Raw genomic sequence first — 113,926 nt, forward strand, 5'->3', positions numbered from 1 at the left:
GGTGCCCTTGATGCTGTCGGGGATGACGCTGGCGCTCAGGGCTTGCAGCGAGTCGAAGCCGAGGCTGTTGAGCATGGCTTGCTCGTCGCCGGTACGCGGGCCGATGTGGCGGGCGATGAATTCGTTGGCAGTGGTCAGGCTTACTTGAGTCATGTCAGCGCTCCTCAGGCTTCGGCGTTGGCTTTGATCAGACGGTCGTAAGCGTCTTGATCCAGCAGTTGGGCGACAGCCGATGCATCGGTAGGCTGGAAGCGGAAGAACCAGCCTTCGCCCAGCGGATCTTCGTTGACCAGTTCAGGGCTGCTGTCCAGCGCCGGGTTCACTTCCAGCACTTCACCGTCCAGTGGCATGTACACGCCGCTGGCAGCTTTTACCGATTCCACGGTGGCGGCTTCAGCGCCTTTGTCGTAGGACTGCAGCTCAGGCAGTTGTACGAAAACCACGTCGCCCAAGGCGTTCTGTGCGAAAGCGGTAATGCCGACTGTGACGGTGCCGTCAGCTTCGGTACGCAGCCATTCGTGATCTTCAGTAAAACGCAACTCGCTCATGGAAACTCCTAAGGGGGCCAGACTCGTCTGGTGGACGCGATTGAATACTCGGCAATGCCGTACTTTATGGATGGTTACTAAGCAAAAACGCGGCCAATGTTTTTTAGTTGTTAAAAATCAATAGGTTACGTGTTTAGTTGAGGTGCAGCGATTTGCTGGCTGTAGCGAAATCGCTACAGCCCAGGGCGAAGAAAAAAGCCTAAGTGGATCAAAGCCTTGCACAGCGGTGATCAGGAGAGGGTGTATCGATATCGTTCCGCTGTAGCGCTTTCAGTACAGATGGAGGTCGCTTTTAAACATGATTTTGAAGGCGGCACAAAACCTGTGGGAGCGGGCTTGCTCGCGAAGGCGTCGGGTCAGCAACATTGCTGGCGCCTGACACACCGCTTTCGCGAGCAAGCCCGCTCCCACAGTTTTGAACGAGTAAGGCTTACGGCTTGTTGGGAATGCCGTACTTGCGCAACCGATGGGCAATCGCGGTGTGGGAGGTTTGCAGGCGGCTGGCCAGTTGGCGGGTCGAGGGATAGCTGACGTAGAGTTTTTCCAGCAGGGTTTTTTCGAACTCTTCCATCGCCTGTTCGAGGCTGTCAACGTCGCTGTCGCTCTGACGCGCCACGGAGGTGCCGGCGATATCGAGGTCGCCAATGTCGACCAGGCTGCTCTCGCAAATCGCAGCGGCGCGGAAGATCACGTTCTGCAATTGCCGCACGTTGCCCGGCCAGCGATTGCCCAGCAGTGCCGGATAGGTGCCGGGCGCCAGGCGACAGACCGGGCGCTGGATCTGCGCGCAGGCCTGCTGCATGAAGTAGCGGGCCAGCAGCAGTATGTCCTGGCCGCGTTCGCGCAGGGGCGGGACTTCGACGTTCAGGACGTTGAGGCGATAGAACAGGTCTTCGCGGAACGAACCTTCGCTGACCATTTTTTCCAGATCGCGGTGCGTGGCGCTGAGGATCCGCACATTGACCTTCACCTCACGATCCCCGCCCACCCTGCGGAAACTGCCGTCGTTCAAGAAGCGCAGCAGTTTGGCCTGCAAGTACGGCGACATCTCGCCGATCTCATCGAGAAACACCGTGCCCTGGTTGGCCAGTTCCATCAGCCCCGGTTTGCCACCCCGTTGTGCGCCGGTGAAGGCGCCGGGGGCGTAGCCGAACAGTTCGCTTTCGGCGAGGTTCTCCGGCAATGCCGCGCAGTTCAGCGCCAAAAATGGCGAACTGTACCGGGCGCTGATGGCGTGGCAGGCACGCGCCACCAGTTCTTTGCCGGTGCCGGTTTCGCCCTGGATCAGCAACGGCGCATCAAGGGCCGCCACGCGCTGGGCGCGAGCCTTGAGGGTGCGAATCGCCGGGGATTCACCGAGCAGCGCATCGAAACCTTCGGCATGGTCGTGGTGCAGCGCCGAGAGGCGTTCGCCGATACGGTTGGGTTGATAAAGGGTCAGCAGGGCGCCGGCGTCGGTAATCGGTGTGGCGTCCAGCAGTAACGTCTGGCCGTTGACGGTGACTTCCCGCAGCGGCAGGCGGAAGCCGTTTTCCAGCAGGGCTTCGAGCAGTGCCGGGTCGGCGAACAGGTCGGCGATGCTTTCGCCGTCAGGCTCGCGACCGTACAACGCAATCAATGCCGGGTTGGCCAGCAGCACTTTGCCGGCACTGTCCAGCGCCAGGACCGGGTCGGTCATGGCCGCGAGCAACGCATCAAGCTGCAGGTGCCGGCGCTGACCGGGAAGAATGTCCACCACCGTCACCGCTTGCACACCGCGCACACTGAACAGCGCATCGCGCAGTTCTTCGAGGACTTCCGGGCTCAGGGTCGGGGCGTCGATGTAGACGTTGGGCGGAACCATTTCCACCGCATCCAGGTTGAGATTGCGCCCACCGAGCAGGGCCAGGACTTCCTGGGTAATGCCGACGCGGTCGATGAAACTGACGTGGATACGCATGGGGCGTTTTTGGGTTCTGGAGTGCGGAGGGTGGCAAGTATGCCTTGGAGGAGGGCTGGGGTGAAATCTTGAGATTGGAGTTGGCAGGAAGATCGACCCCTCACCCCAGCCCTCTCCCCAGTGGGGAGAGGGGGAAAGGGAGCAGATTGGGGGCTTTTCAAAACCTGAGTCCGACTCGATATCTCAGGTCGATGTCACTCGAAAGAGCAACTCGGTCAGTCCCCTCGCCCCTCGGGGCGGTCCGACGTTTCGGGAGGGTTAGGGTGAGGGGGGATCTTCAGATTCGATCCAGATGCTCGGGTTTTATCGGGTCCCCGGATTTGACGTGGAGCTGCGCCCGCACATCTTCAAACATGGCGTCGTACTCCTTGTGTATCGAGCCGATACTGGCCTCTTTGGGCATCCCGTACTTCTGCGCGATGCGTGTGACATGTCGGGCGAAGTCGAAGGCCTGGTCCTTGGGCAAGAAGAATTCTTCCTGCAATGCCTTGTCCCCAACCGAGCCATGCATCTTGAAGAGCATGCCTTCGCCTTCCTTGGGATCCTGGCTGACGGCATATTCGATGTGCAGGTTGTAACTGTAATCATCCTTGTTCAGCGCGTAGCGCTCGATGTGCAGGTGACCGGGCTCGAACGTTGCCATTGATTTCTCTCCTTCAAACAGCCATTGAATCAGGGCAGACCTCAAGCCTGCCCTCGGAGTTTCTTTTATTGATAGCTCATCCGGGTGTCGCCGTGTCCGAGAGTGGACCGATGATAGCTTCGCTTTAACCGTGTACTTTCCCATGAAACACCCCATCGGTCGTGTCCAACTTTTGGGGTGCACACCAGAGCGTGGGAACGATCATCCGCAAGGGAACGATCGGTCGGCTACCACTGCGCGCGATGGGAGCCCAATTCTGAAGCCGCAAGTGTCCACTGCAACGGCGTCCCCGTAATCTTCAGCGGCACATGAAGTCGATGCGCCGGTCCCCAAGGCGTCTGCTCAACCAACAGCCCTTGATCGTTGTCATCCTCCGCCCGCAACGGCTCATCGGTTCCCGGGCCGTTTTCAATCAGCAACTTCGCCGTACGCGCCAACGACAACCGTGCCGAGCCACCGCGCCCCAATAATCGAATCGCACTGGCCGCCATCAAATACCCGGTGGCGTGATCGAGCGCTTGCAAGGGTAATGGCGTCGGCTTGTCCGCGCGCTTCCAGTGCATGCCGGCGTCGGCGATTCCGCTGCTCATTTGTACCAGGCTGTCGAAGCCGCGGCGGTTCTGCCACGGGCCGCTCCAACCGTAGGCATTGAGGCTGACGTCGATCAGGCCGGGCGCCAGTTTCTGGCGTTCGGCGGCGCCGTAACCCAGGCGTTCCAGTGCATCGGCGCGGTAGCCGTGGAGCAGAATGTCGGCGTCCTTGAGCAGGCTTTCGAACACCGCGTGATCAGTCTTGTCGTGCAGGTCCAGACGCGCGCAGCGTTTGCCCAGGGTGACTTCCGGCACCACGCCGGGTTCGTTCCAGGTCGGTGGGTCGATGCGCAAAACGTCGGCGCCGAGGCCTGCCAGGAAACGGCTGGCGATGGGGCCGGCGAGCACTCGAGTCAAATCCAGCACCTTGACTCCGGCCAGCGGTTGCGCCACCGAGCCTTGCCACGGTTTCGCGTTCTGGCGGCTGTTGTCCGCCAACTGAATCAGTGGCTCGGCCTTCACGGCCTGACCTTGGGGGTGCGCTTGCCATTGCGCCCAGCTACGCATCTCGGCAGCGCAGCCACCGGCATCGACCACGGCTTGCTCCAGATCGCCTTTGGTCCATTGAGCAACCTTGCTCGCCATCGCTGCACGGTCGGCACAGGCGCCGAGCACTTTTTCGGCAGCGGCGCGGTGATGGGGGGCGTTGGTGTGCAGGCGGATCCATCCGTCTTTGGCCGCGTAGTCACCGGCGACGGGGTCCCAGAGTGGCGGGACGCTCCAGCCTATCGGGCGGATCGAAGTGGCGAACCAGAAAGAAGCGAGGCGGCGGTCGACCTCAAGGGTGGGTAAACGACCGGTCTGTTGCTGCAGCCATTCGCTGACAGCCTGACCGGCAGCGGCAATGCTGGCGCATGCCAGGTCGGTGACGGCAAACGCCGAGGGCAAGGCGCCGCTCGAGGTGAACTTGACCTGGGTGCGAGGCAAGCCGAGTGCAGCTTGAATGGACGTGAGTAAATCAGTCATCGAAGGCCCTCCGGAACGAGAGCCAGAGCATAGATCAAAAAACGGCGCTGTCAGATGAAAACGATGAGGCCAGCTGAACACAATCCCTGTGGGAGCGAGCCTGCTCGCGATAGCGGAGTGTCAGTCAACTTCAATGTTACCTGTCATACCGCTATCGCGAGCAGGCTCGCTCCCACAGGGGGTTACACCCGAAATTGGTCCATCAATTTCATCTGATGCGAGGTCAGCGAGTTGAGGTGGCTGCTGATCTGCGCCGATTCGGTGGCTTGGCCGGTCAGGGTTTCGGTAACGGTGCGGATCGCCGAGACGTTGCGGTTGACCTCTTCGGCCACGGCGCTTTGCTGTTCGGCGGCGCTGGCGATTTGCAGGTTCATGTCGCTGATGACCGTCACCGCGTCGCTGATTTTGCTCAAGGCCTGCACCGCTTGCTGGATCTGCCCGGCGTTGCTGTGAGCTTGGGTCTGGCTCGAATGCATCGTGGCCACCACGCCGCGAGTGCCGGTCTGGATGCGTTCAATCACGATGCGGATTTCTTCCACTGAATCCTGGGTGCGTTTGGCCAGGTTGCGCACTTCATCGGCGACCACCGCAAACCCGCGACCGCTCTCGCCGGCACGCGCCGCTTCAATCGCCGCGTTGAGCGCCAGCAGGTTGGTTTGTTCGGCGATGCTGCGGATCACTTCCAGCACCGAACCGATCTGCTCGCTGTTGACCGCCAACGCTTCGACTTCGGTCACCGCCTTACTGACTTCGTCGGCCAGTTGATTGATGTCGCGGGTGCTGCGTTCGATGATCTGCATGCCGTCGCGGGCCGACTGGTCGGCACCCTTGGCCGCGTTAGCCGCGTTCGAGGCACTGTTGGCGACGTCGTGGGCGGTGGCGCTCATTTCGTTGGACGCGGTGGCGACCTGGTCGATTTCGCGGAACTGCACTTGCATGCCTTCGCTGGTCTGACGGGCGATTTCCGAAGACTGGTCGGCGGTGCCGCGCGCATCGGTGATGCTTTGTTTGATCTGCGCGATGGTCGGTTGCAGCTTGTCGAGGAAGCGGTTGAACCAGCTGACCAGTTCGCCCAGTTCGTCCTTCTTGCTGTAGCGCAGACGCTGGGTCAGGTCGCCGTCGCCGCTGGCAATCGCCTTGAGCATCTCGGCCACGCTGTTGATCGGCCGGGTCACGCCGGACGCCGTGAGCCAGATCAGCAACAGTCCGACCAGGCCGGCAATCACCGCCACCAAAACGGCTTTGATCGTGCCGCTTTGCTGGGCGTCATCGAGTACGGCTTGCAACTTGACCGAGTCGGCCAGCAACACGTGTTTCGGCAGGTCGATCACCACGCCCCAGGCTTTGGACTCGGCAATCGGACTGACCGGGTACACGGCTCGGATCAGGTCGCCCTGTTCGAGAATCTTCGGCGTGCCAGCGCTGAGCAATTGCAGAACGTCCTTGCCGTCTGCGCCCAGGGTGTCGCCGATGCTTTTACCGACCTTGCTCGCGTCGACGCTGTAACCGGCGAGTACGCCGCTGCCGGAGACAATCAGCATGTGCCCGGCGCTGTTGAACAGATCGCGTTGGGAGTCGACAGCCGCCGCTTGCAGCGCGTCGAGGGCGATGTCCACACCGACCACGCCGATGGATTTGCCATCCACCAGCAGCGGTACGGAAATGGTGGTCATCAGCATTTCCTTGCCGGCGACAGTGTCGGCATATGGGTCGAGCAGGCAGGTGCGCTTGCTGTCGCGAGGGCAGGTGTACCAACTGTTATAGGGCGTGCCGCTGAGGCTCAAGGTGGTTTTGGTCATGTCGTCTTCGACCATGATCGTGTTGATCCCGACACCGCCGGCACGGCTCCAGTAGCTGGCGAAACGACCGGCTTCGTTGGATTGGCGAGCGGCATCGTTGGCGAACTCGCTGTCCTTGCCGTCGAGGCCATTGGGTTCGAATGCCAGCCAGATACCGAGCACTTTACTGTTGCGCTCGAAGGCGGTTTTCAGGCTCTGGTTCAACTCTTCACGCAGGGCGCCGGCCTCAAGGGAGCGCGTGCTCGCCATGGTGCGCATGTCCTTGATCTGATCGGCCAGGGCGGTCACCACCAGCAGGCTTTCACCGAAGGTCTTCTGCACCCGCACTGCTTGCTCGGCGGCCTTGGCCTGGAGCAGGTTCTGCACGCTGGCGGTGAGAATCTTGCTGCTGGAGGCGCTGACCAGTTCATCGTTCTGATCGGTCTGGTAGATGTTCATGCCGACGATCAGGACGACCACGCCCAGCAGGCACAGACCGGACAGCAGGACGATTTTCAGGCGGATGGAGAGAGAGTCGAACATAGGACGAGCTCGCGAATGGATGAGGTGTTGGCTGTGAGTCGGGATCGACCCAATTCGCCAAGTCCATTCAGCGCCATTTAATGCTCATCGGCGTGGGCAGGGGTTGCATGAACGCGAAGCCGACGAACGGTAGCAGGTGAACGTTTGCGCAGGAAAATGCCCTGAAAAGGACAGAAATTCAGGAAATTGTCGGCAATGATTCCGGTCGCGACCAGATCCACAGATTGCCCAGGCTCATGCCGGCAATCGCCAGAAAGATCGGCCAGCCAGGATCGAGCATCACCAGCATCAACCCGGCGCACAGCAGCATGCTCACGGTGGCGCTGACCTTGGCTCGGCGGGCGATGATTTTGCCGTTGCGCCAGTTGCGCAGGATGGAACCGAACAGCCGATGGTTTTCCAGCCAGGTACTCAGGCGCGGCGAACTTTTGGTCGCGGCCCAGGCGGCCAGCAGGATGAACTCGGTGGTCGGCAGGCCGGGTACGATGATGGCGATCAGGCCGATGGCCAGGCTGATGTAGGCCAGGAGACCGAAGAGCAAACGGGCGAGTTTTGAGGAGGCAGGCATGGGAGGTCGTAAGAGGCAAGATCGGAATTTGGAAGACCTGCTCAAACCCTGTGGGAGTGAGCCTGCTCGCGATAGCGATTTACCATTCAACATCTCTGTTGAATATTAAGCCGCTATCGCGAGCAGGCTCGCTCCCACAGGGGGGATGTATTTCTTCAGGCGAGTTCTGGGGTGTAAGCCTGGTCCAGCAACACGGTAAAGCGGTTGAACGCGTCGATTGCGCCTTTATCCAGCTCGGCTTCTTCTTGTGCGCTGAGTTCCAGCCCGTCGAGGGTTTTGACGAAGCGCTTCCAGCCTTCAGCGCGACCACCGGCCGGTTCACCGAGATGACGAGCTCCGAAGGTTTCGCTTAACCCAAGCGCTACAGCACGCTTAATCAAAAACGCCGCGCCAAGTTTCGAGCCTTCCGACACGAACAGCCAACCCAGCGCCTCGGCTTTGGCTGGATTTTTCACCGCCCCGGCGACGGGGGGCGGCACTTCGGTTTCCAGATCAGCCAGGTCAGCCTTGGCCGCTTCAGCACGGCAGCGGGCAGGCAGGTCCGGGACGATGGCGGTCAATTCGGCATCGTTGTACAGCGACACCAGTTCCGACTGAAACAAATACTGCGCCACCACGAACCGCGCGAAGTTGGCCTGGGTTTCAAACGGTGCGTGGGCTTTGACCAAGGCATCAAGCCTGGTATGAGGCTCGTGGGTGATCTGGTTCAAACGTTGCGAACGCAGAGCAGGGCGTTGAGCAGTGTCCTGAGGGGGCATGGGAAATCCTTGAGAAAAAGAGGCGCTTGGTAACGAGACGAACAACAAGGTGCGTGACAGTAAAAAAACCTCACTGCGCCACTTCTCTAAAAGCAGCGCAACGAGGTGGCAGGGTCAGATATCCCAGACCAGATTGACTGCGAAGTTGCGACCCGGTTGGGTCAGGCGATCGAGGTTGGCCGGGCTCAGCACTGCCGCTTCGCCGACGCTGTCGTAACCGCGCACGTCATCCCACAGCCAGTACTTTTTGTCGGTCAGGTTGTAGACGCCAGCGCTGACGGTTACGTCGTCGGTGACTTTGTAGAAGCCGGTCAGATCGAGCACGCCGAAGCCCGGCGATTTGAACTGGCTGCTCACACCGTCCGGCGACTTGAAGTTGCTGTCGTCGACGCGATCCTTCTTCTTCACCAGCGTCCAGCTGAGCAAGCCGCCATAGTTGTCCTGGTCATAACCGAGACCGAATACACCGGTCAGCGGGTTGACGCTATTGATCGGCTCGCCGGTGTCGTTGTTGCGGCCGTAGGCGTAGGCCACCGAGCCCTGGGTGTAGAGACCTTGTGGTGCGCCGAACGCGTCGAGGTTCAGGCGACCCTTGATCTCTGCGCCCTTGATGGTCGCGTGTTTGATGTTGTTGCTCTGGAAGGTCAGCTCGCTGTAACCAGGAGTGACCGCGTCTTCGTTAATGAAGTCGCGGTACTTGTTATAGAACACCGCCACATCGAACGAGCCGGACTCGAAGTTGCCGCGCAGACCGGTTTCGTAGCTTTTGCTTTTTTCCGGCTCCAGGTCCGGGTTCGGCGCCACGCTGTAGCCGGTGGTGGTGTTCTCGAAGCGCCCGTACAACGCCTTGGCGGTTGGCGTGCGGAAACCTTCAGCGTACTGGCCATACCAGGTGTACTGATCGGTCAGGGCGTAAGTCAGGCCGAACTTGGGTGAAACCTTGTTCCAGGTTTTGTTCTCATCGCTGACGGTACCGCGACCGTCGGCGGCCACGGTATTGAGGAACTCCTGGGTGATGTGCGGCTTGAGCTGGGTGTAGTCGTAGCGCAGGCCAGGCAGGAAGGTCCACTTGTTCCAGCTGATCTGATCCTGGGCGAACAGGCTGTAGGTATTGATGGTCGGGTCCGGGAAGTCGCTGGATTTTTTCAGCACATCAGCCGCGCTGGTCGCGCCGACGGCCGTACAGCCGCGACCGACCGCCAGGCACTTGCCGTCGCCGCTGCGCGAGCCGGTGACTTTCTGTTGCTTGAGGGTGGTGCCGTAAGTCAGCAAGTGCTCGGTGTCAGCGATGTTGAAGGCTTTATCCAGTTGGGCATCGAAGACCCACTGTTTCTCTTCGTAAAGCGTGTCGCGGGTGCGCAGCACTCTACGGGTCATCGGGAAATAGAATTCTTCGGTGCTCTGATCGGTTTTGGCGATCTGATGGTTCAGGCTCCACTTGACGTTGTCTGCCAGCAGGCTGTCGAGTGCGAAGCTGTGTTCCAGGCCGAAACGCTCACGGGTAATGGTGTCGTTGCCGGTGCGCCACTGGTACATGCCGCCGGGCAGCATGCTGTTCGGGATCGTCGGCTGGCCGTTGAAGAACGGGCCGCCGTAAGCGCTTTTCTGATCGGTGTCGCGATCGTCCTTGTACTTCTCGTAGGTCAGGCCAAGGCGTGAACTTTCATTGTAGTTCCAGCCAATCTTGGCCAATACGTTGGAGGCTCGCACGTCTTCCGGGTTGGCCGCGGTACGGTCCAGGCCGGTGCCGTTGTTGCTGCCAAAGGAATCGGTTTCGTGACCATCGCGCTGGCTGTAATGCAGCAAGCCATCGACCTGATCGGCACGGCCGGCGACGGTGGCGGACTTCAGCCAGCTTTCGTCAGCGGAGCTGTACCCGGTCTTCAGGCGAGCGCCGACGTCTTGGCCGGGCTTGATGATGTCGTCCGCGTCGAGGGTGAAATAGCTGACGGCGCCGCCGATGGCGTTGCTGCCGTAGAGCACCGAGGCCGGGCCGCGCAGAATCTCGACGCGCTTGATGATTTCCGGGTCGACGTAGTTACGCTGGGTTTTGGCATACGGGCCGTTGAAAAAACCATTCGGAATCTCGACGCCGTCGATTTGGGTCAGGATCCGGTCGCCGTCGATGCCGCGAATGTTGTAGCCGCTGATTCCGCCGCGGGTCCCGGCACCGCCCACCGAGACGCCCGGTTCGTAGCGCACCAGATCCTTGATGGTATTGACGTTGTTGCGGTCCAGCTCTTCGCGAGTGTGAACGGTGACGGTGCTCGGCACGCTGGCGATGCTTTGTTCCTGGCGAGTGGCGCTGATAGTCACCTGGTCCAGGTTGAGCGCGCTGCTGTTGCTGCGCTTCTCCAGCACGATGTTATTGGTGCCCAGTTTGCGATAGCTCAGGTTGGTCCCCACCAACAGGCGATCGAGGGCTTTCTCTGGCGGCAGCGAACCCCGTACGCCCGGCGAGGCCACGCCTTCAGCCAGTTCTGCCGGTAAGCCGACCTGCCAGCCGGTCACGGCGGTAAAGGCATTGAGTGCCGAAACCAGCGACTGCTGAGGGATGGCGAACGCGTAATCGCCCATGTTGCGGGTCGGTTGCTCTGCCGCGGTGGCGGCGTAGAGCTGCGTGCTGCCGGCCATCAGGATGGCGGCGGTCAGCAGCGACAGCACGCGAGAAGGTGAAGAGGATTGGCGGGTGAGGCGAGAGGACATCGATAGCGCTCCGTGTCGCACGAATCTTTATAGGTGCTGATCGGCATCTGAAGATGCGAATCAATTGCATTGGCTATAACGAGACGTACGGGGTTTGGCTATCGAGTAAAAATAATTCTCATTTAGTTCAAAATCACCAGCGCCGGGAATTCCTGGAGCCGCGCCGAGGTGATCTGGGCCAGCGAGCGGACCACGTCCAGCGGCTGGTCGAGGCGGTAATTGCCGGTGACGGCGATGTCGGCCAACTGTTCGTTGTTGTTGATGATCCAGCCCGGGTAGTAACGACGCAGCTCCGCCAGCACCTGGCTCAGCGGGCAGTTTTCGAACACCAGCCGACCCTGGACCCACGCCAGGTCGGTCGCGGCATCGAGTCTGGCGGGACGATCGAAACCGTTGGGGCCGATGCGAATGCTTTCTCCGGCGGACAATCGAATTCGCGCGTCGTCGCGGGTCGCTCGCAAGTCGACATCCCCACGCTGCACCCGAACCTGTGCCACGCCGTCCAGATAACGCACTGCAAAGGCGGTGTCCCGCACGCTGGCCTTAACTGGCCCGGCGTCGATTTCCAGCGGCTGGCCGCGATCGGCCGCGACCTCGAAAAATGCCTCGCCCTGATACAAACGGGCCACGCGCTGTTGATCGTTGATGGTGCTGGAGAAGGCCGAATTGGTATTGAGCAGGACCTTCGAGCCGTCCTCCAGTTGCAGTCGCTGGCGTTCACCGACCACGGTCAGGTGATCGGCCTGCAGGCGAATCGGCAGATTGCTGAAGCTGAACAAACCGAGGATCAGCACGGCGGCGGTGGCCAAGGGTTTCCAGTGCGGTCGCAGGCGTGACAGGGCGGTCACTTTCGGCGGTCGGGCGGCCAGGGTTTGCGCGCATTGCACGACCTGCGAGCCCTCCCAGATTGCTTTCGCCTTGGCGAACGCCTCGGCATGCAACGGATGGGCGGCCAGCCAGTCGTGAAACTGTCGGGTCTGTTCTTCGCTCGGATTGTCCAGCACGATCAGCCAGTCCAGGGCCTGGTCCATCGCACTTGCGGGGTCCTGCGCCGGGGAAGGCGGAGAGGGGGCGGGGGGAGGCACTGGAAGCGTGTCCGTCACGGTGTTTCCTCGGCAGTGTCTTGGCACCGCTGTTTTTTTAATGAAGCTTGAAAGTGGGGCAAGGGTAGCAAAGCCCGATAGTCAGTGCAGGTCATCCTCATACGTAGAGAATTAACCTACAGACTCAGTCGCCGTTTAACCGTTCGGCCACGCCGATGCAGATCGCCATGATCAATTTCAGCTCCTTTTGCACCGTGCTCAATGACACGCCAAGCTTCTCGGCGATCTCCAGATAGCTGTGCCCGTGCAGACGGCTGAGGATGAAAATCTGCTGCTGACGGGCGCTGAGTTCATTGAGGCTCACGTTCAAACGCTCAAGCAATTGTTCGGCATGGGCGGCGTCTTCCGCACTGCTGGCGGGGGCGGCGACGCTTTCCACCACGTCCAGCGGCACGTCGTCGAGCATCGTGCGGGACTGGATGCGCCGCGCGCGCAAATGGTCCAGCGCCAGGTTGCGAGCGGTCTGGAAAACGAAGGGTTCAAGGTGATCAATGGCCCGCTCACTAAGCGCCCGGGTCACTCGCAGGTAGGTCTCCTGCAGGAGGTCTTCGGCGGTGCTGTGATTGTTGACTATCCGCTCCAATGTGCGCAGCAGAGAGACTCGCTGGGCGATGAAGACGTGATTGAAGCGAGATTGACTCACGGGAGGACCTGATCCATTTCGAGCGAATGATAATGCTTATCATCCGCTCGAGTGGTCAAGTATTGATTTGTGAAGGTTTAGGCGCGGGCCAGCAGATAGGTCGCGTAATCGGGGATCCGATGTTCGTGCGCCTGCTCCATCATCGGGCTGCTGAGCAGGTAGTCGGCGCTGCATTCGTTGCAGGCGACGGGAATGTTCCAGACCGCCGCGACGCGCAATAACGCCTTGATGTCCGGGTCGTGCGGCTGTGGTTCGAACGGGTCCCAGAAGAACACCAGCATGTCGACCCGCTGCTCGGCGATTCGCGCACCGAGTTGCTGGTCGCCGCCCAATGGGCCGCTGATCATGCTCTCCACAGGCAAATCCAGGCGTTGTTGCAACAACAACCCGGTGGTGCCGGTGGCGACCAGTTCATGCTGTGCGAGCCTGTCTTTCTGCCGCTCGGCCCAGTCCAGCAAAAACACTTTGCAGTGGTCGTGGGCGACCAAGGCAATACGCTTGCGCGCTGCCATGGTCTTTTGCGTAAAGCTGATACCGATCATCGGTGCTGCTCCTGCTTTTTCACGGCGGGTTATTCAGCGTTGCACAGCGCCAGGCAGTTATCGAGCATGCGGTTGGAGAAGCCCCATTCGTTGTCGTACCAGGCCAGCACCTTGAGCAGCTTGCCGCTGGACTTGGTGTGGTTGGCGTCAAAGATCGACGACAGCGGGTTGTGGTTGAAGTCGCTGGAGACCAGCGGCAGGGTGTTGTAACCGAGAATTTTCGAATGCTGGCTGGCTTCTTTCAGCAATGCGTTCACTTCATCAGCCGACGCTTCGCGCTTGAGTTGCACGGTCAGGTCCACCAGCGACACGTTGATGACCGGCACGCGTACCGACATGCCGGTCAGTTTGCCCGCCAGTTCCGGCAGCACCAGACCGACCGCTTCAGCCGCGCCGGTTTTGCTCGGGATCATGTTCTGGGTGGCCGAGCGCGCACGATACGGATCGACATGATAGACGTCGGTCAGGTGCTGATCGTTGGTGTAGGCGTGAATTGTGGTCATCAGGCCGCTTTCGATTCCCAGCTCGCGGTGCAACACCTGGGCCACCGGGGCCAGGCAGTTGGTGGTGCACGACGCATTGGAAATGATCTGGTGCGATTGGCGCAGAATGTCGTGGTTAACGCCATACACCACCGTGGCGTCGGCACCTTTGGCCGGGGCGGAGATGATCACTTTGCGTGCGCCGGCCGTAATATGCGCGGCGGCTTTGGCACGGTCAGTGAACAAACCGGTGCATTCGAATACGACGTCGATCTGCTCGGCAGCCCACGGCAGCTCGGCCGGGTTGCGAATGGCGCTGACAGAAATACGGTCACCGTTGACGGTCAGGCTTTCCATATCATGCTGGACATCGGCATCGAACGTGCCGTGAACAGTGTCGTACTTGAGCAGATGAGCGTTCATCGCGCTGTCGCCCAGGTCATTGATGGCAACGATCTGCAGATCCTGGCGATAACCTTGGGTATACAGTGCGCGCAGGACGTTACGGCCAATTCGGCCAAAACCATTGATTGCGATTCGAAGAGTCATTTAACAGGGCCGCCGTCGTTTTGTTGTTGGAATTACAAGATTATTCGCATAAAAATAGAAAACAAGCCTTTTTAATGGCAATATTTTGTTCAATCTACAACGAGTGACCTGAATCAACTGGTCCGACCGATCAAGAAAACCGTCTGTCATCCCATCGACAACGGCTCTTGATCAGCATAGACAATCAGGTCGCCACATCCGTTAGCCTGGAGTTCTAAACATGCATCCCCGCGTCCTTGAGGTCACCGAACGGCTTATCGCCCGCAGCCGCGCCACGCGTGAGGCTTACCTTGCACTGATTCGTGGTGCTGCCAGCGACGGTCCCATGCGCGGCAAGCTGCAATGCGCCAACTTCGCCCACGGCGTGGCCGGTTGCGGCACCGACGACAAGAACAGTCTGCGGATGATGAACTCCGCCAACATTGCGATTGTTTCGTCCTACAACGACATGCTCTCGGCGCACCAGCCGTACGAAGTCTTTCCTGAGCAGATCAAAAAGGCCCTGCGCGAAATCGGCTCCGTCGGCCAGTTCGCTGGCGGCACCCCCGCCATGTGCGATGGCGTGACCCAGGGCGAGCCAGGCATGGAACTGAGCCTGCCGAGCCGCGAAGTGATTGCCCTGTCCACTGCCGTGGCGCTGTCTCACAACATGTTCGACGGCGCGCTGATGCTCGGCATCTGCGACAAGATCGTCCCGGGCCTGATGATGGGCGCGTTGCGTTTCGGTCATCTGCCAACGATCTTCGTGCCGGGCGGGCCGATGGTGTCGGGCATTTCCAACAAGCAGAAAGCCGATGTGCGCCAGCGCTATGCCGAAGGCAAAGCCAGCCGCGAAGAGCTGCTGGAATCGGAGATGAAGTCCTACCACAGCCCGGGTACCTGCACCTTTTACGGCACCGCCAACACCAACCAGTTGCTGATGGAAGTCATGGGCCTGCACTTGCCGGGCGCCTCTTTCGTCAACCCGAACACCCCGTTGCGTGATGCCCTGACCCGCGAAGCGGCGCATCAAGTCACGCGTCTGACCAAACAGAGCGGCGACTTCATGCCGATCGGCGAAATCGTCGACGAACGTTCGCTGGTCAACTCCATCGTGGCCCTGCACGCCACCGGCGGCTCGACCAACCACACGCTGCACATGCCGGCCATCGCGATGGCGGCGGGCATTCAACTGACCTGGCAGGACATGGCCGACCTCTCCGAGGTGGTGCCGACCCTGAGCCACGTCTACCCGAACGGCAAAGCCGACATCAACCACTTCCAGGCCGCGGGCGGCATGTCGTTCCTGATTCGCGAACTGCTGGAAGCCGGGCTGCTGCACGAAAACGTCAACACGGTGCTGGGCCACGGCCTGAGCCGCTACACCATGGAGCCGTTCCTCGAAAACGGCGAACTGGTCTGGCGCGAAGGCCCGATCGAAAGCCTCGACGAGACCATTCTGCGTCCGGTCGCTCGCGCATTTTCGCCAGAGGGTGGCTTGCGCGTGATGGAAGGCAACCTCGGTCGCGGTGTCATGAAAGTGTCCGCTGTCGCGTTGGAAAACCAGGTCGTCGAAGCACCGGCCATGGTATTCCAGGATCAGCAGGATCTGGCCGATGCGTTCAAGGCCGGTTTGCTCGAGAAGGATTTCGTCGCGGTGATGCGCTTCCAGGGCCCGCGTTCCAACGGCATGCCGGAGCTGCACAAGATGACGCCGTTCCTTGGCGTTCTGCAGGATCGCGGCTTCAAAGTGGCGCTGGTGACTGACGGGCGCATGTCCGGTGCGTCGGGGAAAATCCCGGCGGCGATTCACGTCAGCCCCGAAGCGTATGTGGGCGGCGCTTTGGCGCGGGTCCAAGAGGGCGATATCATCCGCGTCGATGGCGTCAAAGGCACTCTGGAGCTTAAGGTGGACGCCGAAGAATTCGCAGCGCGCGAACCTGCCAAGGGCCTGTTGGGCAATAACATCGGCAGCGGTCGCGAACTGTTTGGTTTCATGCGCATGGCCTTCAGCTCCGCAGAGCAGGGCGCCAGCGCCTTCACTTCTGCCCTGGAGACGCTTAATTGAAACTGGCTTTGGTCGGTGACATCGGTGGGACCAACGCACGTTTCGCGTTGTGGAAAAACCAGCAGCTGGAATCGATCCAGGTGCTGGCAACGGCCGACCATGCCAGCCCGGAAGAGGCGATTGCCCTCTACCTGAGCGGGCTTGGCCTGGCGCCGGGTTCGATCGGTTCGGTGTGCCTGTCGGTGGCCGGCCCCGTCAGCGGTGATGAATTCAAGTTCACCAACAATCACTGGCGACTCAGCCGCAAGGGGTTTTGCAAGACCTTGCAGGTGGATCAACTGTTGCTGGTCAACGACTTCTCGGCCATGGCGCTGGGCATGACCCGTTTGCAGCCGGACGAGTTTCGGGTGGTCTGCGAAGGCACGCCGGAACCGTTGCGGCCGGCGGTGGTGATCGGTCCGGGGACTGGCCTCGGTGTTGGCACGTTGCTGGATCTGGGCGAAGGTCGTTTCGCCGCGTTGCCGGGGGAGGGCGGTCACGTCGATTTGCCACTGAGCAGCCCACGGGAAACTCAGTTGTGGCAGCACATCTTCAATGAGATCGGTCATGTCAGCGCCGAAACGGCGTTGAGCGGCAGTGGTTTGCCGCGGGTCTATCGGGCGATTTGTGCGGTGGACGGTCATGAACCTGTGCTCGAAACACCGGAAGCGATCACGGCTGCCGGCCTGGCCGGCGATCCAATTGCCCTGGAAGTGCTTGAGCAGTTCTGCTGCTGGCTGGGTCGTGTGGCCGGCAATAACGTGCTGACCACGGGCGCGCGCGGCGGTGTGTACATCGTCGGCGGGGTGATTCCACGGTTCGCCGATTTCTTCATCGAAAGCGGCTTTGCCCGGTGCTTTGCCGACAAAGGCTGCATGAGCGATTATTTCAAAGGCATCCCGGTGTGGCTGGTGACGGCGCCGTATTCCGGCTTGATGGGGGCGGGCGTTGCGCTGGAGCAATCCAACCCCGCCTGAAATGCGATCAAAAATGTGGGAGCGGTTTTGTGGCGAGGGGATTTATCCCCGTTGGGTCGCGAAGCGGCCCTAAAAAAGGGGACTGCTGCGCAGTCCAACGGGGCGGTGCGACGTTTCGCTAAATCCCCTCGCCACAAAGCTCGCTCCCACAGTTGGTTTTGTGGTGTTTGTAGAATCAGCGCTTAAGGCATAATCCGCCCAATTCAAACAACAAGGATGCCGCCCCTGTGAGCTCAGTCAACAAGTCGATTTTGTTGGTCGATGACGATCAAGAGATACGCGAGTTGCTGGACACCTACCTGACCCGCGCCGGTTTTCAGGTGCGAACCACGCCGGACGGCGCAGGCTTTCGTCAGGCGATGAACGAGGCGCCGAGCGATCTGGTGATCCTCGATGTGATGCTCCCGGACGAAGACGGCTTCAGCCTCTGCCGCTGGATCCGCCAGCACCCGCGTCAGGCGCAGGTGCCGATTATCATGCTCACCGCCAGCTCCGACGAGGCCGACCGCGTCATCGGTCTGGAATTGGGCGCCGACGATTACCTTGGCAAACCCTTCAGCCCGCGTGAATTGCAAGCGCGCATCAAAGCCCTGTTGCGTCGCGCGCAGTTCGGGCAGGAACGTTCCGGCAGTGAAGTGCTGGCCTTCGATGACTGGCGGCTGGACATGGTCAGCCATCGCCTGTTCCACATCGACGGCGAAGAAGTGATTCTCTCCGGCGCCGATTTCGCGCTGCTGAAACTGTTCCTCGATCACCCCCAGGAAATCCTCGATCGCGACACTATCGGCAACGCCACCCGTGGTCGTGATTTGATGCCGCTGGATCGCATCGTCGACATGGCCGTCAGCCGGTTGCGCCAGCGCCTGCGCGACACCGAAAAACCGCCGCGACTGATCCGTACCGTGCGCGGCAGCGGCTACCAACTGGCCGCCAATGTGGTTGCCAGCAATGGCCACTGAATTTTTCCGCAAACTCGCCGCGCGGATTCCCGTGCCACGTTCGCTGCTCGGGCGGATGCTGTTGCTGACGCTGTTGGCAGTGTTGTTCGCCCAAACACTGTCGAGCGTGATCTGGGTCTCGCAACTGCGCGCCACCCAGCTTGAAGGGCTGGTCACCAGCGCCCGTAGCCTCGCTCATTCGATGACGGCCAGCGTCAGTTACTTTCGCTCTCTGCCGGTAGCGTTTCGGCCATTGGTACTCGACCAGTTGCGCAGCATGGGTGGCACCCGTTTTGTGGTGACGCTCAACGACAAACCCTTGGGCATGGAAGTGCTGCCGATCACCCCGCGCAAGGAAGCCGTGCTCAAAGCGGTGGACGAAGTGTTGCGCCAGTCCCTGGGCCAGGACATTGATATCTCGGTGACCTTCGTCAGCCCCGAAGACCTGCGGATCTTCAACGGCGGTCTGAAGCTCGATGAATTGCCGCGCTCCTGGGCGCACTACGCGCTGACCCTGGAGCCGGTGAACCCGCCGGTATTGGTCACGCAAATCCAGATGGCACCGGGCGAGTGGCTGTACATCGCCTCACTGTTGCCCGAGCCCTACACCAGTCTTGAAGAGCAAGGCCTGCCGGCGCAGCAAGTCTGGTTCATCGTGCTCACCAGCGGCTTCTTGCTGTTGTTCATTGGCCTGCTGGTGCACTGGCAGAGCCGGCCGCTCAAGCGTTTGGCGCGGGCAGCACGGGACATGTCCCTCGGCGCGGAAGTCGAGCCAGTGGCCGAGGGTGGCGGCAGTGAAGTGATCGAGGTCGGCCGCGCCTTCAATGCGATGCGCGAACGCATCAGCCGTTACCTGACCGAGCGCAGCCAGTTGTTCAGCGCGATTTCTCATGACTTGCGCACGCCGATTACCCGCTTGCGGTTACGCGTTGAATTGCTCGAAGACGAAACGCTGCAAGCCAAGTTCGGCCGTGATCTGGATGAGCTGGAGCTGCTGGTCAAAGGCGCGCTGCAATGCGTGAAAGACACCGACATCCACGAAAACATCGAGCCGGTGGACCTCAACCATGTACTTGATTGTCTGGTGGAACCGTATCTGGCGCCCAACGGCAATGGTCGCGTTACTCAGCAAGGGCGTGCGCTGGCGGCGTATCCGGGGAAGCCGCTGGCGCTCAAGCGTTGCATCGGCAACCTGATCGACAATGCCTTGAAGTATGGGCAGAAAGCGCATTTGCACATTGATGACGACCCGAGTGCGTTCATCCTGCATGTGGACGATGAAGGGCCAGGCGTGCCGGAACAGCGGATGGAACAGGTGTTCGAGCCGCACTTCCGCCTGGCCGGGCAGCAGCAGGGTTATGGGTTGGGGTTGGGGATTGCGCGAAATATTGCGCATAGCCATGGGGGTGAGGTCAGCCTGCAGAATTTGCGTGAGGGTGGGTTGAGGGTGACGTTGCATTTGCCGCGGTCGGTGGATTGAGTTTCTGCCTTTAGATCCACCCCCTCACCCTAACCCTCTCCCCAAGGGGTAGAGGGGACTGACCGAGTTGGTTTTTAGATATTCTGAGACCGAGGAAATAGAGTCGAACTCAGGCGTAGAAACCGATGGAGATCTGCTCCCTTTCCCCCTCTCCCCCGTGGGGAGAGGGCTGGGGTGAGGGGTGGCTCTTTGTCACAACCCAGTGACAAAACCTGCCCCCTTCGTTACAAGCCCACCACCGCCCGTTGTTTAGACTGCCCCCAGTCATAACAACAAAAAAGGCATCCCATGGACACCTTCCAACCCGCTTTCAGCAGTTGGCTGAACGCACCCGCCCATCAACAATGGCTCGCCGCCGAAGGCCTGCGCCTGCTGGCGTTTGCCAAGGCTTCAACGCTTCCCGAGGGCTTCGGCAATCTTGATGAAAAGGGCTGCCTGCCAGCCAACGCCCACGCCGAAACCATGAACACCGCGCGCATGACCCACAGCTTCGCCATGGCCCACATTCAGGGCTTGCCGGGTTTCGCCGAGCTGGTGGATCACGGCGTCAAAGCTCTCAGCGGCCCATTGCGTGACGCCGAACATGGCGGCTGGTTCGCTGCCCCCGAGCATCGTGACGGCAACACCGATAAAGCCGCTTACCTGCACGCCTTTGTCGCGCTGGCCGCCAGTTCTGCGGTTGTCGCTCAGCGTCCCGGCGCGCAGGCCTTGCTCGACGATGCCGTCCGCATCATCGATGCGCATTTCTGGAGCGAAGAGGAGGGCGCGATGCGCGAATCCTTCAACCGCGACTGGAGTGAAGAGGAAAGCTATCGCGGCGCCAACAGCAACATGCACGCCACCGAAGCCTTTCTTGCGTTGGCGGATGTCACTGACGACAACCGCTGGCTGATCCGCGCCCAGCGCATCGTCGAGCGCGTCATCCACGGTCACGCCGCTGCCAACGATTACCTGGTGGTCGAGCATTTCGACCGCGACTGGCAACCCTTGCGCGAATACAACCACGACAACCCGGCCGATGGTTTTCGCCCCTACGGCACCACGCCGGGTCACGGTTTCGAATGGGCCCGGCTGATACTGCATCTCGAAGCGGCGCGGGTTAAGGCCGGGATGCTGACGCCGGGCTGGCTCGCCAGCGACGCGCAAAAACTCTTCGACCACAACTGCCGTCACGGCTGGGATGTCGACGGGGCGCCGGGGATTGTCTACACCCTCGACTGGGACAATCGCGCCGTGGTTCGCCATCGCCTGCACTGGACCCATTGCGAAGCCAGCGCCGCCGCCAGCGCGCTGCTTAAACGCACCGGTGATGCGCAATACGAACGCTGGTATCGACTGTTTTGGGAATTCTGCGACAGCCATTTCATCGATCGCGAAAGCGGTAGCTGGCGCCACGAGCTCGATCCGCAGAATCGCCCGAGCGCCGATATCTGGGCGGGCAAACCCGACCTTTATCACGCCTGGCAAGCCGTACTGATCCCGCGGTTGCCTCTGGCGCCAAGCATGGCGACTGCCCTGGCACAGTTATCCCAGAGCGCTCCTGTGTAACCATGTGGTGACATTCGAACGTCCCTTCGTTACCTGCGAAGGGATCACTCCTGTTTAGAATCCTATGCAGCGCAAGCACCAGACTTGCATGCATAACAACAAGAAAGGTACTACTAGATGAATGCGATTTCTCGCCTCGCTACTGTCATTTCTCTCGCTTCACTGCTTCCCCTGTCTGCATTCCCGCTGAGTACGTTTGCTGCCGATTCCAAAGGTTCGGTGGAAGTCGTTCACTGGTGGACCTCTGGTGGTGAAAAGGCTGCGGTCGATGTCCTGAAGGCCCAAGTCGAAAAAGACGGCTTTACCTGGAAGGACGGCGCAGTCGCCGGTGGCGGCGGTTCCACTGCCATGACCGTACTCAAAAGCCGCGCCGTCGCCGGCAACCCGCCGGGCGTTGCGCAGATCAAAGGTCCGGACATCCAGGAGTGGGGCAGCACTGGCCTGCTCAGCACCGACACCCTCAAAGAGGTTTCCAAGTCCGAAGGCTGGGATGGCCTGCTGTCGAAGAAAGTCTCCGACACCGTCAAGTACGAAGGTGACTACGTCGCCGTGCCGGTGAACATTCACCGCGTCAACTGGCTGTGGATCAACCCGGAAGTCTTCAAGAAAGCCGGGATCGAAAAAGCCCCGACTACCCTCGAAGAATTCTATGCCGCTGGCGACAAGCTCAAAGCCGCCGGCTTCATTGCGCTTGCCCACGGTGGCCAGCCTTGGCAGGACAGCACCGTGTTTGAAGACGTGGTGCTCTCGGTCATGGGCGCTGACGGTTACAAGAAAGCCCTGGTAGATCTGGATCAGAAAACCCTCTCGGGCGCCGAGATGACCAAGTCGTTCGCCGAGCTGAAAAAACTCACCGGTTACATGGACCCGAACCGTGCCGGTCGTGACTGGAACATCGCTGCCGCCGACGTCATCAACGGCAAGGCCGGTATGCAGATGATGGGCGACTGGGCCAAGAGCGAATGGACCGCTGCCAAGAAAGTAGCGGGCAAGGACTACCAGTGCGTGCCATTCCCGGGCACCGAAAAAGCCTTCACCTACAACATCGATTCCCTGGCGGTGTTCAAGCTCAAGGCCGATCGCAAAGGTGACATCGCCGCTCAACAAGACCTGGCCAAGGTCGCGCTGGGCAAAGACTTCCAGAAAGTCTTCAGCATCAACAAAGGCTCGATCCCGGTGCGTACCGACATGCTTAACGACATGAGCGGTCTGGGCTTCGATTCCTGCGCTCAAGCGGCGGCCAAGGATTTCCTTGCAGACGAGAAGACTGGCGGCCTGCAACCGAGCATGGCGCACAACATGGCCACTTCCCTGGCCGTGCAGGGCGCGATTTTCGATGTGGTGACCAACTTCATGAATGACAAGAATGCTGATCCGGCGACGGCCAGCAAGCAACTGGCATCGGCCGTCAAAGCCGCCCAGTAATCCCTGACACCGCGTGACCTTGTAGGAGCAAGGCTTGCCCGCGATAGCTGACTGACATTCAACTCAGATGTCGTCTGTTACACCGCTATCGCGAGCAAGCTCGGCTCCTACAAGGGATCGCCGTGCGGATTTCATTTCTCTTCACCTGGATTATCCCGATGAGCTCTGTGGCGGTTTTCAGCAAAGCCTCACCGTTCGACGCACTGCAGCGCTGGCTCCCCAAACTGGTTTTGGCGCCAAGCATGCTGATCGTCCTGGTTGGTTTTTACGGTTACATCATCTGGACATTCGTTCTGTCCTTCACCAATTCGAGCTTCATGCCGAGCTACAAATGGGTCGGCCTGCAGCAATACATCCGCCTGATGGACAACGATCGCTGGTGGGTCGCGAGCAAAAACCTCGCGGTCTTCGGTGGCATGTTCATCGGCATCAGCCTGGTGCTCGGCGTCTTCCTTGCAGTGCTGCTGGATCAGCGCATTCGCAAGGAAGGTTTCATCCGCACCGTTTACCTGTACCCGATGGCGCTCTCGATGATCGTCACCGGTACCGCGTGGAAATGGCTGCTCAACCCAGGGCTGGGCCTGGACAAGATGCTGCGTGACTGGGGCTGGGAAGGCTTCCGTCTCGACTGGCTGGTGGATCAGGATCGCGTGGTGTATTGCCTGGTGATCGCCGCCGTGTGGCAAGCCTCCGGGTTTGTGATGGCGATGTTCCTGGCCGGCCTGCGGGGTGTCGATCAATCGATCATCCGTGCCGCGCAAGTCGACGGTGCGAGCCTGCCGACCATCTATTTGAGAATCGTGTTGCCGAGCCTGCGCCCGGTGTTCTTCAGCGCCTTCATGATCCTCGCGCACATCGCGATCAAGAGCTTCGACCTGGTGGCGGCAATGACCGCTGGCGGCCCGGGCTACTCGTCCGACCTGCCCGCGATGTTCATGTATTCCTTCACTTTCAGCCGTGGCCAGATGGGCATTGGTTCGGCCAGCGCCATGATGATGCTGGGCGCGATCCTGGCGATTCTGGTGCCGTACCTGTACTCCGAATTGCGAGGCAAACGCCATGAGTAATCAACTCGGCAAACCAGCCTTGAGCTTCAGCCGAATCGCCATCTACGCCACGCTGTTGCTGGCCGCCGCGATCTACCTGATCCCGCTGGTGGTGATGCTGCTGACCAGTTTCAAATCCCCGGAAGATATCCGCACCGGCAACCTGCTGAGCTGGCCGCAAGTGATTGACGGCATCGGCTGGATCAAGGCCTGGGACGTGGTCGGCGGCTACTTCTGGAACTCGGTGAAAATCACCGTGCCGGCGGTTCTGATCTCCACGTTCATTGGTGCCATGAACGGTTACGTACTGTCGATGTGGCGCTTCCGGGGTTCGCAACTGTTCTTCGGTCTGCTGCTGTTCGGCTGCTTCCTGCCGTTCCAGACCGTGCTGTTGCCAGCCTCGTTCACCCTCGGCAAGTTCGGCCTGGCCAATACCACCACCGGCTTGGTGCTGGTGCACGTGGTCTACGGCCTGGCGTTCACCACGCTGTTCTTCCGCAACTACTACGTGAGCATTCCGGATGCGCTGGTCAAGGCTGCACGCCTTGATGGCGCGGGCTTCTTCACGATTTTCTGGAAGATCCTGCTGCCGATGTCGATCCCGATCGTGATGGTCTGCCTGATCTGGCAGTTCACTCAGATCTGGAATGACTTCCTGTTCGGCGTGGTCTTCGCCAGTGGCGATGCCCAGCCGATTACCGTGGCCCTGAACAACCTGGTCAACACCAGCACCGGGGCCAAGGAATACAACGTTGATATGGCCGCCGCGATGATCGCCGGGCTGCCGACACTGCTGGTCTACATTTTCGCTGGCAAGTATTTCCTGCGTGGGCTGACGTCCGGCGCGGTCAAGGGGTAGAACAATGGCAACTCTCGAATTACGCAACGTCAACAAGACCTACGGCGCCGGTTTGCCGGACACCCTGAAAAACATCGAACTGAAGATCGATGACGGTGAGTTCCTGATCCTGGTTGGCCCGTCGGGCTGCGGTAAATCCACGCTGATGAACTGCATCGCCGGTCTGGAAAACATCAGCGGCGGCGCGATCCTGGTGGATGACGCCGACATCAGCGGCATGAGCCCCAAAGATCGTGACATCGCCATGGTGTTCCAGTCCTACGCGCTGTACCCGACGATGAGCGTGCGCGACAACATCGCGTTCGGCCTGAAGATTCGCAAAATGCCCGCCGCCGAAATCGACGAAGAAGTCGCTCGCGTGGCCAAGCTGTTGCAGATCGAACATTTGCTCGCCCGTAAACCCGGTCAGCTCTCTGGTGGCCAGCAACAGCGCGTGGCGATGGGCCGTGCCCTGGCGCGGCGGCCGAAGATTTACCTGTTCGACGAACCGCTGTCCAACCTCGACGCCAAGCTGCGCGTCGAGATGCGCACCGAAATGAAACTGATGCATCAGCGCCTGAAAACCACCACGGTCTACGTGACCCACGACCAGATCGAAGCCATGACCCTGGGCGACAAAGTGGCGGTGATGAAGGACGGGATCATCCAGCAATTCGGCACGCCGAAAGACATCTACAACAACCCGGCCAACCTGTTCGTGGCGAGCTTCATCGGTTCGCCGCCGATGAACTTCATCCCCCTGCGTTTGCAGCGCAAGGACGGTCGTCTGCTGGCGCTGCTCGACAGCGGTCAGGCGCGCTGCGAATTGCCGTTGGGCATGCAGGACGCCGGTCTTGAAGACCGCGAAGTGATCCTCGGCATGCGCCCGGAGCAGATCGTCTTGGCAGGTAGCGAGCCGAATGGTTTGCCGATCATTCGCGCCGAAGTCCAGGTCACCGAGCCAACCGGTCCCGACACCCTGGTGTTCGTCAATCTCAACGAAACCAAAGTCTGCTGCCGTCTGGCGCCGGACGTTGCACCGGCCGTGGGCGAGACCCTGACCCTGCAATTCGATCCATCGAAAGTGCTGTTGTTCGATGCCAAGACCGGGGAGCGCCTGGGGGTGGCCGGTCAGCCGCAAGCCGAAACCCGGTCTGCGAACGTCGCACAATTCAAAGGTCGCTGAAGATCAGAAATGTGGGAGCGTGCTTTGTGGCGAGGGGATTTATCCCCGTTGGACTGCGCAGCAGTCCCATTTTTTAGGGCCGCTTCGCGACCCAACGGGGCGGTGCGACGTTTCGCTAAATCCCCTCGCCACAAAGCCCGCTCCCGCAGGGGATGTCACCGCGTTAGATAAAAACAGTTAATAACAATAAAACGAGGATGTAGGGATGAAGAAGAACAACAACGCTCAGCTTATCTGCCAGTTGTCAGCCGTTGCGGCAATGATGTTGGCCGGTAGCGTACACGCGGCTGACGCGTTCAGCGCCGATTCCGAATGGATGACCGGTGATTGGGGTGGCGAGCGGACCAGGCTGATCGAGCAGGGTATCGACATCAAGATGGACTACGTCGGTGAAGTGGGCGCCAACCTCCACGGCGGCTACAACGACGACAAGACTGCGCGTTACGCTGACCAGTTTGGCCTCGGCGTGGCACTGGACCTGCAAAAACTGTGGGGCTGGGATAACACCCAGGCGAAGATCCAGCTCACTAACCGTAATGGTCAGAACATCTCCAATGACCGTGTCGGCGATCCGCGTGCCGGCACCTTGAGTTCGTCTCAGGAAGTCTACGGCCGTGGCCATATGGTCCGTCTGACCCAATTGTGGATCAAGCACCAGTTCCTCGACGGTAAACTGGACGTCAAAGCCGGTTACTTCGGCGAAGGCGAAGACTTCAACACCTTCCCGTGCGAGTTCCAGAACCTGGCGTTCTGCGGTTCCCAAGCGGGTAACTGGGCGACCAACATCTGGTACAACTGGCCGGTCATGCAGGCTGCGGTTCGCGTGAAGTACAACATCTCGCCTGAGTTCTATGCGCAGATCGGCGCGTACAACCAGAACCCGTCGCAACTGGAGCACGGTAACGGCTTCAAGCTCAGCGGCAGTGGGACTGCTGGCACCGTCCTGCCGGTCGAACTGGTCTGGTCGCCGAACCCTAACAACCTGCCCGGCGAATACCGTGTCGGTTACTACAAAAGCACGGCCAATGCCGATGACGTCCGCAAGGATGCCGACGGCAATGATGCAGCCACCAGCGGTAACGCCTATCGCAGCCACGATAGCAAGCACGGTTACTGGTTCGTGGCGCAGCAACAGCTGACCGACCATAACGGTGACAAGAGCCGTGGTCTGAACATCGCAGCCAACGCCACGTTCCACGACAAGGACACCAACTTCGTCGACAACTACCAGTCGCTGATGTTTGTGTACAAGGGCCCGTTCGATGCACGTCCAAAAGATGACGTCGGTATCGGTTTCGCCCGCATCCATGTCAACGATGACGTGAAGAAAAATGCTGAACTGGTCAACGCCTCCAATGGTGTTACCGAGTACGAGGATCCACTGTTCTCGCCACTGCGTACTACCGAGTACAACTACGAGATCAACTACGGCTTCCACGTTACCAACTGGCTGACCGTGCGTCCTAACCTGCAATACATCACTCACCCGGGTGGTGTCGATGAAGTCGACAACGCGCTGGTCGCCGGCCTGAAAATTCAGTCGGTGTTCTAACGCTGTTGCGATAAGCTCCTCTCTATGTGCGCATTTTTGCGGACAGCCCAGGCTGTCCGCTTTTTTTTGTGTGGTATGCCAAAGCAACCTGTGGCGAGGGGATTTATCCCCGTTGGGCTGCGAAGCGGCCCCAAAACCATCCACCGCAGTGTTCCAGGTAAATCGCGTTTTTCTGGTTTTACGACTGCTTCGCAGCCGAACGGGGATAAATCCCCTCGCCACAGTGGTTCACTGGGCACACGTATTGAGTACACCCATGATTTTCAGGACCGTGGCACATGCATGAGCATCCGCTACAACGCTTCTTCAAATCCTTGCGCGAACGTCCGGTGTTTGCGTGGGAGCGCTATCAGAAGCGCGACGTGCTGGTGATCGACCATCCGCTGTGTCAGGCGGTGTTCAGTCGGCAGGGGGCGCAGTTGCTGCACTTCCAGCCAAAGGGCCAGAAACCCTGGCTCTGGTGCGCGGCGAAGTGGCCACAAGTTGGTGCGATTCGTGGTGGCGTTCCGGTGTGCTGGCCGTGGTATGGCCGTCATCCGAGCGAAAACGCCTGGCCGTCCCATGGCTGGGCACGGCTGATCGACTGGAAGCTGCTGGACAGCAGCACTGATGACGATGGCGTGCGCTTGCACTGGCAACTTCAGTTGTGCGACTGGCAAGTGGACCTGCACGCGCACTTGGGCGAACGCATGGATTTACGCCTGAGTACCGAGCATCAGGACAGCCTGCCGTGCCAATTGAGTCAGGCGTTGCACGCTTATTGGCGTATTGGCGACGTCGGCGAGGTAGCGCTGTCTGGCCTCGACGGAGCGCAGGGTTACGACCAGTTGAACCGGCAGATTTGTCATCAGGAAGGCGAGTTGCGGGTAGAGGGCGGCTGTCAGCGGGTGTTCCAGCATGACGGCGAATTACAGCTCAAGGACCACGCCTGGCAGCGGGAGTTGTGCATCGATACGGGAGACAGTGCGGACACGGTGGTCTGGCATCCGGGCTCGCGGCCGTTGCTGGGGGTAAGCTGGAATGAGATTTCGGAGTTTGTGTGCGTTGAAGCGGCGAGTGGCGGGACCGATAGCCTGAGCCTGGCGCCGGGGGAGAGGGCGCATTTGAGTTTGCAGGCGCGGGTTGGTGCTTAGTCCAAGACTTGCGTTGTAGCTGCTGACGCCATCGCGAGCAGGCTCGCTCCCACATTTGGAATGCTTTCCCTGTGGGAGCGAGCCTGCTCGCGATGATGCCAGTTCAGACGATGGAGATGTCGGCCTAGTTGAATTCATCCCCAATCGGATACCGACTGGCATTCAGGCTTTCCTTGATCTTGCGCAAATGCGGCTGGAAGTCCACGCCTCGGCGCAAGGTCATGCCGGTGGCGAGGACATCCAGCACGGTCAGCTGAATGATCCGCGACGTCATCGGCATATAGATGTCGGTGTCTTCCGGCAGCGGAATGTTCAGGCTCAAGGTGCTGGCCTTGGCCAGTGGCGAACCCTCGGCTGTCAGGCCCAGCACCGAAGCACCGTTTTCCCGGGCAATACGCGCCACTTCCACCAGTTCGCGGGTACGGCCGGTGTAGGAAATGATCACGAACAACTCGCCGGTGTGCGCCACCGACGCAATCATGCGTTGCATCAGCACGTCCGCGTGGGCGGTGACTGCCAGGTTGAAGCGGAAGAACTTGTGCTGTGCATCCAGCGCCACCGGGGCCGAGGCGCCGAGGCCGAAGAAGTGGATCTGCCGGGCCTGGATCAACAGGTCGACGGCGCGGCTGATCAGGTTCGGGTCCAAGGCCTGCAACGCACTGTCCAGCGAGGCGATGGCGCTGCCGAAAATCTTTTTGGTATAGGCCTCGGGATTGTCATCTGCCTCCACCGCACGGCTGACATACGCGGCGCCACTGGCCAGGCTCTGGGCCAATTGAAGCTTGAGTTCCGGGTAGCCGCTGACGCCAAACGAGCGGCAGAAACGGTTGACCGTCGGCTCGCTGACCTTTGAGGCCTGGGCGAGGGCGGCGATGCTGAACCGGGTGGCCTGCTCTGGGTTGAGCAGGATGACTTCGGCGACTTTGCGTTCTGCCTTGTTCAGGTCTTCAAGGCGATTCTGGATCTGTTCCAGTAAATTTCGCACGCGGTCCATATATGTTCCTTAGCTCCGCAAACATGAGAGCAATGCAAATAAGGGCCCCGGCTATGCAAATTGGGACTTTGATCGGGCCCGTAACGGTGGCCTATCCTACTGATGGCTCCGACCGTCCACCACTCGGAATCTGTATTTTGCGAAAATGTTGTGGTTATTACTACATTTTCCCTTGAGTGATGCCTTGAAAAAAGGTATTTGTAGCTTAACTTGATAAAAGAACAAACATCATGCCTTCGATTACGGTTGAACCGTGCACCTTTGCCTTGTTCGGCGCCCTCGGCGATCTGGCCCTGCGCAAGCTGTTTCCTGCCCTTTATCAGCTCGATGGCGCAGGCCTCTTGCACGAGGACACGCGAATTATCGCGCTGGCCCGTGAGCCTGGCAGCGAGCAGCAGCATTTGGCGTTCATCGCCTCCGAGCTGCGCCGCTACGTCGTCGCCAAAGAGCTGGACGAGGCCGTGGTCGAACGCTTCCTGGCCCGCCTGAGTTACCTGCACGTCGACTTCCTCAAGGCTGACGATTACGTCGCCCTGGCCGAAATGGCTGGCAGCGCGCAGCGGGTGATTGCCTACTTCGCGACACCGGCCGCCGTTTACGGCGCGATCTGCGAGAACCTGTCGAAGGTAGGCCTGACCGAAAACACCCGCGTGGTGCTGGAAAAACCCATCGGTTCGGACCTGGAATCCTCGCGCAAGGTCAACGACGCCGTGGCGCAGTTCTTCCCGGAGAACCGCACCTACCGTATCGACCACTACCTGGGCAAAGAAACCGTCCAGAACCTGATCGCCCTGCGTTTCGCCAACAGCCTGTTCGAAACCCAGTGGAACCAGAATTACATCTCCCACGTGGAAATCACCGTGGCCGAGAAGGTCGGGATCGAAGGTCGCTGGGGTTACTTCGACAAGGCCGGCCAGCTGCGGGACATGATCCAGAATCACCTGCTGCAACTGCTCTGCCTGATCGCCATGGACCCGCCGGCCGACCTGTCCGCTGACAGCATCCGCGACGAGAAAGTCAAAGTGCTCAAGGCGCTGGCGCCGATCAGTCCGGAAGGCCTGACCACTCAGGTCGTGCGCGGTCAGTACATCGCGGGTTACAGCGAAGGCAAATCGGTTCCCGGTTACCTGGAAGAGCCGAACTCCAACACCCAGAGCGACACCGAAACCTTCGTTGCGCTGCGTGCCGATATCCGCAACTGGCGTTGGGCCGGTGTGCCGTTTTACCTGCGTACCGGCAAGCGCATGCCGCAGAAGCTGTCGCAGATCGTCATCCACTTCAAGGAACCGTCCCACTACATCTTCGCTCCCGAGCAGCGTCTGCAAATCAGCAACAAGCTGATTATCCGCCTGCAACCGGACGAAGGCATTTCCTTGCGCGTGATGACCAAAGAACAAGGCCTGGACAAGGGTATGCAGCTGCGCAGCGGTCCGTTGCAGCTGAATTTTTCCGACACTTATCGCAGCGCACGGATTCCCGATGCCTACGAGCGGTTGTTGCTGGAAGTGATGCGCGGCAATCAGAACCTGTTTGTCCGTAAAGATGAAATCGAAGCCGCGTGGAAGTGGTGTGACCAGTTGATCGCCGGATGGAAAAAATCCGGTGATGCGCCCAAGCCGTACGCGGCCGGGTCCTGGGGACCGATGAGCTCCATTGCTCTGATCACGCGGGACGGGAGGTCGTGGTATGGCGATATCTGAATTGAAACTGCCTCAGGGTGTCAGCGCCCATGAGTTCAAAAGCCCGGTGTTGCTGGCCGAAGGCCTGGCGCTGAATGTGGCCAAGCGACTGAGTGACGCGATCGATGCGCGCGGCACCGCGACCTTGGTGGTTTCCGGTGGACGCAGTCCGGTGGCGTTTTTTCAGCACCTGGCCAAGCAGACGCTGGACTGGTCCAAGGTTGTCGTCACCCTGGCCGACGAGCGCTGGGTACCGGTTGAACACGCCGACAGCAATGCCGGTCTGCTCAAGCGTTACCTGTTGCAAGGCCCGGCGGCCAAGGCTCAGTTCCTGAGTCTGTACAGCGCCACCGCCAACCTTGAACTGGCCGCCGAGCAGGCGGATCGCTTGCTCGCCGAGTTGCCGCCAATCGACGTGCTGATACTTGGCATGGGCGACGACGGTCACACCGCCTCGCTGTTCCCGAATAGCCCGAACCTGGCCGACGCCTTGAAAGCCGACGGCACACGTCGTTGCTACCCGATGCTGGCGCCAACCGTGCCGCATCAGCGCCTGACCATGAGTCGCGCGCTGCTGGCGTCGGCCAAGACCAGCGTTCTATCGATTTCCGGTCAGTCCAAGCTGACCACCTTGAGTGCCGCATTGGCCGGTGACGATGTCGCCGCCATGCCGATTCGCGCGTTTCTGCAACCTACGTTAGAGATTTACTGGTGCCCATGAGCCAAGGAACAGCCGCTATGACAACCCCATCCCCGACCGTTTCCATGGCGGACAAAGTTGCCCTGATCGACAGCCTCTGCGCCAAGGCGCGGATCCTGCCGGTGATTACCATCGCTCGCGAACAGGACATTCTGCCGCTGGCCGATGCCCTCGCGGCCGGTGGCCTGACAGCTCTGGAAGTGACCTTGCGTTCACAGTTCGGCCTCAAGGCTATCCAGATTTTGCGCGAGCAGCGTCCAGAGCTGGTGACCGGTGCCGGCACTGTGCTGGATCGCAACATGCTGGCGGCTGCCGAAGCGGCCGGTTCGCAGTTCATCGTCACGCCGGGCATCACCCGTGACCTGCTGGAAGCCAGCGTCAACAGCCCGATTCCGCTGTTGCCGGGCATCAGCAACGCCTCCGGCATCATGGAAGGCTACGGCCTGGGTTATCGTCGATTCAAGCTGTTCCCGGCGGAAGTCAGCGGCGGTGTCGCGGCTATCAAAGCCCTTGGCGGCCCGTTTGGCGAAGTGAAATTCTGCCCGACTGGCGGCGTCAGCCCGGCCAATATCAAGAGCTACATGGCGTTGAAAAACGTGATGTGCGTGGGCGGTAGCTGGATGCTTGATCCCGAGTGGATCAAGAACGGCGACTGGGCCCGCATTCAGGAATGCACCGCCGAGGCATTGGCGCTGCTGGACTGATCGGTTTTTACCAAACACTTCGTTGTGTGTTCTACGGCTTTACGGTGCGCTTGGTCGGTGCACCGTTTTTTTTTGCCTGCCAAAAACCTGTAGGAGCATGGCTTGCCCGCGATGGCGACGCTACGGTTTAACAAATACTGCGCGTCATCGTTCATCGCGGGCAAGCCATGCTCCTACGCGATACATAGTTACCGCATCTCTCTGCTCGGCCAATGCTAGCTTTGCGTTCATCTTATGGAAGAGAGAACGTCATGGAAGACAACACTCCGGTTTCACCCGCACCAGCGGTTTACCTGCTTTCACCCGAACAGATCGCCGGTCCATATTTCCGAAATCCGAAACTGATCAGACGAAACATCAGCGAAGGGATGGATGGCATTCCCTTGGTGCTGAGGCTGACGATCGTCGATGCCATGACCGGTCAACCAGTGACTGACGCGCTGGTGGATATCTGGCATTGCAACGCGCGCGGTGCGTATTCGGGCTGGAGCAAGGTCAATCCAGACACGGAAATCGACGTCGACGACATAGGTTCGATCCCGCGAACCGACGACGACACTTACCTGCGAGGCGGGCAATTTACCGACAAGAACGGCATCGTGCGGTTTACCACGATCTATCCGGGGTTCTACGCCGGCCGAGCCCTGCACATTCACGTCGTGGTACGCATTATGGAAGGCAACAACTACCTGGAAGAGCGGCATGTTGCCTGGGTCGGTCAGCTCTACTTTCCCGAGGCGGCCTCGCGCTCGGTACTCAGCGCCAGGGAATACCGCGGTCGAGCCGTTTCGCCGTTGACCAACGATCAAGATTTTTTCTATGAAAACATGGGCGGCGAAGCATCGACCTTGAACGTTCACACCCTGAGTCGAGACTCGAATAAAGATGGCTACTTCGGGCACACGACCATCGGCATCGACACCTTTGCGGTATCGACGCAGATCAAGCCCGAGGACTTCGACAAACACACCGTGTGACGTCAGCGCAGTTCGGTGAGCGCCCGGGTCAGCAAATCCATGTCTGCAGCGGTGTTAGTGAGCCCCGGGGTTATGCGAATGCACGGACCACTCGCGGCACCACTGCGGGCCACGGTAAACAAGTTGTAGTCCTTGAGCAGCCGCTCGACCATCGCCTGTTGATCAGCATGCCGGGTAAAGCGCATCGACGTGATGCCGCAATACAGTCGCGGGTCGTCCGGGGTCATGACTTCGATCCCCGGCAACTCGCGTACCGCGCTCACCCAGCGGTTGCGCAGGTAATTGAGCCGAGCGCCCTTGGCGGCGGAACCGCCCATGGCCCGATGTTCCTCGAACACCAGCGGCAGGGTCAGCAGCGCCGGAATGTTGGGCGTGCTGTACGGCGTGCGGGCGCGAATGTCGGTGACCGGGAAATGCATCTCGCCCATGTCCGGATCGATGTCGGCCAGGCGCTCGGGGGCGATGTAAATGAAGCCCAGGGTCAGCGGTGCACCGATCCATTTGTGCAGGGTGTAGCCAGCAAAGGCGATGCCCAGTTCATCGAGATTGAACTCGAACTGGCCGAGCGCATGCGCGCCGTCGAGGATCACGTCGATGCCATGTTCCCTGGCCGCTGCAGCAATGGCCTGCACCGGCATCACCAACCCGGAGCGATGGGTGACGTGGGTCAGGGCCATCAGTTTGAGTCGCGGATAACGCACGAAGGCCTCGCGGTAAGTGGCCAGCAAACTGTCGAAACTGGCGGGGTGCGAGTGTTCGATCTCGATCACCTCGACGCCGCGATGACGTGCCAGCCAGCGCATGGCCCCTTTGACCGTGTCGTATTCCAGATCACTTATCAGCACCTGATCGCCCGGCGTCAGACGGTTGTAGTTGCGGATCAGCGATTGCAGACCGTCCGAAGCGTTGCGGGTGAGGGCGACAGTGTCGGCAGGTACGCCCACCAGCTCGGCGAGCTGTGCGCGGATTTCAAGGCTTTCGCCCTGTTCGAAGCGTTGGCGCACATGCACCGAGTTGCTGCGATTGATCAGTTCGATGTTGCGCTGATACTCCTCGACCACTGTGCGCGACATGCGCCCGAAGTACCCGTTTTCGAGGTTGACCGGGCCGGGTTCAACCGCGTATCGGTCGGCAAAGGTTCGCCAGAAGGCTTCATCACGGGCACGGCGAGTGTTATCGGGCATGGGCTACTCAATCAGGGGCCAGGAATAGGGGGCGGGTCAATGGCGAGGGGCGGGTTTGCCATGTTTGGCGCGCAGAGGTTCGAGCAGCTCCGACAGGCCGTTATGATCGATTTCCTGCATCAAGGCCAGCAAGCCGCCGAGTTCTCCATGGGGGAAACCTTCGCGAGCGAACCAGTTCAGGTATTGGCCGGGGAGGTCGGCAATGATTCGGCCCTTGTATTTGCCGAAGGGCATTTCACGGGTAATCAACAGTTCGAGCTTTTCAGGGTTCATCAATCAGTCGTCTTGATTCAAACAGTCTGGAAAATACAGGCATTCTGCATGCAGGCCAAATGACAGATCATGCAAAAAAAACGGATACAGATTTCGCGTTAAACGGTAAGTGATTGAAATATAAGTAGTAAGTAATCGATTCATTGCTGGCATGCAGGATGCAACACCTATTGCATCTTTCATCAACCCGCGAGGAATTGAAAATGACCGACATGAATAAAGAAGCCATCTCTGTACTCAACGACCTGATTGAAACCAGCAAAGACGGTCAGGAAGGGTTCAAGACTTGCGCTGAAGACATCAAACACCCAGAACTGAAATCCCTGTTCATGCAGCGTTCCGCCGACTGCGCCACTGCGGCTTCCGAACTGCAAGCGCAGGTGCGCTCGCTAGGCGGCGATCCAGAAACGTCCACCAGCGTCAGCGGTGATATGCACCGTCGCTGGGTCGACGTGAAAGCGATGTTCACCGGCAAGGATGAAGAGGCCGTGCTGAACGAAGCCGAGCGGGGTGAAGACCACGCACTGAAGGCTTACAAAGAAGCCATCGAAAAAATCAACAAATACAACCTGGTGGGCATTCGTGACCTGGTTGAACGTCAGTACCACGGCGTGCAACGCAATCACGATCAGGTAAAAGCCCTGCGTAACCAGGCGCGCGCACGCTCGTAAGCGTTCGTTGCCTGTCAAAAACGCCAGCCAGTCTGGCGTTTTTTTTGTGTCTGGGAATTAGCACTGGACGGATGTTAGTTAGCTAGCTAATAATTTGTTTATCAAGTGACTGAACCGATCCCGACTATCGTTAAATCGCCTTTCCAAGAGTCCTTTACGTGCCTATCACCTTGCAGGCTTTGTTTGCGCCTGACCGCCGCGCCTTACAGTTCGCGATCAAAACCTTGATCGGCGGCGGCCTGGCGCTGTGGCTGGCATTACGCTGGGGTCTGGAGCAACCGGCCTGGGCGTTGATGACGGCGTTCATCGTCGCTCAGCCCTTGTCCGGGATGGTGGTGCAGAAGGGCCTGGCGAGGTTGCTGGGCACCCTGGTCGGGACGATGATGTCAGTGGTGTTCATGGGGGTGTTTGCCCAGACGCCTTGGCTGTTTTTGTTGGCCTTGGCGTTATGGCTAGGGCTGTGTACGGCAAGTTCGACTTTGCTGCGCAGCGCCTGGTCCTATTCGTTCGTGCTGGCCGGTTACACGGTGGCGATCATCGCGCTGCCGGCCATTACTCATCCGCTGACGGTGTTCGATCAAGCCGTGGCTCGCTGTACGGAAATCTGCCTGGGCATTCTTTGCGCCACCGCCGCCAGTGCGCTGCTCTGGCCGATGCGGGTCGAACGGCAACTGGCGGATCAGGCGCGGGCAGCGTGGCAAAGCGGTATGAACGCCGCGCGTGCAACCCTGGCCGGTGATGGTCAGGCGCGTAAAGGCTTACTGGAAATCCTCGGCAAAATCGTCGCCGTCGATGCCCAGCGCGAGCATGCCTGGTTTGAAGGAAGCCTGGGGCGGCAACGAGCGCGGGGGATCAGCGGCTTGAGCCAGAAGCTGTTGATGCTACTGCGCATCGCCCGTTCGGTGCGCCGTCAGTGGAAGCAATTGGAACCCCAGGAAGCCGAGCAACTGTTGCCCTGGATGACCGAGGTTCAAGAGGCGCTCGACAGCCCGGATTCCGTGACCCTGCAAGCGCTGCGTCCGAGGTTGCTCGACGCTTCCCACGACCCGCACATCAGCTCCGCGCAAAGTTACTGCCTGGCTCGTTTCACCTTGTTGCTCGATACCGCCATGGCGGCCAGCGCCGCGTTGAACGCTGTTGAGGAGGGCAAGGAGACGGTCGATCCACCGAGAACCCTGACCCCGCACCGCGACCTGTCATTGGCGCTGATGTTCGGTGCCCGCAGTGCGTTGGCGTTTCTGGTGGTCTCGTGCTTCTGGTTGGCGACCGCCTGGCCTGCTGCCTCCGGCGCGCTGCTGTTGACATGTGTTGTGTGTAGCCTGTTTGCCAGCCGCGAGAATGGCGCTCAGATCGGCATGAGTTTTATGCGCGGGATCTTCCTGGCGATTCCGGCCGCGTTTATCGTCGGGCAGATTCTGCTGCCGCAATGGAGTGGTTTTGCCTTGCTGTGCATGGGCATGGGCGTGCCGTTGTTCCTCGGCGCGCTGGGCATGGCCAAACCGCAGATCGGTGCGACGGCTACCTCATTTTGTCTGCACTTCATCGTGCTGGTCTCGCCGCTCAATGCGATGAAATTCGATGTCGCGACGTTCTTCAACAGCGCTCAATCCATCGTGGTTGGCGTTGGTGCCGCCGTGCTGGCGTTCCATTTGTTGATCCTGCGCAACCCGACGTGGCATGGCCGACGTTTGCTGGCGGCGACCCTCGACGATCTGGTGCGCCTGACCCGGCGCAATCTGCGCGGTGCCGAAAGCTGGTTTGGCGGGCGCATGGCCGACCGCTTGCTGCAATTGGCGCGGCACTATCCCGAGTTGCCGGAGCCGGCGCGCAGTCGCTGGGACGACGGCTTGCTCGGCCTGGACATCGGCGACGAACTGCTGCATTTGCGTTTGAGTCTGGCGGTGGCGCAGGCACCGGTCAGTGCACCTCAGCGGCGTTATCTCGAACAGCTGGAAAAAATCCTCGAGCAAGGCCCGGCCGGCAGTCGCGCCGAAGCGTTGGCGCAGCCGAGCGAAGAATTCTTGAAGACTTTGTACGCCTTGCCCCCCAGCGATGCGGTGAAACTGGCCCAAGGCGCGGTGCTGCAATTGCAAAGCAGCTGGCGCGCCTGGTGCCGTCAACAGGAGCAAAGCCATGGGCTTGCGTGAGTGGTCGGTGGGTGGCGTGCTGCTCAGTCCGTTTCTGATTTATGTGCTGCTGGCGCTGCTCGTCACTGGCGCCTTGCGCATGCTCTTGCGCCTGACGCTGGTGGGCCGCTGGATCTGGCACGAAGCATTGTTTGATTGCGCCTTGTACGTCTGTGTATTGACCTTGATCACCGTCGTCCTCGGACCTTTATAAGGAGTTGAAAATGCGAACACCGATACGTGTCGCGGTGACCTTGTGCCTGGTGGCGGCGGCGATATTTGCCGGCTTCCATTTGTGGCAGTACTACATGCTCACGCCCTGGACTCGGGATGCGCGGATCCGCGCCGACGTGGTGGTGATCGCCCCGGACGTCTCGGGTTGGGTGCGTGAGCTCAAGGCTTTTGATAACCAGCAGGTCAAGGCCGGCGATTTATTGCTGAGCATTGATCGTGAACGTTTCGAAGCGGCGCTGGAGAAAGCCCAGGCGGTGGTGCAGACCCGTCAGCAGCAACTCAATCTGCGCGAGAAAGAAGCCAGTCGCCGCGCGGCCCTCGGTCCGCAGGCCATCAGTGCCGAGCTGCGCGAGAACGCGCAAATCAACGCCGGCATCGCCCGTGGCGAACTGCGTGAAGCCCAGGCCGAAGCCAAGGTTGCGGAACTCAACCTCGCCCGTAGTCAGGTCCATGCGCCGCGCAATGGTCACATCACCAATCTGCGTTTGGCCGAAGGCAACTACGTGAATGCCGGGCAATCGGTGATGGCATTGATCGACGATTCGACTTTCTATGTGCAGGCGTATTTCGAGGAAACCAAACTGCCACGGATTCGTGTTGGCGATCCGGTGAAGGTCTGGTTGATGAGTGCGGGGGAGGGGTTGCAGGGGCATGTGGAAAGCATCAGTCGCGGGATTACCGATCGCAATACCACGCCGGACGGGCAGTTGCTGGCAGAGGTCGAGCCGACGTTTAACTGGGTGAGGTTGGCGCAGCGGATTCCGGTACGGATCAAGATTGATAAGTTGCCGGAAGGGATGAGTTTGAGTTCGGGGATGACGGCGAGTGTGCAGGTGCAGGAGGGGCAGTGATACCGAGGTGATGCCATGATCGTTCCCACGCTCTGCGTGGGAATGCCGCCCCGGACGCTCTGCGTCCAGCCGTTATGTGACGCGGAGCGTCACTGGATGCATTCCCACGCGGAGCGTGGGAACGATCAGCGTCAGGTGGGGACCAGTGGTTCAGCCGATACTGATCGCTGGCAACGTCGGCAACGTCACCGTCTGCTGTTTACGCGGCGCCAGAATCTCCGCCTCGCCGTCCACTACCAATTCATCGCGCTGGTTAAACACGCGAGTGGCAATCCGCACACGAAACTTCGGCAGCTTCTCGAGGATCTCCAGACGCACGGTCAGTGTGTCGCCAATTTTCACCGGCTTCTGAAAGCTCATTTGCTGACCGATATAAATAGTCCCCGGCCCAGGCAACTCGCAGGCAACGGCAGCGCTGATCAGCGCGCCGCTGAACATGCCGTGAGCAATGCGCTCCTTGAACATGGTGCCGGCGGCGAATTCAGCGTCCAGGTGCACCGGGTTGTGATCGCCGGACATCGCGGCGAACAACTGAATGTCGCGCTCTTCGACCGTCTTGCTGTAGCTGGCGGTCTGGCCGACTTCAAGGGCCTCGTAAGGGGTGTTGGTAACCTGGGTCATCTGTTTCAATTCCTGTCACGAATAAATAAATTCAAAAAAACTATTCCGATCTGGGTGGCCGACGGTGGCTCAGTGCCTGGGCGATCCAGTTCAACACGTCATTGATCACTTCATCGCGATTGCTCTCGTTGAACAGTTCATGCCGTGCCTGCGGGTAAATAGTCAGTTGCAGGCTCTGGCTGCCGGCAGCGCGCAGCGCATGGGCCAGATCTTTCAGACGCTTGCCATCGCTCACCGGATCACATTCACCACCGATGACCAGCAACGGCAGGCCCGGATCAATCTGAGCGAGATTGGACGCTTTGCTGATTTGCTGCAACCCACCGAGCAAATCGATCCACAGCTGATTGGTGCAGCGAAAGCCGCAGAGCGGGTCGTTGGCGTACAGGTCGACCTCTGCCGGGTCGCGGCTGAGCCAGTCGAACCGCGTGCGCGCCGGTTTGAATTTCTTGTTGAATGAACCGAACGACAGCCATTCGATCAGCGCGCTGCGACCCTTCGGGCCCTGGCGCAAACGTTCCAGCCGTGCAATCTGCCGCGCCGCGCGATAGAGCGCCACCGGTTGGAAGTTCGACCCACTGAGAACGGCCCCGTGCAGGCTGGCGCTGTGGTGCAGCAGATAGGCCTGGGCGATGTAGCTGCCCATGCTGTGACCGAGCAGCACAATCGGCACGCCCGGATGGTGTTGGCCGATGTGCTGGTTGAGGCTCGCCAGGTCGCCGACCACCTTGCACCAACCGTCATTGTCGGCGAAATGGCCGAGCGTCCCGTTTTCGGCAGTTTTGCCATGTCCACGCAGGTCCGGCGCATACACACCGTAGCCTTGAGCACAGAATTTTTCCGCCAGACGGGCGTAGCGGCCACTGTGTTCCGCCATCCCGTGGGCCAGCAGGATCACTGCTTTTAAAGGCGCTGCGGGCAGCCACTGGTTGACGAAGAGGCGGCTGCGGTCGCTCGCGGTCAACCAGAAAGTGTCGTGGATCATGGCGGTTCCTTTGCATTGGGCTGCATGTGGCATGGGCGTCGTTGCATTGTATAGCGCATCCAAAGCGTGCCGTCTGATCAGGCCACGCCACGGCAGCAAGATTCACACGATCAATGTCGACCGTGCGCATATTTGCCTGATTCGCCATAGCTGCTAGTGTCCGTGGAGCCCCGCTTTTTCGCTCTCTATTGTGAAGAAGGACAGAAAAGCGGCCCCGGATAGGTTCAGGTAAAGAGGACAAGAACAATGCAACCTGATTTCTGGAATGACAAACGCCCGGCCGGCGTGCCCCTGGACATCGATCAAGGGGCCTACAAGTCGGTGATCGAGGTGTTCGAGCGTTCCTGCAAGAAATTTGCTGACCGCCCGGCATTCAGCAACATGGGTGTCACCCTGACCTACGCCGAACTGGAACGCTACAGCGCAGCGTTCGCCGGTTACCTGCAAGCCCACACCGACCTGGTGCCGGGGGATCGCATTGCGGTGCAGATGCCCAACGTCCTGCATTACCCGATTGCCGTGTTCGGTGCCTTGCGCGCCGGGCTCATCGTGGTCAACACCAACCCGCTGTACACCGCGCGGGAGATGCGTCATCAGTTCAAGGACTCCGGTGCCCGGGCGCTGGTGTACCTGAACATGTTCGGGGCTAAAGTCCAGGAAGTGCTGCCTGACACCGACATCCAGTACCTGATCGAAGCGAAGATGGGCGACCTGATGCCCACCGCCAAGGGCTGGCTGGTCAATACGATGGTGAGCAAGGTCAAGAAGATGGTCCCGGCGTACTCCTTGCCGCAGGCCATTTCCTTCAAGAGCGCGCTGTACCTGGGCCGGGGCCTGGGCATCAAGCCGCTGAAGATCGCGCTCGACGACATCGCCGTGCTGCAATACACCGGCGGCACCACCGGCCTGGCCAAGGGCGCGATGCTGACCCACGGCAACCTGGTGGCCAACATGCAGCAAGTGCGGGCGTGCCTGGAGCAGTTCGGCAATGACGGCCAGCCGCTGTTGCGCGAAGGACAAGAGGTGATGGTCGCGCCGCTGCCGCTGTACCACATCTATGCGTTCACCGCGAATTGCATGTGCATGATGGTTTCGGGCAACCACAACGTGCTGATCACCAATCCGCGAGACATCAAGGGCTTCATCAAGGAGCTGAAGAACTGGCGATTCTCGGCGTTGCTGGGGCTCAACACCCTGTTCGTCGCGCTGATGGACCACCCGGATTTCAAGACCCTGGATTTCTCCAGCCTCAAACTCACCAACTCCGGCGGCACCGCGCTGGTCAAGGCCACGGCCGAGCGCTGGGAAGAACTCACCGGTTGCCGCATCACCGAAGGTTACGGCCTGACCGAAACTTCGCCGGTGGCCTGCACCAACCCGTACGGCGACAAGTCGCGCCTTGGCACGGTCGGCCTGCCGGTGCCGGGCACCACGCTGAAAGTCATCAACGATGAAGGTGTCGAGCAGGCGCTGGGTGAGCGCGGCGAACTGTGCATCAAGGGCCCGCAGATCATGAAGGGCTACTGGCAGAAACCCGAAGCCACCGCCGAAGTGCTGGATGCCGAAGGCTGGTTCAAGTCGGGCGACATCGCGGTGATCGACCCGGACGGTTTTGTGCGCATCGTCGATCGCAAGAAAGACATGATCATCGTCTCGGGTTTCAACGTGTACCCGAACGAGATCGAAGACGTGGTGATGGCTCACCCGAAAGTCGCCAACTGTGCGGTGATCGGGGTGCCTGACGAGCGTTCGGGGGAGGCGGTGAAGCTGTTTGTGGTGGCCCGTGAAACGGGTGTCAGCCTTGAAGAACTGAAGGCCTACTGCAAGGAAAACTTCACGGCGTACAAAGTGCCCAAGCACATTGTCTTGCGTGAGTCGTTGCCGATGACGCCGGTGGGCAAGATCCTGAGGCGGGAGTTGCGTGATATCGCCTGAGTGGTGAATGGCCGCGCTTCGCGCGGATCGCGGGCAAGCCATGCTCCTACGGGTTCAGTGTTGTTCACAAGCAGGGTGAACGACGCAAACCTGTAGGAGCATGGCTTGCCCGCGATGCATTTAAAGGGACGAAAGCCCCGGATTCAGGGCCTTTCAAGATTGTATAGGTTTTTTGCTCTAAAATGACCGCCTTCTATTCTTGAGTCATTAAAGTGACTGTAGAGGCGGCTTTTGGCTCTAGTCGGCCCTTGGCAAAGCTGCTACTCTCGGCGCGCTTTTGTGACTTCTCGGCCTATATAAAAGCCAGATTCACCAATAAAAAACATACACCAATAATAATCGCATCAAATGCGGTGATGAATTCGCGTTGCTGAGGAGTGGGCTTCCATGATCGAAGACTTTTGGAAGGATAAGTACCCTGCCGGGATTGCTGCCGACATCAATCCAGACGAGTATCCGAATATTCAGGCAGTGTTGAAGCAGTCCTGCCAACGCTTCGCCAACAAACCGGCATTCAGCAACCTGGGCAAGACAATCACCTACGGTGAACTGTACGAATTGTCCGGTGCCTTTGCCGCTTACCTGCAACAGCATACCGACTTGCAGCCGGGCGATCGAATCGCCGTGCAGCTACCTAACGTGTTGCAGTATCCGGTCGCCGTCTTCGGTGCCATCCGCGCCGGGCTGATCGTGGTCAACACCAACCCGCTGTACACCGCGCGGGAAATGGAACACCAATTCAACGACTCCGGTGCCAAAGCCCTGGTCTGCCTGGCCAACATGGCGCACCTGGCCCAGCTCGTCGTGCCGAAAACCGGCGTCAGGCACGTGATCGTCACCGAAGTGGCCGACCTGCTGCCGCCGCTCAAGCGCCTGCTGGTCAACAGTGTCATCAAGTACGTGAAGAAGATGGTCCCGGCGTATCACTTGCCCAAGGCCATCAAGTTCAACGACGTATTGAGCAAGGGCCACGGCCAGCCAGTCGCCGAAGCCAACCCGGCCAGCAGCGACGTTGCCGTGCTGCAATACACCGGCGGCACCACCGGCGTGGCCAAGGGCGCGATGCTGACCCATCGCAACTTGGTGGCGAACATGCTGCAGTGCAAGGCGCTGATGGGTTCCAACCTCCATGAAGGTTGCGAGATCCTGATCACGCCGCTGCCGCTGTACCACATCTATGCCTTCACCTTTCATTGCATGGCGATGATGCTGATCGGCAACCACAACATCCTGATCAGCAACCCGCGCGATTTGACGGCGATGGTCAAAGAACTGTCGAAGTGGAAGTTCAGCGGTTTCGTCGGGCTCAATACGCTGTTTGTCGCCCTGTGCAACAACGAAGCCTTCCGCAAGCTGGATTTCTCTGCACTGAAAGTCACCCTGTCCGGTGGCATGGCCCTGCAACTGGCCGCCGCCGAGCGCTGGAAAGCGGTCACCGGTTGCGCCATCTGTGAAGGTTACGGCATGACCGAAACCAGCCCGGTGGCCACTGTCAATCCAATCCAGAACATCCAGATCGGCACCATTGGTATTCCGGTGCCGTCGACCCTGTGCAAAGTCATCGACGATGCCGGCGTTGAACAGCCGTTAGGCGACATCGGCGAGCTGTGTGTGAAAGGTCCGCAAGTGATGAAGGGCTACTGGCAACGTCAGGACGCCACCGATGAAATCCTCGACAGCGAAGGCTGGTTGAAGACCGGTGACATCGCGCTGATTCAGCCTGACGGTTACATGCGCATCGTCGATCGCAAGAAAGACATGATCCTGGTCTCCGGTTTCAACGTGTACCCGAACGAACTGGAAGACGTGCTGGCGACCCTGCCGGGCGTGCTGCAATGCGCAGCCATCGGCGTACCGGACGAGAAGTCGGGCGAGGCGATCAAGATCTTCATCGTCGCCAAACCGGGCGTGACGCTGACCAAGGAACAGGTGATGGAGCACATGCGCGCCAACGTCACCGGATACAAAGTGCCGAAAGCCGTGGAATTCCGCGATGCGCTGCCGACCACCAATGTCGGCAAGATCCTGCGCCGCGAGTTGCGCGACGAAGAGCTGAAGAAGCTCGGCGTCAAGAAGGTAAGCGCATAACCAACAAAAAGCCCCGCAGATGCGGGGCTTTTTGTTGGCTCTGATATGAGCGGGCTTTTGTGGCGAGGGGATTTATCCCCGTCGGGCTGCGCAGCGGCCCCAAAAACCTGCAACCACATTTCAGCAGGAACACCGCGTTCGCCGGGTTTACGACTGCTTCGCAGCCGAACGGGGATAAATCCCCTCGCCACAGATAAATCCCCTCACCCCAAGGATCGCTGTTACAGGCGGAACTGCGCGAAATTGACGTTGGTACCCGCCGGGCGCATGTCCTGGAGGTACGAGTCCTTGTCGGCGCTCAGTTCCAGGCTCAGGGCCGCTTTGCGTTTGCCTTCGTTGCGCACCACCAGGCCTTCGAGCTTCTCGCGCAGGAACACCGTCGGCACTTTCAGGTGCAGCAGTTCGTCGGTATCCGGGGTGTGCATCAGCAGGTGAACCCACTCGTACTGACCAATGGCCAGGCGCGCGACCGGAATATCGAACCACCAGATGTTGCGATTGCGGTTCAATTCGGTGAAATGGCAGTTGTTGACGCCAAGCACAGCACCGCCAAGTTCCTGGTTTCTGCGGGCAATGGCCTGCTTTTTATCGAGTTTCATAACATTCCTACGGGATTGGATCTTCAGCGCCATGGCCTGAATACGTTGCGCATTCTCGGGGGTTGGTCGGCAAACATAAAGCCCAACCTGCACTGAACGATGAAATGTCGCCGTGAAAATAAATGAAACTCCGCACAAACGCCTCCGGTCAACCTTGTGTAACCACTTTCCCCGTTGAATTGTTCACAGGAGAAACACCATGAGCAGCACTGGCGATAAAGTAAAAGGCATGGCCAACGAAGCCGCCGGCAACGTCAAGCAAGGCGTCGGCAAGGCCACTGGTAACGAAAAAATGCGCTCTGAAGGCGTCGCTCAGGAAAGGAAAGGCGAAGCCCAGCAAGCGATCGGCAAAGCCAAGGATGCTCTTAAAAAAGGCATCGACAAGGCCTGATCAGGCCTTTGATGAGCAACAGAAACGGCCATCCGCGGATGGCCGTTTTTGTGTCGGCCTGAACTTGCACAAGGAAATTGTTTCAAACTCGCCAAGTACGCTACTTTGATGTAGAAAACGGCCCCTGAGTCGCCACGACTTCAACCAAATTTGCGGCGAAAGGAGACGCTAATGTTTTTCCCACACATGAAAGGCCAGCGCCTGCACCGTGTCATGGTGCGCACGATCACCGAGTTCGTCGACGACGAGATGTCGACCTATGCCTCGGCGTTGGCCTATCAAATGCTGTTCTCGCTGTTTCCCTTCATTCTGTTCCTGATCGCCCTGATCGGTTTCCTGCACCTGCCGGACTTCTTCTCCTGGCTGCGCCTGCAATCGGAACTGGTCCTGCCGCCCCAGGCGCTGGAGCAGGTGAACCCGGTCATCGACCAGCTCCAGCAATCCAAGGGTGGCTTGCTGTCGGTCGGTATCGTGATTGCCCTGTGGACCGCGTCCGCCGGTGTGCGGCTGATGATGAGCGCGATGAACGCCGCCTACGACGTGGTCGAAGGCCGGCCGGCGTGGAAGCGTTTCCCACTATCGATTTTCTACACCATCGGCATCGCCGGCATGCTACTGATCGCCGCCGCGCTGATGGTGCTCGGGCCGCAGGTAATGGGCTGGATCGCCGCGCAAGTCGGCCTCGAAGACTTCATCGTGACCCTTTGGACTATTGTGCGCTGGCCGGTGGTGGTGATTCTGTTGATGATGGCGGTGGCGCTGATTTACTACGTCATGCCCGACGTCAAACAGGAGTTTCGCTTTATTACCCCCGGTTCGGTGCTGGCCGTGGTGGTGTGGATCCTTGCATCGGTGGGCTTCGGTCTGTACGTCAAAACTTTCGCCGACTACAACGCCATGTATGGCAGTATCGGCGCGATCATCGTGCTGTTGCTGTACTTCTACATTTCTGCCGCGGTGCTGTTGCTCGGCGCCGAGATGAATGCAGTGATCGAACACATGTCGACCGAGGGCAAGGATGATGGCGAAAAATTCCCCGGCGAGCACGATCACGAACACAAACAACATGTGTCGGGACTGGGTCGGGACCACTCGATCAAGCCGACCACTGACGAAGTCATCAAATGATCCGTGAAATCCTGAAAATGGGCGACGAACGCCTGCTGCGCATTGCCCCGCCAGTGCCTGCCGAAATGTTCGACAGCCCGGAGCTGTGGCAACTGATTGACGACATGTTCCAGACCATGGAGAGCGTCGGTGGCGTTGGCCTGGCTGCGCCGCAGATCGGCGTCGACCTGCAACTGGTGATCTTCGGTTTCGAGCACAGCGAACGCTATCCGGACGCCGAAGCGGTGCCGCAGACGATTCTGATCAACCCGTTGATCACGCCGTTGAGCCCGACGCTGGAAGAGGGTTTCGAAGGCTGTCTGTCGGTGCCCGGCCTGCGCGGCGCGGTGGACCGCTATCAGCACATTCGGTACGAAGGTTTCGACCCCAAAGGGCAGCCGATTGTGCGCATTGCGTCAGGCTTCCACGCGCGGGTAGTGCAGCATGAATGCGATCACCTGATCGGCCGGTTGTACCCCTCGCGTATCAGTGATTTCAGAAAGTTCGGGTATACCGAAGTGATGTTTCCGGATCTCGATCCGAACGCAGACGATTGATTCGAAAACACCTAAAACCCCTGTGGGAGTGAGCCTGCTCGCGAAAGCGGTGGGTCATTCAACGATGATGTCGAATGACACGCCGCCATCGCGAGCAGGCTCGCTCCCACAAGTAGAACTCTCCAACGGTTTTAGGCCCATGGCGATCATCGGTTTGCTGCGCGCATAACGGCTCAAGCGTTCGGCCATGGAGTAGGGCAGTGGCGGGTCGAAGGTAAAACCGCGACGTTCATAAAACCCGCGCAAGTCCGGATGACAAAACAGCCACACCGGGCCTTCAAGCTCCTTGAGCGCCTCGGCGATCAACGCTGCAGCGATGCCCTGTTTACGGCAGGCCGGGTCGACAAACAAACCCGTCAGCCAATGCCCGTCCGCCACCGGTCGCAAACACAGTGCGCCAATGATCTCCTCGCGCCTGGCCACCCAGAGTTGAGCGTCGCGGACGGCTTTCATCGACGATTGGTGAGCGCGATAAAACTTGTTCATCAAGGGCCACAAAGGCTCGGCGAGCAAGGTGTACTGGGTGTTGGGCATGGTCTTCGACTGTCGGTGCGCAAAGCGGGTGATTATAAAAGAACGCGCGCGCAGCGATAGGTGTATACCTGATCTCACATCCCGTATGAGTGGAGTAAGTATCATGGCCAAAGGCATGGATTCAAAAAAAGCGGCAAAGAAAAAACCGGCAAAAACCGCCGATGAAAAGCGCGCGGACAAGAAGGCCAAGAAGGTGGATGTGTTCGGTCATTGATCCCGCATTGATTGATCGTTCCCACGCTCTGCGTGGGAATGCGGCCCGTGACGCTCCGCGTCACTGGACGCAGAGCGTCCCTAGAGGCATTCCCACGCAGAGCGTGGGAACGATCGTCATACGATCCTTGAAATAATCTGCAAGATTTTCCTGCGTCATTGCACAGAAGGGGACTGGTCCCCGATCTGAGCAACGCCATGCCCCATTATTTCGATACCGCCCACCGTGAAGAAATCGAAACCCTGCGCCAACGCCTGACCGCTCGCACCGAGTGGCCGACCTGGTTGCTGCTGATCGGCGTGTACGTCGGCTGGTTCAGCATCGTGCTTGCCAGTGGCTGGTTGGGCCTGTGGTGGAGCACTGTGCTGTTGATTCCATTGGTGGTGCTCTGGTTGTCGGTGCAGCACGAATTGCTTCACGGTCACCCCACCCGCTGGACATCGCTGAACAAGATCCTCGGCTACGCGCCGTTCGCCGTCTGGTATCCCTACACCCTGTATCGCGACAGCCATTTGCTGCATCACCGCGATGAAGACCTGACCCTTCCGGGGCACGATCCGGAAAGCCGTTACCTGAGCGCGGAGCAATGGCAGGGCAGTTCACTGTTTGAACAGCGTCTGCACTGGCTGAACAAAACCGTGCTCGGACGCTTCGCCCTCGGTGCACCGCTGGCCTTGCTGGCGCTGGCCAGGGAAGAACTGCAACGTCTAAAAGCAGGTGAGCGACAGGCCTGGCTGATGTGGTTGAGCCACGGCACGTTGACCCTGCTGATGTTGCTGTTTGTCGCCAGTTACAGCGTGCTGCCGGTGTGGCATTACCTGTTGCTGATCAGCGTGCCGGCGCTATCGATTGCGATGATTCGCTCCTACTATGAACACCGTCCCCACGCCGAGCCCGAGCAAAGGACGGTCATCAATGAAGCGGCCTGGCCGTGGCGCTGGCTGTTCCTCAACCTCAATCTGCATTTGGTGCATCACGACTTGCCTGGGCTGCCCTGGTATGACTTGCCCCGCGCCTACCGCGCGCGTCGCGAGCAATGGCTGGCGCGTAGCGGCGGGTTTCTGGTGCGGGGTTATGGGCAGTTGTGGTGGGAGAATGGAGTGAAAGCCATCGATAGCCCCCGACATCCGTTTGACTGATTTCATGATCGACACCCCCCCTGTGAGCGAGCCCTGTGGCGAGGGGATTTATCCCCGTTGGGCTGCGGAGCGGCCCCGGCATTTCAAAGTTAAAACGCGTTTACGACTGCTTCGCAGCCGAACGGGGTGGTGCGGCATTCCGATAAATCCCCTCGCCACATGGCTCGCTCCCACAGTGAAAACTTGTCACCTGGAAGATTTCGATGACTGAACACCTCGCCGAATTACTGATGTACATCGCCCCCGAACCGATCCGCGAGGCCAACGAGCGCTGGCTGACGCGAATGCTCGAGCGATTGGGTGCCACCCGCCGCAACGCCGAAGGCCTTTCGCTGATGGACCTCTGGCTGTCCCCGCACCTTCTGCTGACCCAAACCTGCGGCTACCCGCTGATGACCGCGTTGCGCGGTCGGGTCCGGGTCGTGGGTCGTCCTCGCTATGAGCTGCCGGACGCTAACGGCGGCAATCATTGCAGCCTGTTGCTGAGTCGCGCCGATGATCCACGGCGCAGCCTGCCGGCCTTTCGCGACAGTCGCGGGGTGATCAATGGCGAAGACTCCAACAGCGGCATGAACCTGCTGCGTCATCGACTGGCGCCGCTGCATCAAGAGGGACAGTTCTTCGCCAGTGTCAGTATCAGCGGCAGCCACCGCGAAAGCCTGCGCGGGTTGCGTGAAGGGACCGCGGACCTGGCGGCCATCGACAGCGTCACCTTCGCCTATCTGGCGCGACACGCCGAAGAAGAAGTGGCCGGCCTGCGGATCATTGCGCGAAGTGCGTTCAGTCCGACCTTGCCGTATATCACCGCCGCGACCGTCCCCGATGAACAGGCCGAGGCGTTGCTGCAGGTGATGAACACGACGTTGCAGGAATTGCCCGAAGTCAGGGAAATCCTCGGTCTGCAAGAGGTATTGCCGGCCAGCGAAAGCGACTATCAGATTGTGCTCGACTATCAGCAAGAGGCTGAGGCGTTGGGGTATGTGCGATTGCGGTAGGCTGAGTTCTTTTGATGTTTAATTCCATAACGGAATATAAAAATGCTTTTTAAATATTATTAATGAATAAGGCTCCTTGCTAGGATCGCGTCACCGGAACACCGGACATTCAGCGACCCCTAACCCTTGGAGCCTCTATGTCCGGCACCGACCTTTCCCATCGCAACGACGTGGGCGGAGTGTTCCGCGCGCATTACCCCTGGCTGTGCGCACGGTTGCGACGGCATCTGGGCGCCAGTTCCAGTGTCGAAGACATTGCTGCCGAAACTTTTTTACAGCTGCTCGAATCGCCGGGGCTGACCCCGATCCGCGAGCCTCGTGCCTTACTCACCACCATTGCCCAGCGGTTGATCTATCAGCTCTGGCGCCGCCGTGATCTGGAACGCCAACACCTCGATCAGTTGCAACACCTCGATCAGCCTCAAGCGATCTCGCCCGAAGAACGGCTGCAACTGACCCAGGCCTTGCATGGCCTCGACCGTACGCTGGAGCGCCTGCCGGGCAAGGTTCGCGCAACGTTCCTGTTGTCGCGAATCGACGGTCTGACCTACCCGCAAATCGCCGCCGAACTGGGCATTTCCCAGCGCTCGGTCAGCGTTTACATGACTCGCACTCAAGCCCTGTGCGCCCGGCACAGCGCCAACCAATCCTTGAATTCCCTGACCCGGAGGTCCGCATGAGATTGATCAAAACCCTGCTCGGCAGTTCGCTGCTGGCCCTGAGCCTTGTGGCAACCCACGTTCCCGCGGCAGAAAAAACCGCGCCGATCCATTTCGGTGACATCACCTGGGAAAGCGGCAGCCTGATCACCGAAATCCTGCGATTGATTGTCGAGAAAGGTTACGGCTACCCGACCGATACCTTGCCGGGCAGCACCGTCAGCCTCGAAGCGGCGTTGGCCAGGAACGATATTCAAGTGATCGGCGAAGAGTGGGCCGGGCGCAGTCCGGCGTGGGTCAAAGCCGCCTCGGAAGGCAAAGTGTTTGGCCTGGGCGACACGGTCAAAGGCGCCACCGAAGGCTGGTGGGTGCCGGAATACGTGATCAAGGGCGACCCCGAACGCGGCATTAAACCCCTGGCCCCGGAGCTGAAATCCGTGGCCGACCTGGCGCGCTACAAGGACGTGTTCCGCGACCCGGAAGACCCGAGCCGTGGACGCTTCCTCAATAGCCCGACCGGCTGGACCTCGGAGATCGTCAACAGTCAGAAACTCAAGGCCTATGACCTGACCGGCAGCTTCGTCAACTTCCGCACGGGTTCTGGCGCTGCGCTGGATGCCGAGGTGGCTTCGTCGATCCGTCGAGGCAAACCGGTGCTGTTCTACTACTGGTCGCCGACGCCGCTGTTGGGCCGTTTCAAACTGGTGAAGCTCGACGAGCCGGCCTTCGACGCCGACGCCTGGAAGACCCTGGCCGACGCCAACAACCCGAATCCAAAAGGCACGCGGTCGATGCCGGCAAGCCTGGCGATCGGCGTGTCCGCGCCGTTCAAGGCGCAGTACCCGGACCTGGTGGCGTTCTTCGAAAAGGTCGACCTGCCGATCGATCTGCTGAACCACACGCTCGGCCAGATGAGCGAAAAGCGCCTGCAACCGCGTCAGGTGGCCGAAGCGTTTTTGCGTGATCAGCCGCTGATCTGGAAGGGCTGGGTTCCCGGTGAAGTGGCCACCAAAGTGAGTGCGAGTTTGTAATTTCCATCTGATGTTTTGTAGCGATCAATAGATTGCTATCGCGGGCAAGCCTTGCTCCTACAGAGCGAACGACCTGAATCCTGTAGGAGCAAGGCTTGCCCGCGATTGATCTAACGCCCTACGCCATCTCTGCCGTCAACGCCGCCTTCACGCCAGGCCGAGAATCCACCCTCGCCTGAAACCGCACCAACGCCGGCCACTGATTCAAATCAATCCCAAACAGCGACGTCCAGCGCAACACCGTAAACAAATACGCGTCGGCAACGCTGAACCCGTCAGCCATCAAATAATCCTGGCGCTCCAGCGTCTGGCTCAACACAACAAAACGCTTGAACAGTTTCTCCTTGATCAGTGCTTTCACCTCATCCGGGAACTGCGAACTGAACAGCCAGCCCAGCCCGCCATGAATCTCTGTCGAAACGAAATTCAGCCATTCCTGCAACCGTACCCGCTCGAACGTTCCGCTCACGGGTACCAGGTTCGCTTCGGGTCGCAGTTCTGCCAGGTATTGCAGGATTGCCGGGCCTTCGGTCAGCACTTGGCCATTGTCCAGTTGCAATGCCGCGACGTAACCCTTGGGGTTGATGGAGAGGAAGTCCTCGCCGTTGGCGGTTCGCTTGGTGGTGTTGTCGACGCGGATCAATTCGAACGGCAGATCGAGTTCGCGCAGCACGATATGCGGCGCCAGCGAGCAGGCGTGGGGGGCGTAATACAACTTCATCGGCAGGGCTCTGGCTGGAGATTTGCGCCAGTGTCATAGTGCGCGGCACCCTCGGTAAAATTAATCTTTCAGAAAACCACCATAAGGAAAGCTACTGCCATGATGAATCTGATGCATTGGCGAATGGTGGTGGCGGTGGCTGACACGGGCAACATTACCCGGGCTGCCGAGCGGATCGGCATGACCCAGTCCGGTGCCAGCCAGGCCTTGGCGTTGATTGAAGAAACCCTGGGCGTTCAGTTGTTCAGTCGGGAGAATCGCCAGACCTTGCCGACGGCAATCGGCTTGTCTGTGATCGAACACGCGAGAACCATGCTCGATGCCCTGGAGAACATCCGCAGCAGCGTCGATGCCACCAAAGACATCCAGCGCGGGACGATTCGCCTGGCCAGTTTCCCCATGGTGTTGGCGACTTTCCTGCCGCCGTTGTTGCGTCAGTTCAATCGGCTTTATCCCGGCATTCAGGTGGTCGCGCTGGAGGTCAGCGATGATGAAGTGGAAACGCTGCTCGGTGCCGGGCTGGTGGATGTTGGCGTGGTGTTGAACCCGGCGCCTGGGCGCAATGCCGGTCGCCTGGGACGTGATGCCTGGATGGCGGTGGTGCCTGGCGGCCATCCCTTGGCTCGCCGTTCGAATGAAGAGGGCGTCTCCCTGGCGGAGTTGGCGGAGCAACCTTTTGTACTGGCCACGGGCGGTTGTTCGACCAACGCTCGCAGCCTGGCGGAGGATGCCGGACTGCAGCTGCGCGACGTTCGGGTCGAGGTCCGTGAATGGAGCAGTGCGTTCACCCTGGTGCGGGAAAACATCGGCGTGACGCTGGTGCCGGAGATGACACTGCCGAGCCAACTTCAGGGGCTGCGCGTGGTGCCGGTCAAACCGCGTATCGATCGCGAATTTGCCTTGGTGGCCGCTGCGAACAAGCCACCCTCGGCGGCGGTGCAGGCGTTGATGGGCATGCTCGCTGAGAAATGACGCATACCGATGCTGAACCGATTTTGTCCTCAATAGTGGCCGACTAGTGGCCTTGCGTACCGGCCTCGCCTGTCTATGCTGACTCGTAACTAACTATGTCGACCGCTATGTGAAGGCCGTCATACACGTGAAAAGTGTGCGCAACCCAAGGCACCGACGCTGAACAACACGGAGCTGTCCGGTCAATGGAATGTCTTATCAGAACGTTAGGGCTGGCCCGATTTCGGGCTATCAAGAGAAGGATGTCTTGATAAGAGCGTTGCTGCATGGACTCTCCGATTAAACATCATTGATCACCTGACCCAGTCCTTCCTGTGGAGGGATGCGTGTGCCTGTTCCTTGGAATGTAGTGGTGGAGCTGTTGAAAGACCAAAGAACTTTCATCAAACAAAAGACCGCGCTGAAGGTGATCTATGTTTAACCGACATCACAAATCTGACTTGCTGGAAATCGAACGATTCAGTTGCGCGCTGGCCGAGGCTAACGCGAAGTTGGCCGCGGTCAGTCGCTCGATGGCAATGATTGAGTTCACCCCCGAAGGCATCGTGCTCGATGCCAACGACAACTTTTGCAGTGTCATGGGTTACAGCGCCGAAGAAGTGCGCGGCAAGCATCACCGGATCTTTTGCGAAGAAGCGTTCTATCGCAGCGAAGCCTACGCCAAGTTGTGGCGTGACTTGGCCCGTGGCGAGCCGGTGAGCGGGACCTTTTTACGCTTGGACAGGAACGGCAAGGAGATCTGGCTTGAAGCCAGCTATATGCCGGTGTTCGGCGCTGATCGTCAGGTTCGCAGTGTGATCAAAGTCGCCACTGACATCACAGCCAGGACCTACAAGGAGCACGAAAACGAGAGCATGCTCGCGGCGATCGGTCGCTCCATGGCGGTGATTGAATTCACCCCGGATGGCAAGGTCATCACCGCTAACGACAACTTCTTGAACACGATGCATTACTCGCTCAGCGAAGTGGTGGGCCAACATCACAGCCTGTTTTGTCATCGTGCCGAAGCCGAATCCCAGGCCTACAAAGCGTTTTGGGCCTCGCTCAATCGCGGCGAATATCACTCGCACCGTTTCGAGCGCAAAGACAAGCACGGTCATACGGTTTTCCTGGAAGCTTCCTACAACCCGCTGTTCGACACCAAGGGCCGGTTGTACAAAGTGGTCAAGTTCGCCAGCGACATCACCGCTCAGGTGACCACCCTGCAAACGGCCGCGGAGTCGGCCCACAGCACCTCGGTTCAAAACGATGCTTGTGCGCAGAAGGGGTCGCATGTGGTGCAGCAAACGGTGCAGACCATCCAGGACATTTCCAAAGACTTGAATGAAGCGGCGCTGAGCATTGATGCCGTGAGTAAACAGTCCGACATCATCGGTACCATCGTTCAGACCATTCGTGGCATTGCCGATCAGACCAACCTGCTGGCGCTCAACGCCGCGATCGAAGCGGCCCGGGCCGGGGAGCACGGGCGCGGGTTCGCGGTCGTCGCCGATGAAGTTCGCAGCCTGGCGGCACGAACGAGCCAGGCAACGGTGGAGATCGTTGAAGTGGTGCGCAAGAACCACGATTTGTCATTGAGTGCGGTGTCGAGCATGCAGTCCAGTTTGAGTCGAACCGGGCTTGGGGTGGAACTGGCGAACGAGGCGGGAGCGGTGATTCTGGAGATTCAACAAGGGTCGCGGCATGTGGTGGATGCGATCAGTCAGTTCAACTCGACGTTGCAGATAAGTTGATAGCGGTACATTGAAAAGGGTCCCTCGAAGGGACCTCTTTTATTGATTGCGGGTTCGCTCGCGCCAAGGAACAACCCGAGAAACGTCGCCGAGGCGAAGGCGGCCTGATCGGAGGGTTTATGGCGCAATCGGGATATCGAACGTCTGAAACGCATCATCCACCGGCCGGTAACCCAACACCCGCATGGTTTCGCTGAGGTCCAGGCGCTTGAAGCGGTTGTTGGAAATGCCGTGGGCGATCAGGTGTTGAACGCCTTCGACCTCCACCGAACGTTGCAGCAACTGCACCGCATCGCGTGGGCTCAACCAGGCGCTCAGGTCTCGGGCATTGGTCAGTTCATGACGGTCCGGGAATTCGAAAGCGCCGATCCGTATCGCGATGGTCGAGAGGTTGCGTTTGGCAGCATAGAACGCACACAACGCTTCGCCGTAACACTTGCTGACGCCATACAGATTGGCCGGCATGACCTGCATGCCCGGGGTGATCTGCCGGTCCACGGGGTAGCCTTCGATGGTTTGCGCACTGCTGGCGAACACCAGTCGTTTGCAGCCAGCCGTTGCCGCAGCTTCGAACAGGTAAGTGGTGGCCAGAATGTTGTTGGGCAGCAGCTCATTGAACGTGGCAGTGGCGTGAGGAATGCCGGCCAAGTGCACGATGACGTCGATCCCTTTCAATACTTCGCCCATGGCCGCGGGGCTGGACAGGTCCAGGCTGACGAAACGGTGAGGCGCATCGACCACAAAGTCGGGCTCGACGCGATCAGTCAGGACGAAGGTGTAGCGGTCTTTTGAGGCTTCGAAAAAGGTTTTGCCGATTCTGCCGCAGGCACCGGTCAGCAGTACGTTGAGTCCGTTCATGAGTCTCTCTTTTCAGGGTAGGAACGTTGCGGGTTTGGCGTTATGGCAGGCCGTTGCAGCCATGTTTCAGGAATCCCGGGCGTTGTGCCAACCGTTGGAAATACTCGTCGATGGCCGAGTAGTCGGGGCGCTCCATCGGTGTCATCAGCCAGCGGTTGATCGACAGCCCGATGACGATGTCCGCCAGCGTGAAGTGCGGTCCGGCGACATACGCTTTGGTGACCGCGAGCTGATGCTCGAGGATGCCCATTTTCTGATTCCAGCCGTGTACGCCGGCGGCAATGTGATGCGGGTCCTGGAACTCCGGATCTTTGCGTACCAGCGCCGTGAACGCATAGCTCCAGGAGGCATTGAGTTCAGTCGCTTGCCAATCCATCCACTGTTCAACCCGAGCGCGGGCCGCCGGATCATGGGGTAGCAGATCGGTGTTGTGGTGTTTGCCGGCCAGATAGCGGCAGATGGTGTTGGACTCCCACAGCACGCCGGCCTCATCAATAATCACCGGCACCAGTGCGTTGGGGTTGAGCCTGAGAAACTCCGGCATGTGGGTCGACGCATAACCGCCGCCCCAGTCTTCACGTTCGTAGGCAACACCCAGTTCCTCACAGGTCCACAGGACTTTTCTGACGTTGATGGACGAGGCTTTGCCCAGAATCTTCAGTGCATGTTCCATTGAGCTACTCCGTTAGCGATTCGACGCTTCAGGAATCTAACAGACATTCAGCGTTTTCAAACCGGATCCGACAGCGCCGAAGTTGGCGAAGTTGGAACACTATCAAGGTTAGTTGAAAACCCACGGCATGGGCGATGCGCCGTTCTGACGCTCTGCGTGGGAGCGATCACAGCGTCAGGTACTCTCGCGCACCTTCAACTCAAACCCCATGTCCTGCACCGGTTTGGCCACGGTGTTGCCAGCCATCAACGTCAACATCTGCTCCGCCGCGCGGCGGCCGATGGCTTCTCGCGGGGTGCTGATGCTGCTCAGGCGCGGGACCATGTGGGCCGAGGCCGGCAGGTCGTTGAAGCCGAGGATCGCCACTTGTTCGGGGATCTTGATCCCGCAGCGCATGGCTTCGAGCAGTGCGCCCTGGGCCAGGTCGTCGTTACCGAAGAAGATCGCGTCGACATCGGGATGAGTGACGAGCAGTTGCAGGAACAGTTCGCCACCAAGGCCGACGGAGGAAGAGCGAGGTGTCAGGACTTCCAGGTCCGGGTCATACAAACCGGCCTTTTGCAGGGCTTTGCGGAAACCTTCGCCACGCAGCAACGTGCGTTGATCCAGTTGCGCGCCAATGTAGGCCAGACGCTTACGACCCCGTGACAGCAAATGCCCGGCCGCTGTCTCGCCAGCCGCGAGTTGCGAAAAGCCCACGCAATTGAGCCCGGCGGCGCTGTCCAGTTCCATCATGTACACGCACGGAATGTTGCTGGCCTCGATCATCCGGCGCGAACTTTCGGTGCGGTCGAAACCGGTCAGCAACAAACCGCGAGGCTGATACGCCATGTAGTTGCGCAGCAGGTTTTCTTCTTCATCACGTGAGTAATGGAAGTTCCCGATCAGTACTTCGAAGCCCTTTGGTCGCAAAACCTGATGAATGGCTTCCAGCGTGTCGATGAACAGCAGGTTGGACAATGAAGGCACCAAAACCACGACGGAATGGCTCTGGGCCGAGGCTAACGCGCGGGCGGCAGGGTTGACCACGTAGTTCAGGTCGAGGGCGGCTTTCTGCACCTTTTCCACCAGTTCGGTGGCCACCGTGCTGACCCCGCGCAGGGCGCGAGAGGCGGTGATCGGGCTGACACCGGCCAGGCGTGCGACTTCGTTCAAAGTGGGGCGGCCAGTGGTGCGCGTATTTTTATCGTTTTTAGGGGAGATCATCGGACGGCTTGCCAAACAAAATTCGAGGCACTAAGGTAGCGCTGTCTCGACGCAGCTGCAAATGCGTGAGCGGGGTTTGCCTGATCCCCGTTTTTTGGCGTTGGGAACGAACATGCTGCAACCCACAAAAATGACAAGAAGGCGTCGGCAACTTCTGCTTTTTCTGGTGTCATAACTGGCAAAGGTAGCGCTGTCTGCGCGCTGAGGTGTTACATGAATCATCCCATCACCGCCCTGGTCATCATGGGCGTTGCCGGTTGCGGCAAGACTTGCGTCAGCGAGGCCTTGTGCCAACTCAGCGGCGCGACCGCCATTGAAGGCGACACTTTCCACCCTGCCGCCAATATCGAAAAGATGAGCGCGGGAATCCCCCTGAACGACGAAGACCGTGCCGGCTGGCTCGACAGCCTGTGCGATGAATTGCGCCGCATCGACGCCAAGGGCGAACGCCCGGTGCTGACCTGCTCGGCCCTCAAACACATTTATCGCGAACGTCTGCGCAGTGCCTTGCCGGGCCTGGGCTTTGTGTTCCTTGAACTGACCCCTGAAGTGGCCGCCGATCGTGTCTCCCATCGGCCGGGCCATTTCATGCCGTCGACGTTGATCGACAGCCAGTTCGCCACCCTTGAATCGCCCGTTGGTGAGCCCCTGACCCTGGCTCTGGACGCGTCGAAGCACAGCGTCGAGCAATTGGCGAAGCAAGCTCATGACTGGTGGCAGGCTCATGGCCTGAAACACGCCGTATGAGTTTTGCCAGAAGAGATAGCGCTGTCCTGTTGGCTTGCGAATTACCCGCTTTAATAACAACAACAACCAGGAGACACCCCTAATGTTTGGCATGTCCCACGAGACGTTCCTGCTGCTCGATGCAGTGGTCACGGTGATCGGGCTTATCGTCCTGATCACCAAGTTCAAGCTTCATCCGTTCATTGCCCTGATCATCGCCGCCGCCTTTCTCGGGCTGACCTCCGGCATGCCGATCGGCACCATCATCAAGGCGTTCCAGGACGGCTTCGGTGGGGTGCTCGGTTTCGTCGGGATCATCCTTGCGCTGGGCACCATGCTCGGCAAAATGATGGCCGAGTCGGGCGGGGCGGATCAGATTGCCCAGACCCTGATTCGCGCGTTCGGCAAGGACAAGGTGCAGTGGGCGATGATGTTCGCGGCCTTCCTGGTCGGCATTCCGCTGTTCTTCGAAATCGGTTTCGTACTGCTGATCCCGCTGGTGTTCATCGTGGCCCGGCGTACCGGCGTGTCGATCATCAAGATCGGTATCCCGCTGCTGGCCGGTCTGTCCGCCGTGCACGGTCTGGTTCCGCCGCACCCGGGTCCGTTGCTGGCCATCGGCGTGTTCGGTGCCGACATTGGTAAAACCATCCTCTACGGCCTGATCGTTGCGCTGCCAACGGCCATCATCGCCGGCCCGATCTACGGCACATTCATTTCCAAGTACATTCCGGGTCATCCTAACCAGGAACTGGTCGATCAACTGGCGCGCGAGCCAGAGGCGGCTGAGCTGCCGAGTTTCAGCATCACCCTGATCACCGTGCTGCTGCCGGTGTTCCTGATGTTGCTCAAGACTTTTGCTGACGTGGTGCTGCCGGACGGCAATTTCTTCCGCACCTTCATGGACCTGATCGGTCACCCGATTTCGGCGCTGCTACTGGCGTTGCTGCTGTCGCTGTACACCTTCGGCCACCGTCAGGGCATGGGCTCGAACAAGATCCTCAAGTTGCTCGACGCAAGCCTTGCGCCGACCGCCGCGATCATTCTGATCATCGGTGCCGGTGGTGGCTTCAAGCAGATGCTGGTGACCAGCGGCGTGGGTGATGTAATCGGCCACATGGCGGTGAACGCGCAGATCTCGCCGATCCTGCTGGCCTGGCTGGTAGCCGCGGTGATTCGTATCGCGACCGGTTCGGCAACCGTGGCGACCATTACCGGCGCCGGCATCGTGGTGCCGGTGGTGGGGATGATTCCGGGTGTGAACCGTGAGCTGCTGGTACTGGCGACCGGTGCCGGTTCGTTGATCCTGTCGCACGTGAATGACGCGGGTTTCTGGCTGGTGAAGCAGTACTTCAACATGACCGTGGCGGAAACCTTCAAGACCTGGACCGCGATGGAAACCATCCTGTCCGTGGTGGGTCTGGGCTTCATCCTGCTGTTGTCGTTGTTCGTTTAAACACACCGCAAAACAAATGTGGGAGCGAGCCTGCTCGCGATGAGGGCTTAACATTCAACGAAGAGGTTGAATGTTAGTCAGTCATCGCGAGCAGGCTCGCTCCCACAGTGTTATGTGCAGGGCATCAAGATTTACTAATCAGCCCATCCGCCCGGAACATCCCGCGAATTCCGCGAATGGCCTGACGAATCCGGTCCTGGTTTTCGATCAGCGCGAAGCGCACATGATCATCGCCATACTCACCAAACCCTACGCCCGGCGAGACGCAAACCTTGGCCTCGGCCAGCAGTTTCTTGGCGAACTCCAGCGAGCCCAAATGCGCATACGCCTCGGGAATCTTCGCCCAGACGTACATCGACGCTTTCGGATTCTCGACCATCCAGCCCAGTTCATGCAGGCCTTTGACCAGCACGTTGCGACGCTGCCGATACTGCTCGGCGATGTCTTTGACGCACTGCTGATCACCTTCCAGCGCCGCAATCGCCGCGACCTGCAGCGGGGTAAACGTGCCGTAGTCGTGATAACTCTTGATCCGCGCCAGGGCGTTGACCAGTTCGGCGTTGCCGACCATGAAACCGATGCGCCAACCCGCCATGTTGTAGCTCTTGGACAGGGTGAAAAACTCCACCGCGATGTCCTTGGCGCCTGGCACTTGCATGATCGACGGGGCTTTCCAGCCGTCGTAGACGATGTCGGCGTAAGCCAGGTCGTGCACCACCAAAACGTCGTACTGCTTGGCGAGGGCGATCACCCGCTCGAAGAAATCCAGCTCCACGCACTGGGCGGTGGGATTCGACGGGAAACCGAGGATCATCATTTTCGGTTTCGGGATCGAGCCGCGAATGGCGCTTTCCAGTTCGGCGAAGAAGTCCACGCCCGGAATCAACGGCACCGAACGCACCTGCGCGCCGGCAATCACCGCGCCGTAGATGTGAATCGGGTAGCTCGGGTTCGGCACCAGAACGGTATCGCCCTGGTCGAGGGTGGCCAGCATCAAGTGCGCCAGGCCTTCCTTGGAACCGATGGTGACGATGGCTTCGCTTTCCGGGTCGATGTCGACCTCGTAGCGATCCTTGTACCAATTGGAAATCGCCCGGCGCAGACGCGGAATGCCCTTGGACGTCGAATAACCGTGGGTGTCTTCGCGCTGGGCGACAGTCACCAGTTTTTCGACGATGTGCGGCGGAGTAGGGCCATCAGGGTTGCCCATGCTGAAGTCGATGATGTCTTCGCCACGACGACGGGCGGCCATCTTCAGCTCGGCAGTGATGTTGAATACGTAAGGGGGGAGTCGATCTATGCGCGCAAAGCGGCGCGGCGAACCTGGGTTAGCCATTGTTGCCTCGGATAACGTGAGCGCCCGGAACCGTCCGAGCGACGCTGGTCACTGCGGTGACCTGTGGCGGAATGTAAGGGGTGATGTGGCAAACTGTCCAGCGACTATGTAAACAAATTTGTCCGAAGGAAATCGGTTGATGGAATTTACCAGTGGCTTCTTGCTGAGCCTTTCGCTGTGCCTGGACATCGGCGTGGCCAACATCGCGATGATCACGCTGGCAATGCAGCGTGGCTATTTTCAAGGCTTCGCGCTGGGGTTGGGGACATGCGTCGGCGACCTGATCTACGCTGTGCTGGCCTTGGCCGGGATGACCGTTTTGCGGCAATACGAAAGCGTGCGCTGGGTGCTGTGGATCGGCGGTTCGGCGCTGTTGTTGTACTTCGCGGCGAAGATGATCTATTCGGCGATTCACCATGAGGCGGTACTGGCGCAGGCCGAAGACGTGGGACAGAACTCCCATCGGCGCGAGTTTTTCCGCGGGATCTTCCTCGCCATGTCGTCGCCCAGCGCCATTCTCTGGTTCGCGGCGGTGGGCGGCACATTGATCGCTCGTTCCGGCGGCGGTGGCGCCCTCAGCTCGGCGCTGTTTCTTGGCGGGTTTCTGTGCGCCGGGGTGCTCTGGTGCGTGGCTTTGTGTTTCGCCGCGAGTCATGGCGGCAAGTTGCTGGGCGACAAATTGCTGCGTTATTCCTATATGGCATCGGCAGCGATCTTCTGCTATTTCGCGGTCTACGTGATCCTATCGGGGTATAACGAGTTCGTTGGTGCAGGTGCTGTCGAACCGTTGAATGCACTGTAATTGGGCGAATTCGGTTTGGGTTCTATACTCCCAGCCGAACCCACTTTTTTGTTCCAGGAGTTGAGCCATGGATGAGCAAACAGGCGTCGAAACGGCCACGCCACGCTTCGAGCACGGGCACTTCCTGCTCATTGCCGGGCTTGGCGGCCGATTTACCCAGGAAACCTCCAAGAAAATCCCCGAACTCTGGGAGAAATTCATCCCCGAGATTGGCAAAATCCCTGGTCAAAAAAACGAAGTGACCTACGGCATCTGTTGCAATCCGGATGGCAAGGGCGGCTTCGAATACATTGCCGGCGTTGAAATCAGCAAGCTCGACGACCTGCCGGATAAATACCGTTGGGTCGAGGTCCAGCCTCAGCACTATGCGGTGTTCGAACACAAAGGCCCTCTCGATCAGTTGCCCCAGACCTTCCAGTACATCTGGAAAACCTGGCTGCCGCAGTCCGGTTATCAGGCGGCGGACGCGCCGGAATTCGAACGCTACAGCGAAGACTTCAACCCGAAGCTCAACACCGGCGTGCTGGAAATCTGGCTGCCGCTCAAGCCTTGATTGCCGCAGGAGGCGGACTTGGCGTCCGCCTCCATCTCGTTACTTGCCTTGCTTCATCCGTCGCGCCCGCAACAGGTCAATCGTCAGCGTGATAAAGCCAAACGAGCTGATGCCCAACAGCATAAGAAGTCCGATCTGAACGCTGCTCATGGTGTGTTCCCCTTATTGATGGCCAGAGACAGGACACATCAATAATCCGCACTGACAAGCAATGACAGCGCCTATACGCAGGCTTTACGGCGCCCGCGGTGATCGATATGAACACCTTATTAATTTATGATCCCCAGCCTTCCTCTCGCTGATTTCGAGCTGCCATGAACACCGTCATCCGCCACGTCACACCTGCTGATCTGGACCGCTGCTACGCCATCGAAACCGTTGCCTACGAAGGCGACGAAGCTGCCACCCGCGAAAAAATCGCCACGCGCATCGCCACCTGGCCCGAAGGTTTCATCGTGGCTGAAGTCGACGGCGTTGTAGCCGGTTTCATCAATTCTGGTGCGGCGTTTCAAGTCGAGATGTCGGACGAGGCGTTCAAGGAACTGATCGGCCACGACCCGGCTGGCCCGCACGTAGTCATCATGTCGGTGGTGGTGCACCCGGATTATCAGGGGCGGGGGCTGGCGAAGCGTTTGATGGGCGAATTCATCCAGCGGATGCGCACGCTGGGCAAGACCCACATCCATCTGATGTGCAAGGAGCGGCACATTCCGCTGTATGCCGGGTTTGGCTTTGCCTACATCAAGCCTTCAGCGTCTGACCATGGCGGGATGGCGTGGCATGAGATGGTGTTGGAGTTGGGACAAGAGCAAATGAGTTCTTGAGATAAGTTTTTTAATGGCCTAAATTCAGACCTTGTTGCGGCGACCATCCTGTTCGGATGGTGAGCAGAGGAAATGAATGATGCGAGTTGAAACAATCAGTTTTGTTAAAAAGAATGCGGCAGCGCTGGATCTTTCCGAGCCGATGCTCGTCACTCAGAATGGCGTTCCGGCTTATGTGATCGAATCCTACGAGGAGCGTAAGCGGCGAGATGAGGCCATCGCGCTGATCAAACTTCTTTCGTTTTCTTCTCGCGACAAAGAGCAGGGTAAGCTGATTTCTGGCGACACTTTGCTGGCCAGACTGGCGCAGCGGCGCCAATCGCAGCAAGACGATAACGATGCCTGAGGCCTTTAGAGTAGAGTTTGCGACCGCTGCGGAGCATGGCGTTATTTCGCTGGAGTACTATCTCACGCAGCAATGCGGTCAAAAAAAAGCCGCAGAGCAGGTTGATCAACTGGTGATGCAGATCGTTACGGCTCTGAGCAATCAGGCCCATGTTTACGGTGTTTGTCAGGAAGCAGCATCGCTTGGGGTCACTCATTTTCGTGAGTACTTACCCATGGGACAGCGGGTTTTGTATGAGGTGTTCCCGAGCGAAAACCTTGTAGTGGTCGCTTTGGTTATCGGTCAGCGTCAAAGTATCGAGAAGCAGTTGCTCGACTACTGTCTTCTCCTTTAACCGCTAGTCAAATCTCAAAAGGGTTGCCGCAAGGCAACCCTTTTTCGTGTTCGTTCAAGAGCATCCCGTTCTTCAATGCTGTTGAGCATAACCACCTCAGAAAAACAGGCCCATGCGCCGTTCGTAACCGATCCGGCCCCTGTAGGCTTCGCCGCTGTCGACCCAGCCGAATTTTGCATAAAGCGCGATGGCCGATGCGTTATCCGCATCCACCGACAACTCCAGCCCTTTTATTTCCGGAAATGCCTGGCGCGCCACGTCGGGCAGGGCTTGCAGACAGGCCTTGCCATAGCCTTTGCCCTGAGCCCGATGATCGACTTGCAGTGCGTGAAGGGTGGCGCTGTGTTCATTGGCCCACGCCGGCAATACGGGCGGGCGCTTGAGCAGCAGAAAGGCCACGGGAACATCTTCGACCAGTAGCGCGAATCCTTTGACGCCGGGACCGGGTTTGGACAGCAGGGTGTGCAACGCACCGTAAATGTCGCCGGAGAACCTGATTTGTTCTTTGTGAACTTCAATGGCCTCGACCTGCTGGCGCTGGAGCGCGTTCAGGCTGTCGTAAGGCACGAGTCGGGCTGTCACTGGAGTGTCCTTTTTCCAACAAAATGTGTTTCGGATTCTAACGAGTTTGCGTCCATGGATTATTTTTATTTGGACTGTCGATTTGGCTTTTCGCCAGACGACTAAGGGTGTCTTCACAACAAAAACCACGGAGAACCACCATGAATGCTACCCACGAAATCCAGACCCTGATCGACACCTATCGTCAGGCGGTCATCGCCAAGGATGTCGAGAAACTCATGCCCCTGTATGCCGAGGACATCGTCTCCTACGACGCGGTCAAGGCCCTGCAGTTTCGGGGCAAGGCCGCCTACCGCGCGCATTGGCAGGAATGCATGGAAATGTGCCAGGGCGCGCACAAGTTCGACTTCGACCATATGAACATCGTGGCGGACGAGCACATCGCCTTCGCCCATTGGCTGGCCCATTGCGGCGGCACCAACGAGAAGGGCGAAACCCAGGCCTGCTGGATGCGCGTGACCGCCTGCTATCGGCGCGACGATGGGCAATGGCGCATCGTCCACGAACACTGGTCGGCCCCGTTCGACATGATGAGCGGCACGGTGCTGTTCAACCTGGAACCCTGAGCGCCGTGCTGATTCGTCGGGAATGTCGCGAAAGCGTCAATCTGCAGCCATAGTTGATCCGTTCGATTCAGGAGAGCCCCATGAAGTATTTATGCCTGGTCTACAGCAACGAGCACGAGTTGCACTCGCTGCCCGAAAGCCCGAATGACGCTGAATGCATGGCTTACGCCGAGGCGATCCAGGGCAGCGGCCGAATGGTCGCCGCTGAGGCGCTGGAATCGGTGCAGACCGCGACCACGGTGCGGATGCGCAACGGGAAAATGTCGATCACCGACGGCCCGTTCGCCGAAACCAAGGAGCAATTGGCCGGCTTCTACCTGATCGATGCCAAGGACCTCAATGAAGCCATCCAGGTCGCCGGCAACATCCCGGCGGCCCGGGTTGGCTGTGTCGAGGTGCGTCCCGTTCGTCAGTTGAACCCCGGCGCCTGATGTCGGCTGAGTCGGTACGAGCGCGGGTCGAGCAGGTTTACCGCGAAGACTCACGGCGGATTCTGGCGACCCTGATCCGTTTGCTCGGCGATTTCGATCTTGCCGAAGAAGCCTTGCACGAGGCGTTTTTCGTCGCGGTCGAGCGCTGGCAGCGTGACGGTGTGCCGGACAATCCGCGTACCTGGCTCGTGTCCACCGGGCGTTTCAAGGCCATTGATGTGTTGCGTCGGCGCGCACGCTTCATCGCGTCGCAACCGATGCTGATCGCTCAACTGGAGGCGCTGGAGCAGGCCGACTGGAGTGACGAAGACGTGGAAGACGATCGCTTGCGCCTGATCTTCACCTGTTGTCACCCGGCACTCGCGGCGGACGCCCAGGTGCCGTTGACGCTGCGCGAAGTCTGCGACCTGACCACGGAAGAAATCGCCCGGGCTTTTCTGTCGGCGCCAGCGACCATCGCCCAGCGCATCGTGCGCGCCAAGGCGAAAATCCGTGATGCAAAAATTCCGTATCAAGTGCCGACCCTGGCGGAATTGCCCGAGCGCCTGGACAGTGTGCTGCGGGTGATTTACCTGGTGTTCAACGAAGGCTATTCCGCGTCCATGGGCGCGGAACTGACCCGTGAGGATTTGACCCGCGAGGCGATTCGGCTCGCTCGTTTGTTGATGGAACTGCTGCCCGAACCCGAAGTGATGGGGCTGCTGGCGCTGATGCTGCTGCACGAGTCCCGGCGCCCGGCCCGGACATCGGCGAGCGGGGAGTTGATTGTGCTGGATGAGCAGGACCGTTCGTTATGGGACGCCGGGATGATTGCTGAAGGTTGCACACTGGTGGAGCGTGCACTGACAACCCGGCGCTTCGGGCCTTACTGCCTGCAAGCGGCGATTGCGGCGTCGCATGCCGAAGCGCCCACGGCGGCGCAAACGGACTGGCTGGAGATTGTGGGTCTGTATGACGTGCTGTTGCGGGCGGCGCCTTCGCCAGTGATCGAATTGAACCGTGCGGCGGCGATCTCCAAACGGGATGGGCCGTTGGCGGGGTTGACGTTGATCGAAGGGATTCTGGCGCGGGGTGATTTGCTGGATTACCACTTGGCGCACGCGGCGCGGGCGGAGTTTTGTCGGCAGTTGGGAAGGGTTGATGAGGCGCGGGCGGCTTATGAGCGGGCGTTGGAGTTGACGCAGCAAGTGCCGGAACGGCGGTTTATCGAGGCCCGGATCAAGGCGTTAGATCGCCCCCTCACCCTAACCCTCTCCCCAAGGGGTAGAGGGGACTGACCGAGGTGTCTTTCGAGTTACATTGACCTGAAAAATCGAGTCGAACTCAGGTTTGAAGCTATGGAGATCGAGCTCCCTTTCCCCCTCTCCCCACTGGGGAGAGGGCTGGGGTGAGGGGTGGCCCTCAAGCATCGCTATTCCAACATCTTGCCCAACAACCAACTCCCCGCCGGCCCTGGCGGATGCAGCCGCGACCACAATGCATCGACGAACACCGGTTTTGGCCAGCCGCGCACGTTCAGTTCCTGCAACGTCCCTGGGCCAAACCGCTCCACCAGCCACCGGGGCAACGGCGCCCAACCGAATCCGCCCTGAGCCATTTCCAGCAGCATCAGATAACTCGGCGCCGACCAGACGCGCCCCTTCGCACGGCTTTCATACGGATTGACGATCGTCGCCAGACGCAGCTCCCGGTGTTGTTGCAACACGTCCTGATCGATGTGGCTCAGCGCCGCCAACGGATGCTTGCGGGACACGAACAGGGCAATCTCGGTCCGTTCTTCCACGGTCGAACTGACCAGGTCCGGCGGGTAACTGTCTTGTTTTTCGGCGAAGGCCACCTGCGCCCGACCCCGTTGCACCAAGGCCATCAGGTCGTCGCACTCGGCGATCAGGCATTCAAGTTCCAGGTCCGGATAACGCTGCTCGAAGGCGCTGAGCGCCGCTTCGAAGCGGTCGGACTGATACGTGTCGGAAATCGCCACGGTCAGCTTCGGCTCGACGCCTTGGGACAGTTGGCTGGCGGTCATTTCCAGTCGGCTGGTGGCGGCCAGAATGTCCTCGGCCCGTTGCAGCATCACGTGCCCGGCCGGGGTCAGGCTCGGTTTGCGGCTGCTGCGGTCGAACAGCGTCAGGTTCAAGTCGATTTCAAGGCTGGCCACGGCGGCGCTGATGGTCGACTGACTGCGGCCCAGTTTGCGCGCCGCGGCGGAAAACGAGCCTTGAGTCGCGGCCTGAACGAAGGCCTGCAACACTTCTTGAGAGGCCATGAACTATCGCCTTGATCGATGGTTATTGGTTATGAAGTATCGGTGTGAAGCAGGATCATGGCAACCACAGTCACTCAGAGGAGTCTGGCCATGAGCGCCAACAAATCCATCACTGAACGTATTTTCCTGGCCATTGGTTTCGAATTGCTGGCCATCCTGATCTGTACGCCGCTGCTGGCGTGGATCATGGACAAACCGATGCTCGACATGGGTGTCGTGACCATGGCTATCGCGGCACTTGCCCTGGCCTGGAACGTGGTCTTCAACGGAGTGTTCGACCGTGCGCTCAAACACTACAACCTCGTGCGCAACGCGTGGGTACGTGTTGTCCATGCGCTGTTGTTCGAAGGTGGACTGGTCGCGGTGGGCGTGCCGTTGATTGCCTGGTGGCTGAACGTCAGCCTATGGCAAGCGTTCCTGCTGGATATCGGCGTGCTGCTGTTTTTCCTGCCGTACACCTACGTCTACCACTGGGTCTATGACGTGGTGCGCGAGCGGTTTGTCATGCGTCAGTCTTGCGAAGCTTAAAAGCAAAGATCGCAGCCGGAGGTTGCGATCTTTTGATCTTTGACGGGGTTACTTACAAAAACATCCCACCCGACGCTTCCACGCGTTGCCCGTTGATCCACTGACTGCCCGGCGCCAGCAACAGCGCAATCGCAGCACCGATATCGTCAGGCTGACCGACGCGCCCCAACGCGGTATTGCTGGCGACATAGCTGTTCACGTCGCTGTTATCACGCACTGTGCCGCCGCCGAAATCGGTTTCGATCGCCCCGGGCGCCAGGGTGTTCACGCAAATGCCGCGCGCACCGAGTTCCTTGGCCTGATAACGCGTCAGCACTTCCATCGCGCCTTTCATCGCCGCGTAAGCGCCGTAACCCGGCAAGCTGAAGCGGGTCAGACCGCTGGAAACGTTGAGGATACGACCACCGTCAGCCATCAGCGGCAGCAGGTTCTGGGTGAGAAAGAACGGCCCCTTCAAATGGATGTTCATCAGTAAATCGAACTGGGCGACGGTGGTGTCAACGAAGTTTGCATGCAGGCCGATGCCGGCATTGTTGAGCAAAAAGTCGAAGTGCTCGCGATCAAAACGGCTGCGCAACACCTCGGCGACCTGGGTGGTGAAATCAGCGAAGCCTTCACTCTGACCAACGTCCAGTTGCAGCATGACGGCGCGACCGCCGAGGCTTTCGATTTCTGTGACCAGTGCTTGTGCCTCTTCGGCGCGGCTGTTGTAGGTGCCGATGACGTCGATGCCTTGGGCTGCCAGATGCAGGGCTGCGTTTTTGCCGAGGCCGCGGCTGGCGCCGGTGATCAGTGCGATTTTACGGTTCATGGGACTTCCTCAAGGAGCAGTAGGTGATGACGTGGAGGAAGTTTATTTATCCGTCCTGAAGTGATAAACAGGCTTAAATCGGAATCACTGGTCGGTTAATCCGAACAATAAAGGTCGGCCCATGAACAAGCTGGAACTGCTGCGTACCTTCGTTCGCGTCACCGAGATGTCGAGTTTTACCCTCGCCGGTGAAAGCCTGGGTTTGCCCAGGTCCACCGTTTCCGAGCACGTCCAGGCCCTCGAAATGCTGGTCGGCACGCGCTTACTGCAACGCACCACGCGCAAAGTTCAGGCGACTCAGGACGGCCTGGTGTTGTACGAGCGCAGCAAGGATTTGCTGTCGCACATGGACGAAATCGAAGGGCTGTTCCGTCAGGACGAAGCGTCGCTCGTTGGGCGGATTCGTGTCGACATGCCGAACATTCTGGCCCGTCGGGTGGTGATGCCGCGTCTGCCCGAGTTCATGGCTCAGCACCCCAATCTCGAGCTGGAGATCAGCAGCACCGACCGCCGGGTCGATCTGCTCAGCGAAGGGTTTGATTGCGTGGTGCGAGTCGGCGCGCAGCCGGATCAATCGGTGGTCGCGCGCCACCTCTGCGATTTTGCGATGATCAACTGCGCCAGCCCCGAGTATCTGCAGCGTTATGGCGTGCCTGAACGGCTCGAAGACTTGACGCAGCATCGGCTGGTCCATTACGTCGGCGTATTGGGTTCGCGGTCGGAGGGCTTTGTGTACGAGCAAGAGGGCACGTTGCATCGAGTGCCGATGGCGGGCAGCGTCACGGTCAACAGCACCGATTGTTACGAGTCGGCGTGCCTGGGCGGTTTTGGTTTGATCCAGGCGCCGCTGACGGGCATGCAGCCGCACCTGCTCAGCGGCGAACTGGTGGCGGTGCTGCCGCAATTCAATGCGCCATCCATGGAGGTTTCGCTGCTCTACGCCCGGCAACGGCATTTGCCGTTGCGGGTCAGGGCGTTCATGGATTGGTTGGCAAACCTCATTCAATCCACAACCTGAAGCACAACACATTCAAATGTGGGAGTGAGCCTGCTCGCGATGGCGTCAGCACATTCGACATTGATGTCGACGGGTGCACCGCTATCGCGAGCAGGCTCACTCCCACATGGGTATTGCGCGGCTTCAGAAGAGTTGGGTGAACAACCAATACAAACTGCCCGACAACAGAATCGCCGCCGGCAAGGTCAGCACCCAGGCCATTAGCAGGTTGCGGATGGTCTTCATCTGCAAGCCGCCGCCGTTGGCGACCATGGTCCCGGCCACCCCCGAAGACAGCACGTGAGTGGTCGACACCGGCAGGCCGAACATGTCCGCTGCGCCGATGGTCAGCATCGCGACGGTTTCCGCCGAGGCGCCTTGCGCATACGTCAGGTGGGTCTTGCCGATCTTTTCGCCAACCGTCACCACGATACGTTTCCAGCCGACCATGGTGCCCAGCCCCAGAGCGATGGCCACCGCGATTTTCACCCACAGCGGAATGAACCGCGTGGCGTTGTCGATCTGCTGCTTGAACAGTTGCAGCTTGCCGTTGGTGTCGGCGTCGAAGTTGCCGACCTTGTTTTTGTCCATCAGGCGAATGGTTTCGCTGGTCAGGTACATGTCGTTACGCACGTTGCCCATGGCCTCGGCCGGGACCTTTGCGAGCGAGCCGTAGCCTTTCACTTCGTTCCCGATAGTGCCGGTCAACGCGGCGAGGGCGGGGATCAGTTGTGGTGAGGCTTCCTTGCTGCGCATGTAGTCGGACAGCACCGCGCGAGGATCGGCAGGCGCTGGCAGCGGCGTACTTTTGACCAGCGCTTGCTGGGTGACTTCGGCCACGGCGGCAAACTGCAGTGCCTGGTCCGCCGGCATGGTGCGGTTCAGCGCGTAAGCCATCGGCAGCGTGCCGACCAGAATCAGCATGATCAGGCCCATGCCTTTCTGGCCATCGTTGGAACCGTGGGCGAAGGACACGCCGGTGCACGTCAGGATCAACATGCCGCGAATCCACCACGGTGGCGGAGTGTCGCCCTTCGGTGCTTTATACAGCGCACGATTCTTGACGAAAGCCCGCAAGGCCAACAGCAACAGCGCGGCAAACGCGAAGCCGATCAGCGGCGACAGCAACAGCGCATAACCGACTTTGGTTGCCTGCGCCCAGTCCACACCGCTGGTGCCGTCGCGGCCGTGCATCAGGGCATTGGCCACGCCGACGCCGATGATCGAGCCGATCAGGGTGTGCGACGAAGACGCCGGCAAGCCCAGCCACCAGGTGCCGAGGTTCCACAGGATCGCGGCGATCAACAGGGCGAAGATCATCGCGAAACCGGCGGAGGAACCGACTTGCAGAATCAGCTCCACCGGCAGCAGGGCGATGATGCCGAACGCCACCGCGCCGCTGGACAGCAGCACCCCGAGGAAGTTGAAGAACCCGGACCAGGCCACCGCGAAATTAGGCGGCAAGGAGTTGGTGTAAATCACCGTGGCCACGGCGTTGGCGGTGTCGTGGAAACCGTTGACGAATTCAAAGCCGAGGGCAATTAGCAGCGCCACGCCCAACAGCAGAAACGGCGTCCAGGTGGTCACCACTGTGCCGAGTTCGTTCATGTCGTGCATCAGGCTGTAGGCGGTGAACAACAGCCCGCTGCCCAGCACCGCGAAGAAAATCACGATGGTCAGCAAGCCGGGCTTTTTATCGAGTTGCGGTTTGGCGCTACTGGCGGGCGCCTGGGCGGCGGTGAAGGAAGGAGTCGCCATGACGGACAATCCTGAGAAGAGAAGGAATGTCGCCCATGATCGTTGCTGAGTGTTACAAAGAGGCTGCGCTGGATCAGTGTTTGGGTTTATTGCTAATGCCGTCCGTCCCCATACTGATCGTTCCCATGCTCTGCGTGGGAATGCATCCATTGACGCTCCGCGTCAACGCTGGACGCAGAGCGTCCGGGGCGGCATTCCCACGCAGAGCGTGGGAACGAGCAACGAGGGTCAATAATCCTGGCGCTTACGAAACGCCCATCGCCCGGCGATCACGGTAAACGTCGCGACCAACGCCACCAGAATCCAGAACCCTTCCGGGTCGCCGGAAAGCGGCACCCCACCGACGTTCATGCCGAAGAACCCGGCGATGATGTTGATCGGCAATGCCAGCACCGTGACCACGGTCAGGGTGAACAGTGTGCGGTTGCTCTGCTCATTGAGGTTGGCGGCGATTTCTTCCTGCAACAGCTTGATCCGTTCGCCCAGCGCCGTGAGGTCGTTGATGATCAGCGCGAACTCCTCGGTGGACTTGCGCAGCTCCTTGACGTCTTCCTTTTGCAACCACTGTGGCGGGCGGTTGAGCAGACGCAGCAACGAGCCCGGTTCCAGCGCCAACAAGCGTTGCAGGCGCACCAGCACCCGTCGGTTGGCGCCCAGCTCAGCCCGGTTGGTCGACAGCCGCGAGGACAGCAACTCATCTTCGATCTGATCGACACTGAGGCTGGTCTTGCGCACGATCTGGGTCAGCACTTCACCCTGATCGCGCAGCAGATGCACCAGCAATTCCAGCGGCGAGCGAAAGCACTCACCGGCCTTCACCGACGAGCGCAGCTTGTCCACCGAGTGCAGCGGTTGCAGGCGTGCGCTGACGATCAGCCGACTGCGGGCGCAGACCCACAGCGTCGAAACATCTGAAGAAACCATGCTGCTGAGGTTGAACACCACGTCGTTGACCACCGCCAGCAACGCTGAATCCACATGCTCGATGCGCGTCGAACGCGAACCTTCATGCAGCGCTTCGAAAAACTCGTCGGGCAATTCCAGATGGCTTTTCATCCAGCGCTCGCATGCGGCGTGGGCCAGGTTGAGGTGCAGCCAGAGAAATTCGTCGTTGTCGCCGGGTTGTTGCAGGCACTGCAACGCCTTGGCCGAATCGAGCTCAAGGCCGCGCTCGCCGGGGCGAAAACTGAAACCGTACAGCAGACCGAACAGGTCCGTATCGCGATGACTTTGGTCGATGCTGTGGTTCATGGGGTCTCACTGTGAGGAGGCGCCTGTCGCGGGTTTCACAGGTTCACTTGAGCCGCATCATCGCAAGGAGTTTTGACGGTTTTGTGACGGTTGTCCGCGACGGCGGCGTTGTTGCAGGCGTTGCAGGATGAGGGGGGCAATACTTCCGGTTCCTTGGTCAGTACGAGCGCTTAACTCCGTGTTGGAAGACTGAACGTAAACGTCGTGCCCTGTTGCGCGGTCGAGATCACGTCCAGTTTTCCGCCATGGGACTGCGCAATCTGACTGGCAATGTACAACCCCAACCCCAACCCGAGGCCGGTCCGCGGTGTTCCGCTGGCCGGTCGCGAGTAGGGCCGGAACAGATGGGGCAGCGCATCCTCGGTAATCAGCCCCTGATTTTTCACGCTCAGCACGAACTGTCCTTCATTGATTTGCGCGCTGATATCGATCGGGCCGTCGGGATCGCCATGAGCAACCGCGTTCGCCACCAGATTGGAGAGTAACTGCGCGACCCGCTCCCGATCGCAATGAACGCTATGCAGGTCGCCGATGGACGATGCAATGGTGCGGTCGGGATGGATGCTCTGAACCTCTGAAATCACATGCCGCAAGGCATCCGCAAGATCCGGGCACGGCTCGATGTTCACGGGAATGCCACGGCCCAAAGCGCCGCGAGCGAAATCCAGAACGTCATCGACCAGTTTGGTCGCTCGACGGGCGCTGGTGAGGATGTTCCGGGCCCGCTGCAGATTTGCCGCATCGGGTAGTTTGCGCAGGAGCATTTCGGCGCTGGCGCTGATGGCGAACAAAGGGTTGCGCAGATCATGCCCGAGCACGGCGATGAACTGTTCGCGCAGTTCGGCGGTTTCCCGTTCCTGCTTCAGCGCGGCTTCGGTCTTTTGCAGGTTTTCTTCGGCTTCGATCTGCAACGCCAGCATTCGGGCGAAGGATTCCATGGTGCTCTGGATCGTGCTGGATTTGAGCGGCGCAGGGTTGGGGTCAAGGGCGCAGATGGTGCCGAAAAAGCGTCCGTCGGTGCGGAAAATCGGCACGGCGATGTAGCTTTCGAACTGATAGAGGCGAGGGGTGTGGTGATCGCGGTAAAGCGGGTCTTCACTGGCCTTGTCGATGACCACCGAATGATGTGCCTGGCGAATTTCATGGCACAGGGTCGTGGCAAGATCCAGCTCACCGCCGACCTGCATGCCGAAATTCAGTTGGTCGAGCACCGCACACGCCGTCCACGAGTCTTCGGTGACCCGGGCCACGGCGACGAAGCGCAGGCCCGTCAGTTCACGGATCACTTGAAGAATCGCCGGCACCGAACTGATCCGACCGATCGTGGCGATGTCTGCTGCCGCTGCTTGCCCCATTTCAAACTATCCCTGCATGAAAAGTGTGTTGGGATTCTAGCGGGCTGACGCCGTGTTGGCGCGACTTGATTGCCTGATTTTGACGTGCAAAAAAGCCGCACGATCCGAAGATCGTGCGGCTTGGTGTTTGTGCATCAGGTGTCTTGTTTGTTGCTCAGTACTTTGCCGGTGGTGGCATCGAAGTCCACGTCAAATTCTTTGCCGTCAGCGGTTTTCAGTTCCACTTCGTATTCATAGTTATTGAAATGGTTGTCCAGATCCGTGTCGGTGATGGTCGCACCGGGATGCAACTTCAGCGCCGCCTGGTTCATTTCTTCCAATGGCTTGATCTTGCCGCTTTTGACCAGCTCAGGGATCTGGTCGACGCGCACATCAGCCTGGGCCAGGCCAGCGGTGAGCGTCAGGGCAGCGGCAGTGAACAGGGCAGTCAGGGTCTTCATGAAGTTCTTTCCTTGGGTGATCCGTTTAAGTGGGATCAGGTTATCCAGCGCAACTTAATCCACCCTTAATTCCCCGAACGCGACTGGGTATAGATCGTTCACATGTTCATCAGTAACCGTTGTTCTGCAGCAATTGAGCAACACTGGCCGCCGCCGGGCGTTTGTAGAACTTGAGCAGTTCGCTGGCGCGGTTGGTGAAGATGCCGTCGACGCCGGCGTCCATGACTTTCTGGTAATCCACGTCATCGTCGATGGTGTAGACGTGCACCAACAAGCCCTGATCGTGGGTGTACTGGTTCATCCACGGTTGCACCAGGTCCGAGTAACTCTGATCGCCACCCTTGGTCAGCGCCGCAGATGGGCCGGTGCCGATCGCGCCCTGGGCTTTGGCGTACTCGACCCATTGCTGGAATTCGGCTTTGTCTTTCGGTTGTTGTTTGGCGTAGTAAGTGGCTTTGTCCTTGTCGCCGGACTCGGCAAACGTGACCTTGGATTTTGGCTCGATGCTGCCTTCGCCGACCCACAGCAGGAGGATTTTCGGTACTTTCGGCATTTCCTTCTCGAGCAGTTCGAGGCTGCTCTTCTCGAAGGTTTGCAGCACGACTTTACCTTTGCCCTGGCCAACCGCCAGATCGCTCTTCGCCAGTTTCGAACCCGCCGGGCTCAACCAGCCGCGATCCTGGAGTTTTTCCTTGAGATCGCGCTCGATCCCGGGAAACTGCTTCGGCTCTTTGGTTTCGATGTACAGACCGGGCTTGTGCAGCGGATTGCCTTGGGCAATGTCGATGATTTCGTCCAGGGTCAGAATTTTCAGACCGACGTACGAAGGACGCGCGCGATCCGGGTAGGCCGCGTTGAACCAGCTGCCGGCATCGAGGGTTTTCAGCTCGGCAATGGTGAACTCGTTGGCCGGGCTGTCCTTGCGCTCAGGGAATTTACTGGCGACGTCGGTGGTGCGTTGCAGGTTGTTGTCGTGCAGGGCGAACAGCACGCCATCCTTGCTGCGTTGCACGTCCAGTTCCAGGTAGTCGGCGCCCAGATCGCGGGCCAGTTTGTAGGCGGCGGCGGTGGATTCCGGGGCATCGAAGGACGCGCCACGGTGAGCGATCACGGCCGGATGCGGGATGCCCGTGCGGGTGGCCAATGCGGTGGGGCTTGGCTCGCTGGCGGCCTGTGCCTGGCCGAGGCCCAGCATCAGACTCAGCAACAGGGCGCTCTTGGTGAAGGTAACAGGCATGGTCGAGGTCCTTTCGCAGATTTTCAAAGACGTATCTTTTAACAACTGAGCGCCGCTTGCGCTATCGCCGGACCGACATAAACGTGTTTAAAGCAGTTTTTTTCAGCGCTTTTGTGCACTTCTTTGCAGTACTCTTGGCCCCGGCAGTTACCCCGGCAGAGGGAACGCCCATTCGTTTGCCCTGCGTGTAAACCATCGATCACCGGTCCTTTGCGACCTTCTGTGAGGTTTATCATGCGCATCACTTCCGAGCTCATCTGCCAGGCCGCCGACCAACTCAAAGGCTTCGTCGGCCTCAATCGCAAGACCGGCCAGTACATTGTTCGTTTCAGCGAAGACTCCTTCGGCATGGACGTGGCTGACGACGGCATTATTCCCACCAGCGAATTCGTCTGGGCCCCAGGTTCCGCGCAGGCCATGACGCTCAAGCGTGAGTTGATTCAGTTGTTGCTGGATCAGAACATCGATGACCGAATCAACATCACCGAGCCGTTGCGGGTGTACATGAATCGGCGGGAAGTGCCGGAGATTTCGGCGGTTCGCAGTTTGGTGCAGGGCTGAGTTTTGCGGTGAATGTGCGGGCCTCATCGCGAGCAGGCTCACTCCCACATCAGTTATGTGTCGATCACAAGACCCATGTGGGAGTGAGCCTGCTCGCGATGGCGGCCGTAAGAACACCACAACCACTCACTTGTTGAACACATAAGCCCGTTCTGCTCGTAACCGTGATCACCGTCGGTGCGCAGGGAGGTAAAAATCACCGCGTAGTATGGCGCTGGCGCAGTGTTGGCGATCATGACTTCTGCCCCTTGCAGGCTGCGATCAACGCACGGACCAGCGGCGGCAGCTTGCCCTTGAGTGCTGCGCGTTCAGGTTGGAACAGCGTTGCGACGAAGAATGGATGCCCTTTGAGTTCCACCGCCCGTAAGTCACCTGAAGCATCGTGGCCAACAGCGCACAACTGTTGGCTCAACAACTCACGTTCGAACGCTGGATTAACGCCGTAGCGACAGCGATAGCCTTCGACAATCTCCGCGCTTTCGTACGCCTCGGCGATCAACGAGCCTTCAACCAGATGAATGCTGTCGACGGCTTCCACCAGCGAACAGGTCAGTGGCGTGAGCAGCGCTCGTGTTGCCTCGGGTGATGTCTCGCCATGTTCAGCATCGTCCCAGCCTAGAACATTTCGGGCGTATTCGAGTACGGCGTGTTGAAAACCGCCGCAGGTACCCAGGAACGGCCGTTGCTGTTCACGGGCAAAACGAATCGCCCGCAACGCACCGTCCCTATCGCGGTAAGGGCTGGCAGGCACGCACCAGAAACCGTCGAAATCAGCCAATGGCGCATCGGCGCTGATGCGGTCGGTGGCCAACCACTGGAACTGCACGTCGGTGTTCGCCTGTTCAGCGGCCATGCCGAGGGCGACGGGAATGGCCTGGTGAGCGGTGACGTGCGGGTCGTAATCGCCGATCAGGGCAATGCGAATTGGGCGGGTTTCCATGAGTGAGCTCCACGCTTGTTGATTCCTGGCACCCACTATAGATTGGCGTTCACGCACTCAATATTGGCGTTATCCCAATTGATCAATGCACCGATGCACTATCGACTGGATTACCCCGACCTGTCCCTGATCCTCGCGCTGGTGCGCGGCGGCTCTCTGGCCCGGGCGTCTACGCTGTTGAAGGTCGACGTCTCGACCGTATTTCGCGCCGTGCGCCGACTGGAAGCCGCGCTGGGCCAGCAACTGTTCGAAAAAAGCCGCGCCGGCTACTTGCCCACCACCTTGGCGCAAACCCTGGCCGAGCAGGCTGAGCGGGCCGAACAGGCACTGGAAGCAGCGCGCATTGGCGTGGAGCAGGGCGGTGAAGTCATCAGCGGCACGGTGCGCCTGACCTGCACCGATTCGGTATTGCAAGGCTTGCTGCTGCCGGCGTTGGCGAAGTTCATGCCCGGCTACCCGGCGCTGACCATCGAGTTGAGTACCTCCAACGACTTCGCCAACCTCAGCCGCCGGGATGCCGATATCGCCTTGCGCCTGACCCGCACACCGCCCGAACACTTGGTGGGCCGGCGATTGGCCCAGGTGTCCTATCGAGTCTGTGCCAGTGCGGCGTATCTGAAATCGGTCGATTCCGAAGACTTGGCGTCGCTGACCTGGATCGCCCCGGATGAATTCCTCCCCGATCACCCCACCGTTGTGTGGCGCCGTCAGCAGTTGCCCGGCGTTACACCGGGTTATCGCTGCAACAGCATGTTGTCGGTGACTGAGCTGGTGCGGGCCGGGCTCGGTGTCGCGGCATTGCCGGACTTCCTCATCGGTGACGGGCTGCAGCCGTTGAGCGAGCCGTTACACGGTTACGACACGGCACTCTGGTTGCTGACCCGCCCGGACTGCCGCGCCTTGCGCTCGGTGGTGACGTTGTTCGATGAGTTGGGGCGGGCGCTTCGATTGCCTTGACCGAGCGCTAAACCTTCGGTTGATCCTTGTGCACGAAGTGCTGATGCATTTCCGAGGTCAGGCTTTCGATGCGTTCGGTGAGGGCCTTGGTCATTTCGGTGAGCCGGGTGTTTTGCTCCAGCAACTCCAGCAGTTGCGCAGTGTTCTGCGCCGCTTGCGCCTGGCGCTCACTGTTGGCCACGGCCAGTGCTTCGCGATGCAGCGCATCGGCTTCAGACTGGGCTTTGTCGCGTGCTGCCTGGCGGGTTTGGGCCAGCAGGATCAGCGGCGCGGCATAAGCCGCTTGAAGGCTGAAGGCGAGGTTGAGCAGGATGAACGGGTAGAGATCGAAGTGGGCCACGCCGAACAGGTTGAGGCAAATCCATACCACCACGATCAGCGTCTGCGCCCCGAGAAAGGTCGGCGTGCCGAAGAACCGCGCAAAGGCCTCGGCACGCAGGGCAAACTTGTCGTTGCCAAAGGTAGGCGCCAGGTGGGCGTGGGGGCGATGAAAGCGCAGGTGGTCAACTGGGGGGTGGGCGGGTTTTGTGTCGGAAGTCGTGGTGGTCATGGTGCTCTCTGCATGGCGCTGGGACTGAGGCTCACTATAGCCCCAGCGCCAGTTTCATTCTGAAACACATTACGGTGTTTTTTTTCAGCGCCACCGATCACTGCTCAAACAGCGGACATTGTCATTTATTGCAACTCGATTTAGAGCTGATAGCAGGCCAGAAACATGTCCAGCGCCGACTCCACCACCGTGGTCTGCATCTCGGCGGACAGGCCGGGCAGGCCCATGGAAATCTGAGGCCAGAACGCAAAGGATTTGAGCATTCCCTGAATCTGTTGTGCGGCGAATTCGGGGGCGACCGGTCTCAAACGACCGTCGGCCTGAGCGGCGCGGATCCACACGGTCAGGCCTTCTTCGCGCTCACCCATTCGGCACACCATATTCTGGGCGCGCTCGGGGGAATGGATGGTGGCGGCAATGGCCACTCGCGCCAGGTCGAGAAAATTGTCATCGCCCAGCATCTGCATTTTCGCCATCAGCATCCGGCGCATCTGGTCGCGCAGCGGCAGGTCAGGGTGGTAGGGCGTTTCCTGTTCAGCCGTCACCCGCGCCCATAATTGATTGAGGATTTCGGCGAACAACTCTTCCTTGCTGGGGAAATGGTTGTACACCGTGCGCTTCGACACGCCGGCGGTGGCGGCGATCTTGTCCATGCTGGTGATGTCGAAACCGTTGGCACGGAATTCGGCAATCGCCGCCTGAATGATGGCTTCGCGTTTTCGGTCGGTGAGGCGCTGTGGAGCTGTCATAAGTACGCTTTTGGCAGGAAGAAGTGAGAACTACACTTGGCAGTTTACTTGTGATCAGCTTTGATGCAACCTAGAAACTACACTGTGCAGTGTAATATTTTGTTAATCCTGCGCAGTGAACAATAGAATCTCCGGCTGATGCGTGCGTGCCTTGGCCATTTATCGTCCCGAGCGGAAAACTGCGAATCAGGTGGTTTTCCTGGAGTCATTCAGTCATGGCCACTTCAACTTCCCCTGCGGACAACGCCTCCACGCCTGAAGCTTCCCGTCAGGTAGAAGGGCTCTTTCGAAACCATGCGCTGGTAAAGCGCGAAGGTTTTCGCAAAACCCTGCGCATCATGTGGAGCATGATCTTCCACAAACCGCGCGACACCCGCCCGACGGCGCCTGTCCCGGTACAAACCCTGACTCAAGCAGCGTTGATCGCCGCCCCCAACCACAGCGTCTACCGCCTCGGCCATTCCACCGTACTGCTGAAACTGCAGGACAAATTCTGGATCACCGACCCGGTCTTCGCCGAACGCGCCTCACCCGTGCAATGGGCCGGCCCGAAGCGCTTTCACCAGCCGCCAATCAGCCTCGAAGAACTGCCGCCGATTGAAGCGGTGATCCTGTCCCACGATCACTACGACCACCTCGACTATCAAGCCGTACTCAAACTGGCGGATAAGGCCAAGTACTTCCTCACGCCGTTGGGCGTGGGCGACACCCTGATCAAATGGGGCATCGACGCCAGCAAGGTCCGGCAACTGGACTGGTGGCAAGGCACTGAGGTCGACGGTATTCAGTTCATCGCCACACCTTCGCAGCACTTTTCCGGTCGCGGTCTGTTCGATGGCAACAGCACGCTGTGGGCCTCCTGGGTGATGATCAGCGGTGACACGCGAATCTTCTTCAGCGGCGACAGCGGTTATTTCGACGGCTTCAAACGCATCGGCGAACAGTACGGCCCGTTCGACCTGACCCTCATGGAAACCGGTGCCTACAACGTTGAGTGGCCGCATGTGCACATGCAGCCGGAGCAAACCCTGCAAGCGCACATCGACCTCAAAGGCCGGTGGTTACTGCCGATTCATAACGGCACCTTCGATTTGTCGATGCACGCCTGGTACGAACCCTTTGACCGCATTCTGGCGTTGGCCTGGGAGCGGAGTGTGTCGATTACCACGCCGCAGATGGGGCAGGCGTTCAACGTGATGTATCCGCAGCGGGGTAGCACTTGGTGGTCGGAGTTGGAAAGTGTTGGCGATCAGGTGGAACCTCAGAACGCATGACGTTGTGAAACCGGGCTGCTTACCCTGCAAGCGGCCCGGGCCGACACCTCACTCAACCATCGCATAATCCGCCCGCCCCACCGGATCAGGCGCCGACCCTTTCACATTCATTCCTCGACCCGGCGCAAACCCCGGGAAGAACACCAACCCCTCCGATTCAAACCGATAAGCCAACGCCAGCCGCGTAACATCCAGCACATCGCGTTCATCCTCAAATCGCTGAATAGCGTCGACCGAAACCCCGGATTCCCGAGACAGTTCCTCCACACTCCAACCCAGCATCGCTCGGGCCTGAACGCTATGCGCGGGGGTGAATTGGAAAAGGGCGATACGTTCCAGGGTGATTTTCATCGCAAGAGAGGCCATGGTGTTCTCCGGGCTCAAGAGTGCTGATTCAAAATGTACTGTGTTTTTGTACAGTTGTTTTGAGCTCGAATCAAACTCATTTTTTGATCGGTTCTATTTTTTCGCACAGGCAGGGGCGTTGGACCGATCAGCAGCTCAGTATTTTGCGAAGCAGTCCTGAAACCTGCAAATGCGGTGTGTCTGACACAACAGGGTCGCCGATTTTAGGGCCGCTGTGCGCCCCAGCCGGGGCAAGCCCCCTCGCCACAAATGCCCACCAGACGGGAAAATTTCCGCTAACTGACTGGTATTGGAGGAATGGGCGCTTTCGCAGAGTGGAGGATGCTATCTACTCATACACCGTCACCCGATTGCGCCCGGCCTTCTTCGACGCAAACAGCGCGTGGTCCGCCCAGGCGATCAGGTCGGCGTAGTTGGTCGAGGGCTGGCTCAGGTCGGCCACCCCCAGGCTGATGGTGAAACGGATGCTCTGGTCGTTGTGCAGCACTTCCAGCCCTTCGACAGCCTCACGCAGACGCTCGGCGAAAACCTGTGCACCGGTCTTGTCGGTGTCCGAAAGCACCACGCCGAACTCTTCACCGCCATAACGCCCAGCCACATCGGTTTCGCGCACATGTTCGCGGATCAGCCTGGAGACTTCCTCGATGACCTTGTCGCCCGCCTGGTGACCATAGGTGTCGTTGACCCGCTTGAAGTGATCGATATCCAGCATCACCAGGCTGGTGGCATTGCCATAACGCTGGTGCCGGGCATAGGCGACTTTCAGGCTTTCTTCCCAATGACCGCGGTTGTACAGCCCCGTCAGCCGATCGGTGCTGGAGAGTTGCTGCAATTGCGCATTGGCGGCCAGGAGCTGATGCCGGTTGGTGGCGACGTCGGTGACGTCATAGATCACCAGACAGATATGGTTGATTTTGCCGTCGGTGGAGCGCAGCGGTAACAGCGTGGTGTTCTGGTACATGAACTCTTCCTGGCCGGTGATCGGCTGATAGTTCTTGAACCGCACCAGATACGGGCGCTGCTCCCAAACAGTGAACGCTGGCGTGCCAAGGGTAGCGACGCTTTCCACCTTGCGGCTAAACCATTGGCGGTCGATTTCAGGAAACAGACTGAAGAAACTCTGATTGTGGGAATCCTTGGGCTGCACCCCAGAGCGGTTCTCCATGAAGGTGTTCCAGACCTGCACGTGGTAGTCGCGGTCGAGCACCACCACACCGACGTCGATGCTCTGGACGATCGCCAGCAACCAGTGAAACTCGTTCAGATCGATAGGCTCGTTCATGGCTCAGTTCATCAAGTAGGCGAGTTTGTGGGTTAACCGCTCGATGGAGTCTTCCGTGAACAGCAACAATAGGTCGAAACGAATATCATGCCCTTCCAGGCTGTAGCTGATTTCCACCGCCAGGGTCTTTTTCCAGCGCTTATGATTGACCCGGATCAGCTCATCGATGGCCGCGTGCTGGCCGAGGATCTGCGGATGGCCTTGAGAAAACACCACATCGATCTGTTCGGCAATGCTGCTCAGGCAAGCACCGATCAGAACGCTGGAGAGGTCCAGCAGCATTTCCAGGTCCGAATAATCGCTGCTCTGACGCTGCATCAACTGCGCGATGTCGGCGATTTCCGAGTCGTGAAACATCAGCAGGGCTTCGCCGGCGATGCCACTGCCGATGAACCCCTGGCAGATGGCCGTGAGTTGCTGGCTGCTACTGGCATCGGTCAGGGCCATGTGCAATTCGCCGACTTCGAGAATGTTCACGTTCGGGACCGGCAACTGCACAAAAACTCCCAACACCTGGGCTATCAGGGCGGCCGCCCCGCCCATGGCAACGTTGACCGTTTCGCGAAACGCATCGTGAAAACTGATGACCGTGTTCGCTGCCGGACGACTCCCCTGCGACGCCTGGCCGGGTTCCGTCAGTAGCCCCAGCTGACTGAGTGTCTGGCGCAGCTCGTGTTCGTCGAAAGGCTTTTTCAGGAACGCCAGCGCGCCCAGCTCACGCACGCGGCGCACTGCTTCTTCCTGAACGTCACCGGAGATCACGATGACTTGCGCCTTCAACCCTTCGGTGCGCAAGGCGCTCAACACCTGATAACCATCCATCTCCGGCATGGTCAGGTCGAGCAGCACCACCAGCCCTAAACCCCGGCGTATGGCCTCCATTGCCTCGCGACCATTACCGGCCTCGGTAACCGAAACCGGCCAGTCCGCCGGCAGCGCCCGTAACACCTGCTTGCGGGCCATGTTGGAGTCGTCACAGACCAGTAGGGGAATCACTGACACAAGATAGGGCACTCATCGGCGTTGGACATCAGGGAAAGCACTACGGCCCATCATGCCCCATAAGCTTACAAAGACCACCTTATAAACAGGGTTTTATTCAGAATGACGTCCAGCAGGGTGAGCCAATGACTATTGACTCGCCAACCCTGGCGCCTCACGAACAATAAAGTGATCCAGGTTCTCAATATTCGCGCTGAACACCCCGAACGTCTGCTCGGGGTTTTTCTTGCTCGGCACCTGCTTCAACTCCGGCGTCACGCCATAAAAGAAGCAATACAACTCTTTCCCGCTCTCACTGGCGTGCTTGATCTCTTCCAGAAACGCTTTGCGCTTGCGGTAGTTGTCGATCAGCTTTTTGCTCAAGTAAACGTTGACTGAATAAGGCTTCTTCTTCGCCTCGTCCGGTTGCTTGAACCAGACCTTTTGTTCGAAATCGATGCGAAAACTCTGCGTGTAATCCTTGATCTCCTTGATCTTGCCCCAGTAAATCAGCCCCTTGTTGTCCTGCAGATACTCGATCTTCTTGAAGAACGACCCATAAGGCGCCGTGTGCTCGCCAATCTTCAGCGGCATGCGCTTGAGCAACTCCTTGTCCTCGAAGTTCGACACAAAACACTCCACCGGGTGGGCGAAGACACTGGTCTTGTCCGGTGCCGACTCGCGGCTCGGGTGTTCGACATCGCTGGCCTCTGAAGAGGGTTTCGGATCGGCCCGTATCACATCAGCCGCCACCGCAGGGTTCGACGGCTTACGCACATACTCACGCCGCGTCAGCAACAACTCTGATGGGAAATGCTCCTCGCGACTGTCATCCGTTTCCGCACCGTCCGCGTCCACACCTGGCGCCGATGCCTTGAGACTGACATAAGGACAATCCGCCACATGCCGGGTGCTGGGCGTGTTCTTGAAGTGCGGGGTGCGAACGTAATTCACGTTTTTGGCGTTGAACGTCGTCAACACATTCGCCGCATCGAATGCCAAACGACAGGCATCGTTGGGGCACTGGAAGTGTTCCTTGGCGGAATCGAAATCCATGGTTTCGTCGAAATTCAAATCGCGCACGTCATAGATCGACAGCTTGTCGTCGAGGCTGAGGCAGTAGGCGAGGTCGAATTTCATGATGGGCTCGGGTCCTTGAGTGGGGAAGGGTATTAATAGCGGGAGGCGGGGCGGGTTGCACTGAATGTTTTTCAGATAAAGTTGGCGCTGCTGAGCATCGGTCTAAACTCTGAGCCTCAATTGTGCTCCGTAGCGAGGCTAACGTGCCATGCAGTCCACCATCAAACTGCTCGATCAGCCCACCAAATATATGTTCTTCACTGGCAAGGGCGGGGTTGGCAAAACGTCGGTTTCCACTGCGGTATCAATCGCCTTGGCTGATGCAGGCAAGAAGGTGCTGCTGGTTAGCACAGACGCGGCCTCTAACCTTGATGAGATGCTCGGTGTCGAGCTGAGCAATCAGCCTGTAGCGGTGCCGAACGTGCCTGGAATGTTCGTGCTCAACATCGACCCCGGGACCGCTGCCATCGACTACCGGGCCCGGGTGGTCGAGCAAATGGGCGCCCAGACCAGCGATCAAGATATTGCTCTGGTGCGAGAGCAACTCTCGGGAGCATGCACGACCGAAATCGCAACGTTCGATGAGTTCTCCCACCTCCTGTCACAGGGGGGCGCGGCCTATGATCATGTCGTGTTCGATACCGCGCCCACGGGGCACACGCTCAGGCTGTTGAGCCTGCCCAAAGCGTGGAGCGGATTTTTGGAAGGCAATGATCGTGGTGCGTCATGCCTGGGGCCGCACTCGGGGTTGAAAATGCAGGAGCAGCTTTTCAATCAGGCGTTGGCGGCGCTGAACAATCCAGCCCTGACCACCGTTGTGCTAGTGGCTCGCCCTGACAAAGGCGCACTGGGCGAGGCCGCGCGTTCCTCCGACGAGCTCCGTGAGTTGGGTTTGGAAAACCAGCGTTTAGTGGTGAACGCTGTGTTCAAACGCAGCAACTTGAATGACCCGATCGCAGCCGCCATCGAAGCGATCGGCCAGCAGGCGCTCGACGAGATGCCCGCGTCGCTGCGCCAGCTTTCAGCCGACTACATTTCGCTCAAGGCTGTAGATTCCGTTGGCTTGCCCGCGCTCCGCAGTCTGCTTTCCCCGGAACTTGCCAAGCCAACATCGGCTGCAACACAAGCGCGCTCACCCCTGGAACACCACACCCTCTCGGAACTGGTTGCCGAGCTTGCGAATGACGAACGCGGGTTGATCATGGTCATGGGCAAAGGGGGAGTAGGCAAAACCACCATTGCCGCCGCCATCGCCCTGGGCCTGGTACAGCACGGCAAGTCCGTGCACCTGAGCACCACGGACCCTGCGGCGCATCTGGCGGTGACCCTCAACGCCGATGTGCAAGGGCTCGACGTTGGCCGCATCGACCCCAAGGTCGAGACCCAAAAATACGTGGACAAGATCGTCGCCTCCCGCGCGCCGACCCTGACGGACGATGAAATAGCCTTGCTCATCGAGGATCTACGATCCCCCTGCACCGAAGAGGTCGCGGTCTTCCACGCGTTCTCCCGCGTGGTTTCTCAAGCCAGAACGTCGTTCGTGGTGCTCGATACCGCCCCCACGGGTCATTCACTGCTACTGATGGATGCCACAGGCGCCTATCACCGCCAGATGGTTCGGGAATTCAAAGGCGACTCGGACCACATCGTCACGCCTTTGATGCGCCTGCAAGATGCGCACTACACCAAAATCATCCTGGTGACGCTGCCGGAAGCCACACCGGTGTCTCAGGCGGCAGCACTGCAGGATGACTTGCGCAGGGCCAAAATCGAACCGTTTGCCTGGGTGGTCAATAAGTCTCTATTGGCCACAGACACCGATGACCCGCTGCTGCGAGCGCGCCTGGACAGTGAGCGCAAGCAGATGGCGCGGGTTGCAGACCAAACCAGCCACGATGTCATCGTGGTGCCCTGGACGGCGGAGCCACCTGTTGGTGTCGCAGCGCTGAAGCGCCTGTTGGATTGACGCGCCAGCGTCGGCTCACACCCTTCCAACATCGGAGAAAGACCGTGCTAAAAACCGCCATCGCCTCAATCATTCTCTCGGCGCTTGCTGCAAACCTTCACGCTCAGACCATGGATCATTCGAACGACGCGCAACGGCAAGCCGAGGTTGCAGGTCGCGGCAAGGATGTCATGCCGTTCAGCCTCGCAGCGACGACCCATGTCTTCACCAAGACCGCTGAAGGCGGCATTCAGCAAGTGGTCGTCAAAAAGCCTGCGGATGCTGCCCAAGTGCAGTGGGTTCGCCAGCACCTTCAAGACATCCGCGAGCGGTTTCTCAAGGGCGACTTCTCAGGCCCGGCGCACATCCATGGCCAAGACATGCCTGGCCTGGCAGACCTGAAAGCTGCCAAGCCTGGGCAAATGGCGATCACCTACAAAGACATCGAAGGTGGCGCCGAGTTGGCCTTCAAGACCTCGGATCCAGCCTTGATAGCGGCGCTTCACCAGTGGTTTGATGCCCAGCTTTCCGACCATGGCAAGGACGCGATGGAAGGAGACGCACATCATAGCGAGATGATGAACAAGTGAACGAGGGGCCATGGGCGGCGATCGGCTTAGGCTGGGTAAAGACGTTGTAGAGCAGGTTTGACAGTCAGAACCAGAACAAAAATCGCTCGCCGTCTTCGTGCGCATGTGCCGATGAAGTTCTACAGGCCTAATCACTCAAACTTCAACCGTTCCACCTTCTGAAACAGTGAGGCAGTGAACTCATCCCGGTCACCGGAATGGTGACAACGTCGATGACAGTTCGGACACAGCGCCACGGCATTGCTTGGCCGATCCGAACCGTCCTGTGCCAAATGCTTAACGTGATGAACCTCAAGAAACGGCCTGCCATCCTTTTCAAACGGAGCAGGCTCGCCACAGCCTTCGCATCTACCGTTAGCCTGTTGGCGAACCCAAGCTCTCACCTCGGGATCGCGAACAAAAGACTTTCCGCTGGACTGAGTCTGTTCTGGTCTCTCAATCCCTTTCGGCATGTCTTTAATCGGTTGTTTTTCAAGTCTGGCAGATCGCTGTTCCAGCGTTGCCTCGTCCGCTGTCGGGACAAAATCCTCAGGTGTCAAAGTACTTGGAGCGTTGAGCGCTTCTCGAATGCTTCGCGCAACGTTCGCGCCGACATTCTTGGCGGGTTTGTAGCCCTTGATAGGCTCTCGACCCAACTCGACCATGATCGTAGAAATGTTCTGCATCCGAAACTCAACCGACCCTTTGGTCCGACCGGCTAAGGCTCCCTCACGCAGGATGCGATTCTCCTCAGTCTTAACGACTTTCTGACCACTCTGCTCGCGGGACAACATGCTGAGATAGGCGTCTACCGCAGCCTGAATCTCAATGTCAGTCCAATCGCTGTTGCTCTTTTCAGTGTCCATACAATCGCCGAGGGTTGAAAACCCTCGGACGATACTGAGTGGCCATTACGACTGTCTACGAAAATTCCTACAGAAAAGACCGACGCTTCTTTCAGTTGATCCTACAAAGGCTATCCAACCGAATGCTTCGAAGACTGAAACGCCTCCAAAACCTTCCGCCACCAAGGCTTAACCGCTGGTACGAGTCGGCGTGTGCGACCTAGCAACAGGTAGGGCATGTCTCGCAGCCGAATCCAGCCCTCATCCTGCCAATGCAACAGACTCAACGACATCTCTGGCCAATCTAGCAAACTGAGCATTGGTCGATCCGTGTTCTTTGACTGCCCCGCATCGCGCAAAGCTGGCACTACTTGATGAGTTAGCCATTCACGCAACAACCGATTCCCCGGTGCGTAGTGATAAACCAACAAGGCATACACTCCGGACTCGCTGAGCATCAGCCGCTTCTCCGGTTGGCCGTGGTAATCAATCAACAACGTATGCCGCTGATCCTCGTCCAGTTTGCTGACCACTCGATCGTTCAGGTGGAAACCCATCAAACGACCCAGATCGCGGGCGCAGAACCATGGCTGGTTTTCTAGTAGGAGGGCATGGAGGGTAAGGTTGTGGCGAGTGAAGACTGTTACAGAGAAGGGATCAGTCATGACTGATCTCCAGAATGGCGAGAGTGCGGGGTAGATCGTGTTCAGGCATATCCATTACCTCTACGTGTAGATTTAGGAGGGCCTGACCCCAACGTAGAGTGGACTTGAAAAATCCCAACGAGCAAAGCCTTCGCACATCCGAACGACAAACCACCAAAGGGTGAGTTGCGTGTCTGTGTGATTGACCAAGCTTCTACGTTGGGCGTTTCTTAGGCACCTGCAATGGAGCTTAGAGGTGCTTTGACAGAGCATCAATGCGGACGGAGCTGTAAGTGTTGTAGGAGTTTTAGCGTCGTAGCGTAGGGAAGGAAAAAAGTTTTTCATTCCCCAATAAAAAGCCCCGATCAGATCGGGGCTCTTGCTTTTCGATTTTTCGATTCAGAGTGCAATCGTCAAATCGCGGCGAGCTCTGGAATCAATCCCAGCTCAACGCCCCACCAGTCTGATACTCAATAACCCGAGTCTCAAAGAAATTCTTCTCTTTCTTCAAGTCCATAATCTCGCTCATCCAAGGGAACGGGTTAGTCGTCCCTGGATACTCTTCCTTCAAACCAATCTGCGACAGACGACGGTTAGCGATGAACTTGAGGTAGTCCTCCATCATCGCCGCGTTCATGCCCAACACCCCACGAGGCATGGTATCCCGTGCGTATTCAATCTCCAGCTGAGTGCCCTGCAGAATCATCTGCGAAGCTTCTTCCTTCATTTCAGCGTCCCACAAGTGTGGGTTTTCGATTTTGATCTGGTTGATCACGTCGATGCCGAAGTTCAGGTGCATGGATTCGTCGCGCAGGATGTATTGGAACTGCTCGGCGACGCCGGTCATTTTGTTGCGACGGCCCATGGAGAGGATCTGGGTGAAGCCGCAGTAGAAGAAGATGCCTTCCAGAACGCAGTAGTAGGCGATCAGGTTGCGCAGCAGCTCTTTGTCGGTTTCGACGGTGCCGGTTTCGAACTTCGGATCGGAGATCGAACGGGTGTATTTGAGGCCCCAGGTGGCTTTTTTCGCGACCGATGGGATCTCGTGGTACATGTTGAAGATCTCGCCTTCATCCATGGCCAACGATTCGATGCAGTACTGGTAGGCGTGGGTGTGGATCGCCTCTTCGAAGGCCTGGCGCAGGATGTACTGGCGGCATTCCGGGTTGGTGATCAGGCGGTACACGGCCAGGACCAGGTTGTTGGCAACCAGGGAGTCAGCGGTGGAGAAGAAGCCGAGGTTGCGCATGACGATGCGGCGCTCGTCGTCGGTCAGGCCTTCCGGGTCTTTCCAGAGGGCGATGTCGGCGGTCATGTTGACTTCTTGCGGCATCCAGTGGTTTGCGCAGCCGTCCAGGTACTTCTGCCAGGCCCAGTCGTACTTGAAGGGTACGAGTTGGTTAAGGTCGGCGCGGCAGTTGATCATGCGCTTTTCGTCGACGGCCACACGGGCGGAGGCGCCTTCGAGTTCGGCGAGGCCTTCGGCGATGTCGAGGTTGTCCAGGGCAGCTTTTGCACGGGCGATTGCGGCGGAGTCGGACGCGGTGACAGCGCGGGCTTCTTGAGCCGCGACGCCACCAGCGGTGTCGAGGCGGTCCATGTTGGCTTCAGTTGCGTGCCCGGCGTTGGCGCCTTTTACAACGGTTTCGCCGCTGTCTTCTTTGTCGAATTCGTCCCAGCTCAGCATGACGTGTCGTCTCCTGCGTGAGGGCCAGTTGCCCGTGTGAAAACTGATAGGTTGGTTTTTCACACGGCCGTACTGGCCGCGTTGGATAGCGTTTTTTGCAGCGGTACACGCAGGCAAATAAACATAAATTTGTACGGGGTTCCGAGAGCCTCTGACGGGCGCAGAAATCGGTGAAGACTTCGGCGTGGGCTTCAGACTGGCTGTTATCCCTGTAAGGGAATATTGCAGGCCCGTTTAAGGCGGCATTATAGGGAAATTTTTGCTGCCGTGGTGGGGCGAATCCACGCATGCAGCGGTCGAGAAGGAGGGTTTTTCGGTCGGAGCGAGGGTTTATAGGGCTTTGGCTGGATGTCGGGACTGAAGATTTTTTTTCATAAATTTTGGCCAGCCATTTTTTTGTTCAAAAAACAGCCAAAAAACTGCGTTTTTCACTACATGTTGTGTTTTGAGTCACTTTTCGATGCCCCCAGACACAACTAAGCCCGACCGAAGTCGGGCTATGAAGTCGCACTCAATGATCAGCTGAGGCGGGCTGCACCCACGTGGTCGGAACCATCAGCTGCCACCTTGGCTGCACCGGTGTGATCGAAGCCGTCAGCAGCGAGTTTGGCAGCGCCCGTGTGATCGGAGCCATCGGAGGCGAAAGACGCCGAGCCGGTATGGTCGTAACCATCAGAAGCGACAGCCGCTTCGGTAGTGAAAGTTGCCGAGCCGGTACGGTCGTAGCCGTCAGCGGCGAAGGTGTTAGCGGCCAGGACAGAGAGGGTCAGGGCGAGGATCAGTTTGGTTTTCATGGTAGTGGCTCCAGGTTCGTTGGCGTTTTGTGCCTTGGGTATGGAATTCATGCTACGCCAGTTAATTTGATTAAAAAGCGCAAATAGACGCTTAAATTAATTGTATATATCGATATATAAGGTTCGGCGCTTCATCTGCCTTAATAGCGGGCGGGTGGGTCGAACCTTGGGAAGGTGAGGGCGGGTGATCAGCCGTTAGAGCAGCCGTTGCCCATGACGCTGTAACGAAGAATGTGGCGTTGGCCTTTGGAGTCGTCGTATTCCATTTTCGCCGGAACAACTTCGCAGACGTTCGGGATTTCGCTCATGGAGATAACTTTGGCGATGTCCAGGTGAGTGGAGTAAGTGTATTCCTCAACGGCGGGTTGCTGCTGTGCGACATCAGTCGGGGCCTCGTCTGCCATGGCGGTTGCGCACAGGCTGCTGAGGGCCAGAACTAATAAAGCTTTCATTTCAGATTTACCTTTTAGAGGGCGAATGGGGTCACGCAACCTTTTTGGGGTTGCGTGTAGAACTTAAGTACTAGGTTTTGGATTAACTGCCTTCGTGGGGGCTGCAACTTGGTTAATCACGTTGCCGGGTTGGCGAGGCTGATTTTAGGCGTAGGGTTTACATTCATATAGGCGTGCTTTTGATAAACACTATTGGCAGATCCTGTAACAATCCCCGAAAAGCGACCTTTGGCTCGCTGATGAAGCCATGATCGTTCCCACGCTCCAGCGTGGGAATGCCTCAAGGGACGCTCCGCGTCCAGTGACGCGGAGCGTCACGGGCTGCATTTCCACGCAGAGCGTGGGAACGATCAAGCCCCTGAAATCACCGCTCTTGAGCGCGTCGTCGGGGTATAGCCACATTTTGTAGGGGCTTGTTACTACCATCGTCGAATGGTTCTATAGGCCCGGCCCGGCTACAACTGGGTCATACAAAAACAACTATTCCACCGAGGTAACAAAGATGAGTGCGGCTTCTCTGTATCCCGTTCGTCCCGAGGTTTTGGCCAACACGCTGACTGACGAGGCGACCTACAAGGCCATGTACCAGCAGTCCGTCGTTAACCCGGACGGCTTCTGGCGCGAGCAAGCCAAGCGCCTCGACTGGATCAAGCCTTTCACCACGGTGAAACAGACTTCCTTCGACGATCACCATGTCGACATCAAATGGTTCGCCGACGGCACCTTGAACGTTTCCTACAACTGCCTCGACCGTCATCTGGCCGAGCGCGGCGATCAAATCGCGATCATTTGGGAAGGGGATGACCCTGCCGAAAGCCGCAACATCACCTACCGCGAGCTGCACGAACAAGTCTGCAAGTTCGCCAACGCCTTGCGCGGCCAGGATGTGCACCGCGGCGACGTGGTGACTATCTATATGCCGATGATCCCCGAAGCCGTGGTCGCCATGCTGGCGTGTACCCGGATCGGCGCGATTCACTCGGTGGTGTTCGGTGGTTTCTCCCCGGAAGCCCTGGCGGGCCGGATCATCGACTGCAAATCCAAAGTGGTGATCACCGCCGACGAAGGTGTTCGTGCCGGCAAGAAGATCCCGCTCAAGACCAACGTCGACGACGCGCTGACCAACCCGGAAACCAGCAGCATTCAGAAAGTCATCGTGTGCAAGCGCACCGGTGGCAACATCAAGTGGAACCAGCATCGCGACATCTGGTACGAAGACCTGATGAAAGTGGCGGGCAGTGTCTGCGCACCGAAAGAGATGGGTGCGGAAGAAGCGCTGTTCATCCTTTATACCTCCGGCTCGACCGGCAAGCCGAAGGGCGTGCAGCACACCACCGCCGGCTATCTGTTGTACGCGGCGATGACTCACGAGCGCGTGTTCGACTACCGTCCGGGCGAAGTCTACTGGTGCACCGCCGACGTCGGTTGGGTCACCGGCCACAGTTACATCGTCTACGGCCCGCTGGCCAATGGCGCGACCACGCTGCTGTTCGAAGGTGTGCCGAACTACCCGGACATCACCCGGGTGGCGAAAATCGTCGACAAGCACAAGGTTAACATCCTTTACACCGCGCCTACCGCCATCCGCGCGATGATGGCGTCGGGCAAGGCCGCCGTTGAAGGCGCTGATGGCAGCAGCCTGCGTCTGTTGGGTTCGGTCGGTGAGCCGATCAACCCGGAAGCGTGGGACTGGTACTACAAGAACGTCGGCCAATCCCGTTGCCCGATCGTCGACACCTGGTGGCAGACCGAAACGGGCGGCAACATGATGAGCCCGCTGCCGGGTGCGCACGCACTCAAGCCGGGTTCTGCGGCACGTCCGTTCTTCGGTGTGGTGCCGGCCCTGGTAGACAACCTGGGCAACATCATCGAAGGCGTGGCCGAGGGCAACCTGGTGATTCTCGATTCGTGGCCAGGTCAGGCGCGCACGCTGTATGGCGACCATGACCGCTTCGTCGATACCTACTTCAAGACGTTCCGCGGCATGTACTTCACCGGTGACGGTGCGCGTCGTGACGAAGACGGTTACTACTGGATTACCGGTCGCGTGGATGACGTGCTCAACGTCTCCGGCCACCGCATGGGCACCGCCGAGATTGAAAGCGCGATGGTCGCCCACCCGAAAGTCGCCGAAGCAGCCGTGGTCGGTGTGCCGCACGACATCAAAGGACAGGGCATTTATGTCTATGTCACCCTGATCGCTGGCGAAGAGCCGAGCGAGCAGTTGCGCCTGGAGCTGAAAAACTGGGTGCGCAAGGAGATTGGTCCGATTGCCTCGCCGGATGTTATCCAGTGGGCGCCGGGGCTGCCGAAGACTCGCTCGGGCAAGATCATGCGCCGCATTCTGCGCAAGATTGCTACGGCCGAATACGATGGGTTGGGGGATATCTCCACCCTGGCCGATCCGGGTGTGGTGCAGCATTTGATTGATGAGCACAAGATCATGAACGTCGCGTAAGCGCGGTTCCTGAGTCACCAAAGCCCCGCCCGGCATTGCGCCTGGCGGGGCTTTTTACTGCCTGGGTTTTTGTGTTAGCAGTGCGGGCCTCATCGCGAGCAGGCTCGCTCCCACAGTTGATCTTCAGTGAACACTGAATTTGTGACCGACCCGGATTGAATGTGGGAGTGAGCCTGCTCGCGATGGCGATCTGTCAGGCACCCCATCAACAACGGCCAATAATTATCGGCTTCGTCTGTAGGCGATTTCCCATTGTTACCTGCAGCCTTCAAGTAACTAAATGTGTAACCTTCCGCCCGGCAACGGGGCATTGGGAAACGCAAAGCCCGGTTTCAGGTCCCCTCAATCACCCATAAAAAATAAGACACAACGCTGCGCTTGCCGGATTAGAAGGGTTTGCCAATAATAGGCCCGCAATTTGCAGCATAGATCGGTTCACTGTCTTTTGCTCTTGCATGAATTTGCAAGGCTGTCAACGTGCCCAGGCGGCTTTCTCGGTGCTTCTGTAATTAGTTGTCGCATTGAAGAAATATCGGCTTCGGGCCTGTCGTTAGAATGCCGATCACTCGCTCGTTGTTGCTCGCGTTGAAAAAAGCGCGCGATTCGTACGACGCAGCACCGCTTTGCGGTTCCACTCATTCGCATATTGGGCTATCGCTCACTCTGCCGTTTTAGCCCTTTACCGATGGAGTCCCAAGATGAAGAAACTCGTGCTGCTTGGCGCCCTGGCACTGTCCGTGCTGTCCCTGCCGACTTTCGCCGATGAAAAGCCTCTGAAAATTGGTATCGAAGCGGCTTACCCTCCGTTCGCTTCCAAAGCGCCGGACGGCGGCATCGTTGGTTTCGACTACGACATCGGCAATGCGCTGTGCGAAGAGATGAAGGTCAAGTGCGTGTGGGTCGAGCAAGAGTTCGACGGTCTGATCCCGGCACTCAAAGTGCGCAAGATCGACGCGATCCTGTCGTCCATGTCGATCACTGAAGACCGCAAGAAGTCCGTGGACTTCACCAACAAGTACTACAACACCCCGGCTCGCCTGGTCATGAAGGCCGGCACTCCAGTCAGCGACAGCCTGGCTGAGCTCAAGGGCAAGAACATCGGCGTGCAACGTGGTTCGATCCACGAGCGTTTCGCCCGTGAAGTGCTGGCCCCGCTGGGTGCCGAAATCAAGCCTTACGGTTCGCAAAACGAAATCTACCTCGACGTGGCTGCTGGCCGCCTCGACGGCACCGTGGCAGACGCGACGCTGCTGGATGACGGTTTCCTGAAAACCGACGCTGGCAAAGGTTTCGCCTTCGTTGGCCCGGCGTTCACCGACGTCAAATACTTCGGCGACGGCGTAGGTATCGCCGTTCGCAAGGGTGACGCGCTGAAAGACAAGATCAACACCGCGATCACCGCCATTCGTGAGAACGGCAAGTACAAGCAAATCCAGGACAAGTACTTCGCCTTCGATATCTACGGCAAGTAATACGCCCCGGCGACAAGTCCGAAATGGCGCAAGCAACAGGATCTCTGAGGTTTGCGCCATTTTTTCATCCCCCTTTTCGAGGACCTGAATCATGTTGAAAGGCTACGGGGCTGTCATCCTCGATGGCGCATGGCTGACGCTTCAGCTCGCCTTGTCGTCCATGGTCTTGGCCATTGTTCTGGGTCTGATCGGCGTTGCGCTGCGTCTGTCCCCGATTCGCTGGCTGGCCTGGCTGGGCGACCTGTATTCCACGGTGATCCGCGGGATTCCCGACCTGGTGCTGATCCTGCTGATTTTCTACGGCGGTCAGGACCTGCTCAACCGCGTCGCGCCGATGCTCGGTTTTGACGAGTACATCGACCTGAACCCGTTGGCCGCCGGTATCGGCACCCTGGGCTTCATCTTCGGTGCGTACCTGTCGGAAACCTTCCGTGGTGCCTTCATGGCGATCCCGAAAGGTCAGGCAGAAGCCGGCATGGCGTACGGCATGAGCAGTTTTCAGGTGTTCTTCCGCGTGTTGGTGCCACAGATGATTCGCCTGGCGATTCCGGGTTTCACCAATAACTGGCTGGTCCTGACCAAGGCCACCGCGCTGATTTCGGTGGTGGGTCTGCAAGACATGATGTTCAAGGCCAAGCAGGCGGCAGATGCCACCCGCGAGCCTTTCACCTTCTTCCTCGCAGTGGCGGCAATGTACCTGGTGATCACCAGCGTCTCGTTGCTCGCATTGCGTCACCTTGAGAAGCGCTACTCGGTAGGCGTAAGGGCGGCTGATCTATGATCTTCGACTACAACGTCATTTGGGAGGCCCTGCCGCTGTACTTCGGCGGCCTGGTGACCACCCTCAAATTGCTCGCGCTGTCGCTGTTTTTCGGCCTGCTGTGCGCATTGCCGCTGGGCTTGATGCGCGTCTCCAAGAACGCAGCCGTCAACATGTCGGCCTGGCTCTACACCTACGTGATTCGCGGCACGCCGATGCTGGTGCAGCTGTTTTTGATCTACTACGGTCTGGCGCAGTTCGAAGCGGTTCGTGAAAGCTTCCTCTGGCCGTGGCTGTCCAGCGCGACGTTCTGTGCGTGCCTGGCCTTCGCGATCAACACCAGCGCCTACACCGCTGAAATCATCGCCGGCAGCCTGCGTGCTACGCCGAACGGCGAGATCGAAGCGGCCAAGGCCATGGGCATGTCGCGCTTCAAACTGTACAAGCGCATCCTGCTGCCATCGGCCCTGCGCCGGGCACTGCCGCAGTACAGCAACGAAGTGATCATGATGCTGCAAACCACCAGTCTGGCGTCCATCGTGACCCTGATCGACATCACCGGTGCCGCGCGCACAGTCAACGCTCAGTTCTACCTGCCGTTCGAAGCCTACATCACCGCCGGCGTGTTCTACCTGTGCCTGACGTTCATTCTGGTGCGGATGTTCAAACTGGCCGAGCGCCGCTGGCTGGGCTATCTGGCCCCGCGGAAGCACTGATATGGAACGCATCGATCATTCATTGCCGTGGAGCCACTTGGGCAGCGAACGCCAGATTTCGGTGTTCCGCTTCGGCTCTGGCGAGCGCAAGGCCTACATCCAGGCCAGCCTGCACGCCGATGAATTGCCGGGCATGCGTACGGCTTGGGAGCTGAAAAAGCGCCTGACCGAACTCGAAGCCCAAGGCTTGCTCAACGGTGTGATCGAACTGGTGCCGGTGGCCAATCCACTGGGCCTCGGCCAACTGCTTCAGGGCAATCATCAAGGGCGTTTCGAGGCGGGCAGCGGCAAGAACTTCAACCGGGATTTCGTCGAGCTGAGCGCGCCAGTGGCCGCCGAGCTGGACGGGCACTTGGGTGATGATCCGCACGCCAATATTCAGCTGATCCGTCAGACCATGAGCGATGTGCTCGCCGCATTGCCGCCCGCCGCCAGTCAGTTGCAAGGCATGCAGCGCATTTTGCTCAGCCATGCCTGCACCGCTGACGTGGTGCTGGATCTGCATTGCGATGCTGAAGCGGCGCTGCACATGTACGCCTTGCCGCAACACTGGCCGCAATGGCGTTCGTTGGCCGCGCACCTGAACGTAAAGGTGGGGCTGCTGGCGGAAGATTCTGGTGGCAGTTCGTTTGACGAAGCCTGTTCGCTGCCGTGGTTGCGTCTGTCGCGTCTGTTTCCGGATGCGCAGATTCCCCTGGCCTGCCTGGCGACGACCATCGAGTTGGGCGGCCAATCTGATACCGGTCGCCCAGAGGCGGAGGCTTACGCCGAAGGCATTCTGGCGTTCCTCGCCGAACAAGGCTTGATCAGCGGCGAATGGCCAAAACCTGCGCAAGATGCTTGCGAAGGCATGCCGTTCGAAGGCACCGAATTACTGTTTGCGCCACACCCTGGCGTGATCAGTTTCTTGCGTAAACCCGGTGAATGGATTGAAGCCGGCGATGAGATTTTCGAAGTGATCGATCCGTTATCGGATCGGGTCAGCACGGTGTGTGCTGGTACGTCCGGGGTGCTGTTTGCCATTGAACGGCTGCGTTATGCCCAACCCGGTTTCTGGCTGGCCAAGGTGGCGGGGCGCGAAGCGCTGCGTCACGGGCGCTTGCTCAACGACTGACTGACTGTTTTTGTGAGAACCGACCGCATGTACAAACTTGAAGTCCAAGACCTGCATAAACGCTATGGCAGTCACGAAGTGCTCAAGGGCGTGTCCCTGAAAGCGGCGGCTGGCGATGTGATCAGCATCATCGGCTCCAGTGGCTCCGGCAAAAGTACTTTCCTGCGCTGCATCAACCTGCTCGAGCAACCGCACGCGGGCAAGATTCTGCTCAACAACGAAGAGCTGAAACTGGTCGCCAACAAGGAAGGCGCGCTGAAAGCCGCCGACCCGAAACAGCTGCAACGCATGCGTTCGCGCCTGTCGATGGTGTTCCAGCATTTCAACCTGTGGTCGCACATGACCGCGATGGAAAACATCATGGAAGCGCCGGTCCACGTGCTTGGCATGTCCAAGGCCGAAGCCCGTGAAAAGGCCGAGCACTACCTGAACAAGGTCGGTGTGGCCCATCGTAAAGACGCTTACCCGGGCCACATGTCCGGCGGCGAGCAGCAGCGTGTGGCGATTGCCCGTGCGTTGGCGATGGAACCTGAGGTCATGCTGTTCGACGAACCGACGTCGGCGCTCGACCCGGAGCTGGTGGGCGACGTGCTGAAAGTCATGCAGGCCCTGGCACTGGAAGGCCGGACCATGGTGGTGGTGACGCACGAAATGGGCTTCGCCCGTGAAGTGTCGAACCAGCTGGTGTTCCTGCACAAAGGTGTTGTCGAAGAAAGCGGCAACCCGCGTGAGGTGCTGGTCAATCCACAGTCCGAACGTCTGCAACAATTTTTATCCGGCAGCTTGAAATAATCAGGACTGCCGTTGCGCACCGGGATAGTGCATGCTTCGCGATTTAGAGGCCGGCCCCGATCCCTGTGGGAGCTGGCCTGCCAGCGATAGCGGTGGGTCAGTTTGCATCTCTGGCACAGACACACCGCTATCGCTGGCAGGCCAGCTCCCACAATTTGATCTCCATCGGTTTCAAGATTTGTGTTCATTTACAGGCTAGCCTTGGCCCATGCCTTCATTCTGTTCTTTGTTTCGGATTGCCCGCCATGACTGCCCATCGAATTGGTTTCCTGATTTGGCCCAGCACTAAAGCACTGACGCTTGCGCTGGCTGAGGAGGCCTTGCGTGTTGCCCAGCGTGTGCATCCGGACGTTGTCTACGAACTGTCGTTTTTGCAGGCCGAACCGCCGACCGAAGGTGCCTGGCAATTGCCGGGTGAACCGTGGGCCGGCAAGCTGGAAAACTTCCAGAAACTGTTCCTGCTCGCCGATGAGCCGCCGACCACACTCGCGCCGGCGCTCAGCAGTGCGCTGAAACAACTGGTGCGTGCTGGCTGCGTGATCGGTGGTTTGTCGGCCGGTGTTTACCCATTGGCGCAACTGGGTTTGCTCGACGGTTACCGCGCTGCCGTGCATTGGCGCTGGCAGGACGATTTCACCGAACGCTTCCCGAAAGTCATCGCCACCAGTCATCTGTTTGACTGGGATCGCGATCGCCTGACGGCGTGCGGCGGCATGTCGGTACTCGACTTGCTGTTGGCCGTGCTGGCCCGCGACCACGGCGCCGAACTGGCCGGTGCGGTATCCGAAGAGTTGGTGGTCGAGCGCATCCGCGAGGGTGGCGAGCGCCAGCGCATCCCCCTGCAGAATCGTCTCGGCTCCAGCCATCCGAAGCTCACCCAAGCGGTGTTGCTGATGGAAGCCAACATCGAAGAGCCGTTGACCACTGACGAAATCGCCCAGCATGTGTGCGTGTCCCGTCGGCAGCTGGAGCGGATCTTCAAGCAATACCTCAACCGCGTGCCGAGCCAGTACTACCTGGAACTGCGCCTGAACAAGGCCCGGCAGATGTTGATGCAAACCAGCAAGTCGATCATCCAGATCGGTCTGTCGTGTGGCTTCTCCTCGGGGCCGCATTTCTCCAGCGCCTACCGCAACTTCTTCGGTGCCACGCCGCGGGAAGATCGCAACCAGCGGCGTAGCAGCAGCCCGTTCGAATTGTCGTCGGTGCCCTCGGAGCGTGGGTGACCGGGCAACGCGTCACCTGCCGAGGCTGGTTTACTCCTCTGTTTCGGAGCCTTCCGACGTCGAGACCTCCATCTCTCCTCGATTGATCACCTCTTCCACGCCAAAGTCTATGCCCGTCCGTTCGAAGTAACCGATCAGCCGTAGCAGGCTCTCCTCGGAAAACCGATTACCTCGAAAACTGATGTTTTCAGCGACTTCCGTCGGCAGTTCCATTACGTCGCTGGGGATTTCAGTAATGGCGTTGCCACTGAGGTCGGCCCAGTCCAACTCTGTCATTTGCAGCAGGCCGGGCGGGATTTCGGTGATGCCGGTGTCATTCAGCAGTACGGTAACGAGCTCCGTCATCTGGCTCAGGTCTGGCGTTTGCCCCAGAGGGTTGTGGGCAAGATCGAGATAATCGAGCTGCTCCATACCCGCCAGCGCACTTGCCGATTCCGCTGACAGTCTGACGCGGCACTGCGGAAGTGACAGCGACCGCAGTCGACCCATCTTGAACACAGCATCGGGAATGTTGCCCAGATTACAGTCGCGCAGTCGCAGGCTTTTGAGGTGGGTGAACGACTCCAGAAAATGCCCGATGCGGGTCACTCCGTCGACGCTGCGCAACTCCAGCGATGTCACATGACTGAAGTCGGCGTTCAGGGTCGGCAGCTCGCCGTTGATGTCGGACTCGAAAAAGAGTTCATAGGTGGGCTCCAACGCCTCATTGAAATCATCCAGTTCGCTCTCATGCCGCCAGCACTGCTCCAGCGTCTGTTTGAACTGGTCGCGGTTCATGTGTTCGACAAGCTGTTGTTGAGCGGTGAACGGTTCACCCGTCAAAGGGTGCCGGGCCGGAAGGTCGGAAGTCCATACCGCCAGGTCGTTGCTCAGTTGAGCCAACTCTGCTTCAAGGTGTGTCAGCTCGATCCGACCGTCAGCCAGAGTGCCGGCCAATTCATAGACAAACTCGCTCGCCTGTTCGACCTCCAGGTTCGGGTACAGCGCCCTGACTCGGTTGATGTCCGCCTCTGGGGCATAGACGCCCAAATCGTATGAGCTGCTGAAGTAGTGATGCTTGATCAGTTGTCGGGCGTTATCCGAAAGCGGATTGTGCGTCAGGTGTATTGCGCGTTTGGTGTACACCGGGCTTTCGAACAATTGCGCAGGCAGTTCACTGATCCTGTTGTGTAGCAGCTTGGCGGTATCAAGTTTGGAGTGGCGAACTACGCTGTCGGGAATGCCGGTCAGGCCGGTGCGGTTCAGGTCCAGGTAAACAAGCTCGGGCATGGATTCGACACTGGGCACCATAGTGAACGGGTTCTGGTACAGATCCAGCTTGACCAGTTTGTTCAATGAAGACAGTTTCGCCCAGTTGGCTGCATCGAACCTGATTGCGCAGTCGCTTAACACCAGTGCATCAAGGTTAGCCATCTGAGGAATGGCCTCGGGGAGAGCGGTCAGGGAAAAGCGTGTTAAATCGAGGCGGCGCAAGTTGGTGAAGCGCTGAAGAAACTCGGGGACACCCTGCACAGCACGACTGCCTTCAAGGGTTAGCGACGACACGTGGGAGAAATCGGCCGTCAGCGTGGGTAGATCACCAAGAATCGGCTCGGCGAATCTGAGCGCATAGCGCGGCGTGTCATTCGGGCCATCGAGGTCCCGTTCTGATTGTCGACGCCAGCTGCGCTGGATTTCCTGGGCCAGCAGCCTGCGATTGTGTTGAGCGGCCTGTCGTTCCAGTTCGCTCAGGGGGGCTCGGGTTTGCGGGTGGACAGTGGGCGAGTCATTTATCCAGGTGTTCAATTCCTGATGCAGTCGCGAGAGCTCGCGGGCCAGGCGTGAGAGCTCTACGCGAGCGCCATCGGGATGCGTTTGTAACTGATGAACGACAGACCGGAGTTCCTCCTCGGAAAGGCTGGGGTAAACCTCGCGAACACGCTCGTTGAGCGATGGCGTCGGGGAGGGGATACGCCGATATCCATCTGAGCCGCCAGGCAAGCGCAGGGTCGTCGGATCATAGAACGGTTTTCGATTGGGATTTTTTGCGAACAGCTTGCGAAGTGCCGGTTGGTTTAATGCGTGTTCGGCGATGCGTAGTTTGAGTGCCTGGGCATTTGTGATTGATGGGCTCAACGCATTGCGCTGCGCTTGCGGCAATGCCTGAAAAAGTCCCTGATAAAAATCACCGGGCACCGATTCGCTGTCTTGATAAACCTGATAGGTACCGTCTTCGGCGCGCACCAGCGTTTTCAGGATCGGTGCATCGGCCAGGCCAATGCTGTCGCGCACAAGTCCGTTATAGGTGTAATCCCTCACTTCAATCCGCAGTTCGGCGGAAAAACCGGGCAGCGAATTCAGGCTTTGCAAGGCCAGTCGGTGGGTGTCGGTGTTGTCCAGAACGTCGGAATAAAGGCCTTCGCAAGCTCGGGTTGCGCGTACGGCCTCCATGGCTTTCAGAGCTGCCTCCTTCAGCCGTGGGGGCGTGCGACCGTTGTGCAGTAGGCGTAACTCGGTCCCGGTTGCATTGCTCACCAACTCTTGCGCGACATCGGTCGGCAAACCCCTCACATCGTCGAGCAATCGCTGAACGTGCCGATCATCGGTTTTTTCCTGTGCGCGGTAGCGGGTCTCGAACAGCGATTGGTGGTGCTTTCGGGCGAGTTCGGCCGTTTGTTTTCTGAAGGCTTGCGTTTGGTTTTGCGGTGCAGGCATTGGCGCGTCGCCGGGCCACGAGTCGTAGCTGCTCAGCAGTTGATGTTGCAGGGTTACATCGGCCTTGCGATAGCGCTCGGGTTGGTCGCTGCCGATCTGTTCGATAAAGGTTTCGATGTCCCGGTTGATCCTGAAGCGCTTGATCGTGTCTGTCAGCAGCGAAGGCGGACGGTAATGTTCGACATGCATTTCGCGCATGACGTCGTCGTGGTAACCGCTGACCCGCAGGATCTGTTCGCGCTCGGGGTTGGTGAACGACTCGACGCTATGGCCGAGGCGGCACATGACCTTTTCCCGGTCCCAGTTCAGGGGTTGCTCCAGTTCTGTATGCCAGGCGCCGTGGTTGTTATGCAGCAGAGACGGTTGATAGGCATCGGTTCGGTTTGGATGCTCAACCTGAAACGTGCCGGACATGCGGTCGGGCTTCACGGCATACAGTTTTCCCTCCAGTGGCAGCAGCGTCTTGCCCTCGTTTTGATAGAGGCCGAGATGATCGGGTTTTACTCCTTCGGGCAAATTGAGTGCTTGTTCGTAAGGCTTGAGATCCGGCTTCCAGTAGCGGGTTTTTCCTTCGGGCGTTGTGACGGGTTTGAGTGGGTCGACAAGCGCAATAGCTTCACGAGAGAGCAGAGGGCTGAGGGTCCGGGCAGCGATGGCGCCGCCCACTGCAAATGTCCCCACCTGAACCACCGTTTCGACGAACGTCACCAGATGTCCGAGCGCTTCTTTTTTCAGCCCTTCAGCCAGGTCCACGATGCCTTCGAAGGTTTCGTCGAGTAACTGGTAGGCCATGTAGGCGAGCATCAATTCGCCGAGAAACGGGACGAAAGGCAAGGCAACGAACGTCGCGATTTCAAGGATTGTCGAGGCCACTTTGCTGAAGGCGTCCCACAATGCCCATCGCGCGTTGCTGTCGGCAGTGGCGGTGGCGATGGCAAGCGTGCTTGCATCGTTGAGGATCTTGTTCAGTTGTCGCTGATAGAGATGGTTCCACAGGTCCGCTCTGAACGGGATCGCCGAAAACCGCAAATCAGGCTTGTCGATGGGCGTTTCGCGCCAGCTCGGCAGTGGGTCGCCATATCGGTGTTGATGCCAGGTCACGCTCTGGAGGCGACGGTTGATGTCCGCGAAAAAGTGTCCTCTTTCCTTGTGGTCGACGAATCGACTGAAAAACGTTTGATAAGCGGGCGAGCGCAGTTTGCGGGTCAACTCTGCCATGAACGCCAACGTGTTCGGGTATTCCTTGAGAGGATGCTCTGGATCATCGGGAATGTAGGCAATGATCCGTGTTGCCGTGCGTGCGCGCTCCAGGCTCGCCGCGAAAATGACAATGCCGGTCAGCGAGGAGGACATCATTGTCAGGTCGTGACCATACAGCGGTTGCCCACCCAGTCGAGCACCCGAACGCCCTTCCAGAATGCGCAGGATCGAGAGATGGGCATCCGCTGGAATGTCCTTTCGAATTTGCGCCATCTGCAGTGCAGATTTGAGTGCTGTTTTGTGCGAGCCGATCACCTTCGATTTCAACACCGCACCGGCTACCTGGTTCGACAGCCCCAGATTGTCTTTGAGGTAAGCGGTGTACCGGGCGCCGATATCCAGTTCCCGGCACAAGCGGGTAAAGACCGGGATAGAGAGCTTTTGCTTGATCGCCGGCAGCGTATCGAACTGCCCTGTGGGCGAAGGTTGGGTGATGAACGTCGAGGCCTGCTCGTAAGCCCCTGCCGCAGTTTCCGATTCCTGGAAGTTATGCAGGGCGGCGTCGAGCATCGACACGGTCCAGGTGCGCGCCGCGCCAGTCTTGATTCCGAAAAGCGGCACGGTTTGAGGGATGTACAGGCGCAGGAAGGTGGTTTTGACGTCCAGATCCAGGTCAAACCGGGTTTTCAGGGCGTCGCTCAGCAGCGGTTCGGCAAAGGCTTGTGCGCTTTGCAGGTTCGACAGCATTGAGTCCAGACGATTTCGATGGGTCCAGTGTTCCTGACTGAGCTTTTTCAGCGACTGGTGCTGCAGCGGTGTTGCGGTGCCATGCCAGTCCTGCGTCATAGGCGTGGCGTTCTTGAGGGCGCTGTGTGTACTGGACGATGCCTCTAATACCCAGGCTGGCAGATTGTTGAACAGGTGATGGTAGTGATCGTCCGGTTGCGTAGCGGATTCGCTGCCTCCTGTAGTGGAAGGACGATCATTCTCGTATCGGCTCATGCGCTATTCCCTTAGCGTTTTGAATGAGCCGCCAGCAAAACAGACGATGATCGGTTCCGTGCGGTACATATTTACCGCACCGCTCGACAACCCTGCCTATAACCTGTGCCGGCAGTTTAAACTGCGCCTTTGCGACGCTATATGTCGCATTGCCGTAAACCCGGCTGAAACCGGGGTTTGCGCTATAAGAAGTTGTCGCTTGGCGGCAAGGCCGGGCTGAAAACTGTCCTTACAATCCCCCCATCGCTCGCCAGTTTCAGGCGAGTGTTCCTCATCAGGAGACTCCGATGTCCGTTGAGCACGCTGCGGTACAACGCGCCGATTTCGACCAGGTAATGGTTCCCAACTACGCGCCTGCCGCTTTCATCCCTGTGCGTGGCGCCGGTTCCCACGTCTGGGACCAGTCAGGCCGCGAGCTGATCGACTTCGCCGGCGGGATTGCCGTTAACGTATTGGGCCATGCGCACCCGGCGCTGGTCGGTGCCTTGACCGAGCAGGCGAACAAGCTGTGGCACGTGTCCAACGTGTTCACCAATGAGCCGGCCTTGCGCCTGGCCCATAAGCTGATCAACGCCACGTTTGCCGAGCGCGCGTTTTTCTGCAACTCCGGCGCCGAAGCCAACGAGGCCGCCTTCAAGCTGGCCCGTCGCGTCGGTTTCGATCGTTTCGGCAGCGAGAAGTACGAAATCATCGCCGCGCTCAACAGCTTCCACGGTCGTACCCTGTTCACCGTGAACGTCGGTGGTCAGTCGAAGTATTCCGATGGCTTCGGTCCGAAAATCACCGGTATCACCCACGTGCCGTACAACGATCTGGCCGCGCTGAAAGCGGCTATTTCCGACAAGACGTGCGCTGTGGTTCTGGAACCAATCCAGGGCGAGAGCGGCGTCATTCCGGCCGAACTCAAGTACCTGCAAGGTGCCCGTGATCTGTGCGACGCGCACCAAGCTCTGCTGGTGTTCGATGAAGTGCAGACCGGTATGGGCCGCACGGGCAAGCTGTTCGCCTACCAGCAATACGGCGTGATTCCGGACATCCTGACCACCGCCAAGAGCCTGGGCGGCGGTTTCCCGATCGCCGCAATGCTGACCACTGAAGACCTGGCCAAACATCTGGTCGTCGGCACCCACGGCACCACCTACGGCGGCAACCCGCTGGCGTGCGCTGTCGCGGAAGCCGTGATCGACGTGGTTAACACCCCAGAAGTGCTGGCCGGCGTCAACGCCAAGCACGACAAGTTCAAGGCCCGCCTTGAACAGATCGGCGAGAAGTACGGCCTGTTCACCCAGGTCCGGGGTATGGGCCTGTTGATCGGTTGCGTGCTGAACGACGCCTGGAAAGGCAAGGCCAAGGACATCTTCAACGCCGCTGAAAAAGAAGGCCTGATGATTCTGCAAGCCGGCCCGGACGTGGTTCGTTTCGCGCCAAGCCTGGTGGTTGAAGACGCTGATATCGATGAGGGTCTGGACCGTTTCGAGCGCGCTGCGGCGAAACTGACGCAAGCCTGATAGACCCTTCGACGCCTGACATTTTCAGGCGTCGAACCAAATTTTTGTACCGGGCTGGATCAAAAGTGTGGGAGCTAGCCTGCTAGCGATGAGGGCCTGATAGCCAACATCATTGTTGCCTGACAGGACGATATCGCTAGCAGGCTAGCTCCCACAGTTGACTCTGAGTTGTTTCAGGGATTGCCCGGTTTTTTCTTCTGTAAATTCTGAGATTAAGGAGTGACACCATGCTGGTGATGCGCCCCGCGCAAATGGCTGATCTGGGCGAGGTACAGCGTCTGGCTGCGGACAGCCCGATTGGTGTCACTTCCTTGCCGGATGACGTTGAACGCCTGAGCGACAAGATCGCGGCAAGCGAAGCCTCGTTCGCCGCCGAAGTCAGCTTCAACGGTGAAGAGAGCTATTTCTTCGTCCTCGAAGACACCGCCACCGGCAAACTGGTGGGCTGCTCGGCGATCGTTGCGTCGGCCGGTTATTCCGAGCCGTTCTACAGCTTCCGTAATGAAACCTTTGTGCACGCCTCCCGCGAGCTGAAGATTCATAACAAGATCCACGTGCTCTCCCAGTGCCACGACCTGACCGGCAACAGTTTGCTGACCAGTTTCTACGTGCTGCCGGAACTGGTCGGTTCGGCCTGGTCGGAACTCAACTCTCGGGGGCGCTTGCTGTTCGTCGCCAGCCATCCTGAGCGCTTCGCCGATTCCGTGGTGACCGAGATCGTCGGTTATAGCGATGAAAATGGCGATTCGCCGTTCTGGGATGCCATCGGTCGCAACTTCTTCGACCTCAACTACGCCGAAGCAGAGCGTCTGTGCGGTCTGAAGAGCCGGACGTTCCTGGCCGAGTTGATGCCGCATTATCCGATCTATGTGCCGCTGCTGCCGGACTCCGCTCAAGAGGCGATGGGCCAGGTGCACCCTCGGGCGCAGATCACCTTCGACATCCTGATGCGCGAAGGCTTCGAGACCGATCACTACATCGACATTTTCGACGGCGGGCCGACCCTGCACGCCCGTGTCTCGGGGATCCGTTCGATCGCCCAGAGCCGGGTCGTCCCGGTGAAAATCGGCGAGCCGGTCAAAGGCGTCGGTCGTCAGTACCTGGTGGCTAACGCCCAGTTGCAGGATTACCGCGCCGTTTTGCTTGAGCTCGATTACGCGCCGGGCAAACCCGTGACCCTGGATCTTGAAGCGGCCGAAGCCTTGGGCGTCGGTGAAGGTGCCAGCGTGCGCCTGGTGGCGGTTTAACGCCTGCTGCTATGCCTATAAAGAGTGAATGCTTAGTAAAGCAGCGAGTTTCACGGGTGGCGCAAGCGGCCCGTTTGAGGAGATAGCATGATCGTTCGTCCCGTACGCAGCAGCGATTTACCCGCTCTGATCGACCTGGCCCGCAGTACCGGCACCGGCCTGACCACCTTGCCGGCCAATGAAGAGCGTCTGGCCCATCGGGTCGGCTGGGCCGAGAAGACCTTCCGCGGCGAAGCCGGGCGGGGCGATGCAGACTACCTGTTCGTGCTCGAAGATGATGACGGCCGCGTGGTGGGAATTTCCGCCATCGCTGGCGCCGTCGGTCTGCGTGAGCCTTGGTACAACTTTCGGGTTGGCCTGACGGTCAGTGCTTCGCAAGAGTTGAACATCTACCGCGAAATCCCGACGCTGTTCCTGGCCAACGACCTGACCGGTAACTCCGAGCTGTGCTCGCTGTTCCTGCACGCCGACTACCGCACCGGCCTCAACGGCCGCATGCTGGCCAAGGCGCGGATGCTGTTCATCGCCGAGTTCCCGCAGCTGTTCGGCAACAAGATCATCGCCGAGATGCGCGGCATGTCCGACGAAGCAGGGCGTTCGCCGTTCTGGGAAAGCCTGGGTCGTCACTTCTTCAAGATGGAATTCAGCCAGGCTGACTACCTGACTGGCGTGGGTAACAAGGCGTTCATCGCCGAACTGATGCCGAAATTCCCGCTGTACACCTGCTTCCTGTCGGAAGATGCGCGCAACGTGATCGGCCAGGTTCATCCGGACACCGAGCCGGCGTTGGCCATGCTCAAAAGCGAAGGCTTCAGCTATCAGGGCTACGTCGACATCTTCGACGCCGGTCCTGCGGTGGAGTGCGAAACCGGCAAGATCCGCGCAGTACGCGACAGCCAGGCGCTGGTGCTGGCCATCGGCACGCCGGGTGACGACGCCACACCGTTCCTGATTCATAACCGCAAACGCGAAGACTGCCGGATCACTGCTGCTCCTGCACGTCTCGCCGCCGGTACGCTGGTGGTCGATCCCCTGACCGCCAAACGTCTTCAACTCAACGCCGGCGATCAAGTGCGCGCCGTTCCGTTGTCCGCTGCCAGGGAGTCGAAATAATGAATTCGCTATACATCGCAGGTGAATGGCTGGCCGGCCAGGGTGAAGCTTTTCAATCGCTGAACCCGGTGACCCAACAAGTGCTGTGGGCCGGCGAAGGCGCTACCGCTGCTCAGGTTGAATCGGCCGTGCAAGCCGCGCGCCAGGCATTCCCGAGCTGGGCCCGACGGACCCTGGAAGAGCGCATCTCCGTGCTGGAGGCCTTTGCCGCCGCGCTGAAGAATAATGCTGACGAACTGGCTCGCACCATCGGTGAGGAAACCGGCAAGCCTTTGTGGGAAGCGGTGACCGAAGTCACCAGCATGGTCAACAAGATTGCGATCTCGGTGCAGAGCTACCGCGAACGTACCGGCGAGAAGAGCGGCCCGCTGGGCGACGCCACCGCCGTGTTGCGCCACAAGCCACACGGTGTGGTCGCGGTGTTCGGGCCTTACAACTTCCCGGGTCACCTGCCGAACGGTCACATCGTTCCGGCGCTGCTGGCCGGTAACAGTGTGCTGTTCAAACCCAGCGAGCTGACGCCGAAAGTCGCCGAACTGACGGTCAAGTGCTGGATCGAAGCCGGTCTGCCGGCAGGCGTGTTGAACCTGCTGCAAGGCGCTCGCGAAACCGGTATCGCCCTGGCGGCGAACCCGGGCATCGATGGCTTGTTCTTCACCGGCTCCAGCCGCACTGGCAATCACCTGCATCAACAATTTGCCGGCCGTCCGGACAAGATCCTCGCGCTGGAAATGGGCGGAAACAACCCGCTGGTCGTTGATCAGGTTGCAGACCTCGATGCGGCTGTTTACACCATCATTCAGTCGGCGTTCATTTCCGCCGGTCAGCGTTGCACCTGCGCCCGCCGCTTGCTGGTGCCGCAGGGCGCCTGGGGCGACACGCTGCTGGCGCGTCTGGTGGCGGTCAGCCGTACGATTGAAGTCGGCGCGTTTGATCAGCAACCGGCACCGTTCATGGGCTCGGTGATTTCCCTCGGCGCCGCGAAAGCACTGATGGATGCCCAGGAACATCTGCTGGGAAATGGCGCAGTCGCGCTGCTGGAAATGACTCAGCCACAAGCTCAAGCTGCCTTGCTGACCCCTGGCATTCTGGACGTAACGGCAGTGGCTGATCGCCCTGACGAAGAGCTGTTCGGCCCGCTGCTGCAAGTGATCCGCTACGCTGATTTTGAAGCGGCGATCGCTGAAGCCAACGACACCGACTATGGCCTGGCGGCCGGTCTGCTGTCGGATTCCGAAGCACGTTATCAGCAGTTCTGGCTGGAAAGCCGTGCGGGCATCGTCAACTGGAACAAACAGCTGACCGGTGCTGCGAGCAGCGCGCCATTCGGCGGTGTCGGCGCCTCGGGCAACCACCGCGCCAGCGCCTACTACGCAGCAGATTACTGCGCGTACCCGGTTGCTTCGCTGGAAACGCCGAGTCTGGTGATGCCTGCGACCCTAACGCCCGGCGTGAAAATGACGTGATGCCCATCGCCAGCAGGCTGGCTCCCACAGTGATTGGGTCGCACACAAAATGTGTGAACACCCACCGAACCTGTGGGAGCCAGCCTGCTGGCGATGGCCGCGCCGCGGTCTTACTGAATAGTTACTGAAGCCATAACAACAGATTCTCGTGGAGCCTCGCTGATGAAATCCTATGAAGTCAATTTTGACGGTCTAGTGGGGCCGACCCATAACTACGGCGGTTTGTCCTACGGCAACGTCGCGTCCCAGAGCAACAGCCAGCAGTCTTCGAACCCGAAGGAAGCCGCGCTGCAAGGCCTGGCGAAAATGAAATCGCTGATGGAAATGGGCTTTCAACAGGGCGTGCTGGCACCACAGGAACGCCCGGACGTGGCAGCCCTGCGTCGTTTGGGTTTCAGCGGCACCGACGCTCAGGTGATCGAGCAGGCGGCTAAAGATGCGATGCCGTTGCTGGTCGCCAGTTGCTCGGCGTCGAGCATGTGGGTGGCCAACGCTGCCACTGTCAGCCCGAGTGCCGACACTGCGGATGGCCGTGTGCATTTCACCGCGGCCAACCTGAACTGCAAATATCACCGCAGCATCGAACACCCGACCACCAGTCGTGTGCTGGGGGCGATGTTCGCTGACCAGAAACACTTCGCTCACCACGCTGCATTGCCGGCCGTGGCGCAGTTCGGGGACGAAGGCGCAGCCAACCACACCCGTTTCTGCCGTGAATATGGCGAAGCAGGCGTCGAGTTCTTCGTGTTCGGTCGCAGCGCGTTCGACACCCGTTACCCGGCACCGCAAAAATACCCGGCTCGCCAGACCCTCGAAGCCTCCCAGGCAGTTGCCCGCCTGCACGGCTTGAGCGATGACGGCGTGGTCTACGCCCAGCAGAACCCTTCGGTGATCGATCAGGGCGTGTTCCACAACGATGTGATCGCGGTGGGTAACGGCGAAGTGTTGTTCTATCACGAGGACGCGTTCCTCGACACCGAGCAGATGCTGGCCGAATTGCAGAGCAAACTCGCCAAAGTCGGTGGGAAATTTCAGTCGATCTGCGTACCGCGTTCTGCGGTCACCGTGGAAGACGCCGTTCGGTCCTACCTGTTCAATAGCCAACTGCTGTCGCGTCCTGACGGCTCGATGCTATTGATCGTGCCGGAAGAATGCCGTGGCAACGAGCGTGTCTGGCAGTACCTGCAAGGTTTGACCAGCTCCGGCGGCCTGATCCGCGAAGTGAAAGTGTTCGATTTGAAGCAAAGCATGCAGAACGGCGGCGGCCCGGCTTGCCTGCGACTGCGCGTCGCGCTCAACGAAACCGAACTGGCGGCCGTCAACCCAGGGGTTATCATGACGGCACCGTTGTACGGCACCCTGACCGAATGGGTCGACAAGCACTACCGCGACCGCATGACCGAAAACGATCTTGCGGACCCGCAATTGCTGCTTGAGTGCCGGACGGCACTGGATGAACTGACGCAAATCCTTAAACTGGGCGCGGTTTATCCATTCCAGATCAATTGAACGTCGAGAGCGTAAAAAACATGAGCGATACCCTGCAGCTGATCCTTGAAGACACCGACGGCACGCAACTGGAAACTTCCTGCACCCGCGTCGCGGTCATGTGGCAAGGCAAAGAGCTGTGGATTCAGCATGACGGCCGCGGCCAATTGCTGATCGGCGTGGACGTCGAAGAAGGTGACGCTGAATACGCAAACCTGCTGCTGCGCCCATTGGCGACTAATCTGGTAAGTCTGCAACTGGAAATGGAACCGGCTGAAGTCGGTGACGAAGACCACGTGCACGGCCCGGATTGCCAGCACGACCACTAAGGAAACCGCTCTATGCTCGCCCTCGGCAAATTGCTTGAACTGACCCTCGCCGGCCGCGAACCGGCGGAGAAGACTCAACTGACTGTCGAAGGCGTGCGCATGCGCTGGTTGAGCGAAGGTGCGCTGGAAGTCCGGCCACCTGAAGCTCGCGACAATGGCCTGGACCTGCTGCTATCGGCCGGCATCCATGGCAATGAAACAGCGCCGATCGAGTTGCTCGATCGCCTGTTGCATGACATCGCCCGCGGCGACTTGAAACCGCGTACACGTATTCTGTTCCTGTTCGGCAACCCGGAAGCGATTCGCAAAGGCGAGCGCTTCATCGAGCAGGACGTCAATCGGCTGTTCAACGGCCGTCACGAACAAAGCAGCGGCTCCGAAGCCCTGCGCGCGTGTGAACTGGAGCGGCTGGCGGCGAGTTTCTTCAGCCTGCCGGATCGCAACCGTCTGCACTATGACCTGCACACCGCGATTCGTGGCTCGAAAATCGAGCAGTTCGCGCTGTATCCCTGGAAGGAAGGCCGACAGCATTCCCGCCTGGAACTGGCGCGTTTGCGTGCTGCCGGCATGGAAGCGGTGCTGCTGCAAAACAAGCCGTCCATCGTTTTCAGCTCCTACACTTACGACAAACTCGGTGCCGAGTCTTTTACCCTTGAACTGGGCAAGGCGCGGCCATTCGGCCAGAACGATGGGGTCAACGTCGATCTGCTGGAAACTCGCCTCAAACAGATTATCGAAGGCAGCGAGCCAGCCCAGACCGAAGAAGCGCTGGACGGTTTGCAGCTGTTTAGCGTGGCGCGAGAAATCATCAAGCACAGCGATAGCTTCCGCTTGAACCTGCCAGCGGACATCGAGAACTTTTCGGAGTTGGAAGTGGGTTACCTGCTGGCCGAAGACATCGCCCAGACCCGGTGGATCATTGAGGAGGAGGGTGCCCGGATCATCTTCCCGAACCCCAAGGTCAAGAACGGCCTGCGCGCCGGCATCCTGATTGTGCCGACCACCGACGAAAACCTCGCCTGACCGCGATATCAGGTTCGACATAAAACCCATGTGGGAGCGAGCCTGCTCGCGATAGCGGTGTATCAGTCAACAGGGGCGTTGGCTGACAGTCCGTCATCGCGAGCAGGCTCGCTCCCACAGGTTTT

The 113,926-nt window shown here is 59.1% G+C and carries 106 protein-coding genes and 4 pseudogenes; 62 read left to right on the forward strand and 48 right to left on the reverse strand.

Features of this window, described 5'->3' with window-relative positions; translation table 11 throughout:
• The 14 genes and pseudogenes from IB252_RS30685 to gap form a co-directional block, all read right to left on the reverse strand.
• The coding region (locus IB252_RS30685; RefSeq protein WP_192411073.1) for a hypothetical protein at positions 1–153 on the reverse strand (153 nt) is incomplete at its 3' end.
• A gap of 11 nt (positions 154–164) precedes the next feature.
• Positions 165–548, reverse strand: coding sequence for a glycine cleavage system protein GcvH (gene gcvH, locus IB252_RS29130; protein WP_192411074.1), 384 nt, complete (start codon positions 546–548; stop codon positions 165–167).
• A gap of 430 nt (positions 549–978) precedes the next feature.
• Complete coding sequence (locus IB252_RS29135; protein ID WP_008155836.1) at positions 979–2,487, reverse strand: sigma-54-dependent transcriptional regulator; 1,509 nt, start codon at positions 2,485–2,487, stop codon at positions 979–981.
• Positions 2,488–2,764: 277 nt separating this feature from the next.
• Positions 2,765–3,130 carry a DUF5064 family protein gene (locus IB252_RS29140; RefSeq protein ID WP_111451451.1) on the reverse strand — a complete coding sequence of 122 codons (366 nt, stop codon included), beginning with the start codon at positions 3,128–3,130 and terminating at the stop codon, positions 2,765–2,767.
• A gap of 227 nt (positions 3,131–3,357) precedes the next feature.
• Positions 3,358–4,686 (reverse strand): CoA transferase, encoded by a 1,329-nt coding sequence (locus tag IB252_RS29145; protein ID WP_192411075.1) that lies wholly within the window; start codon positions 4,684–4,686, stop codon positions 3,358–3,360.
• 182 nt (positions 4,687–4,868) lie between these two features.
• Positions 4,869–5,624 (reverse strand): methyl-accepting chemotaxis protein, encoded by a 756-nt coding sequence (locus IB252_RS30690; RefSeq protein ID WP_371917827.1) that lies wholly within the window; start codon positions 5,622–5,624, stop codon positions 4,869–4,871.
• Between the two features lie 150 nt (positions 5,625–5,774).
• Positions 5,775–7,007 (reverse strand): annotated as a pseudogene (locus tag IB252_RS30695) (chemotaxis protein); the annotation flags it as partial.
• 178 nt (positions 7,008–7,185) lie between these two features.
• Entirely contained in the window at positions 7,186–7,575 is a 390-nt protein-coding gene (locus IB252_RS29155; RefSeq protein ID WP_192411077.1) for a YbaN family protein, read from the reverse strand.
• A gap of 155 nt (positions 7,576–7,730) precedes the next feature.
• Positions 7,731–8,333 (reverse strand): biliverdin-producing heme oxygenase, encoded by a 603-nt coding sequence (locus IB252_RS29160; protein WP_192411078.1) that lies wholly within the window; start codon positions 8,331–8,333, stop codon positions 7,731–7,733.
• A 114-nt stretch (positions 8,334–8,447) separates the two neighbouring features.
• Positions 8,448–11,039, reverse strand: a complete 2,592-nt coding sequence (locus IB252_RS29165; RefSeq protein ID WP_192411079.1) for a TonB-dependent receptor — start codon at positions 11,037–11,039, stop codon at positions 8,448–8,450.
• A gap of 122 nt (positions 11,040–11,161) precedes the next feature.
• Positions 11,162–12,070, reverse strand: coding sequence for a FecR family protein (locus IB252_RS29170; RefSeq protein ID WP_192411080.1), 909 nt, complete (start codon positions 12,068–12,070; stop codon positions 11,162–11,164).
• A 196-nt stretch (positions 12,071–12,266) separates the two neighbouring features.
• On the reverse strand, positions 12,267–12,785 hold the full coding sequence (locus IB252_RS29175) for an RNA polymerase sigma factor (protein ID WP_111451458.1): 519 nt from the start codon (positions 12,783–12,785) through the stop codon (positions 12,267–12,269).
• A 77-nt stretch (positions 12,786–12,862) separates the two neighbouring features.
• The gene (locus IB252_RS29180) at positions 12,863–13,327 is read right to left on the reverse strand and encodes a methylglyoxal synthase (protein WP_192411081.1); all 465 of its coding nucleotides are present in this window, start codon (positions 13,325–13,327) and stop codon (positions 12,863–12,865) included.
• A 29-nt stretch (positions 13,328–13,356) separates the two neighbouring features.
• Entirely contained in the window at positions 13,357–14,358 is a 1,002-nt protein-coding gene (gene gap, locus IB252_RS29185; protein WP_008155846.1) for a type I glyceraldehyde-3-phosphate dehydrogenase, read from the reverse strand.
• Positions 14,359–14,578: 220 nt separating this feature from the next.
• Here gap and edd point away from each other — a divergent pair, with 220 nt between their 5' ends.
• From edd to IB252_RS29240, 11 genes are all read left to right on the forward strand, one after another.
• Complete coding sequence (edd, locus tag IB252_RS29190) at positions 14,579–16,405, forward strand: phosphogluconate dehydratase (RefSeq protein WP_008155848.1); 1,827 nt, start codon at positions 14,579–14,581, stop codon at positions 16,403–16,405.
• Positions 16,402–17,361: a glucokinase gene (locus IB252_RS29195; protein ID WP_046049479.1), complete on the forward strand. Its 960-nt coding sequence runs from the start codon at positions 16,402–16,404 to the stop codon at positions 17,359–17,361. The genes edd and IB252_RS29195 overlap by 4 nt, the downstream gene beginning before the upstream one ends.
• A 227-nt stretch (positions 17,362–17,588) precedes the next feature.
• The gene (locus IB252_RS29200) at positions 17,589–18,320 is read left to right on the forward strand and encodes a response regulator (RefSeq protein ID WP_008155851.1); all 732 of its coding nucleotides are present in this window, start codon (positions 17,589–17,591) and stop codon (positions 18,318–18,320) included.
• A complete protein-coding gene (locus tag IB252_RS29205) occupies positions 18,310–19,779 on the forward strand; it encodes an ATP-binding protein (RefSeq protein ID WP_111451461.1) in 1,470 nt (489 codons plus the stop codon). Before IB252_RS29200 ends, IB252_RS29205 begins: the two co-directional genes overlap by 11 nt.
• A gap of 288 nt (positions 19,780–20,067) precedes the next feature.
• Complete coding sequence (locus IB252_RS29210) at positions 20,068–21,327, forward strand: AGE family epimerase/isomerase (protein WP_192411082.1); 1,260 nt, start codon at positions 20,068–20,070, stop codon at positions 21,325–21,327.
• Between the two features lie 117 nt (positions 21,328–21,444).
• On the forward strand, positions 21,445–22,752 hold the full coding sequence (locus tag IB252_RS29215; RefSeq protein WP_192411083.1) for an ABC transporter substrate-binding protein: 1,308 nt from the start codon (positions 21,445–21,447) through the stop codon (positions 22,750–22,752).
• 158 nt (positions 22,753–22,910) lie between these two features.
• A complete protein-coding gene (locus tag IB252_RS29220; RefSeq protein WP_008155860.1) occupies positions 22,911–23,819 on the forward strand; it encodes a carbohydrate ABC transporter permease in 909 nt (302 codons plus the stop codon).
• The gene (locus IB252_RS29225) at positions 23,812–24,657 is read left to right on the forward strand and encodes a carbohydrate ABC transporter permease (protein ID WP_111451464.1); all 846 of its coding nucleotides are present in this window, start codon (positions 23,812–23,814) and stop codon (positions 24,655–24,657) included. Before IB252_RS29220 ends, IB252_RS29225 begins: the two co-directional genes overlap by 8 nt.
• Positions 24,658–24,661: 4 nt before the next feature.
• Positions 24,662–25,822 (forward strand): ABC transporter ATP-binding protein, encoded by a 1,161-nt coding sequence (locus tag IB252_RS29230; protein WP_111451465.1) that lies wholly within the window; start codon positions 24,662–24,664, stop codon positions 25,820–25,822.
• A 205-nt stretch (positions 25,823–26,027) separates the two neighbouring features.
• Positions 26,028–27,374, forward strand: a complete 1,347-nt coding sequence (locus IB252_RS29235) for a carbohydrate porin (RefSeq protein WP_111451466.1) — start codon at positions 26,028–26,030, stop codon at positions 27,372–27,374.
• 278 nt (positions 27,375–27,652) lie between these two features.
• Positions 27,653–28,507 carry a D-hexose-6-phosphate mutarotase gene (locus tag IB252_RS29240; protein ID WP_134096451.1) on the forward strand — a complete coding sequence of 285 codons (855 nt, stop codon included), beginning with the start codon at positions 27,653–27,655 and terminating at the stop codon, positions 28,505–28,507.
• A gap of 124 nt (positions 28,508–28,631) precedes the next feature.
• Here the strand turns inward: IB252_RS29240 and IB252_RS29245 are convergent, their stop codons facing one another.
• Positions 28,632–29,492, reverse strand: a complete 861-nt coding sequence (locus IB252_RS29245) for a MurR/RpiR family transcriptional regulator (RefSeq protein WP_173667542.1) — start codon at positions 29,490–29,492, stop codon at positions 28,632–28,634.
• A 239-nt stretch (positions 29,493–29,731) separates the two neighbouring features.
• Between IB252_RS29245 and zwf the strand changes: the two genes are divergently transcribed.
• The 4 genes from zwf to IB252_RS29265 all read left to right on the forward strand — a co-directional run bounded on the left by zwf (position 29,732) and on the right by IB252_RS29265 (position 33,561).
• Positions 29,732–31,201, forward strand: coding sequence for a glucose-6-phosphate dehydrogenase (gene zwf, locus IB252_RS29250; protein ID WP_008151108.1), 1,470 nt, complete (start codon positions 29,732–29,734; stop codon positions 31,199–31,201).
• Complete coding sequence (gene pgl / locus IB252_RS29255) at positions 31,188–31,901, forward strand: 6-phosphogluconolactonase (RefSeq protein WP_111451468.1); 714 nt, start codon at positions 31,188–31,190, stop codon at positions 31,899–31,901. The genes zwf and pgl overlap by 14 nt, the downstream gene beginning before the upstream one ends.
• A gap of 17 nt (positions 31,902–31,918) precedes the next feature.
• Complete coding sequence (locus IB252_RS29260) at positions 31,919–32,584, forward strand: bifunctional 4-hydroxy-2-oxoglutarate aldolase/2-dehydro-3-deoxy-phosphogluconate aldolase (RefSeq protein WP_008151112.1); 666 nt, start codon at positions 31,919–31,921, stop codon at positions 32,582–32,584.
• A gap of 251 nt (positions 32,585–32,835) precedes the next feature.
• Positions 32,836–33,561, forward strand: coding sequence for an intradiol ring-cleavage dioxygenase (locus IB252_RS29265; RefSeq protein ID WP_192411084.1), 726 nt, complete (start codon positions 32,836–32,838; stop codon positions 33,559–33,561).
• A gap of 2 nt (positions 33,562–33,563) precedes the next feature.
• Here IB252_RS29265 and IB252_RS29270 read toward each other — a convergent pair whose 3' ends face one another.
• Together IB252_RS29270 and IB252_RS29275 are read right to left on the reverse strand one after the other, a co-directional pair.
• Positions 33,564–34,745, reverse strand: a complete 1,182-nt coding sequence (locus tag IB252_RS29270) for an aminotransferase class V-fold PLP-dependent enzyme (protein WP_192411085.1) — start codon at positions 34,743–34,745, stop codon at positions 33,564–33,566.
• A gap of 36 nt (positions 34,746–34,781) precedes the next feature.
• Positions 34,782–35,018, reverse strand: coding sequence for a DUF3820 family protein (locus tag IB252_RS29275; RefSeq protein WP_007949456.1), 237 nt, complete (start codon positions 35,016–35,018; stop codon positions 34,782–34,784).
• A gap of 203 nt (positions 35,019–35,221) precedes the next feature.
• Here IB252_RS29275 and IB252_RS29280 point away from each other — a divergent pair, with 203 nt between their 5' ends.
• The 4 genes from IB252_RS29280 (at position 35,222) to IB252_RS29295 (ending at position 38,900) form a co-directional block, all read left to right on the forward strand.
• Positions 35,222–35,689 (forward strand): ferritin-like domain-containing protein, encoded by a 468-nt coding sequence (locus IB252_RS29280; RefSeq protein WP_111451472.1) that lies wholly within the window; start codon positions 35,222–35,224, stop codon positions 35,687–35,689.
• A 158-nt stretch (positions 35,690–35,847) separates the two neighbouring features.
• On the forward strand, positions 35,848–37,836 hold the full coding sequence (locus IB252_RS29285) for an FUSC family protein (protein ID WP_192411086.1): 1,989 nt from the start codon (positions 35,848–35,850) through the stop codon (positions 37,834–37,836).
• Complete coding sequence (locus tag IB252_RS29290) at positions 37,823–38,029, forward strand: DUF1656 domain-containing protein (RefSeq protein ID WP_192411087.1); 207 nt, start codon at positions 37,823–37,825, stop codon at positions 38,027–38,029. The genes IB252_RS29285 and IB252_RS29290 overlap by 14 nt, the downstream gene beginning before the upstream one ends.
• Positions 38,030–38,039: 10 nt before the next feature.
• Positions 38,040–38,900, forward strand: coding sequence for an HlyD family secretion protein (locus tag IB252_RS29295; RefSeq protein ID WP_192411088.1), 861 nt, complete (start codon positions 38,040–38,042; stop codon positions 38,898–38,900).
• 150 nt (positions 38,901–39,050) lie between these two features.
• Here IB252_RS29295 and IB252_RS29300 read toward each other — a convergent pair whose 3' ends face one another.
• Both IB252_RS29300 and IB252_RS29305 read right to left on the reverse strand, forming a co-directional pair.
• Entirely contained in the window at positions 39,051–39,521 is a 471-nt protein-coding gene (locus tag IB252_RS29300; RefSeq protein ID WP_008151121.1) for a MaoC family dehydratase, read from the reverse strand.
• A gap of 40 nt (positions 39,522–39,561) precedes the next feature.
• Entirely contained in the window at positions 39,562–40,506 is a 945-nt protein-coding gene (locus IB252_RS29305; protein WP_192411089.1) for an alpha/beta hydrolase, read from the reverse strand.
• A gap of 246 nt (positions 40,507–40,752) precedes the next feature.
• Here IB252_RS29305 and fadD2 point away from each other — a divergent pair, with 246 nt between their 5' ends.
• On the forward strand, positions 40,753–42,441 hold the full coding sequence (gene fadD2 / locus IB252_RS29310) for a long-chain-fatty-acid--CoA ligase FadD2 (protein ID WP_192411090.1): 1,689 nt from the start codon (positions 40,753–40,755) through the stop codon (positions 42,439–42,441).
• Positions 42,442–42,828: 387 nt separating this feature from the next.
• The gene (gene fadD1, locus IB252_RS29315) at positions 42,829–44,529 is read left to right on the forward strand and encodes a long-chain-fatty-acid--CoA ligase FadD1 (protein ID WP_192411091.1); all 1,701 of its coding nucleotides are present in this window, start codon (positions 42,829–42,831) and stop codon (positions 44,527–44,529) included.
• Between the two features lie 221 nt (positions 44,530–44,750).
• On the opposite strand, the gene IB252_RS29320 is transcribed toward fadD1, so the two are convergent.
• Positions 44,751–45,128, reverse strand: coding sequence for a hypothetical protein (locus tag IB252_RS29320; protein WP_033056806.1), 378 nt, complete (start codon positions 45,126–45,128; stop codon positions 44,751–44,753).
• 199 nt (positions 45,129–45,327) lie between these two features.
• Between IB252_RS29320 and IB252_RS29325 the strand changes: the two genes are divergently transcribed.
• The 3 genes from IB252_RS29325 (at position 45,328) to def (ending at position 47,183) form a co-directional block, all read left to right on the forward strand.
• Positions 45,328–45,519 (forward strand): CsbD family protein, encoded by a 192-nt coding sequence (locus IB252_RS29325; protein WP_008151126.1) that lies wholly within the window; start codon positions 45,328–45,330, stop codon positions 45,517–45,519.
• A gap of 171 nt (positions 45,520–45,690) precedes the next feature.
• Positions 45,691–46,647 carry a YihY/virulence factor BrkB family protein gene (locus IB252_RS29330; RefSeq protein WP_111451480.1) on the forward strand — a complete coding sequence of 319 codons (957 nt, stop codon included), beginning with the start codon at positions 45,691–45,693 and terminating at the stop codon, positions 46,645–46,647.
• Positions 46,644–47,183, forward strand: a complete 540-nt coding sequence (gene def, locus IB252_RS29335; RefSeq protein WP_111451481.1) for a peptide deformylase — start codon at positions 46,644–46,646, stop codon at positions 47,181–47,183. Before IB252_RS29330 ends, def begins: the two co-directional genes overlap by 4 nt.
• A gap of 54 nt (positions 47,184–47,237) precedes the next feature.
• Here the strand turns inward: def and IB252_RS29340 are convergent, their stop codons facing one another.
• Positions 47,238–47,717 carry a GNAT family N-acetyltransferase gene (locus IB252_RS29340; protein WP_192411092.1) on the reverse strand — a complete coding sequence of 160 codons (480 nt, stop codon included), beginning with the start codon at positions 47,715–47,717 and terminating at the stop codon, positions 47,238–47,240.
• Between the two features lie 411 nt (positions 47,718–48,128).
• On the opposite strand from IB252_RS29340, the gene IB252_RS29345 reads away from it, so the two are divergent.
• From IB252_RS29345 to IB252_RS29360, 4 genes are all read left to right on the forward strand, one after another.
• Positions 48,129–49,070, forward strand: a complete 942-nt coding sequence (locus IB252_RS29345; RefSeq protein WP_192411093.1) for a fatty acid desaturase — start codon at positions 48,129–48,131, stop codon at positions 49,068–49,070.
• Positions 49,071–49,273: 203 nt separating this feature from the next.
• The gene (locus IB252_RS29350; protein WP_192411094.1) at positions 49,274–50,065 is read left to right on the forward strand and encodes a phosphate/phosphite/phosphonate ABC transporter substrate-binding protein; all 792 of its coding nucleotides are present in this window, start codon (positions 49,274–49,276) and stop codon (positions 50,063–50,065) included.
• 137 nt (positions 50,066–50,202) lie between these two features.
• Entirely contained in the window at positions 50,203–50,745 is a 543-nt protein-coding gene (locus IB252_RS29355) for a sigma-70 family RNA polymerase sigma factor (protein WP_192411095.1), read from the forward strand.
• Positions 50,742–51,755: an ABC transporter substrate-binding protein gene (locus IB252_RS29360; protein WP_192411096.1), complete on the forward strand. Its 1,014-nt coding sequence runs from the start codon at positions 50,742–50,744 to the stop codon at positions 51,753–51,755. The genes IB252_RS29355 and IB252_RS29360 overlap by 4 nt, the downstream gene beginning before the upstream one ends.
• A 118-nt stretch (positions 51,756–51,873) precedes the next feature.
• On the opposite strand, the gene gstA is transcribed toward IB252_RS29360, so the two are convergent.
• Entirely contained in the window at positions 51,874–52,476 is a 603-nt protein-coding gene (gstA, locus tag IB252_RS29365) for a glutathione transferase GstA (RefSeq protein WP_192411097.1), read from the reverse strand.
• A gap of 99 nt (positions 52,477–52,575) precedes the next feature.
• Here gstA and IB252_RS29370 point away from each other — a divergent pair, with 99 nt between their 5' ends.
• From IB252_RS29370 to IB252_RS30705, 3 genes and pseudogenes are all read left to right on the forward strand, one after another.
• On the forward strand, positions 52,576–53,448 hold the full coding sequence (locus tag IB252_RS29370) for a LysR family transcriptional regulator (protein ID WP_192411098.1): 873 nt from the start codon (positions 52,576–52,578) through the stop codon (positions 53,446–53,448).
• Positions 53,449–53,966: 518 nt separating this feature from the next.
• A pseudogene (locus IB252_RS30700) lies at positions 53,967–54,638 on the forward strand (PAS domain-containing protein); the annotation flags it as partial.
• Between the two features lie 114 nt (positions 54,639–54,752).
• Positions 54,753–55,181: pseudogene (locus IB252_RS30705) on the forward strand (methyl-accepting chemotaxis protein); the annotation flags it as partial.
• 117 nt (positions 55,182–55,298) lie between these two features.
• Here IB252_RS30705 and IB252_RS29380 read toward each other — a convergent pair.
• The 3 genes from IB252_RS29380 to IB252_RS29390 all read right to left on the reverse strand — a co-directional run bounded on the left by IB252_RS29380 (position 55,299) and on the right by IB252_RS29390 (position 57,918).
• Positions 55,299–56,039: an NAD-dependent epimerase/dehydratase family protein gene (locus IB252_RS29380; RefSeq protein ID WP_033056792.1), complete on the reverse strand. Its 741-nt coding sequence runs from the start codon at positions 56,037–56,039 to the stop codon at positions 55,299–55,301.
• Positions 56,040–56,079: 40 nt separating this feature from the next.
• Positions 56,080–56,712 carry a glutathione S-transferase family protein gene (locus IB252_RS29385; RefSeq protein ID WP_192411100.1) on the reverse strand — a complete coding sequence of 211 codons (633 nt, stop codon included), beginning with the start codon at positions 56,710–56,712 and terminating at the stop codon, positions 56,080–56,082.
• Between the two features lie 174 nt (positions 56,713–56,886).
• Entirely contained in the window at positions 56,887–57,918 is a 1,032-nt protein-coding gene (locus IB252_RS29390; protein WP_111451491.1) for a LacI family DNA-binding transcriptional regulator, read from the reverse strand.
• Positions 57,919–58,131: 213 nt separating this feature from the next.
• Between IB252_RS29390 and IB252_RS29395 the strand changes: the two genes are divergently transcribed.
• Together IB252_RS29395 and IB252_RS29400 are read left to right on the forward strand one after the other, a co-directional pair.
• Complete coding sequence (locus IB252_RS29395; RefSeq protein WP_192411101.1) at positions 58,132–58,665, forward strand: gluconokinase; 534 nt, start codon at positions 58,132–58,134, stop codon at positions 58,663–58,665.
• A gap of 82 nt (positions 58,666–58,747) precedes the next feature.
• Positions 58,748–60,100, forward strand: a complete 1,353-nt coding sequence (locus tag IB252_RS29400) for a GntP family permease (protein ID WP_192411102.1) — start codon at positions 58,748–58,750, stop codon at positions 60,098–60,100.
• Between the two features lie 124 nt (positions 60,101–60,224).
• Here the strand turns inward: IB252_RS29400 and alaC are convergent, their stop codons facing one another.
• A complete protein-coding gene (alaC, locus tag IB252_RS29405; protein WP_008151144.1) occupies positions 60,225–61,436 on the reverse strand; it encodes an alanine transaminase in 1,212 nt (403 codons plus the stop codon).
• A 139-nt stretch (positions 61,437–61,575) separates the two neighbouring features.
• Between alaC and IB252_RS29410 the strand changes: the two genes are divergently transcribed.
• The 5 genes from IB252_RS29410 (at position 61,576) to IB252_RS29430 (ending at position 64,295) form a co-directional block, all read left to right on the forward strand.
• Entirely contained in the window at positions 61,576–62,238 is a 663-nt protein-coding gene (locus tag IB252_RS29410; protein WP_192411103.1) for a LysE family translocator, read from the forward strand.
• 67 nt (positions 62,239–62,305) lie between these two features.
• A complete protein-coding gene (locus tag IB252_RS29415) occupies positions 62,306–62,791 on the forward strand; it encodes a GyrI-like domain-containing protein (RefSeq protein WP_111451495.1) in 486 nt (161 codons plus the stop codon).
• 314 nt (positions 62,792–63,105) lie between these two features.
• Positions 63,106–63,615: a GNAT family N-acetyltransferase gene (locus tag IB252_RS29420; protein WP_192411104.1), complete on the forward strand. Its 510-nt coding sequence runs from the start codon at positions 63,106–63,108 to the stop codon at positions 63,613–63,615.
• A 79-nt stretch (positions 63,616–63,694) separates the two neighbouring features.
• Positions 63,695–63,961 carry a type II toxin-antitoxin system Phd/YefM family antitoxin gene (locus tag IB252_RS29425; protein WP_111451497.1) on the forward strand — a complete coding sequence of 89 codons (267 nt, stop codon included), beginning with the start codon at positions 63,695–63,697 and terminating at the stop codon, positions 63,959–63,961.
• Positions 63,954–64,295 carry a hypothetical protein gene (locus IB252_RS29430; RefSeq protein ID WP_111451498.1) on the forward strand — a complete coding sequence of 114 codons (342 nt, stop codon included), beginning with the start codon at positions 63,954–63,956 and terminating at the stop codon, positions 64,293–64,295. The genes IB252_RS29425 and IB252_RS29430 overlap by 8 nt, the downstream gene beginning before the upstream one ends.
• 96 nt (positions 64,296–64,391) lie before the next feature.
• Here the strand turns inward: IB252_RS29430 and IB252_RS29435 are convergent, their stop codons facing one another.
• Positions 64,392–64,877, reverse strand: a complete 486-nt coding sequence (locus IB252_RS29435; protein ID WP_192411105.1) for a GNAT family N-acetyltransferase — start codon at positions 64,875–64,877, stop codon at positions 64,392–64,394.
• 140 nt (positions 64,878–65,017) lie between these two features.
• Between IB252_RS29435 and IB252_RS29440 the strand changes: the two genes are divergently transcribed.
• The 3 genes from IB252_RS29440 (at position 65,018) to IB252_RS29450 (ending at position 67,151) form a co-directional block, all read left to right on the forward strand.
• A complete protein-coding gene (locus IB252_RS29440; protein WP_008151160.1) occupies positions 65,018–65,443 on the forward strand; it encodes a YybH family protein in 426 nt (141 codons plus the stop codon).
• An 80-nt stretch (positions 65,444–65,523) separates the two neighbouring features.
• A complete protein-coding gene (locus tag IB252_RS29445) occupies positions 65,524–65,874 on the forward strand; it encodes a YciI family protein (protein WP_008151161.1) in 351 nt (116 codons plus the stop codon).
• Positions 65,874–67,151 (forward strand): RNA polymerase sigma factor, encoded by a 1,278-nt coding sequence (locus IB252_RS29450; RefSeq protein WP_192411106.1) that lies wholly within the window; start codon positions 65,874–65,876, stop codon positions 67,149–67,151. Before IB252_RS29445 ends, IB252_RS29450 begins: the two co-directional genes overlap by 1 nt.
• 134 nt (positions 67,152–67,285) lie before the next feature.
• Here IB252_RS29450 and IB252_RS29455 read toward each other — a convergent pair whose 3' ends face one another.
• A complete protein-coding gene (locus tag IB252_RS29455; RefSeq protein WP_192411107.1) occupies positions 67,286–68,140 on the reverse strand; it encodes a LysR family transcriptional regulator in 855 nt (284 codons plus the stop codon).
• A 90-nt stretch (positions 68,141–68,230) separates the two neighbouring features.
• Between IB252_RS29455 and IB252_RS29460 the strand changes: the two genes are divergently transcribed.
• On the forward strand, positions 68,231–68,668 hold the full coding sequence (locus IB252_RS29460) for a multidrug/biocide efflux PACE transporter (protein ID WP_192411108.1): 438 nt from the start codon (positions 68,231–68,233) through the stop codon (positions 68,666–68,668).
• Between the two features lie 52 nt (positions 68,669–68,720).
• Here the strand turns inward: IB252_RS29460 and IB252_RS29465 are convergent, their stop codons facing one another.
• Positions 68,721–69,479, reverse strand: coding sequence for an SDR family NAD(P)-dependent oxidoreductase (locus IB252_RS29465; protein ID WP_192411109.1), 759 nt, complete (start codon positions 69,477–69,479; stop codon positions 68,721–68,723).
• Positions 69,480–69,600: 121 nt separating this feature from the next.
• Here IB252_RS29465 and IB252_RS29470 point away from each other — a divergent pair, with 121 nt between their 5' ends.
• Positions 69,601–70,497, forward strand: a complete 897-nt coding sequence (locus IB252_RS29470) for a LysR family transcriptional regulator (RefSeq protein WP_192411110.1) — start codon at positions 69,601–69,603, stop codon at positions 70,495–70,497.
• 123 nt (positions 70,498–70,620) lie between these two features.
• Here the strand turns inward: IB252_RS29470 and IB252_RS29475 are convergent, their stop codons facing one another.
• The 5 genes from IB252_RS29475 to IB252_RS29495 all read right to left on the reverse strand — a co-directional run bounded on the left by IB252_RS29475 (position 70,621) and on the right by IB252_RS29495 (position 76,517).
• Positions 70,621–72,234: an inorganic phosphate transporter gene (locus IB252_RS29475; protein ID WP_192411111.1), complete on the reverse strand. Its 1,614-nt coding sequence runs from the start codon at positions 72,232–72,234 to the stop codon at positions 70,621–70,623.
• A 228-nt stretch (positions 72,235–72,462) separates the two neighbouring features.
• Positions 72,463–73,485 (reverse strand): transporter, encoded by a 1,023-nt coding sequence (locus tag IB252_RS29480; RefSeq protein WP_111451506.1) that lies wholly within the window; start codon positions 73,483–73,485, stop codon positions 72,463–72,465.
• A 170-nt stretch (positions 73,486–73,655) separates the two neighbouring features.
• Entirely contained in the window at positions 73,656–74,840 is a 1,185-nt protein-coding gene (locus IB252_RS29485; protein WP_192411112.1) for a GAF domain-containing sensor histidine kinase, read from the reverse strand.
• Positions 74,841–74,974: 134 nt separating this feature from the next.
• Positions 74,975–75,280: a PepSY domain-containing protein gene (locus IB252_RS29490; protein ID WP_140676604.1), complete on the reverse strand. Its 306-nt coding sequence runs from the start codon at positions 75,278–75,280 to the stop codon at positions 74,975–74,977.
• 109 nt (positions 75,281–75,389) lie between these two features.
• Positions 75,390–76,517, reverse strand: coding sequence for a glycerophosphodiester phosphodiesterase (locus IB252_RS29495; RefSeq protein ID WP_111451509.1), 1,128 nt, complete (start codon positions 76,515–76,517; stop codon positions 75,390–75,392).
• A 234-nt stretch (positions 76,518–76,751) separates the two neighbouring features.
• Between IB252_RS29495 and IB252_RS29500 the strand changes: the two genes are divergently transcribed.
• Positions 76,752–77,078, forward strand: coding sequence for a DUF2025 family protein (locus tag IB252_RS29500; RefSeq protein ID WP_056741447.1), 327 nt, complete (start codon positions 76,752–76,754; stop codon positions 77,076–77,078).
• A 152-nt stretch (positions 77,079–77,230) separates the two neighbouring features.
• Here IB252_RS29500 and IB252_RS29505 read toward each other — a convergent pair.
• Both IB252_RS29505 and IB252_RS29510 read right to left on the reverse strand, forming a co-directional pair.
• Positions 77,231–77,314: pseudogene (locus IB252_RS29505) on the reverse strand (antibiotic biosynthesis monooxygenase); the annotation flags it as partial.
• A complete protein-coding gene (locus IB252_RS29510; RefSeq protein ID WP_192411113.1) occupies positions 77,311–78,018 on the reverse strand; it encodes a CTP synthase in 708 nt (235 codons plus the stop codon). The gene IB252_RS29510 and the pseudogene IB252_RS29505, both read right to left, overlap by 4 nt.
• Positions 78,019–78,033: 15 nt before the next feature.
• On the opposite strand from IB252_RS29510, the gene IB252_RS29515 reads away from it, so the two are divergent.
• On the forward strand, positions 78,034–78,975 hold the full coding sequence (locus IB252_RS29515; protein WP_192411114.1) for a LysR family transcriptional regulator: 942 nt from the start codon (positions 78,034–78,036) through the stop codon (positions 78,973–78,975).
• A 7-nt stretch (positions 78,976–78,982) separates the two neighbouring features.
• Here the strand turns inward: IB252_RS29515 and IB252_RS29520 are convergent, their stop codons facing one another.
• Both IB252_RS29520 and IB252_RS29525 read right to left on the reverse strand, forming a co-directional pair.
• Positions 78,983–79,525 (reverse strand): DUF1003 domain-containing protein, encoded by a 543-nt coding sequence (locus tag IB252_RS29520; protein WP_111451514.1) that lies wholly within the window; start codon positions 79,523–79,525, stop codon positions 78,983–78,985.
• 140 nt (positions 79,526–79,665) lie between these two features.
• Positions 79,666–80,274 carry a TetR/AcrR family transcriptional regulator gene (locus IB252_RS29525; protein ID WP_111451515.1) on the reverse strand — a complete coding sequence of 203 codons (609 nt, stop codon included), beginning with the start codon at positions 80,272–80,274 and terminating at the stop codon, positions 79,666–79,668.
• Positions 80,275–80,489: 215 nt separating this feature from the next.
• Between IB252_RS29525 and IB252_RS29530 the strand changes: the two genes are divergently transcribed.
• Complete coding sequence (locus tag IB252_RS29530) at positions 80,490–81,548, forward strand: MBL fold metallo-hydrolase (protein ID WP_192411115.1); 1,059 nt, start codon at positions 80,490–80,492, stop codon at positions 81,546–81,548.
• A gap of 48 nt (positions 81,549–81,596) precedes the next feature.
• On the opposite strand, the gene IB252_RS29535 is transcribed toward IB252_RS29530, so the two are convergent.
• From IB252_RS29535 to IB252_RS29550, 4 genes are all read right to left on the reverse strand, one after another.
• Positions 81,597–81,914: a helix-turn-helix transcriptional regulator gene (locus IB252_RS29535; RefSeq protein ID WP_192411116.1), complete on the reverse strand. Its 318-nt coding sequence runs from the start codon at positions 81,912–81,914 to the stop codon at positions 81,597–81,599.
• A gap of 328 nt (positions 81,915–82,242) precedes the next feature.
• Positions 82,243–83,196 carry a sensor domain-containing diguanylate cyclase gene (locus tag IB252_RS29540; protein WP_192411117.1) on the reverse strand — a complete coding sequence of 318 codons (954 nt, stop codon included), beginning with the start codon at positions 83,194–83,196 and terminating at the stop codon, positions 82,243–82,245.
• Positions 83,197–83,199: 3 nt separating this feature from the next.
• A complete protein-coding gene (locus IB252_RS29545) occupies positions 83,200–84,198 on the reverse strand; it encodes a response regulator (RefSeq protein ID WP_192411118.1) in 999 nt (332 codons plus the stop codon).
• Positions 84,199–84,327: 129 nt separating this feature from the next.
• On the reverse strand, positions 84,328–85,317 hold the full coding sequence (locus IB252_RS29550; RefSeq protein WP_192411119.1) for a hypothetical protein: 990 nt from the start codon (positions 85,315–85,317) through the stop codon (positions 84,328–84,330).
• A gap of 148 nt (positions 85,318–85,465) precedes the next feature.
• On the opposite strand from IB252_RS29550, the gene arsA reads away from it, so the two are divergent.
• Entirely contained in the window at positions 85,466–87,223 is a 1,758-nt protein-coding gene (arsA, locus tag IB252_RS29555; RefSeq protein ID WP_192411120.1) for an arsenical pump-driving ATPase, read from the forward strand.
• Between the two features lie 110 nt (positions 87,224–87,333).
• On the forward strand, positions 87,334–87,792 hold the full coding sequence (locus IB252_RS29560; protein ID WP_218281369.1) for an aspartate carbamoyltransferase: 459 nt from the start codon (positions 87,334–87,336) through the stop codon (positions 87,790–87,792).
• A gap of 131 nt (positions 87,793–87,923) precedes the next feature.
• On the opposite strand, the gene IB252_RS29565 is transcribed toward IB252_RS29560, so the two are convergent.
• The 5 genes from IB252_RS29565 to IB252_RS29585 all read right to left on the reverse strand — a co-directional run bounded on the left by IB252_RS29565 (position 87,924) and on the right by IB252_RS29585 (position 92,193).
• Positions 87,924–88,637, reverse strand: coding sequence for an HNH endonuclease (locus IB252_RS29565; protein WP_111451524.1), 714 nt, complete (start codon positions 88,635–88,637; stop codon positions 87,924–87,926).
• Positions 88,638–88,747: 110 nt separating this feature from the next.
• Positions 88,748–89,281, reverse strand: coding sequence for a Bro-N domain-containing protein (locus tag IB252_RS29570; RefSeq protein WP_192411121.1), 534 nt, complete (start codon positions 89,279–89,281; stop codon positions 88,748–88,750).
• A 415-nt stretch (positions 89,282–89,696) separates the two neighbouring features.
• Positions 89,697–90,947, reverse strand: a complete 1,251-nt coding sequence (locus IB252_RS29575) for a ribonucleotide-diphosphate reductase subunit beta (protein ID WP_008034875.1) — start codon at positions 90,945–90,947, stop codon at positions 89,697–89,699.
• A 518-nt stretch (positions 90,948–91,465) separates the two neighbouring features.
• On the reverse strand, positions 91,466–91,741 hold the full coding sequence (locus IB252_RS29580; protein ID WP_192411122.1) for a hypothetical protein: 276 nt from the start codon (positions 91,739–91,741) through the stop codon (positions 91,466–91,468).
• 188 nt (positions 91,742–91,929) lie between these two features.
• Entirely contained in the window at positions 91,930–92,193 is a 264-nt protein-coding gene (locus IB252_RS29585; RefSeq protein WP_059404905.1) for a DUF2790 domain-containing protein, read from the reverse strand.
• Between the two features lie 502 nt (positions 92,194–92,695).
• Between IB252_RS29585 and acs the strand changes: the two genes are divergently transcribed.
• The 7 genes from acs (at position 92,696) to argR (ending at position 100,731) form a co-directional block, all read left to right on the forward strand.
• Complete coding sequence (gene acs / locus IB252_RS29590; protein WP_192411123.1) at positions 92,696–94,651, forward strand: acetate--CoA ligase; 1,956 nt, start codon at positions 92,696–92,698, stop codon at positions 94,649–94,651.
• A 698-nt stretch (positions 94,652–95,349) separates the two neighbouring features.
• On the forward strand, positions 95,350–96,123 hold the full coding sequence (locus IB252_RS29595) for an ABC transporter substrate-binding protein (RefSeq protein WP_192411124.1): 774 nt from the start codon (positions 95,350–95,352) through the stop codon (positions 96,121–96,123).
• Between the two features lie 91 nt (positions 96,124–96,214).
• Positions 96,215–96,904, forward strand: a complete 690-nt coding sequence (locus IB252_RS29600; RefSeq protein WP_111451529.1) for an ABC transporter permease — start codon at positions 96,215–96,217, stop codon at positions 96,902–96,904.
• Positions 96,901–97,599, forward strand: coding sequence for an ABC transporter permease (locus tag IB252_RS29605; protein WP_111451530.1), 699 nt, complete (start codon positions 96,901–96,903; stop codon positions 97,597–97,599). The genes IB252_RS29600 and IB252_RS29605 overlap by 4 nt, the downstream gene beginning before the upstream one ends.
• Before the next feature lies 1 nt (position 97,600).
• Positions 97,601–98,713 (forward strand): M14 family metallopeptidase, encoded by a 1,113-nt coding sequence (locus tag IB252_RS29610; RefSeq protein WP_192411125.1) that lies wholly within the window; start codon positions 97,601–97,603, stop codon positions 98,711–98,713.
• A 27-nt stretch (positions 98,714–98,740) separates the two neighbouring features.
• Positions 98,741–99,505: an ABC transporter ATP-binding protein gene (locus IB252_RS29615; RefSeq protein WP_111451532.1), complete on the forward strand. Its 765-nt coding sequence runs from the start codon at positions 98,741–98,743 to the stop codon at positions 99,503–99,505.
• Positions 99,506–99,750: 245 nt separating this feature from the next.
• Positions 99,751–100,731 (forward strand): transcriptional regulator ArgR, encoded by a 981-nt coding sequence (argR, locus tag IB252_RS29620; RefSeq protein ID WP_008154322.1) that lies wholly within the window; start codon positions 99,751–99,753, stop codon positions 100,729–100,731.
• Positions 100,732–100,761: 30 nt separating this feature from the next.
• Here the strand turns inward: argR and IB252_RS29625 are convergent, their stop codons facing one another.
• Positions 100,762–105,627 (reverse strand): dermonecrotic toxin domain-containing protein, encoded by a 4,866-nt coding sequence (locus tag IB252_RS29625; RefSeq protein ID WP_192411126.1) that lies wholly within the window; start codon positions 105,625–105,627, stop codon positions 100,762–100,764.
• A 287-nt stretch (positions 105,628–105,914) separates the two neighbouring features.
• Here IB252_RS29625 and IB252_RS29630 point away from each other — a divergent pair, with 287 nt between their 5' ends.
• From IB252_RS29630 to astE, 7 genes are all read left to right on the forward strand, one after another.
• Entirely contained in the window at positions 105,915–107,135 is a 1,221-nt protein-coding gene (locus IB252_RS29630) for an aspartate aminotransferase family protein (RefSeq protein ID WP_111451534.1), read from the forward strand.
• 227 nt (positions 107,136–107,362) lie between these two features.
• Entirely contained in the window at positions 107,363–108,382 is a 1,020-nt protein-coding gene (gene aruF / locus IB252_RS29635; protein ID WP_074879219.1) for an arginine/ornithine succinyltransferase subunit alpha, read from the forward strand.
• Between the two features lie 87 nt (positions 108,383–108,469).
• Positions 108,470–109,495, forward strand: coding sequence for an arginine N-succinyltransferase (gene astA / locus IB252_RS29640; RefSeq protein ID WP_111451535.1), 1,026 nt, complete (start codon positions 108,470–108,472; stop codon positions 109,493–109,495).
• A complete protein-coding gene (gene astD / locus IB252_RS29645; protein WP_192411145.1) occupies positions 109,492–110,961 on the forward strand; it encodes a succinylglutamate-semialdehyde dehydrogenase in 1,470 nt (489 codons plus the stop codon). The genes astA and astD overlap by 4 nt, the downstream gene beginning before the upstream one ends.
• 162 nt (positions 110,962–111,123) lie before the next feature.
• Entirely contained in the window at positions 111,124–112,470 is a 1,347-nt protein-coding gene (gene astB / locus IB252_RS29650) for an N-succinylarginine dihydrolase (RefSeq protein WP_033056736.1), read from the forward strand.
• Between the two features lie 20 nt (positions 112,471–112,490).
• The gene (locus IB252_RS29655) at positions 112,491–112,778 is read left to right on the forward strand and encodes a topoisomerase II (RefSeq protein WP_192411127.1); all 288 of its coding nucleotides are present in this window, start codon (positions 112,491–112,493) and stop codon (positions 112,776–112,778) included.
• 12 nt (positions 112,779–112,790) lie between these two features.
• Positions 112,791–113,801, forward strand: a complete 1,011-nt coding sequence (astE, locus tag IB252_RS29660) for a succinylglutamate desuccinylase (protein ID WP_046045447.1) — start codon at positions 112,791–112,793, stop codon at positions 113,799–113,801.
• The last annotated feature ends 125 nt before the right edge of the window (positions 113,802–113,926 follow it).

Origin of the sequence: Pseudomonas sp. PDM10, assembly GCF_014852295.1 — a bacterium.
Lineage (GTDB): Bacteria > Pseudomonadota > Gammaproteobacteria > Pseudomonadales > Pseudomonadaceae > Aquipseudomonas.

Bases quoted from the DNA above. Each gene is read 5' to 3' on its own strand.
- IB252_RS29445 (WP_008151161.1), top strand. From the start codon at position 65,524: ATGAAGTATTTATGCCTGGTCTACAGCAACGAGCACGAGTTGCACTCG.
- IB252_RS29460 (WP_192411108.1), top strand. From the start codon at position 68,231: ATGAGCGCCAACAAATCCATCACTGAACGTATTTTCCTGGCCATTGGT.
- IB252_RS29225 (WP_111451464.1), top strand. From the start codon at position 23,812: ATGAGTAATCAACTCGGCAAACCAGCCTTGAGCTTCAGCCGAATCGCC.
- IB252_RS29415 (WP_111451495.1), top strand. From the start codon at position 62,306: ATGGATGAGCAAACAGGCGTCGAAACGGCCACGCCACGCTTCGAGCAC.
- IB252_RS29565 (WP_111451524.1), bottom strand. From the start codon at position 88,637: ATGGACACTGAAAAGAGCAACAGCGATTGGACTGACATTGAGATTCAG.
- IB252_RS29305 (WP_192411089.1), bottom strand. From the start codon at position 40,506: ATGATCCACGACACTTTCTGGTTGACCGCGAGCGACCGCAGCCGCCTC.
- IB252_RS29155 (WP_192411077.1), bottom strand. From the start codon at position 7,575: ATGCCTGCCTCCTCAAAACTCGCCCGTTTGCTCTTCGGTCTCCTGGCC.
- pgl (WP_111451468.1), top strand. From the start codon at position 31,188: ATGGCGATATCTGAATTGAAACTGCCTCAGGGTGTCAGCGCCCATGAG.
- IB252_RS29480 (WP_111451506.1), bottom strand. From the start codon at position 73,485: ATGAACCACAGCATCGACCAAAGTCATCGCGATACGGACCTGTTCGGT.
- IB252_RS29560 (WP_218281369.1), top strand. From the start codon at position 87,334: ATGGATCATTCGAACGACGCGCAACGGCAAGCCGAGGTTGCAGGTCGC.
- argR (WP_008154322.1), top strand. From the start codon at position 99,751: ATGACTGCCCATCGAATTGGTTTCCTGATTTGGCCCAGCACTAAAGCA.
- IB252_RS29290 (WP_192411087.1), top strand. From the start codon at position 37,823: ATGGGCTTGCGTGAGTGGTCGGTGGGTGGCGTGCTGCTCAGTCCGTTT.
- IB252_RS29140 (WP_111451451.1), bottom strand. From the start codon at position 3,130: ATGGCAACGTTCGAGCCCGGTCACCTGCACATCGAGCGCTACGCGCTG.
- IB252_RS29575 (WP_008034875.1), bottom strand. From the start codon at position 90,947: ATGCTGAGCTGGGACGAATTCGACAAAGAAGACAGCGGCGAAACCGTT.
- IB252_RS29540 (WP_192411117.1), bottom strand. From the start codon at position 83,196: ATGAACGAGCCTATCGATCTGAACGAGTTTCACTGGTTGCTGGCGATC.
- IB252_RS29360 (WP_192411096.1), top strand. From the start codon at position 50,742: ATGAGATTGATCAAAACCCTGCTCGGCAGTTCGCTGCTGGCCCTGAGC.
- fadD2 (WP_192411090.1), top strand. From the start codon at position 40,753: ATGCAACCTGATTTCTGGAATGACAAACGCCCGGCCGGCGTGCCCCTG.
- fadD1 (WP_192411091.1), top strand. From the start codon at position 42,829: ATGATCGAAGACTTTTGGAAGGATAAGTACCCTGCCGGGATTGCTGCC.
- IB252_RS29325 (WP_008151126.1), top strand. From the start codon at position 45,328: ATGAGCAGCACTGGCGATAAAGTAAAAGGCATGGCCAACGAAGCCGCC.
- IB252_RS29410 (WP_192411103.1), top strand. From the start codon at position 61,576: ATGGAATTTACCAGTGGCTTCTTGCTGAGCCTTTCGCTGTGCCTGGAC.
- IB252_RS29340 (WP_192411092.1), bottom strand. From the start codon at position 47,717: ATGCCCAACACCCAGTACACCTTGCTCGCCGAGCCTTTGTGGCCCTTG.
- IB252_RS29495 (WP_111451509.1), bottom strand. From the start codon at position 76,517: ATGCCTGTTACCTTCACCAAGAGCGCCCTGTTGCTGAGTCTGATGCTG.
- IB252_RS29170 (WP_192411080.1), bottom strand. From the start codon at position 12,070: ATGGACCAGGCCCTGGACTGGCTGATCGTGCTGGACAATCCGAGCGAA.
- IB252_RS29530 (WP_192411115.1), top strand. From the start codon at position 80,490: ATGGCCACTTCAACTTCCCCTGCGGACAACGCCTCCACGCCTGAAGCT.
- IB252_RS29370 (WP_192411098.1), top strand. From the start codon at position 52,576: ATGATGAATCTGATGCATTGGCGAATGGTGGTGGCGGTGGCTGACACG.
- IB252_RS29390 (WP_111451491.1), bottom strand. From the start codon at position 57,918: ATGATCTCCCCTAAAAACGATAAAAATACGCGCACCACTGGCCGCCCC.
- IB252_RS29600 (WP_111451529.1), top strand. From the start codon at position 96,215: ATGTTGAAAGGCTACGGGGCTGTCATCCTCGATGGCGCATGGCTGACG.
- IB252_RS29145 (WP_192411075.1), bottom strand. From the start codon at position 4,686: ATGACTGATTTACTCACGTCCATTCAAGCTGCACTCGGCTTGCCTCGC.
- IB252_RS29180 (WP_192411081.1), bottom strand. From the start codon at position 13,327: ATGATCGGTATCAGCTTTACGCAAAAGACCATGGCAGCGCGCAAGCGT.
- IB252_RS29240 (WP_134096451.1), top strand. From the start codon at position 27,653: ATGCATGAGCATCCGCTACAACGCTTCTTCAAATCCTTGCGCGAACGT.
- IB252_RS29135 (WP_008155836.1), bottom strand. From the start codon at position 2,487: ATGCGTATCCACGTCAGTTTCATCGACCGCGTCGGCATTACCCAGGAA.
- IB252_RS29440 (WP_008151160.1), top strand. From the start codon at position 65,018: ATGAATGCTACCCACGAAATCCAGACCCTGATCGACACCTATCGTCAG.
- IB252_RS29235 (WP_111451466.1), top strand. From the start codon at position 26,028: ATGAAGAAGAACAACAACGCTCAGCTTATCTGCCAGTTGTCAGCCGTT.
- IB252_RS29580 (WP_192411122.1), bottom strand. From the start codon at position 91,741: ATGAAAACCAAACTGATCCTCGCCCTGACCCTCTCTGTCCTGGCCGCT.
- IB252_RS29205 (WP_111451461.1), top strand. From the start codon at position 18,310: ATGGCCACTGAATTTTTCCGCAAACTCGCCGCGCGGATTCCCGTGCCA.
- IB252_RS29230 (WP_111451465.1), top strand. From the start codon at position 24,662: ATGGCAACTCTCGAATTACGCAACGTCAACAAGACCTACGGCGCCGGT.
- gcvH (WP_192411074.1), bottom strand. From the start codon at position 548: ATGAGCGAGTTGCGTTTTACTGAAGATCACGAATGGCTGCGTACCGAA.
- IB252_RS29165 (WP_192411079.1), bottom strand. From the start codon at position 11,039: ATGTCCTCTCGCCTCACCCGCCAATCCTCTTCACCTTCTCGCGTGCTG.
- IB252_RS29485 (WP_192411112.1), bottom strand. From the start codon at position 74,840: ATGGGGCAAGCAGCGGCAGCAGACATCGCCACGATCGGTCGGATCAGT.
- IB252_RS29260 (WP_008151112.1), top strand. From the start codon at position 31,919: ATGACAACCCCATCCCCGACCGTTTCCATGGCGGACAAAGTTGCCCTG.
- IB252_RS29470 (WP_192411110.1), top strand. From the start codon at position 69,601: ATGAACAAGCTGGAACTGCTGCGTACCTTCGTTCGCGTCACCGAGATG.
- IB252_RS29490 (WP_140676604.1), bottom strand. From the start codon at position 75,280: ATGAAGACCCTGACTGCCCTGTTCACTGCCGCTGCCCTGACGCTCACC.
- gap (WP_008155846.1), bottom strand. From the start codon at position 14,358: ATGACTCTTCGAATCGCAATCAATGGTTTTGGCCGAATTGGCCGTAAC.
- IB252_RS29270 (WP_192411085.1), bottom strand. From the start codon at position 34,745: ATGCCCGATAACACTCGCCGTGCCCGTGATGAAGCCTTCTGGCGAACC.
- IB252_RS29570 (WP_192411121.1), bottom strand. From the start codon at position 89,281: ATGACTGATCCCTTCTCTGTAACAGTCTTCACTCGCCACAACCTTACC.
- IB252_RS29430 (WP_111451498.1), top strand. From the start codon at position 63,954: ATGCCTGAGGCCTTTAGAGTAGAGTTTGCGACCGCTGCGGAGCATGGC.
- IB252_RS29355 (WP_192411095.1), top strand. From the start codon at position 50,203: ATGTCCGGCACCGACCTTTCCCATCGCAACGACGTGGGCGGAGTGTTC.
- IB252_RS29510 (WP_192411113.1), bottom strand. From the start codon at position 78,018: ATGGAAACCCGCCCAATTCGCATTGCCCTGATCGGCGATTACGACCCG.
- gstA (WP_192411097.1), bottom strand. From the start codon at position 52,476: ATGAAGTTGTATTACGCCCCCCACGCCTGCTCGCTGGCGCCGCATATC.
- IB252_RS29455 (WP_192411107.1), bottom strand. From the start codon at position 68,140: ATGGCCTCTCAAGAAGTGTTGCAGGCCTTCGTTCAGGCCGCGACTCAA.
- IB252_RS29220 (WP_008155860.1), top strand. From the start codon at position 22,911: ATGAGCTCTGTGGCGGTTTTCAGCAAAGCCTCACCGTTCGACGCACTG.
- astA (WP_111451535.1), top strand. From the start codon at position 108,470: ATGATCGTTCGTCCCGTACGCAGCAGCGATTTACCCGCTCTGATCGAC.
- IB252_RS29210 (WP_192411082.1), top strand. From the start codon at position 20,068: ATGGACACCTTCCAACCCGCTTTCAGCAGTTGGCTGAACGCACCCGCC.
- IB252_RS29425 (WP_111451497.1), top strand. From the start codon at position 63,695: ATGCGAGTTGAAACAATCAGTTTTGTTAAAAAGAATGCGGCAGCGCTG.
- IB252_RS29465 (WP_192411109.1), bottom strand. From the start codon at position 69,479: ATGAACCGTAAAATCGCACTGATCACCGGCGCCAGCCGCGGCCTCGGC.
- IB252_RS29655 (WP_192411127.1), top strand. From the start codon at position 112,491: ATGAGCGATACCCTGCAGCTGATCCTTGAAGACACCGACGGCACGCAA.
- alaC (WP_008151144.1), bottom strand. From the start codon at position 61,436: ATGGCTAACCCAGGTTCGCCGCGCCGCTTTGCGCGCATAGATCGACTC.
- IB252_RS29535 (WP_192411116.1), bottom strand. From the start codon at position 81,914: ATGGCCTCTCTTGCGATGAAAATCACCCTGGAACGTATCGCCCTTTTC.
- IB252_RS29630 (WP_111451534.1), top strand. From the start codon at position 105,915: ATGTCCGTTGAGCACGCTGCGGTACAACGCGCCGATTTCGACCAGGTA.
- IB252_RS29160 (WP_192411078.1), bottom strand. From the start codon at position 8,333: ATGCCCCCTCAGGACACTGCTCAACGCCCTGCTCTGCGTTCGCAACGT.
- IB252_RS29395 (WP_192411101.1), top strand. From the start codon at position 58,132: ATGAATCATCCCATCACCGCCCTGGTCATCATGGGCGTTGCCGGTTGC.
- IB252_RS29525 (WP_111451515.1), bottom strand. From the start codon at position 80,274: ATGACAGCTCCACAGCGCCTCACCGACCGAAAACGCGAAGCCATCATT.
- def (WP_111451481.1), top strand. From the start codon at position 46,644: ATGATCCGTGAAATCCTGAAAATGGGCGACGAACGCCTGCTGCGCATT.
- IB252_RS29595 (WP_192411124.1), top strand. From the start codon at position 95,350: ATGAAGAAACTCGTGCTGCTTGGCGCCCTGGCACTGTCCGTGCTGTCC.
- IB252_RS29275 (WP_007949456.1), bottom strand. From the start codon at position 35,018: ATGAACCCTGAAAAGCTCGAACTGTTGATTACCCGTGAAATGCCCTTC.
- edd (WP_008155848.1), top strand. From the start codon at position 14,579: ATGCATCCCCGCGTCCTTGAGGTCACCGAACGGCTTATCGCCCGCAGC.
- IB252_RS29345 (WP_192411093.1), top strand. From the start codon at position 48,129: ATGCCCCATTATTTCGATACCGCCCACCGTGAAGAAATCGAAACCCTG.
- IB252_RS29520 (WP_111451514.1), bottom strand. From the start codon at position 79,525: ATGACCACCACGACTTCCGACACAAAACCCGCCCACCCCCCAGTTGAC.
- IB252_RS29300 (WP_008151121.1), bottom strand. From the start codon at position 39,521: ATGACCCAGGTTACCAACACCCCTTACGAGGCCCTTGAAGTCGGCCAG.
- aruF (WP_074879219.1), top strand. From the start codon at position 107,363: ATGCTGGTGATGCGCCCCGCGCAAATGGCTGATCTGGGCGAGGTACAG.
- arsA (WP_192411120.1), top strand. From the start codon at position 85,466: ATGCAGTCCACCATCAAACTGCTCGATCAGCCCACCAAATATATGTTC.
- zwf (WP_008151108.1), top strand. From the start codon at position 29,732: ATGCCTTCGATTACGGTTGAACCGTGCACCTTTGCCTTGTTCGGCGCC.
- astB (WP_033056736.1), top strand. From the start codon at position 111,124: ATGAAATCCTATGAAGTCAATTTTGACGGTCTAGTGGGGCCGACCCAT.
- IB252_RS29350 (WP_192411094.1), top strand. From the start codon at position 49,274: ATGACTGAACACCTCGCCGAATTACTGATGTACATCGCCCCCGAACCG.
- IB252_RS29550 (WP_192411119.1), bottom strand. From the start codon at position 85,317: ATGAAATTCGACCTCGCCTACTGCCTCAGCCTCGACGACAAGCTGTCG.
- IB252_RS29605 (WP_111451530.1), top strand. From the start codon at position 96,901: ATGATCTTCGACTACAACGTCATTTGGGAGGCCCTGCCGCTGTACTTC.
- IB252_RS29610 (WP_192411125.1), top strand. From the start codon at position 97,601: ATGGAACGCATCGATCATTCATTGCCGTGGAGCCACTTGGGCAGCGAA.
- IB252_RS29450 (WP_192411106.1), top strand. From the start codon at position 65,874: ATGTCGGCTGAGTCGGTACGAGCGCGGGTCGAGCAGGTTTACCGCGAA.
- astE (WP_046045447.1), top strand. From the start codon at position 112,791: ATGCTCGCCCTCGGCAAATTGCTTGAACTGACCCTCGCCGGCCGCGAA.
- acs (WP_192411123.1), top strand. From the start codon at position 92,696: ATGAGTGCGGCTTCTCTGTATCCCGTTCGTCCCGAGGTTTTGGCCAAC.
- IB252_RS29420 (WP_192411104.1), top strand. From the start codon at position 63,106: ATGAACACCGTCATCCGCCACGTCACACCTGCTGATCTGGACCGCTGC.
- IB252_RS29400 (WP_192411102.1), top strand. From the start codon at position 58,748: ATGTTTGGCATGTCCCACGAGACGTTCCTGCTGCTCGATGCAGTGGTC.
- IB252_RS29295 (WP_192411088.1), top strand. From the start codon at position 38,040: ATGCGAACACCGATACGTGTCGCGGTGACCTTGTGCCTGGTGGCGGCG.
- IB252_RS29380 (WP_033056792.1), bottom strand. From the start codon at position 56,039: ATGAACGGACTCAACGTACTGCTGACCGGTGCCTGCGGCAGAATCGGC.
- IB252_RS29280 (WP_111451472.1), top strand. From the start codon at position 35,222: ATGACCGACATGAATAAAGAAGCCATCTCTGTACTCAACGACCTGATT.
- IB252_RS29585 (WP_059404905.1), bottom strand. From the start codon at position 92,193: ATGAAAGCTTTATTAGTTCTGGCCCTCAGCAGCCTGTGCGCAACCGCC.
- IB252_RS29500 (WP_056741447.1), top strand. From the start codon at position 76,752: ATGCGCATCACTTCCGAGCTCATCTGCCAGGCCGCCGACCAACTCAAA.
- IB252_RS29320 (WP_033056806.1), bottom strand. From the start codon at position 45,128: ATGAAACTCGATAAAAAGCAGGCCATTGCCCGCAGAAACCAGGAACTT.
- IB252_RS29265 (WP_192411084.1), top strand. From the start codon at position 32,836: ATGGAAGACAACACTCCGGTTTCACCCGCACCAGCGGTTTACCTGCTT.
- IB252_RS29385 (WP_192411100.1), bottom strand. From the start codon at position 56,712: ATGGAACATGCACTGAAGATTCTGGGCAAAGCCTCGTCCATCAACGTC.
- IB252_RS29330 (WP_111451480.1), top strand. From the start codon at position 45,691: ATGTTTTTCCCACACATGAAAGGCCAGCGCCTGCACCGTGTCATGGTG.
- IB252_RS29215 (WP_192411083.1), top strand. From the start codon at position 21,445: ATGAATGCGATTTCTCGCCTCGCTACTGTCATTTCTCTCGCTTCACTG.
- IB252_RS29475 (WP_192411111.1), bottom strand. From the start codon at position 72,234: ATGGCGACTCCTTCCTTCACCGCCGCCCAGGCGCCCGCCAGTAGCGCC.
- IB252_RS29615 (WP_111451532.1), top strand. From the start codon at position 98,741: ATGTACAAACTTGAAGTCCAAGACCTGCATAAACGCTATGGCAGTCAC.
- IB252_RS29625 (WP_192411126.1), bottom strand. From the start codon at position 105,627: ATGAGCCGATACGAGAATGATCGTCCTTCCACTACAGGAGGCAGCGAA.
- IB252_RS30690 (WP_371917827.1), bottom strand. From the start codon at position 5,624: ATGCAAGTGCAGTTCCGCGAAATCGACCAGGTCGCCACCGCGTCCAAC.